The organism is Flavobacterium lotistagni (assembly GCF_011392125.1).
In the GTDB taxonomy this organism is placed as follows: Bacteria; Bacteroidota; Bacteroidia; order Flavobacteriales; family Flavobacteriaceae; genus Flavobacterium; species Flavobacterium lotistagni.
In genome coordinates this window covers 230685-346027 of the sequence record NZ_JAAJBU010000002.1, presented here as the reverse complement: position 1 = coordinate 346027, position 115343 = coordinate 230685, and the positions used below count along the sequence as shown (strand labels likewise).

104 protein-coding genes, 1 tRNA gene and 1 pseudogene (1 of these 106 only partly in view) are annotated in these 115343 nt (G+C 41.9%); 67 read left to right on the top strand and 39 right to left on the bottom strand.

Features of this window, described 5'->3' with window-relative positions; translation table 11 throughout:
* The 12 genes from G4D82_RS04290 to G4D82_RS04235 form a co-directional block, all read left to right on the top strand.
* A protein-coding gene (locus G4D82_RS04290; protein ID WP_166334874.1) for a glycosyltransferase family 4 protein crosses the window boundary here: on the top strand, positions 1–216 show its 3' portion. It extends 933 nt beyond the left edge of the window; 216 of the gene's 1149 nt are visible here — the last part of the coding sequence; the start codon falls outside the window, past its left edge; it ends in the stop codon at positions 214–216.
* A gap of 4 nt (positions 217–220) precedes the next feature.
* Entirely contained in the window at positions 221–1357 is a 1137-nt protein-coding gene (locus tag G4D82_RS04285) for a hypothetical protein (protein ID WP_166334872.1), read from the top strand.
* Entirely contained in the window at positions 1354–2373 is a 1020-nt protein-coding gene (locus G4D82_RS04280; protein WP_166334870.1) for a sugar-transfer associated ATP-grasp domain-containing protein, read from the top strand. Before G4D82_RS04285 ends, G4D82_RS04280 begins: the two co-directional genes overlap by 4 nt.
* Complete coding sequence (locus G4D82_RS04275) at positions 2363–2959, top strand: sugar transferase (RefSeq protein WP_166334868.1); 597 nt, start codon at positions 2363–2365, stop codon at positions 2957–2959. The genes G4D82_RS04280 and G4D82_RS04275 overlap by 11 nt, the downstream gene beginning before the upstream one ends.
* Positions 2949–3941 (top strand): methionyl-tRNA formyltransferase, encoded by a 993-nt coding sequence (locus G4D82_RS04270; protein WP_166334866.1) that lies wholly within the window; start codon positions 2949–2951, stop codon positions 3939–3941. The genes G4D82_RS04275 and G4D82_RS04270 overlap by 11 nt, the downstream gene beginning before the upstream one ends.
* The gene (locus G4D82_RS04265; RefSeq protein WP_166334864.1) at positions 3931–4611 is read left to right on the top strand and encodes a PIG-L deacetylase family protein; all 681 of its coding nucleotides are present in this window, start codon (positions 3931–3933) and stop codon (positions 4609–4611) included. The genes G4D82_RS04270 and G4D82_RS04265 overlap by 11 nt, the downstream gene beginning before the upstream one ends.
* Before the next feature lie 2 nt (positions 4612–4613).
* Positions 4614–5681: an ATP-grasp domain-containing protein gene (locus tag G4D82_RS04260; RefSeq protein ID WP_166334862.1), complete on the top strand. Its 1068-nt coding sequence runs from the start codon at positions 4614–4616 to the stop codon at positions 5679–5681.
* Positions 5682–6221, top strand: a complete 540-nt coding sequence (locus tag G4D82_RS04255; RefSeq protein ID WP_166334860.1) for a sugar transferase — start codon at positions 5682–5684, stop codon at positions 6219–6221.
* A gap of 61 nt (positions 6222–6282) precedes the next feature.
* A complete protein-coding gene (locus G4D82_RS04250) occupies positions 6283–7422 on the top strand; it encodes a DegT/DnrJ/EryC1/StrS family aminotransferase (RefSeq protein ID WP_166334858.1) in 1140 nt (379 codons plus the stop codon).
* Positions 7423–7489: 67 nt separating this feature from the next.
* Entirely contained in the window at positions 7490–9436 is a 1947-nt protein-coding gene (locus G4D82_RS04245; RefSeq protein WP_166334856.1) for a polysaccharide biosynthesis protein, read from the top strand.
* Positions 9437–9513: 77 nt separating this feature from the next.
* A complete protein-coding gene (locus G4D82_RS04240) occupies positions 9514–10284 on the top strand; it encodes a polysaccharide biosynthesis/export family protein (protein WP_166334854.1) in 771 nt (256 codons plus the stop codon).
* Complete coding sequence (locus G4D82_RS04235; protein WP_235924295.1) at positions 10227–12680, top strand: GumC family protein; 2454 nt, start codon at positions 10227–10229, stop codon at positions 12678–12680. The genes G4D82_RS04240 and G4D82_RS04235 overlap by 58 nt, the downstream gene beginning before the upstream one ends.
* Here the strand turns inward: G4D82_RS04235 and G4D82_RS04230 are convergent, their stop codons facing one another.
* The gene (locus G4D82_RS04230) at positions 12681–13415 is read right to left on the bottom strand and encodes a tyrosine-protein phosphatase (RefSeq protein ID WP_166334852.1); all 735 of its coding nucleotides are present in this window, start codon (positions 13413–13415) and stop codon (positions 12681–12683) included. It lies immediately after the preceding gene.
* A gap of 185 nt (positions 13416–13600) precedes the next feature.
* On the opposite strand from G4D82_RS04230, the gene G4D82_RS04225 reads away from it, so the two are divergent.
* Genes G4D82_RS04225 through G4D82_RS04120 form a run of 22 tightly spaced genes read left to right on the top strand, consistent with a single transcriptional unit; the run spans position 13601 to position 35670 of the window.
* Entirely contained in the window at positions 13601–14458 is an 858-nt protein-coding gene (locus tag G4D82_RS04225; RefSeq protein ID WP_166334850.1) for an ABC transporter permease, read from the top strand.
* Positions 14458–15726, top strand: coding sequence for an ABC transporter ATP-binding protein (locus G4D82_RS04220; RefSeq protein ID WP_166334848.1), 1269 nt, complete (start codon positions 14458–14460; stop codon positions 15724–15726). The genes G4D82_RS04225 and G4D82_RS04220 overlap by 1 nt, the downstream gene beginning before the upstream one ends.
* A gap of 7 nt (positions 15727–15733) precedes the next feature.
* The gene (locus tag G4D82_RS04215; RefSeq protein ID WP_166334846.1) at positions 15734–16576 is read left to right on the top strand and encodes an FkbM family methyltransferase; all 843 of its coding nucleotides are present in this window, start codon (positions 15734–15736) and stop codon (positions 16574–16576) included.
* 9 nt (positions 16577–16585) lie between these two features.
* The gene (locus G4D82_RS04210; RefSeq protein ID WP_166334844.1) at positions 16586–17596 is read left to right on the top strand and encodes a glycosyltransferase family A protein; all 1011 of its coding nucleotides are present in this window, start codon (positions 16586–16588) and stop codon (positions 17594–17596) included.
* A 1-nt stretch (position 17597) separates the two neighbouring features.
* On the top strand, positions 17598–18506 hold the full coding sequence (locus G4D82_RS04205; protein ID WP_166334841.1) for a glycosyltransferase: 909 nt from the start codon (positions 17598–17600) through the stop codon (positions 18504–18506).
* A 30-nt stretch (positions 18507–18536) separates the two neighbouring features.
* Complete coding sequence (locus tag G4D82_RS04200) at positions 18537–19208, top strand: acylneuraminate cytidylyltransferase family protein (protein WP_166334839.1); 672 nt, start codon at positions 18537–18539, stop codon at positions 19206–19208.
* A complete protein-coding gene (gene neuB / locus G4D82_RS04195) occupies positions 19205–20245 on the top strand; it encodes an N-acetylneuraminate synthase (protein ID WP_166334837.1) in 1041 nt (346 codons plus the stop codon). Before G4D82_RS04200 ends, neuB begins: the two co-directional genes overlap by 4 nt.
* On the top strand, positions 20245–20904 hold the full coding sequence (locus G4D82_RS04190) for a TylF/MycF/NovP-related O-methyltransferase (RefSeq protein ID WP_166334835.1): 660 nt from the start codon (positions 20245–20247) through the stop codon (positions 20902–20904). Before neuB ends, G4D82_RS04190 begins: the two co-directional genes overlap by 1 nt.
* Positions 20905–20909: 5 nt before the next feature.
* Complete coding sequence (gene neuC / locus G4D82_RS04185; RefSeq protein ID WP_166334833.1) at positions 20910–22031, top strand: UDP-N-acetylglucosamine 2-epimerase; 1122 nt, start codon at positions 20910–20912, stop codon at positions 22029–22031.
* On the top strand, positions 22031–23440 hold the full coding sequence (locus tag G4D82_RS04180; RefSeq protein WP_166334830.1) for a UDP-glycosyltransferase: 1410 nt from the start codon (positions 22031–22033) through the stop codon (positions 23438–23440). Before neuC ends, G4D82_RS04180 begins: the two co-directional genes overlap by 1 nt.
* On the top strand, positions 23433–24233 hold the full coding sequence (locus tag G4D82_RS04175) for a hypothetical protein (RefSeq protein ID WP_166334828.1): 801 nt from the start codon (positions 23433–23435) through the stop codon (positions 24231–24233). The genes G4D82_RS04180 and G4D82_RS04175 overlap by 8 nt, the downstream gene beginning before the upstream one ends.
* Complete coding sequence (locus G4D82_RS04170; protein WP_166334826.1) at positions 24233–24808, top strand: serine O-acetyltransferase; 576 nt, start codon at positions 24233–24235, stop codon at positions 24806–24808. Before G4D82_RS04175 ends, G4D82_RS04170 begins: the two co-directional genes overlap by 1 nt.
* 3 nt (positions 24809–24811) lie before the next feature.
* On the top strand, positions 24812–25450 hold the full coding sequence (locus G4D82_RS04165; RefSeq protein ID WP_166334824.1) for a CatB-related O-acetyltransferase: 639 nt from the start codon (positions 24812–24814) through the stop codon (positions 25448–25450).
* Positions 25441–26598, top strand: a complete 1158-nt coding sequence (locus tag G4D82_RS04160; protein ID WP_317167553.1) for a glycosyltransferase family 4 protein — start codon at positions 25441–25443, stop codon at positions 26596–26598. The genes G4D82_RS04165 and G4D82_RS04160 overlap by 10 nt, the downstream gene beginning before the upstream one ends.
* A complete protein-coding gene (locus G4D82_RS04155) occupies positions 26598–28136 on the top strand; it encodes a glycosyltransferase family 2 protein (protein WP_166334822.1) in 1539 nt (512 codons plus the stop codon). The genes G4D82_RS04160 and G4D82_RS04155 overlap by 1 nt, the downstream gene beginning before the upstream one ends.
* Positions 28137–28140: 4 nt before the next feature.
* The gene (locus G4D82_RS04150; protein ID WP_166334820.1) at positions 28141–29142 is read left to right on the top strand and encodes a glycosyltransferase family 2 protein; all 1002 of its coding nucleotides are present in this window, start codon (positions 28141–28143) and stop codon (positions 29140–29142) included.
* Positions 29139–29693, top strand: a complete 555-nt coding sequence (locus tag G4D82_RS04145) for a serine O-acetyltransferase (RefSeq protein ID WP_166334817.1) — start codon at positions 29139–29141, stop codon at positions 29691–29693. The genes G4D82_RS04150 and G4D82_RS04145 overlap by 4 nt, the downstream gene beginning before the upstream one ends.
* Positions 29693–30808, top strand: coding sequence for a glycosyltransferase family 4 protein (locus G4D82_RS04140; RefSeq protein ID WP_166334815.1), 1116 nt, complete (start codon positions 29693–29695; stop codon positions 30806–30808). The genes G4D82_RS04145 and G4D82_RS04140 overlap by 1 nt, the downstream gene beginning before the upstream one ends.
* Entirely contained in the window at positions 30805–31878 is a 1074-nt protein-coding gene (locus G4D82_RS04135; RefSeq protein ID WP_166334813.1) for a glycosyltransferase, read from the top strand. Before G4D82_RS04140 ends, G4D82_RS04135 begins: the two co-directional genes overlap by 4 nt.
* 1 nt (position 31879) lies before the next feature.
* Positions 31880–33205 carry an O-antigen ligase family protein gene (locus G4D82_RS04130; protein ID WP_166334810.1) on the top strand — a complete coding sequence of 442 codons (1326 nt, stop codon included), beginning with the start codon at positions 31880–31882 and terminating at the stop codon, positions 33203–33205.
* Entirely contained in the window at positions 33195–34217 is a 1023-nt protein-coding gene (locus tag G4D82_RS04125; RefSeq protein WP_166334808.1) for a glycosyltransferase family 4 protein, read from the top strand. The genes G4D82_RS04130 and G4D82_RS04125 overlap by 11 nt, the downstream gene beginning before the upstream one ends.
* Before the next feature lie 52 nt (positions 34218–34269).
* A complete protein-coding gene (locus G4D82_RS04120) occupies positions 34270–35670 on the top strand; it encodes an exopolysaccharide biosynthesis polyprenyl glycosylphosphotransferase (protein WP_166334805.1) in 1401 nt (466 codons plus the stop codon).
* Here the strand turns inward: G4D82_RS04120 and lnt are convergent, their stop codons facing one another.
* Entirely contained in the window at positions 35671–37266 is a 1596-nt protein-coding gene (lnt, locus tag G4D82_RS04115) for an apolipoprotein N-acyltransferase (RefSeq protein ID WP_166334803.1), read from the bottom strand.
* A 1-nt stretch (position 37267) separates the two neighbouring features.
* Positions 37268–38338 carry a putative type IX sorting system protein PorV2 gene (locus G4D82_RS04110; protein WP_449404283.1) on the bottom strand — a complete coding sequence of 357 codons (1071 nt, stop codon included), beginning with the start codon at positions 38336–38338 and terminating at the stop codon, positions 37268–37270.
* A gap of 166 nt (positions 38339–38504) precedes the next feature.
* Here G4D82_RS04110 and G4D82_RS04105 point away from each other — a divergent pair, with 166 nt between their 5' ends.
* Entirely contained in the window at positions 38505–39188 is a 684-nt protein-coding gene (locus G4D82_RS04105) for a CDP-alcohol phosphatidyltransferase family protein (protein WP_166334801.1), read from the top strand.
* Positions 39189–40022, top strand: coding sequence for a glycoside hydrolase family 25 protein (locus tag G4D82_RS04100; protein WP_166334799.1), 834 nt, complete (start codon positions 39189–39191; stop codon positions 40020–40022).
* Here G4D82_RS04100 and G4D82_RS04095 read toward each other — a convergent pair whose 3' ends face one another.
* The 5 genes from G4D82_RS04095 to G4D82_RS04075 form a co-directional block, all read right to left on the bottom strand.
* Complete coding sequence (locus tag G4D82_RS04095; protein WP_166334797.1) at positions 40023–40250, bottom strand: DUF5808 domain-containing protein; 228 nt, start codon at positions 40248–40250, stop codon at positions 40023–40025.
* A gap of 9 nt (positions 40251–40259) precedes the next feature.
* Positions 40260–41000, bottom strand: coding sequence for an LPS export ABC transporter ATP-binding protein (gene lptB / locus G4D82_RS04090; RefSeq protein WP_166334795.1), 741 nt, complete (start codon positions 40998–41000; stop codon positions 40260–40262).
* A gap of 104 nt (positions 41001–41104) precedes the next feature.
* Entirely contained in the window at positions 41105–41449 is a 345-nt protein-coding gene (locus G4D82_RS04085) for a carboxymuconolactone decarboxylase family protein (RefSeq protein WP_166334793.1), read from the bottom strand.
* On the bottom strand, positions 41442–42257 hold the full coding sequence (gene tatC / locus G4D82_RS04080; protein WP_166334791.1) for a twin-arginine translocase subunit TatC: 816 nt from the start codon (positions 42255–42257) through the stop codon (positions 41442–41444). Before tatC ends, G4D82_RS04085 begins: the two co-directional genes overlap by 8 nt.
* Entirely contained in the window at positions 42257–43222 is a 966-nt protein-coding gene (locus G4D82_RS04075) for a KpsF/GutQ family sugar-phosphate isomerase (RefSeq protein WP_166334789.1), read from the bottom strand. The genes tatC and G4D82_RS04075 overlap by 1 nt, the downstream gene beginning before the upstream one ends.
* 86 nt (positions 43223–43308) lie before the next feature.
* Here G4D82_RS04075 and recQ point away from each other — a divergent pair, with 86 nt between their 5' ends.
* Complete coding sequence (gene recQ, locus G4D82_RS04070; protein ID WP_166334787.1) at positions 43309–45504, top strand: DNA helicase RecQ; 2196 nt, start codon at positions 43309–43311, stop codon at positions 45502–45504.
* On the opposite strand, the gene G4D82_RS04065 is transcribed toward recQ, so the two are convergent.
* Entirely contained in the window at positions 45505–45744 is a 240-nt protein-coding gene (locus tag G4D82_RS04065) for a hypothetical protein (protein WP_166334785.1), read from the bottom strand.
* A gap of 64 nt (positions 45745–45808) precedes the next feature.
* Between G4D82_RS04065 and G4D82_RS04060 the strand changes: the two genes are divergently transcribed.
* From G4D82_RS04060 to G4D82_RS04050, 3 genes are all read left to right on the top strand, one after another.
* A complete protein-coding gene (locus G4D82_RS04060; protein WP_166334783.1) occupies positions 45809–47356 on the top strand; it encodes a T9SS type A sorting domain-containing protein in 1548 nt (515 codons plus the stop codon).
* 113 nt (positions 47357–47469) lie between these two features.
* A complete protein-coding gene (locus G4D82_RS04055; RefSeq protein WP_166334781.1) occupies positions 47470–48996 on the top strand; it encodes a TlpA family protein disulfide reductase in 1527 nt (508 codons plus the stop codon).
* Between the two features lie 61 nt (positions 48997–49057).
* Positions 49058–50623, top strand: a complete 1566-nt coding sequence (locus G4D82_RS04050) for an NAD(P)/FAD-dependent oxidoreductase (RefSeq protein ID WP_166334778.1) — start codon at positions 49058–49060, stop codon at positions 50621–50623.
* Positions 50624–50812: 189 nt separating this feature from the next.
* On the opposite strand, the gene msrA is transcribed toward G4D82_RS04050, so the two are convergent.
* Positions 50813–51433: a peptide-methionine (S)-S-oxide reductase MsrA gene (gene msrA / locus G4D82_RS04045; RefSeq protein ID WP_166334776.1), complete on the bottom strand. Its 621-nt coding sequence runs from the start codon at positions 51431–51433 to the stop codon at positions 50813–50815.
* 2 nt (positions 51434–51435) lie between these two features.
* On the bottom strand, positions 51436–51969 hold the full coding sequence (gene msrB / locus G4D82_RS04040) for a peptide-methionine (R)-S-oxide reductase MsrB (protein WP_166334774.1): 534 nt from the start codon (positions 51967–51969) through the stop codon (positions 51436–51438).
* A gap of 238 nt (positions 51970–52207) precedes the next feature.
* On the opposite strand from msrB, the gene idi reads away from it, so the two are divergent.
* From idi to G4D82_RS04010, 6 genes are all read left to right on the top strand, one after another.
* A complete protein-coding gene (idi, locus tag G4D82_RS04035; RefSeq protein ID WP_166334772.1) occupies positions 52208–52735 on the top strand; it encodes an isopentenyl-diphosphate Delta-isomerase in 528 nt (175 codons plus the stop codon).
* Positions 52736–52738: 3 nt separating this feature from the next.
* On the top strand, positions 52739–53149 hold the full coding sequence (locus G4D82_RS04030) for a 6-pyruvoyl trahydropterin synthase family protein (protein ID WP_166334770.1): 411 nt from the start codon (positions 52739–52741) through the stop codon (positions 53147–53149).
* Positions 53149–53604 carry a peroxiredoxin gene (locus G4D82_RS04025; RefSeq protein WP_166334768.1) on the top strand — a complete coding sequence of 152 codons (456 nt, stop codon included), beginning with the start codon at positions 53149–53151 and terminating at the stop codon, positions 53602–53604. Before G4D82_RS04030 ends, G4D82_RS04025 begins: the two co-directional genes overlap by 1 nt.
* Before the next feature lies 1 nt (position 53605).
* Complete coding sequence (locus tag G4D82_RS04020; RefSeq protein ID WP_166334766.1) at positions 53606–54577, top strand: type I phosphomannose isomerase catalytic subunit; 972 nt, start codon at positions 53606–53608, stop codon at positions 54575–54577.
* Positions 54578–54636: 59 nt separating this feature from the next.
* A complete protein-coding gene (locus G4D82_RS04015) occupies positions 54637–54906 on the top strand; it encodes a hypothetical protein (protein WP_166334764.1) in 270 nt (89 codons plus the stop codon).
* A 73-nt stretch (positions 54907–54979) separates the two neighbouring features.
* Positions 54980–55053 (top strand) — tRNA-Thr (locus tag G4D82_RS04010).
* A gap of 247 nt (positions 55054–55300) precedes the next feature.
* Here G4D82_RS04010 and G4D82_RS04005 read toward each other — a convergent pair.
* From G4D82_RS04005 to G4D82_RS03985, 5 genes are all read right to left on the bottom strand, one after another.
* Positions 55301–57142 carry a M61 family metallopeptidase gene (locus G4D82_RS04005; protein WP_166334762.1) on the bottom strand — a complete coding sequence of 614 codons (1842 nt, stop codon included), beginning with the start codon at positions 57140–57142 and terminating at the stop codon, positions 55301–55303.
* Between the two features lie 120 nt (positions 57143–57262).
* Positions 57263–57541 (bottom strand): DUF2805 domain-containing protein, encoded by a 279-nt coding sequence (locus tag G4D82_RS04000; RefSeq protein ID WP_166334760.1) that lies wholly within the window; start codon positions 57539–57541, stop codon positions 57263–57265.
* Positions 57542–57638: 97 nt separating this feature from the next.
* Positions 57639–58466 carry a sterol desaturase family protein gene (locus G4D82_RS03995; RefSeq protein WP_166334758.1) on the bottom strand — a complete coding sequence of 276 codons (828 nt, stop codon included), beginning with the start codon at positions 58464–58466 and terminating at the stop codon, positions 57639–57641.
* 16 nt (positions 58467–58482) lie between these two features.
* The gene (locus G4D82_RS03990; protein WP_166335094.1) at positions 58483–59085 is read right to left on the bottom strand and encodes an alpha-ketoglutarate-dependent dioxygenase AlkB family protein; all 603 of its coding nucleotides are present in this window, start codon (positions 59083–59085) and stop codon (positions 58483–58485) included.
* 1 nt (position 59086) lies between these two features.
* The gene (locus G4D82_RS03985) at positions 59087–59479 is read right to left on the bottom strand and encodes a DUF2721 domain-containing protein (RefSeq protein WP_166334755.1); all 393 of its coding nucleotides are present in this window, start codon (positions 59477–59479) and stop codon (positions 59087–59089) included.
* Positions 59480–59629: 150 nt separating this feature from the next.
* On the opposite strand from G4D82_RS03985, the gene G4D82_RS03980 reads away from it, so the two are divergent.
* The gene (locus tag G4D82_RS03980) at positions 59630–63481 is read left to right on the top strand and encodes a T9SS type B sorting domain-containing protein (protein ID WP_166334753.1); all 3852 of its coding nucleotides are present in this window, start codon (positions 59630–59632) and stop codon (positions 63479–63481) included.
* Positions 63482–63537: 56 nt separating this feature from the next.
* On the opposite strand, the gene htpG is transcribed toward G4D82_RS03980, so the two are convergent.
* Positions 63538–65421 carry a molecular chaperone HtpG gene (gene htpG / locus G4D82_RS03975; protein ID WP_166334751.1) on the bottom strand — a complete coding sequence of 628 codons (1884 nt, stop codon included), beginning with the start codon at positions 65419–65421 and terminating at the stop codon, positions 63538–63540.
* A gap of 164 nt (positions 65422–65585) precedes the next feature.
* Between htpG and G4D82_RS03970 the strand changes: the two genes are divergently transcribed.
* The 4 genes from G4D82_RS03970 (at position 65586) to G4D82_RS03955 (ending at position 68939) form a co-directional block, all read left to right on the top strand.
* The gene (locus G4D82_RS03970) at positions 65586–66062 is read left to right on the top strand and encodes a lipocalin family protein (protein WP_166334749.1); all 477 of its coding nucleotides are present in this window, start codon (positions 65586–65588) and stop codon (positions 66060–66062) included.
* A gap of 31 nt (positions 66063–66093) precedes the next feature.
* Positions 66094–66792 (top strand): OmpA family protein, encoded by a 699-nt coding sequence (locus G4D82_RS03965; RefSeq protein ID WP_166334747.1) that lies wholly within the window; start codon positions 66094–66096, stop codon positions 66790–66792.
* A gap of 143 nt (positions 66793–66935) precedes the next feature.
* Complete coding sequence (locus tag G4D82_RS03960) at positions 66936–67607, top strand: TetR family transcriptional regulator C-terminal domain-containing protein (protein ID WP_166334745.1); 672 nt, start codon at positions 66936–66938, stop codon at positions 67605–67607.
* A gap of 24 nt (positions 67608–67631) precedes the next feature.
* Positions 67632–68939 carry an ABC1 kinase family protein gene (locus G4D82_RS03955; protein ID WP_166334741.1) on the top strand — a complete coding sequence of 436 codons (1308 nt, stop codon included), beginning with the start codon at positions 67632–67634 and terminating at the stop codon, positions 68937–68939.
* A 64-nt stretch (positions 68940–69003) separates the two neighbouring features.
* Here the strand turns inward: G4D82_RS03955 and G4D82_RS03950 are convergent, their stop codons facing one another.
* Positions 69004–71913, bottom strand: coding sequence for a beta strand repeat-containing protein (locus G4D82_RS03950; protein WP_166334739.1), 2910 nt, complete (start codon positions 71911–71913; stop codon positions 69004–69006).
* A gap of 162 nt (positions 71914–72075) precedes the next feature.
* On the opposite strand from G4D82_RS03950, the gene G4D82_RS03945 reads away from it, so the two are divergent.
* Genes G4D82_RS03945 through G4D82_RS03935 form a run of 3 tightly spaced genes read left to right on the top strand, consistent with a single transcriptional unit; the run spans position 72076 to position 75422 of the window.
* A complete protein-coding gene (locus G4D82_RS03945; protein ID WP_166334737.1) occupies positions 72076–73005 on the top strand; it encodes an ABC transporter ATP-binding protein in 930 nt (309 codons plus the stop codon).
* Positions 73006–73053: 48 nt separating this feature from the next.
* Positions 73054–74352: a YCF48-related protein gene (locus G4D82_RS03940; protein WP_166334735.1), complete on the top strand. Its 1299-nt coding sequence runs from the start codon at positions 73054–73056 to the stop codon at positions 74350–74352.
* 56 nt (positions 74353–74408) lie between these two features.
* Positions 74409–75422, top strand: a complete 1014-nt coding sequence (locus tag G4D82_RS03935; RefSeq protein ID WP_166334733.1) for a 3-oxoacyl-ACP synthase III family protein — start codon at positions 74409–74411, stop codon at positions 75420–75422.
* A 189-nt stretch (positions 75423–75611) separates the two neighbouring features.
* Here the strand turns inward: G4D82_RS03935 and G4D82_RS03930 are convergent, their stop codons facing one another.
* A complete protein-coding gene (locus G4D82_RS03930) occupies positions 75612–80210 on the bottom strand; it encodes a T9SS type B sorting domain-containing protein (protein WP_166334731.1) in 4599 nt (1532 codons plus the stop codon).
* A 258-nt stretch (positions 80211–80468) separates the two neighbouring features.
* Between G4D82_RS03930 and argS the strand changes: the two genes are divergently transcribed.
* Positions 80469–82244, top strand: a complete 1776-nt coding sequence (gene argS, locus G4D82_RS03925) for an arginine--tRNA ligase (RefSeq protein WP_166334728.1) — start codon at positions 80469–80471, stop codon at positions 82242–82244.
* Here the strand turns inward: argS and G4D82_RS03920 are convergent, their stop codons facing one another.
* Genes G4D82_RS03920 through G4D82_RS03910 form a run of 3 tightly spaced genes read right to left on the bottom strand, consistent with a single transcriptional unit; the run spans position 82245 to position 86242 of the window.
* Complete coding sequence (locus G4D82_RS03920) at positions 82245–84776, bottom strand: TonB-dependent receptor (protein ID WP_166334726.1); 2532 nt, start codon at positions 84774–84776, stop codon at positions 82245–82247.
* Positions 84763–85677, bottom strand: coding sequence for a FecR family protein (locus tag G4D82_RS03915; RefSeq protein WP_166334724.1), 915 nt, complete (start codon positions 85675–85677; stop codon positions 84763–84765). The genes G4D82_RS03920 and G4D82_RS03915 overlap by 14 nt, the downstream gene beginning before the upstream one ends.
* A gap of 43 nt (positions 85678–85720) precedes the next feature.
* On the bottom strand, positions 85721–86242 hold the full coding sequence (locus tag G4D82_RS03910; RefSeq protein WP_166334722.1) for an RNA polymerase sigma factor: 522 nt from the start codon (positions 86240–86242) through the stop codon (positions 85721–85723).
* Between the two features lie 106 nt (positions 86243–86348).
* On the opposite strand from G4D82_RS03910, the gene G4D82_RS03905 reads away from it, so the two are divergent.
* Positions 86349–87371 (top strand): hypothetical protein, encoded by a 1023-nt coding sequence (locus tag G4D82_RS03905; protein ID WP_166334720.1) that lies wholly within the window; start codon positions 86349–86351, stop codon positions 87369–87371.
* A gap of 52 nt (positions 87372–87423) precedes the next feature.
* Positions 87424–87867, top strand: a complete 444-nt coding sequence (locus G4D82_RS03900) for a hypothetical protein (RefSeq protein ID WP_166334717.1) — start codon at positions 87424–87426, stop codon at positions 87865–87867.
* Positions 87868–88075: 208 nt separating this feature from the next.
* Here G4D82_RS03900 and G4D82_RS03895 read toward each other — a convergent pair whose 3' ends face one another.
* The 7 genes from G4D82_RS03895 to G4D82_RS03865 form a co-directional block, all read right to left on the bottom strand.
* Positions 88076–88240 (bottom strand): hypothetical protein, encoded by a 165-nt coding sequence (locus G4D82_RS03895; RefSeq protein WP_166334715.1) that lies wholly within the window; start codon positions 88238–88240, stop codon positions 88076–88078.
* 117 nt (positions 88241–88357) lie between these two features.
* The gene (locus G4D82_RS03890; RefSeq protein ID WP_166334713.1) at positions 88358–88900 is read right to left on the bottom strand and encodes a YceI family protein; all 543 of its coding nucleotides are present in this window, start codon (positions 88898–88900) and stop codon (positions 88358–88360) included.
* 10 nt (positions 88901–88910) lie between these two features.
* The gene (locus G4D82_RS03885; protein ID WP_166334711.1) at positions 88911–89222 is read right to left on the bottom strand and encodes a hypothetical protein; all 312 of its coding nucleotides are present in this window, start codon (positions 89220–89222) and stop codon (positions 88911–88913) included.
* A 41-nt stretch (positions 89223–89263) separates the two neighbouring features.
* Positions 89264–90136 (bottom strand): DUF5777 family beta-barrel protein, encoded by an 873-nt coding sequence (locus tag G4D82_RS03880; RefSeq protein ID WP_166334709.1) that lies wholly within the window; start codon positions 90134–90136, stop codon positions 89264–89266.
* 10 nt (positions 90137–90146) lie between these two features.
* Positions 90147–90533 carry an OB-fold protein gene (locus tag G4D82_RS03875; RefSeq protein ID WP_166334707.1) on the bottom strand — a complete coding sequence of 129 codons (387 nt, stop codon included), beginning with the start codon at positions 90531–90533 and terminating at the stop codon, positions 90147–90149.
* A gap of 6 nt (positions 90534–90539) precedes the next feature.
* Positions 90540–91307, bottom strand: a complete 768-nt coding sequence (locus G4D82_RS03870; RefSeq protein ID WP_166334705.1) for a T9SS type A sorting domain-containing protein — start codon at positions 91305–91307, stop codon at positions 90540–90542.
* Positions 91308–91342: 35 nt separating this feature from the next.
* Entirely contained in the window at positions 91343–91867 is a 525-nt protein-coding gene (locus tag G4D82_RS03865; protein WP_166334703.1) for an ankyrin repeat domain-containing protein, read from the bottom strand.
* Between the two features lie 210 nt (positions 91868–92077).
* On the opposite strand from G4D82_RS03865, the gene G4D82_RS03860 reads away from it, so the two are divergent.
* The 3 genes from G4D82_RS03860 (at position 92078) to G4D82_RS03850 (ending at position 95512) form a co-directional block, all read left to right on the top strand.
* Positions 92078–92530, top strand: coding sequence for a hypothetical protein (locus G4D82_RS03860; protein WP_166334701.1), 453 nt, complete (start codon positions 92078–92080; stop codon positions 92528–92530).
* Between the two features lie 296 nt (positions 92531–92826).
* Positions 92827–94164 (top strand): signal recognition particle protein, encoded by a 1338-nt coding sequence (gene ffh / locus G4D82_RS03855; RefSeq protein WP_166334698.1) that lies wholly within the window; start codon positions 92827–92829, stop codon positions 94162–94164.
* Positions 94165–94630: 466 nt separating this feature from the next.
* A complete protein-coding gene (locus tag G4D82_RS03850; protein WP_166335092.1) occupies positions 94631–95512 on the top strand; it encodes a bifunctional 5,10-methylenetetrahydrofolate dehydrogenase/5,10-methenyltetrahydrofolate cyclohydrolase in 882 nt (293 codons plus the stop codon).
* Between the two features lie 183 nt (positions 95513–95695).
* Here the strand turns inward: G4D82_RS03850 and rluF are convergent.
* Positions 95696–96547, bottom strand: a pseudogene (gene rluF / locus G4D82_RS03845) (23S rRNA pseudouridine(2604) synthase RluF); the annotation flags it as partial.
* A gap of 996 nt (positions 96548–97543) precedes the next feature.
* Here rluF and G4D82_RS03840 point away from each other — a divergent pair.
* From G4D82_RS03840 to G4D82_RS03830, 3 genes are all read left to right on the top strand, one after another.
* Positions 97544–98890 (top strand): autotransporter outer membrane beta-barrel domain-containing protein, encoded by a 1347-nt coding sequence (locus G4D82_RS03840; protein WP_166334694.1) that lies wholly within the window; start codon positions 97544–97546, stop codon positions 98888–98890.
* Between the two features lie 20 nt (positions 98891–98910).
* Entirely contained in the window at positions 98911–99972 is a 1062-nt protein-coding gene (locus G4D82_RS03835; protein WP_166334692.1) for an imelysin family protein, read from the top strand.
* A 68-nt stretch (positions 99973–100040) separates the two neighbouring features.
* Positions 100041–101432, top strand: a complete 1392-nt coding sequence (locus G4D82_RS03830) for a di-heme oxidoreductase family protein (protein ID WP_166334690.1) — start codon at positions 100041–100043, stop codon at positions 101430–101432.
* A gap of 206 nt (positions 101433–101638) precedes the next feature.
* Here the strand turns inward: G4D82_RS03830 and G4D82_RS03825 are convergent, their stop codons facing one another.
* Genes G4D82_RS03825 through G4D82_RS03810 form a run of 4 tightly spaced genes read right to left on the bottom strand, consistent with a single transcriptional unit; the run spans position 101639 to position 104993 of the window.
* Positions 101639–102490, bottom strand: a complete 852-nt coding sequence (locus G4D82_RS03825; RefSeq protein WP_166334688.1) for an alpha/beta hydrolase — start codon at positions 102488–102490, stop codon at positions 101639–101641.
* Positions 102491–102536: 46 nt separating this feature from the next.
* Positions 102537–103316: a zinc ribbon domain-containing protein gene (locus G4D82_RS03820; protein ID WP_166334686.1), complete on the bottom strand. Its 780-nt coding sequence runs from the start codon at positions 103314–103316 to the stop codon at positions 102537–102539.
* A gap of 3 nt (positions 103317–103319) precedes the next feature.
* A complete protein-coding gene (locus tag G4D82_RS03815) occupies positions 103320–104414 on the bottom strand; it encodes a Nif3-like dinuclear metal center hexameric protein (RefSeq protein WP_166334684.1) in 1095 nt (364 codons plus the stop codon).
* Between the two features lie 9 nt (positions 104415–104423).
* The gene (locus tag G4D82_RS03810; RefSeq protein WP_166334682.1) at positions 104424–104993 is read right to left on the bottom strand and encodes a hypothetical protein; all 570 of its coding nucleotides are present in this window, start codon (positions 104991–104993) and stop codon (positions 104424–104426) included.
* 57 nt (positions 104994–105050) lie between these two features.
* Between G4D82_RS03810 and lpxK the strand changes: the two genes are divergently transcribed.
* Together lpxK and G4D82_RS03800 are read left to right on the top strand one after the other, a co-directional pair.
* Positions 105051–106082, top strand: coding sequence for a tetraacyldisaccharide 4'-kinase (gene lpxK / locus G4D82_RS03805; protein WP_166334680.1), 1032 nt, complete (start codon positions 105051–105053; stop codon positions 106080–106082).
* Complete coding sequence (locus tag G4D82_RS03800; protein WP_166334678.1) at positions 106054–106866, top strand: purine-nucleoside phosphorylase; 813 nt, start codon at positions 106054–106056, stop codon at positions 106864–106866. Before lpxK ends, G4D82_RS03800 begins: the two co-directional genes overlap by 29 nt.
* Here G4D82_RS03800 and G4D82_RS03795 read toward each other — a convergent pair.
* The 4 genes from G4D82_RS03795 to G4D82_RS03780 form a co-directional block, all read right to left on the bottom strand.
* Positions 106863–109052, bottom strand: coding sequence for a tetratricopeptide repeat-containing hybrid sensor histidine kinase/response regulator (locus G4D82_RS03795; RefSeq protein WP_166334675.1), 2190 nt, complete (start codon positions 109050–109052; stop codon positions 106863–106865). The genes G4D82_RS03800 and G4D82_RS03795 overlap by 4 nt on opposite strands.
* A 40-nt stretch (positions 109053–109092) precedes the next feature.
* Positions 109093–110088, bottom strand: a complete 996-nt coding sequence (gap, locus tag G4D82_RS03790) for a type I glyceraldehyde-3-phosphate dehydrogenase (RefSeq protein WP_166334673.1) — start codon at positions 110086–110088, stop codon at positions 109093–109095.
* 116 nt (positions 110089–110204) lie between these two features.
* On the bottom strand, positions 110205–111074 hold the full coding sequence (lipA, locus tag G4D82_RS03785) for a lipoyl synthase (RefSeq protein WP_166334671.1): 870 nt from the start codon (positions 111072–111074) through the stop codon (positions 110205–110207).
* A gap of 396 nt (positions 111075–111470) precedes the next feature.
* Positions 111471–112718 carry an MFS transporter gene (locus tag G4D82_RS03780; RefSeq protein WP_166334668.1) on the bottom strand — a complete coding sequence of 416 codons (1248 nt, stop codon included), beginning with the start codon at positions 112716–112718 and terminating at the stop codon, positions 111471–111473.
* A 175-nt stretch (positions 112719–112893) separates the two neighbouring features.
* Between G4D82_RS03780 and G4D82_RS03775 the strand changes: the two genes are divergently transcribed.
* Both G4D82_RS03775 and G4D82_RS03770 read left to right on the top strand, forming a co-directional pair.
* Entirely contained in the window at positions 112894–113733 is an 840-nt protein-coding gene (locus tag G4D82_RS03775; RefSeq protein ID WP_449404284.1) for a M48 family metalloprotease, read from the top strand.
* A gap of 1 nt (position 113734) precedes the next feature.
* Entirely contained in the window at positions 113735–113944 is a 210-nt protein-coding gene (locus G4D82_RS03770; RefSeq protein WP_166334664.1) for a zinc ribbon domain-containing protein YjdM, read from the top strand.
* Positions 113945–114065: 121 nt separating this feature from the next.
* Here G4D82_RS03770 and G4D82_RS03765 read toward each other — a convergent pair whose 3' ends face one another.
* The gene (locus tag G4D82_RS03765; RefSeq protein ID WP_166334662.1) at positions 114066–114884 is read right to left on the bottom strand and encodes an energy transducer TonB; all 819 of its coding nucleotides are present in this window, start codon (positions 114882–114884) and stop codon (positions 114066–114068) included.
* Positions 114885–115343: the final 459 nt, after the last annotated feature.

Below are 115343 nucleotides of genomic sequence, written 5' to 3'. Positions count from 1 at the left end.
ATCGCTGGAGAAGATTCTGAGTTGCATGATTACGCTTTGAAATACAATGCTGCTGCTTGTTATACCGAAAGACAACTTTTGCAAGCCAAAGATTTTATTCTCGAGTTGAGTCAAAATCCACAAAAGTGGCAAACCATGTCAGGAAATGCGGTGAATACTTCGAAATTGTTCCGACGCGATAACGCTGATAAATTCATTACTGCTTACTTGAACTAAACCGATGATTCGAAAGCTACTAGCGACCATTTTCATGAACCTGAAAAACAGCATCGGTTGGAAAACCAGCCGGAAGATTGTGGTTTTTTCGGTGGATGATTATGGCAACGTGAGATTAAATTCTAAAGAAGCGCGCGCCAATATGGATGCTGCCGGAATGAAAATCTATTCGCGTTTCGATGCGCTCGATACCTTAGAAACCAAGCAAGATTTGGAACAACTGTTCGGGGTACTTTCGTCGGTTCAAGATAAAAATGGAAGAAGTGCCGTTTTCACGCCGTTCGCTTTGCCATGCAACATCAACTTCGAGCAAATGGAAAGCGAAAATTTCAAACAATTCCGCTTTGAGACTTTGCCTGAAACTTATCAAAAATTAGCGCAACAACAACCCGAAGCCTACACCGGAGCATGGAGTTTATGGCAAGAAGGAATTTCTAAAGGTTACCTGAAGCCACAATTCCACGGGCGCGAACATTTGAACTTACACGTCTTCAACGACAAGTTGCAAAAGCGAGATTCCGAATTGCTGACGGCTTTAAAAAATAAATCTTACGCGAGCATTTCCGACGAGCAGTATCCGACGATGTCTGCGTTTGCGGCTTTCGATTTTTGGGATGTCAAAGAGAATGAAACTTTAGCGCCGATGATTGCAGAAGGCTTGCAACTGTTCGAAAAAGTCTACGGCTACAAAAGCAACTATTGCACGCCGCCGGTATATAACATCCATCGTTCGTTGTTTAAAACCTTGCGCGAAAATGGCGTTCGGTTTATCGATTTGGGCTTGGTTAGAAATGAGCATCAAGGTTTGAATCAATACAAAAAGTCGTTCAATTATATAGGTAAAAATATCGACGGCCTGTCGGTCATGGTGCGCAACATTGTCTTCGAACCGACCGAAGAGCGCGGCATGGATTGGGTTGATTTTACGATGAAGCAAATTGAAACCGCTTTCCGCTGGAACAAACCTGCGATTATTTCTTCGCACCGCGTGAATTTCTGCGGACACATCGATCCGAAAAATCGTGAAAAAGGCTTGTCAACGCTGAAAAAGTTGCTGCAGGAAATCGTCAAAAAATGGCCTGATGTGGAATTCATGTCAGCCGACGAAATGGCCGAAACCCTTTCAAAATCTAAGAAATGATTAGTAGAATTTTATATCTGGGCTACTATCTCAAGCAAATGGACTGGATGAAGTTCCGCCTGTTCCTTAGTTATACCGCTAAGCAAACTCACCGCAATAAAATCAGCATTCTGGCCGATGCGGTAAGTTGTGTTTTTAAGTACAACATTTCGATTTTGGAATATTTCCAATTTCGCTTCTTCGAGAAAACGCCTCACGAGCGCAACCAGTGGGCCGGAACGGGTTATATGTATGAATATCAGTTGGTGATGAATCCGAAATCGGCACGGAATATTCTCGACGACAAAACGCTTTTCTACAAAGAGTATCGCCCTTATTTTGTGCACACTGTGGCTGATTTAATCGATTTGCAAAGTGATAAGAACTTAGTAGAAAAACTGCTCAATGTGCCATCCGGAAAACTCGTCTTCAAAGCAGCCGACGGAAAATGCGGCGTTGGAGTCGAAATTAAAAAAGCAACTGAATTCAACGAAAATACCTTGATTGAATTCATGGAAAAAAATAGCTTCGATTTGGTCGAGGAATTTATTATTCAACATCCGGATTTGAACGCGCTTTCGCCATCGGCTGTGAACACAGTTAGGATTTTCACCCAACTCAACAAAAGTAACCAAGTTGAAATTCTGGGTTGCCGCCAACGCATTTCAGTCAATTCTTCAGTCGATAATATGGCAGCGGGTAATCTCGCAGCGCCGATTGATGAAAAAACCGGAATAGTCAGTGGTCTGGCGGTTTATAGTGACATTACTAAAACCGACCAAGCCATTCACCCAATCACCGGTAAAGAAATTGTCGGTTTCCAAGTGCCTTTCTGGAATGAAACCATGAAAATGGTCAAAGAAGCCGCTTTGTCGCATCCGCAGAACCGCTCGATTGGTTGGGATATCGTCATCACCGAAAACGGCCCCGGTTTCATTGAAGGCAACCACGATTGGTGCAAACTCTTGTGGCAATTACCCGAAAAAAAAGGCATGAAATCAGTTCTCGAAGCTTATAAAAAAGAATATGTATCGTAATTTTTTCAAACCTTTAATCGACTTTCTAATTGCGCTCGTGATTTTGTTGATGGCGTTGGTTCCGCTTCTAGTGATTGCAATGTTGATTCTGGCTGAATCTAAAGGCCCATTGTTCTTTAAACAAGAACGCGTTGGTAAAGATTTACGGTTGTTCCAGGTGTTCAAATTCCGCACGATGACCCACGAAAAACGAACCGTTGGCAACACACCAATTATCGGAAAAGCGGAAGGTGTGACTAAAGTAGGCTATTATCTAAGACGCTATAAAATTGACGAATTGCCGCAACTGCTCAACGTTTTGTTTGGCGATATGAGCCTGATTGGGCCGCGTCCGAGTGTGCCCGAACAACTCAAACAAATGACCGAAGCCGAAAAACAGCGCTATTCGGTGCGCCCGGGATTGACCGGTTTGGCTCAGATTAACGGGAATATTCATTTAAGTTGGAAAGAACGTTTCGTGTACGATTTGAATTACGTGAAGAAGGTGAGTTTTTGGAATGATCTCAAAATTATTTTCAAAACTGTTTTTATTGTTATTTTAGGCGAGCAGAAATTTCTGAACAAACCTTTGACGGATGAAAAATAATATCACCGAAAACCCGAAAGTCATCCTGATTGGCAGCGTCAACAGCAGCCGTCGGACACTCGAGAAACTCATTGAGCACCAACTGGATGTAGTGGCGGTTTTGGGCTTGCATCCTGAGGCGGCGAAGAATGTTTCGGGTTATGTCGATTTGAGGAATTTGGCGGAAAGTAACGACATTCCGTTTCAGTATTTTACCAAAGTCAATGAACCTGAGATTGTCGAATTTGTACAATCTAAAAATCCTGATTTGGTTTTTGTGGTCGGTTTGTCGCAAATGATTCGTGAGGAATTGCTGTCGATTCCAAAACACGGACTAATCGGTTATCATCCGACACGATTGCCACAAGGCCGTGGAAGAGGCGCGATTGCCTGGATTATTTTAGGAAAAGTACAAGGTGCTGCTTCATTTTTCAAAATGGACGAAGGCATGGATTCGGGTTCAATCTGGTCGCAAGTGAATTACGATGTGGATGAAGATGATGACGCGACTTCGGTAGTAAATCAAATCCTGAAAGCTATAGATAAAGCGCTCGATAAAGTATTGCCCGATTTGAAGAATGGCATTTTCAACACGACACCGCAAGACGAATCCCAGGCGACTTATTTAGGAAAGAGAAATCCTGAAGACGGCTTAATCGATTGGAACCAACCGGCCACTGAAATCCACAGACTGATTCGCGCCACAACTAAACCGCTTCCGGGCGCTTACTCTTATCTCGGCACCCAAAAGCTCATCATTTGGAAAGCTTCGGTATCGGAAATCAAAAACCATTTGGGTGTTGTAGGAAGGATTGTCATTGCTGATGAAAACGGCGTTCATATCCAAACCGGCGAAGGCTTGCTCAAAATAGAAAACACCGAAGAAATTGCTACAGAAGATTTGAAAGTAGGGCAGACGCTCGGAATCAATTTCGAGAAAGAATACTTCAAATTAGCAGACCGCATAACAAAGATTGAAAACCAATTAAATCATGGAAAGTAAAAACATATTGGTCGTTGCTCCGCATTGCGACGACGAGATTCTGGGCTGCGGCGGAACAATGGCCAAACACATTGCCAACGGAAACCACGTGTACGTCGCGATTGTCACCAACGGACACATTGGCGCACCAGAATTGTTCTCCAAAGAAGGTACTGAAAAAGTGCGTTCGGAAGCTTTGGCAGCTCATAAGATTTTAGGCGTAAAAGATACTTTTTTCCTCGATTTTCCGGCTCCGAGGCTGGACACGATTCCGTCTTATCAGCTCTCGAACGTGATTGCCAAAATCATCAAGGAAAAAGAAATCGAAGTGTTGTATTTGCCCCATCGCGGAGACATTCACAAAGACCATCGCATTACATACGAAGCAGCTTTGGTAGCGGCACGTCCTATTAATAACTGTACAGTGAAGCGAATTCTTTCCTACGAAACTTTGTCGGAAACCGAATGGGCACCACCGTTTGGAGATGACGCTTTTATCCCGACAGTTTTCGAGAATATTGAAGGTTATCTAGAACCAAAAATGGAAGCTTTCAAGTGCTTTTCGACACAAATCAAAGAGTTTCCGCATCCGCGTTCGCTGCGCAATATCGAGACTTTATCGAATTTTAGAGGCGCAACCGTAGGGAAAAAGAATGTAGAATGTTTCATGCTCATCCGAGAAATCATCTAACTATGAAAATACTTATTACCGGCGTGGGCGGACCAACCCCGAGAAGCTTTGCCATCGCGCTCAAAAAATACTCTTTTTACAAGCGTTTCGAACTCATTGGAACCGACATCAACCCTTTGGCCATCGGACTTTACCAGAACGAGTTGTTCAACAAGAGTTATGTGGTTCCGCCAGCGTCGCACCCAGAATACTGGAACGTGATGCAATCGATATTAACAGAAAACAAAATTGATATTGCGATCATTTTGCCCGAACTAGAAGTCATGGCTTGGAGCAAAAGAAAAGAAACGCAGCCGCTTCCTTGTAAAGCACTGATTCCTGATTTTTCAATGGCTGATTTGCTGGTCGATAAATCTAAAATGACCGAAATTTTAAAGGATTTGGATATCGTTCCTCCATCGGTAACCTTCTCGCGCGATACCGAAAACCTGCAGGAAGTATTCAATGTGCTCAAAGGTAACTTTTGGGTTCGCAGCACCAGCGGCACCAGCGGTTTGGGTTCGCTCAAAGTGGAAGATGAAGATTCGCTCAGGAATTGGATCCAAATCAATCCGAACGTGACGCAATTCATTGCCAGCAAATTTTTACCCGGAAGAAATCTCGCCTGCAAAATGCTCTATCACAATGGTGAATTATTAAGAACAGCTTGTGCGGAAAGAGTCAACTACATTATGGCAAAGGTCGCTCCATCGGGCATTACCGGAAACACGTCTTTCGGAAGGTTGCTCAACGAACCGAAATTGGTAGCCGAAGCCAAACGCGCGATGGATTTCCTATTCCAATATACCGGAGCGGCGCAACACGGTTTTTTCACGGTCGATTTCAAGGAAGACGAAAACGGCAAACCTTACATCACCGAGATTAATGTGCGCCACGTGGCTTTTACGCAGTGTTTCGCAGCCGGCGGGGCGAATTTTGCCTCAGACACGGTTCGTCTTTTGAATGACGATGTCACATTCGACCGCAACTACAAGATGTACGAATTCGAGAAAGATTTGATTTTCCTGCGCGATGTGGATTCGCTTCCGATTTTGATGAAAGAGGCAGAGTTGCTCCAAAAGTTCTCTTAATTGAAACGGATTTTCGATATTGTTTTTTCAATCATAGCGTTGATTTTAACTGGTTGGTTGATTCTGATTTGCTATCTGATTGCCAGTATTGAAACCCAATCAAATGGATTATTTGTCCAACCTCGAGTAGGCCAATTCGGGAAATTGTTCACGATCTATAAGCTTCGAACGATGCATCCGAAAACCGAAGCAGTCACTTTTTTGGGGAAGTATTTTCGACGATATAAATTGGATGAACTACCGCAATTTTATAATGTGCTCATCGGAGAAATGTCGGTCGTTGGGCCACGTCCGGATGTGCCGGGATATTATGACCAATTGGTAGGCGAAGAGCGCAAAATCCTTGAGCTCAAACCCGGAATCACCAGTGAAGCTTCACTTAAGTATTACAACGAAGATGCACTTTTGGCCCAGCAAGCCCATCCGCAGGAATACAACGACACGGTCTTGTTTCCCGATAAAGTTAAATTGAATTTAGAATATTATTACCGCCGCAGTTTCGGTTTGGATTTGAACATTATTTGGCGGACCATTTTTTAACACTCAACCATTTTAGCGGCCGCAAGAGCCTATTATCTTTGCGCCGGAAATAAATAAACTTATGAACAATACCAAAATTTGGCTTTCCTCACCGCACATGGGAGGCACCGAACAAGATTACATTAAGGAAGCGTTTGATACCAATTGGGTAGCACCTTTAGGGCCGAACGTCACGGGTTTTGAAAATGATTTAGAAGCATACATAGCTAGTGATTCTCATGTGGCGGCTTTAAGTTCGGGAACAGCCGCGATTCATTTGGGCTTGATGCTGCTCGGTGTTGGAGCAGGCGATGAGGTGCTTTGCCAAAGTTTTACTTTTTCGGCTTCGGCAAATCCGATTTTGTATTTGGGTGCGAAACCGGTTTTTATCGACAGCGAACCTGATACTTGGAATTTGTGCCCTATAGCTTTAGAAGAGGCGATTCAAGACCGCATTGCCAAAGGAAAGAAACCCAAAGCCATAATTGGCGTGCATCTTTACGGAATGCCATTTCAGGTGGATGCCATTCAAGCCCTTGCCAAGCAATATGAAATTCCGCTTTTGGAAGACAGTGCAGAAGCTTTAGGAAGCACTTATAAAGGCCGTAAATGCGGTACTTTCGGGGATTTTGGTGTGTTGTCGTTTAACGGAAATAAAATCATCACTACCTCAGGTGGTGGCGCATTGGTTACCCGAACTAAGGCTTTGAAAGACCGAGCCGTGTTTTTTGCGACGCAATCCAGAGACCAAGCCCCACATTACCAACATTCTGAAATAGGGTTCAATTACCGACTCAGCAATATTTGTGCGGGAATTGGCCGCGGTCAGATGGAAGTACTTGATGATCATATCGCCCTGCGTCGTAAAATGCATGATTTTTATGTGGATTATTTTGCCAATATTGATGGAGTAAAGATTTTTCACGAACCCAGTTCAGACTTCTACTCCAACCATTGGCTCAGTGCTATTACTATTGACCCCAATCTAACTGGAGGTAAAACCCGTGAAGATTTGAGAATCGCCTTAGAGCAAGTCAATATCGAGTGTCGCCCGCTTTGGAAGCCGATGCATTTACAGCCGATTTTTGCGGAAAGCCCTTATTATGGAGGAAAAGTAGCCGAATCATTGTTCGATAACGGTTTGTGTTTGCCTTCCGGATCGAATTTAACGGCTGCTGAAAAAGCTAGAATACAAGAGGCATTAGATGCTTTTTTTAAATAATTTTTTGTGTTAAAAACAGAGTACTTTGTCTAAAAATGTTATTTTTATCTTAAAATTTTGATCTGAGATGACGGATTCTGTTTTTAATTGGTTGAAAAATAGCGTTTTAGGAACGAGATTTCGCAATATAGGTTATTTGCCTCGGTGGATTATTTTTGCGATTGATGTTTTTATCGTTTTTGTGGCGTGTGTCATCACTTATCTGATTATTTACACGCTCACCCAGTTGCGATACAATTATTTCGGAATGGCCACACGTTACGGATTGATTATTCTGATCAATTCGGTTTTCTTTTTAGTTTACAGGACATACTCAGGCATTATTAGGCATTCTACCTTCATTGATGGAGTCAAGCTTTTGATTTCAACGACCACCGCTTACCTTAGCTTGTTGGTGATTGATTTTTCTTGTTACCATCTTTTCGACAAGAAAATTTTTGTCACCACAGGGCTGTTCATCAACTACGTCATCTCGTTTTTGTTATTGTTCTTATTCCGCATTATGGTGAAGTATCTCTTCGAACGCTACATGCATATCGAAGATCGAAAGAAACTGATTAATGCAGTCATTTACGGCGCCGATGCTAATGCGATTTCCGTAGCCAACGCTTTAAAGACAGAAACCCCAAGTAGGTTCAAACTCCGTGGATTCATTGATAAGTTCAACCAGAACAAGACCTCGAAGAGCATTCTGAATCTGCCGATTATCAACCAGAACAAAAAAATTCATGTGATTCTGCGATCCTTAAAAGCGGATGCCTTGATTATCGCCGAAAAAAGCTTAAGCAAAGACGAGACAATTGCGATTGTTGAGGAATGTTTGGAGTTCAATTTTAAGGTTTACACGGTTCCTCTGATTACTGACTGGGAAGATGAAAAGCAAATTTCCAACAAAGTCAAGAATTTTGAAATTGAAGATTTACTGGGCAGGAAACCGATTGTGCTCGATACCCGTTCGATTTCTAACCAACTAGACGGCAAAACGATTCTGATTACCGGAGCCGCAGGATCTATAGGTAGTGAAATTACCAGGCAAGTACTCTCTTTCAATCCGAAAAAAGTCATTGTTTTAGATCAGGCCGAAACGCCGTTGCACAGTTTGCGCTTATCAATTAATGGCATCAACGAGAAAGTGTTGATTCGTTCGGTCTTGGCTGATGTTCGAAATAAAACAGCTTTGGAAAAAGTTTTCGAGAAGTACAAGCCCAATGTAGTATATCATGCCGCGGCTTACAAACACGTTCCGCTCATGGAAGAAAACCCAGCCCAAGCAGTATACACCAATGTGCTCGGATCCAAAAATCTGGCAGATTTATCAGTAAACTATGGGGTTGAACGTTTTGTGATGGTCTCTACAGATAAGGCTGTGAATCCAAGTAGTGTTATGGGTGCTAGCAAGCGCATAGCAGAAAAATACGTCCAGACTTTGCACGAAAAATACCGCGATCTCAACATCGATTTCCCGACCAAATTTATCACAACACGTTTTGGCAACGTTTTAGGGTCTAATGGTTCCATAGTTCCACTGTTTTCCAAGCAAATTCAAGAAGGCGGCCCGCTCACGATTACCCATCCGGACATCATCCGTTATTTCATGACCATTCCTGAAGCTTGTCAGTTGGTCTTAGAAGCTGGAGCTATGGGCAAAGGAGGCGAGATTTTTATTTTCGATATGGGCGAACCGGTCAAAATTATCGACTTAGCTAAAAAGATGATTCGTTTGGCGGGCTTCATACCGTATAAAGAAATTGACATTAAAATCATCGGTTTGCGACCTGGGGAAAAGTTATACGAGGAATTGCTTAACGATACTTCCAAAACTTTAGCTACACATAATGAGAAAATTCTAATTGCCCAAGAGCTCGAGGACAACTACGAGAAAATTCACCACGATACTCTCGAACTTTTGAATTCACTTGAGCAGATTTCGAACGAGGAAATTGTGGCTTCGATGAAAAAAATTGTTCCCGAGTTCAAGAGCATGAATTCCGTTTTCCAAACCTTAGATGTGTAATTGGAGTATATTCTACCCTTGTTTTAGTTAGTATTTTAAACGGTAAATACTATATTTGCAAAACCTAACTGACCACTATGAAATTATTTACAAAAAGCAGCTATATTTTTATGGTTTCACTCCTGCTGATTTTGTCAGGATGCGCCGATAAGAAGAAGCTGGTTTACCTTCAGGGAATTGACAATCAGAAAAATTATGACAATTCACTGCGATATGAAATCAAGTTACAGCCTGATGATTTATTAAGTATTGTTGTTACTGCGGAAAATCCAGAAGTGACTACTCCTTTTAACTTACCTTTGATTCAAGGAAATGTGACCACCAATTCACAGACCGGTCGTACTTTCTTGATTGATAATGATGGGTATATTGAATATCCGGTTCTAGGCAGAATAAAACTTGGAGGACTTACCCGAACCGAGGCTACTGCAAAATTAACTCAAATGGTTTCGAATTACATTAATAATCCTGTTATTACCGTACGGATTATGAATTATAAAGTATCGGTGTTAGGCGAAGTAGCTAAACCAGGTAGTTTCAATATTCCTGGTGAAAGGATTACGGTTTTGGAGGCCTTAAGTTTAGCCGGAGATTTGACTATTTATGGAAAGCGAAAAAATATCCTTTTAATTCGCGATGATGAAGGAAAGAAAACCTACACCCGAATTGATTTAACCGATTCACAACTACTAAATTCTTCCAATTTCTATTTAGCTCAGAATGACATTCTTATCGTTGAGCCGAATAAACCCAAACTCAATAGTTCCATCGTTGGACCTAACATAGGGTTATGGCTCACCAGTATTTCGGTGATGCTCTCGCTGATGATATTTTTGAAAAATTACTAAAATACAAACCCCTCAAAATGCAGGAAAATCATTCATATAACCACCCCGATCACCAAGATTCGTTTGATTTTCGTGAAATGGTCGAATCGTATCTCGTTCAATGGAAGTGGTTTGTTTTCGGAATATTTGTTTGTTTCGTTTTTGCGACCTTGTACCTGAGATATGTGATTCCGATTTATAGTGCTACGGCCACCATTTTGGTCAAAGACGAAAAGAAAGGCGGATTGGCTTCGGAGATGGCTGCGTTTTCTGATTTGGGAATTGCTGCCGGTGTGAAGAACAACGTTGACAATGAGATTGAAGTCATCAAATCGCGCCGCATTATTCGTAAAGCGATTGAAAAGTTAGGGTTTAATGTTACTTACGTCACAGAAGGAAGAGTCAAAGCTTTTGAGCAATACAAAGACAAGCCAATTGAGTTTTCATTTTATAATACTTCGGAAAACTTTAATAAATCGTCTAAATCTTTCACTGTAACTTCGATTGATAAGAATCATTTCGAGCTTTCCGCCGGACAAACCCTTATCGGTAAGTACGCTTATGGAGAAATTATTAGCCTTAACGAAGGTAAGCTCGTGGTCAATCAAACCGTGGCTGGGCTCAATTCTAAAGATGGCTTTGCAATCAATGTTAATATCAATAGTGTCGAGAATGTTGCAGAAAGTTATCGGGGCAGGCTCGAAGTATCAGCTTTAAATAAAAATGCTAGCGTGGTTGCTTTGACTTTGCAAGATCCCATCAAAGACAAAGCGGTTGATTTTTTGAACATGCTCATATCAGTCTACAACGAAGATGCAATAGCCGACAAGAAGTTCATTTCAGAAAACACTTTGGAGTTTATACAGAACCGACTCAAAATCATTTCAACTGAGCTTGGTGATGTTGAGAAAGATGTAGAAGGATTCAAGAAAAGCAATAATATTACCGACATCGCCTCGCAGGCCGAAGTATATCTGAGCACTTCGGTAGATTTTGAAAAAGAACTTATTGATACCGAAACCCAAATCAAAGTTGCTGAGGTATTGATTGACTATATCAAAACTAAAGGAAAATGGGAATTGGTGCCTAACAATATCTTGCAAACCGCAGATTCTAAGATTAATACTGATTTCATATCACAATACAATGATTTGGTGATTCAAAGAAATCGGATTCACAAAGAAGGTACACCTAAGAATGCTTATTTGGTGAATCTGGAAAGCAAAATTGAAGAACTCAACGATAATATTATTGCCAATCTGGAGCGTACCAAGTCTTCACTTGAAATCAACAAAGCAATCAAAGAAAAGCAAAATCGATTACTCAAAGGCAAAATCTCACAGATTCCAACCCAAGAACTGGAAGGTCGGGTACTAGATCGTCAACAAAAAGTTAAAGAATCGCTGTACTTGTATTTATTGCAAAAGCGAGAGGAAACGGCCATTACTTTAGCGGTAACCGCTCCAATATCTAAATTAGTCGATGCCGCTTATTCTTCGTCTGCACCGGTTTCTCCCAAACGCAATGTGATTTATTTCATCGCTTTCGCCCTAGGAATTTTAATTCCGTTCTCGGTGATTTATGTGAAGAGTTTGTTCGACAATAAAATTACCAGCAGGCAAGACATTGACGGTAAGATATCCGCGCCGTTCCTTGGCGATATCCCAGAATCTGAAAGTCAAGACGAGATCATCAACACCAACAGCAAATCCAGTTCGGCCGAAGCCATTCGCATCATTCGAACCAACATGGAGTTCATGCTTAACAAAATTGCAGAACACAAATCCAAAACGGTTTTTATTACCTCGACCGTACCTAAAGAAGGCAAAACCTTTGTGGCGATTAATTTGGCCAGTACCATTGCACTTTCCGGCAAAAAAGTATTGCTCATAGGGCTAGATATCCGCAACCCAAAAATTGACCGTTACGTGAAATTGCCTTCCAAAGGCCTCACTAATTATTTGTCAAAAAACAACGAAGACATCAATGATTACATTGTTAAGTTGGATGGGTTTGACAACTTCTACGTACTACCTTCAGGAGTTGTACCGCCGAATCCGGTAGATTTATTAATGAATGACCGCGTCGATGAGATGTTCACCGAACTCAAAGGCCAATACGACTATATTATAGTAGATACTGCGCCGGTGAACTTGGTTACCGATACTTTATTGGTAGCCAAAAATGCCGATATTTTCATTTACGTCATTCGTGCGAACTTCCTGGATAAGCGCATGGTGAAAGTAATCGAGAATGTATACCGCGAGAAAAAACTGCCTAATATGGCTGTTTTACTCAACGACACCAAATGGAGAAAAACCTATGGTTACGGTTATGGCTATGGTTATGGTTACGGCTATAATTACATTCAGGAAGAAGCCAAGAAGCCTTGGTACTTAAAATGGTTCAAAAAGTAATTATTTCCTGAAGAACTGATTGTTATCTATGGCCTTTTTCAATAAAGTCGTATTTCGGAACAAAATTCTGTTCGAAAACGCCTTGAGATGGTTCTCATGATGTACATCTGAGCCAACAAAGTCAATCAATCCTTTTTCGAGTAGCGTTTCTGCGGTTTTAGCAACTTCAACGCCATAGTAGCCGACGGTTGAAAGCAAGTTGAGTTGAAACAAACAACCGGCATTTTTCAGTTTGTAGTATTCATTGAATTTTTGATGGTAATACGGATAGCGTTCCGGATGCGCCAATACGGGTTTGTAGCCCGCAATCTGCAAATCAAAAAGAATGTCATAAAGCTGAATCGGCGGATTGAGATAGGAAATTTCTACCAGCACCAAATTGTCTTTCAAAGTAAGCAACTGGCCTTGCTGAAACAGTTTTACAAAAGTTGGGTCAATTAGATATTCTGCCGCAAAACCCGATAAAATATTCCGGCGGTTTTCCAAAGCAGTTTGTGCCGATTGAAAAGCGTTATCGATTGTTTTAGGCGTATTTTCCCAAACACTACTCATAATGTGAGGCGTTGTGATGCATTGCTCAAAACCCAATTGGTGTAGTTCGCGAGTTAAAAACAAGGTGTCTTCAACCGTAGCAGCACCATCATCTATTCCGGGAAGCAAATGGCTGTGAATGTCGATATGACCCGAAGGAATCAAATCGCTTAAAAAGGGCTTCTTTTGGAGAAAATGAAACATAAACCAAATCTTGTTTTCGCCTACGAATGTAAGCAAATAGTTGATTCAATGTTCGACTTTTATCTCAGCAAATCAGTCAGAAACAATCTCAAAAAAAGCCGTACAAAAAAGAGTTGAATTGTTATATTTGCACGCTTGCCAGCCGAAACAATCACTCGCTGTCAAAGAATACCTTAGCATAAACTATGAACGATAAAAGCCATTCAGACCATTGGAGCTTGATTATCAAAGGGCATACTTCGCTTTTTGATGTTAAATTTAAAGACCTTTGGCACTACCGCGATTTATTGTTTTTGTTCGTCAAGCGTGACTTCATCAGTTTTTATAAACAAACAGTACTTGGGCCACTTTGGTTTTTCATCCAGCCTTTGTTCACCACTTTGGTTTTTACTTTTGTGTTCGGGAATTTGGCCAACATTAGTACAGATGGCCTGCCACAGCAATTGTTTTATTTGTCCGGAATTACGGCCTGGAATTATTTCGCCGATTGTTTGACCAAAACCAGCACTGTTTTTCGCGATAACGTTTCTATTTTCGGCAAGGTATATTTCCCGAGATTGATTATGCCTTTGAGCATTGTGGTGAGTAACCTAGTACGTTTTGTAGTACAATTGATTTTGCTGTTTATCATGATGGCGTATTTTGCTTTCGAAGGCGCAGATTTTCACATGACTTATGCCATCTTCTTTTTTCCATTGCTGGTCGTTTTGATGGCGCTGTTGGGTTTGGGTTTAGGGTTGATTATCACGGCAATGACCACCAAATACCGCGATTTGAGTTTTCTAGTCACTTTTGGAGTGCAACTTTTAATGTATGGCACAACAGTCATATATCCGCTGAGTTCCGCACCCGAAAAATACAAGGCCATTATTGCTTTAAATCCCATGACCGGAATTATTGAAGCGTTTCGTTTTGCCTTTTTGGGTCGTGGCGAATTCACACCTTGGAGCATCGGCTATTCGATTATTGTTACTGTAATTGTGTTGTTCTTCGGCATCATCATCTTCAATAAAACCGAAAAAAATTTCGTAGATACCATCTAATGTCAGACATTGTTATAAAAGTTGAGGATTTATCTAAAGCCTACCAGATTGGACAAATCGGTACCGGAACCATATCCCGAGATTTGGAGCGTTTCTGGACAACCAAAGTGATGGGCAACCCCGATCCGTTTCTGAAAATCGGAGAAGCCAACGACCGCAGTGTCAAAGGCGAAAGCGATATCGTTTGGTCATTGCGCGATGTGAATTTCGAAATCAATCAAGGCGATGCCATCGGGATTATCGGTAAAAATGGTGCTGGCAAAAGTACTTTGCTCAAATTGCTTTCCAGAGTGACTAGTCCAACCACTGGCGAAATTAGAATCAAAGGGCGAATAGCAAGTTTGCTCGAGGTAGGAACAGGTTTCCATCCGGAATTATCAGGGCGCGAGAATATTTTTCTCAACGGTGCAATATTGGGCATGCGCAAAAGTGAAATTAGCAGAAAACTCGACGAGATTATAGACTTTTCCGGAGTAGAGCGTTATGTAGATACGCCGGTAAAGCGCTACAGCAGCGGAATGTATGTTCGTTTAGCGTTTGCAGTAGCAGCGCATTTGGAAAGTGAAATTCTAATTGTCGATGAGGTTTTGGCCGTGGGCGACGCCGAGTTTCAAAAGAAATGTTTGGGCAAGATGGGCGATATCAGTAAAGGCGAGGGCAGAACCGTATTGTTTGTAAGCCACAACATGGCCGCAGTACAAAATCTTTGCAACCGCGGATTGCTGATTGAAAATGGCAGCATGGTGCATCAAGGCGACATCAACGGAACCATTACTAGATACTTACAGGGCAATTCGTTCCTTGACGATCTCTCACAAGTTAGAGGTAGAAAAGGAAATGGCAAAATTAAATTTCAAAGCGTAAATGTTTATGGCAATCAGCTTCAGGAAAGTGTGATATCAGGTCAGCAGTTGCATATCGATTTAAAGTTGCTGAACCTAGAGAATATTACTAGCGACAGAATCCGATTGGATGTAAGGGTTGAAGATGATTTTGGGCAAAGACTCTCTTGGGTGAGTTCTAGTTTGGTCGATATTGATGATGCTATTGTGCCGCAACAAATTCGTATTTTCTATCCGCGCAACAACTTCAATAACGGTATTTATTTCGCGACGTTATTCCTTACTGTCGATGGTGAAGTAGCCGACTGGATTGACAATGCGTTCCAGATTATCGTTGAATCGGGAGATTTCTTTAACAACGGTAGGCTGGTTCCCAATAGGCAAAGCAAGATTTTGATGGATTTTAACATGACCTTTAGCAGCTAGTATACCGATGAAACAATATTTTATTCAGTTTTTACTTTTCAGTTACCATCGTTTTAAAAAGAGCACGGCCTTGCGCAATGCCATCAAAAAACTGATAGGCCAAGATACTATCATTGTTAAATACCAAGATTTTCGCTTGCAGGCCGGGACTTCATCGGCTATAGAATCTGCAATCATTTTCGATCATTACAATGAAGTTGCGGTGCTAAAAGTCATTCAACAATATGCTTCTCAAGGATACAATTTTGTTGATATCGGTGCCAATATTGGTGTTCATTCACTCAAAGCAGCCAGTAGCAATGCGGCTATCGAGATTTTTTCGTTTGAACCCGAATCGGTAAATTTCATGGGTTTGCTCCATAACATTACTCTTAATGGTTTCGAGAATATCCGCCCTTTTAAAATGGGTTTGGGCAATTTCAAAGGTACCACAACAATGAACATTAACGACGGCTGGAACAAAGGCAAACATTCGCTGAAAATGCAATTTGAGAACAGCCAGAAAAAGCTACTCATTCCGGTAAGCCGGCTCGATGAATTCCAAGAATTTGGATTTGGAAACCGCCTGCTGATGAAAATCGATGTAGAAGGTTTTGAAAAAGAAGTCGTTCAAGGTGCTTCACAAATCCTGCAACAAACGCCAGATTTAGCGCTCATCATGGAACTTGTTACCGAAATCAACGGAGCCGAAACTTGTCAGGAAATTATCGCCAGTTTGCAGTCGTACCAATTCGAAAGAATTTATAAAATAACCAACGACAATCAGTTGGTTCCGGTAAATCAATTCGAAGGCAGCGCCGACTATGTTTGCCTCAAAGGAGCCGACACCATCCAACTTTTGGAAGCCTAGCCCAATCACATGCGAGTAGGATACAATCCGCACAAAGACCAGCCTCAAGAAGCATCTGCCTATTTGCATCAGGTGGTCATTCCGGTTTTTATTCCGCACCAACAAGGCTATTTTAAAGACAGCTTCAAGATTTTTAAGCTGTGTTTGGAGTCGCTTTTTGCCACTTGCCACGAGCGTACTTTCATCACCATTGTCAATAACGGCAGCGAAAGCGCTATAGTTGATTATCTAGACGGTTTGCTAAAAGCAGGGAAAATCCACGAGTTGATTCACACTCAGAACATCGGCAAACTCAACGCGATACTCAAAGGCGTCGTCGGAAATGATATCGAGTTGGTCACCATCAGCGACAGCGACGTTCTATTTCTCTCGGATTGGCAAGTAGAAACCAACCGTGTTTTCGCAGCATTCCCTAAAGTAGGCGTGGTAGGTATTGTTCCGCAGTACCGCACTTTTTTGTCGTTTTCTTATAATTTGCTTTTTGATCAATTTCGCAGCAGTAAATTGAAGTTCATTCCGGTCAAGAATCCGCAGGCACTTAAAATGTTCTATAAAAGCCTCGGTTGGGACGACAATGCCAATCCCGATTATCTGAAATTTTCTTTGGGCTATGAAGCAGACAACGGTTTGCTTGCCTATGTGGGTTCAGGTCATTTCGTAGCAACGTACAAAAAGCAGATTTTCGATCAGGTAACAAGTTACATCGGATTCAAAATGGGCGGAGACAGCGAAACCTACCTAGACGAAATCCCGCTCAAAAAAGACTATTGGCGCTTGACTACTTATGACAATCATGCTTACCACATGGGCAATGTTTACGAAGATTGGATGGGCGAAATCACTTTTAATACCAAACGTGACTATGAGTTTCAAAGTAATTTCAAAACTTACGGAAATTCGAGTAAATGGCATTACCATCTGCGCCACAGCATCTTTCGAAAATTTATAAAGAGCCGCAAGTTCAGACGTTTGTTTTATCGTTTCAAAGGATTGCCTGCAGCGATGATCGAGAAATATTAGAATGACTACGAGGAAGTTTACCATTCTTATTACTACCAAAAACCGCTTGGATGACTTGCGTTTTACCCTAACCAAGATTGACCATTTGCTCCAACGTCAGGATGTTTCTTGCGTGCTTTGCGATGATGGTTCTACCGATGGCACTTCGGATTTTATCAAAGCGAATTACCCGGCGATTCACTTGATTCGAAATGAAAAGAGTCGCGGATTGATTTATAGCCGCAACAAATTGTTGTCTTTAGTGCAATCGGATTACGCTATTTCTATTGACGATGATTTGCATTTCATCACCGAAAACCCGTTGGAACTTATTGAAGATTATTTCAATGCTCATCCGAAGTGTGGCCTAATTGGCTTCCGGATTTTTTGGAGTAAAGATGAGCCTTCATCGACGCAAACTTCTCAACAACCACACCGGATGAAGAGTTTCCCCGGAGGTGCCAACGTTTGGCGTATGGAAGCTTGGCGTCAAATTCCCGATTATCCGGCTTGGTTCATTTTTCACGGCGAAGAAGATTTTGCTTCGTACGAACTGTTTAAGAAAAACATCGAAATCCATTATTTGCCGGCAGTATTGGTTCACCATCGCGTCGATTTAAAAGCCCGTAAAAAGCAGTCTGATTACACGATTAGGCTCAAACGCTCGTTGCGTTCAGGCTGGTTTTTATATTTTCTGTTTTTCCCGCTGATCAAGATTCCGCGATTGTTGGCCTATTCTATTTGGATGCAACTCAAACTCAAAGTATTCAAAGGCGATTTCAAAGCACTTCAGGCCATTGTTTTGGCCTTGTTTGATTTGGTTATTTTCTTTCCGAAAATTGTAAAAAACAGCAATCGGTTAACACTTGAAGAATATCGGTCATACGAAAAATTACCCAACATCAGATTGTATTGGCAACCTGAAAAATAGTATTTTTACGACCCGATTTTAAAACCATCAATGAAGAATATCGCGATTATTCCTGCACGCGGCGGATCTAAAAGGCTTCCCGGAAAAAACACGATGCCCTTGGGCGGTTTGCCGTTAATTGCCCATAGTATCAAGCAAGCCAAGGAGTTTCCTGCGATTATTGATGAAGTTTATGTAAGCACCGACGATAATAGTATCAAAGAAGTAGCACTGGTTTACGGTGCTAAAGTAATTGATCGTCCCGCCGCACTATCTGGCGACGAAGCCCCGACGGTGAGCGCTTTAAAACACGTATTGCAGAATATAGAGCATGAAGTTGGTTGTGTGTTTTTGTTGCAACCCACCAATCCATTGCGGCCTAAAAACCTAATCGCTGAAGCTTACGAATTGTATGAGCAACACCAACCGCAGAGTTTGATGACCGTGACTCGGAATCATCAGAAATTCGGCAAAATCATTGACCATCAGTTTGTGCCCTTCAATTACGAAATCGGGCAAAGAAGCCAAGATTTGGAACCGCTGTATTTTGAAAACGGTTTACTCTATCTAATCAAACCCAAACTCATCCTTGAAGAGAAAATCCTCGGAGTGCCTAATTTTGCTATGATTGTCAACCATCCGTTTGCTAGTGTCGATATTGATACTCAAGACGATTTTGATTATGCCGCTTATTTATTAAACCAATTCCCGTTAAAGAAATGAATCCTTATATAGAAATAGCCGGTCGCAGAATCGGCCCAGATTACCCGCCGCTAGTTATTGCCGAAATCGGAATCAACCACGAAGGCTCGTTGCAAACCGCTTTTGAAATGGTCGATGCCGCTAAAAGAGCCGGTGTCGAAGTAGTCAAACACCAAACCCATATCGTGGAAGACGAAATGAGCGCAGTAGCCAAAAAAGTCATTCCGGGCAACGCAGATGTTTCGATTTACGAGATTATGGAGCGTTGCGCTTTGAGCGAGCAAGACGAAATCAAACTCAAAAATTACGTAGAAAGCCAAGGCATGATTTTTATATCGACGCCTTTTTCACGTGCAGCCGCTAATCGTTTGCAGCAGATGCAAGTACCAGCTTATAAAATTGGTTCGGGTGAGTGCAACAATTACCCGCTGCTCGAGCATATAGCCAGCTTTGGTAAACCAGTGATTCTTAGTACGGGCATGAACACGATTGAGAGTGTACGCAAAGCCGTTGCAATTTTTGAAAAACACCAAATTCCCGTCGCGATTTTGCATACCACAAATTTATACCCGACACCCATTCATTTGGTGCGTTACGGAGCAATGACCCAAATGCATGAAGCATTCCCGGACTTGGTTTTTGGCCTTTCCGACCATACGTTAAACAACAATGCTTGTTTGGGTGCGGTAGCTCTAGGTGCGAGTATTTTAGAGCGCCATTTTACCGATCACATGAACCGAACCGGCCCGGATATCGTTTGCAGTATGGACCAGCAAGCCTGTCGCGAACTCATCATCAGCAGCAACGAAATTTGGCAAATGCGCGGCGGAGAAAAACGCCCGGCACAAGAAGAACAAGTCACCATCGATTTTGCTTTTGCAACAGTTTGCACTATAAAGCCGATAGCCCAAGGCGAAACATTTACCAAAGAAAATATTTGGGTCAAACGCCCGGGAACTGGGAAAATTCTAGCGGAACATTATGAAAGTTTGCTCGGGAAAAAAGCCACCTGCGATTTGAGCAACGACCAACAACTAACTTTTGAAGACATCGAATAATGGACAAACTTTACGATTTAAACCGCCGATTTGAATACGAAAACGGATTTTACGCCACAGCCGATCCGTCGCGTTTTAGCAAATTCATCACGCATTTAGAATTTTTTAAACAAACCTCGACCGTGCGCGGCGAAATTGTAGAGTTTGGCATTTTTAAAGGGAATTCGTTTTTCCGTTGGATTAAATTCCGCGATTTGCTCGAACAAACCAACAGCCGAAAAGTAATTGGCTTTGATATCTTCGGTGATTTTCCCGAAGCCCACTTTGAAGAAGACAAACAAAAGCGCGATGCCTTTGTGGCCGAAACCAATGGCGGCAAAAGCATCTCGTTTGAAGAAATCAATGAACTGCTCTCCCAGCAAGGCTTGAACAAGAATGTCGATATTGTCAAAGGCGATATTTTAGTAACGCTAGATGACTATTTAGAGAAGAATCCGCATTTGAAAATTTCGCTGTTGCACATTGATGTCGATTTGTACGAGCCATCGAAGTATATCCTCGAAAAACTCTACGATAAAGTAACCAAAGGCGGCATCATTATTTTTGACGATTATGGGGCGTTTGCCGGAACCAACAAAGCGGTAGACGACTTTTTTAACCACAATATCGAAGTGAAAAAGCTGCCGTATTCGCACGCTATTTCGTACATCGTAAAATAATTGTTTTGAAAAAAATCCTTTTTCTTACCGGTACACGCGCTGATTTCGGAAAAATCAAATCGCTCATCCAGAAACTGGAAGCCTCAGATGGTTTTCAGGTTTACGTTTTCGTGACCGGAATGCATTTGCAAAAAGAATACGGATATACGTTACTAGAGATTGATCGTTGCGGATTTCAGCACATCCATACCTTTCACAACCACACACACGAAACCACCATGGATTTGACGCTAGCCAAAACCATCGAAGGACTTTCGGCTTACGTGAAAACCATTCATCCCGACATGATTGTGGTACACGGCGACCGCGTAGAGACTTTGGCCGGAGCTATTGTCGGTTCGCTCAATAACATACTCGTCGCGCACATTGAAGGCGGCGAACTTTCTGGAACCGTTGACGAGCTTATTCGACACAGCGTCAGCAAATTGAGTCACATCCACTTTGTGTCGAACGCAGATGCCAAAAAAAGATTACAACAAATGGGCGAAATGCAGTCGTCAATCTACACCATTGGCTCGCCCGATCTCGATATTATGTTCTCCGAAGATTTACCTGAACTGGAAAAGGTGAAAAGCTACTACGAAATTGGTTTTGACAACTATGCCGTGGCGATGTTCCACCCAGTAACCACCGAAGCCAAAGACATGCAGCACTACGCTCAAGAATTCGTTAGTGCGTTACTCAATGACAGTCATCAATATGTCGTTATTTTTCCGAACAACGATTTGGGAAGCCAATACATCATTGATGCTTATCAATCCTTACAAGACCATCCGCGCTTCAGAATTTTCCCGTCGTTGCGATTTGAATATTTCCTGACGCTGCTCAAACACAGCCAGTTCATCATTGGCAACAGCAGTGCGGGAATTCGCGAGGCACCTTATTACGGGATTCCAATTGTCAATATCGGAACGCGGCAGCAAAACCGGGCACTTCACGCTGATATCATCAATACCGATTACGACCGAACTAGTATCTTGAACGCTTTACAATCGATAGATTCACACCAAGTACAGCCGCATCAATCGGATTTTGGTAGTGGTAACAGCGCCGATTTATTTCTGGAATCGTTGCAGCAAACCTCGATTTGGAATATCAATCACCAAAAACAATTCAGGGATTTATAATGAAGAGCAACAAGGTTTTTATACTGCTTCCTGATGGTGTTGGCCTGCGCAATTACGCCTATACTGACTTTTATAAGAAAGGGCAGCAGCAAGGATTTGAAATGGTTTTTTGGAACAATACGCCTTTTGATTTATCAAAGTTGGGTTTCCCAGAAATCAAAATCAGCCAAGCCAAAAGCCATCCAATTACCGATGTGCTTAAAAAGGCGCGGGTTCAGATCGATTTGAACCTTAATATCCAGCGCGACCAAGATTCGGTATATGAGAGTTATCGATTTCCGTATGTTTATAAAGGAATCAACAATACCGTTAAAATGCTGATGGTGAAAGTGCTTTCGAAATGGTATTCTTCCGCTAGTGGTATCGAGAAAATTCGCTCGAAGATTAATAAACTCGAACGCAAAACGGCTTATTACCAGCATTGCCTAAACACTTTACAGCAGGAACGCCCGGCCATGGTTTTTTGCACCAACCAGCGCACGGTTTCAGCTATTGGAGCCATTCTAGCGGCCCAAGATTTAGGAATTCCGACAGCCACTTTTATTTTTTCGTGGGACAATCTTCCAAAAGCTACTTTGGTGTTAGAACCTGATTTTTATTTTGTTTGGAGCCAACACATGAAAAACGAATTGTTGCACTATTATCCTTATATCAAAGAAAATCAAGTCATAATCACCGGAACGCCGCAATTCGAAACGCATACGGATTTGGGTAAAATTGATTCGCGGGAAGCTTTTTTCACCCAGCACCAACTCGATTTGAATAAAAAGTACATTTGTTATTCCGGCGACGACGTCACGACTTCACCCAACGACCCGCAATACCTTCAAGATACTGCTGATGCGGTGAGAAAACTCAATCGTGAAGGGCATCAACTAGGCATTATTTTCCGAAGATGTCCGGTTGATTTTTCAGATCGTTACGATCAGGTATTGGCTGTTAACGCCGATTTAATCACTCCGATTGCTCCAAAATGGGAGAAGGTTGGCGGGCTTTGGAACGCTGTGCTGCCCACACCCGAAGATTTAGGTTTGCAAATGAATACCATCGCCCATACTGAAATGGTCATTAATTTAGGCTCGTCGATGGTGTTTGATTATATCTCTTTCAATAAACCTTGTGCCTATTTGAATTACGATGTCGATTCTGGCTTAAAAGCGGTTCCGGTCAGAAAAATATACGATTTCGTGCATTTCCGCTCCATGCCTTCCAAAGATTCCGTATTTTGGATCGATAGTCCGCAGGCGATTGCCGAGACCATTTCAAAAGGATTAACCGACAGCCAAACCGTGTTGAAAAATGCACAGTTGTGGTTTGAGAAAATTAATCAGCATCCGCCGCAGGAAGCATCGACGAGAATTTTGAAATCGATTCAACAGATTGTCAATCAGAGGTCAACCCATGAGTAAGAATATCGCCATCCTATCCACAGTAGTCAATTTCGATTTGTATCGGAAATCGGCCTTGCTTTTTCCTGACGTTCCAAAGTATGTCATCGATGGTCGCAACGGGATGCACAGCATCGACACAATTGTTTATATGTTTAAAAAGCTGCGAAACCACAATATCGATTGGTTGATTATGGCCGATGAAGATGTGTTGTTTATTGACCGCGATTTGGTTTTCGGACTCATCGATAAAATGGTGCAAGAACAAATAACAGTTTGTGGCGTTCGCGATGGTGGTGTAATTCCGCACAGGACACAAAACCCCTATGCCATCAATACTTTTTTTTCGATCTTGAATTTTAAAGAAGTACTTTCTATTTGGGATGCCAATGAAGTACTCAAGAATCAATACGTCAAGGATGGCGAGTTCAAAGACGATTTGAGTGAGTTGCCTTTTGATTACAATACCGAAAGTACTTTCGAACCTTACTACTGTTTTTATTTCTGGCTCAGAAGAAAAGGGAAGAAAATTTTATTTCTCGATGCCGAAGTACCTTTTAAAGACGATTCTATTGCCAACTTGGTCAAGGATTCGCAAGGTAAAGAACTGTTATATCATACATGGTACGCGCGCGCATACGGCAACAGCGAGAAGCATACCCAACGCATCGACCGTATTTTCGATCAAGTGAGTTTTGACCATGCCAAATGGACTGAACCTGTTGTTTTCAAAGATCCGACCTTTGCCCTGAGAAAACAAATTCGCAAGCAATCCGCTAGGGTTCTCAATAAAATTAAATCGTTAATGCGCTAATGGAACCGCACGAGCTGAAACACTTTATAGCCCAAGACATGTTGCGTTACGGTTTGCGGAAACCCTTGACGTTGAAAACCTTCATACGGTATTTTTACGTCGAAGTCATTCCCGGACTCAAATTCACGATGGTGCTGCGCTATTGTCAGTACTTCAGAAAAACCAACCGGTTCTTATTCTATATTTTCTATTTGTGGCTCAGAAGGCTTAGGGTGCGCTACGGTATTGATATTTCTTACCGAACCAAAATCGGCAAAGGGTTGTACATTGGTCATTTCGGCGGCATCGTCATCCACGGCGATACTGAAATCGGAGAATTTTGTAATCTCTCCCAAGGTATTACAATCGGTATTTCGAATCGGGGCAAAAATGTAGGAGTTCCCAAAATCGGCAACCGCGTGTTTATTGGCCCGGGCGCTGTTATTTTGGGCGGAATTAGTGTAGGAAATGATGCTTTAATCGGCACCAACGCAATTGTGACTTTCGACGTTCCAGACCAAGCTGTCGTGGCTTCACCCTTGGCGAGTATCGTTTCAGATAAAGGCTCGGAAGGCTATTTGGGCATCATCGAATAAATTATGAAAAACAGAATTCGCCTTTTTTTCTGGAAGTTGCTCGGGATGAATTACTACGATTATCTCAAAGGGCAACGCAAACAATATTTGAAGCCTTCTAAAAATATTTCCATCGGGGTAAAAACCTATCATAATGGTGCTTTTATCTGGCGTTGGCATGAAGAATCTTCGCTCGAAATAGGCGCTTATTGTTCTATTGCCAATGACGTGAATTTTATCCTCGATGACGGTTATCACCTGCTCAGTGAAGTGACCAGCTTTCCGCTTTTCAACCATATGCACAACAAGACATTAGGTGTTGGAAGCCAAACCATGAACGAATTCAAGCAAACGATTCGTCCTAAAAAAGCGCACATCAAAATAGGAAACGACGTCTGGATTGGAATGAATGCGGTTGTTCTTCCGGAAACCTCCATTGGCAATGGCGTTACGGTCATGGCCGGTGCTGTGGTTTCAGGCCAAATTCCGGATTACGCTGTGGTTGGAGGTGTTCCAGCAAAAATCATTAGAATGAAGCACGCTCCACAGGAAATTGAAAAACTCAATCAAATTGCATGGTGGGATTGGAACCCTGAGAAAGTAGAGCAAAACTTAGCTGATTTTTATTTGCCGGTGAACGATTTTATTCAGAAATGGCAATGAATATAGCGTTTTTAACACCTGAATATCCGCACAAAAAAGTAGCACATGCCGCTGGAATTGGAACCAGTATTCAGCTCATGGCCGAGGAATTGGCGCGCCAAGGGCATCGTGTATCGGTCTTCATATACGGTCAGCAATACGACGAAGTTTTGTTGGAGAATGGTGTTAAAATCCATCTAATTAAACAAAAGCCGTTTCGGTTTTTTTCATGGTACCGTTATCGGAAGCATTTGCAGTCTTATCTCAATCAATACATTACTGCCGACCAGATTAAAATAATTGAAGCACCCGACTGGACCGGAATTACCGCTTTCATGAAACTCAAAGCTCCAATTGTCTTGAGGCTCCACGGAACCGATGCGTATTTTTGCCAATTGGAAGGCAGAAAACAAAAGGTCAAAAATTTCATACTTGAGAAATTGGCTATTCAAGGCGCCGCGGCTTATGCTGCACCTACTACCTACGCCGGAGCAATCACCCGTGAAATCTTTGGAATCAAGAACAAGCCAATTCGCACTCTCCATAATGGATTGTTGCTAGGACAGTTCCATAATCCGACGCCGGAGCAATATACACCCGGTTTAATTTTATACATCGGAACCATTATTCGCAAGAAAGGCGTTTTCGAACTTCCGGGTATTTTGGAGAAAGTAGTTGCGCAATATCCGCAGGCGAAACTCGTAATGATTGGCCGAGATACCGCTGATATAAAAACAAACTCGAACTCCACTTGGAACCTATTGGAAAAAGGGTTAAGTCGCGCTGTTAAAGATAAAATCGAGTATTTAGGGCAGGTGCCATATCAGGAAATTCAGCAGCACATCAAGAATGCCAATGTCTGTGTTTTTCCTACTTTTGCCGAAACTTTGGGCATGGTCACCATTGAATCTATGGCCATGCAGAAAGCCGTAGTGAACAGCGATATGGGTTGGTCTAAAGAGTTGATTGAAGACCGCGTGAATGGATTTCTGGTGCATCCGCAAAACCATGATTTATATGCCGAGAGAATTTTAGAGTTACTTCGACAGCCCGATTTGTGCCATACCATAGGAAAAGCGGCGCGCCTGAAAGTAGAACAGCAGTTTGATATCGAACAAAAAGTGAAGGAAAACGTTTCCTTTTATCAAGAGATTATAGAAAAGAAATAATGATTTTACAGGAACATAAAACGGCCTCGGGAGAAATTATCCTTTACAACGGCCGTCCTGATTTAGAACAACTCGATGCTTTGGCAAAGGGCTATGGAGACATTTGGCACAGTTCGTTTGAACAAGGTTATAAAAACGCTTTTATGGATTTACAGCACCAGAGTTCGGTGTTGTTTTGGTATATCAACGATTTTGACAACCTCGATCAATGTGTGAGTTGGCGCATCAACCCGAATCATTTTGCTATCCGGAAACACGTTTGGGAAACCCTGGGCGGTTTTGACTCAGATTACGAGAGTATCCAAATGCAAGCCCTTGATTTTGGCTATGTGGCGTTGCGGGTTCAAGGCGCTGTACCACTTTATGTGAAAGGACTTTTTCAAAGCCAACAGCAAGAGCAAATCCGGATTTCGGCTCGTGACCGCTATGTTTTTTACATTAAAAACTTCAAGATTGACCATGCCCTGTTCATGTTGTATCGCAAAGGATTATACAAAATCAGTGAATGGCGTGCCTTTCTCTACGCCAAAAATAATTTCAAACAAATTGGCAATCGACCGATTTTGGCCCCTCGAAAATTGAATCCGCTTGAAGGCCGACCCACGGTGAGTTATATTATCCCGACGATGTTGCGCCAAGATTTCACTTTACGCTTGTTAGACGATTTATCGCTACAAACTTATCCGCCGACTCAAGTTGTCGTAGTGGATGCGACACCGCAAGACAAGCGGGATGAATCCTTATACGATCCGAAGAATTTCGATTTCGAACTTAAGGTGATTTGGCAACAATCTAAGGGCAGTTGTCGCGCCAGAAATGAAGGCATCGAACTATGCACCGGTGAGTATATTGTTTTCGGCGATGATGACATTCGCATACCGGCTGATTTTATTGAGAACCATCTTCGATTTTTACAAACCTATCAAGCCGGTGGTTGCAACGGATTAGACATAATGGCTACGGCACCTACTCAAAATCTAGAGGATTTAAAACTACGATTAGTGTCATTGGGAGAATCTCGATGGTATGCCGGAAGTACGCAAATGTTTAGCAATGCCAACTCTTGCGTAAAGAAAAAATATGTCGACAGGCTTATCGGCAATGACATCAATTACGATGGCGGTTATGGCGAAGACGGCGATTTCGGATTGTCACTGATTAAATTGGGAATCCCGGTTTTGCACAACCCGTTTTCAACCAATTTACACTTGAAGCCACCCAGCGGCGGTTATCGTTTTTGGGGTGCTCAAGCCAAGATGATGGGCAAAAAGCGCAAAACCCAACCTTGGGAACTCGATACACCGGTCAAATGGATTCGACCCGTGCCCAGCCCGACCTTAATGTACCAATTTCACAAGCAATTTTTACCGGAGCAGCTTACAGAATTTCGGCATAAGTACTTTTTCCTATATTTATTCAAAGGTCCGAAAGCTTCTATTTTGCTCCGTTTGTTGAATATTCCTTACAGGCAGCTACAGTTCAATCGTTCGATTTTTTATGCCAAGAAGTTATTGGCTTTAGGAGTAAGAACCAAATAGGTCTATGAAATTCTCGCTGATTATTTGCACTTACATGCGGCCCAAACCATTGTCAGATTTGCTGGCCTCGGTACAGTTGCAGACCTGTTATCCGGATGAGATTTTGATTATTGATGGTTCCACAAACAATCAAACACAAGATTTTATTGCAGCAAATTCGTTTCGCAACCTTCATTATTTTATGGTCTCAGCAACTGATCGCGGCTTGACCAGACAACGGAATTTTGGCATCTCGAAAACAGCCCAAGATATTGAAGTAGTTTGTTTTTTAGATGATGATACGATTCTAGAACCGCAATACTTCGAGGAAATCTTGAAAACCTATGTGTTGTTTCCCGAGGCATTGGGTGTCGGCGGTTATATTTTTAATGAAGATGATTGGGAATTCGTAGGTCAGGACTATCTACCTGCTATTGATGAGTACTATTACGATGGCTGGAAAAAGAAAGACGGCAGCCGATTCGTTTTGCGCAAAAAACTGGGCCTAGATAGCGACACCCAACCTGGATTTTTACCTGAGTTTTCTCACGGTCGAAGTATTGGGTTTTTGCCTCCATCTGGAAAAACATATCCTGTAGAGCAGTTAATGGGCGGTGTTTCTTCATTCAAGAAAACGGTATTTCAGACGTTTCAATTTTCTACTTTTTTTGAGGGTTATGGTTTATATGAAGATGCCGATTTTACCCTGCGCCTGTCCAAAACCGGCAAGTTATACGTGAACACAGCCGCCCAATTGGGGCATTATCACGACAGTTCAGGCCGTCCGAATCAATTTAAATACGGGAAAATGGTCGTGCGCAATGGCTGGTATGTTTGGCGTGTTAAACATCCGAAGCCTTCGATTAAATCAAAATTCAAATGGCATGCGATTACTTTGCTTTTGGCATTTATCCGATTTAGTAATACTTTTACCACAACAAAACGCCAATCATCTTTTACCGAGTTTGCAGGTCGGATGAGCGCTTGGTTGGTTTTGTTTTTTTCTAAGCCTAAAATTAAATCATGACCCTTTGGCAATTCATACATTCCGATTACAAAAAGTACCGAAAATACGGTGGAAGTTTTATAGGAATTGTTTTTTTTACCCAAGGTTTTTGGGCTATTTTTCAGTACCGATGGGCACATTGGGTGTATCGAGAAATCAAAATTCAACCGTTTCGATTTATTTTAAAAGGCATGATGTTTCTTTGGCAAAAAGCCATTGAAATCAGTACAGGCATTTCAATTCCAGCCTCGGTGCAAATTGGTCATTCTTTTTACATCGGTCATTTTGGAGGTATCTTTCTTAACCAAGAGGTGATTATAGGTGATGATTGTAATCTCTCACAGAATGTAACTATTGGTGTTTCAGGTCAGGGGCAAAAACGGGGTGTTCCCGTCATTGGGAATCGCGTATATATTGCCGCGAACAGTATCGTAGCGGGAAAAATCCATGTTGGCGATGATGCTCTGATTGGCGCTTGTTCATTGGTAACTTCTGATGTTTCTTCAAACACAACGGTATTGGGTGTTCCGGCACAAGTCATTTCTCAAAACGGTTCCAAAACCTATATTTAATGAAAGTTGCCGTTATTTCATCTTCGCCATTTGTCAGACAATCAGGAACTTTCTATGCCTACAGTCCGTATGTGAAAGAACTTAAAGTTTGGGCCAAACATGCCGATGAAATGGCTTTTTGTTGCCCGATTTGGGAAGAAGATAAAGGCCTGCTTATTGCGCCCATTGATTTCCCATTTGTCATGTATCCGATAAAAGAGTTCAACATTAAAAATCCGTTGAATTTTATCAAAGCTTTTCTGTTTTCGTTTGGCAATTTGATGCAGTTGTTTAAAATTATGTTTTGGGCAGATCATATTCATTTACGTTGCCCAGGAAATGTTGGACTCATGGGTTGTTGGGTGCAAATTTTTTTCCCCAGCAAACTCAAAACTGCTAAATATGCGGGCAATTGGGATCCGAAATCCGATCAACCGCGCACTTACAAATGGCAACAGAAAATCTTAAGTAATACTTTTTTAACGCGCAATATCAAGGTACTAGTTTACGGCAATTGGCCTGGAAGCAGCGCTAATATTTATCCATTTTTTACTGCTACATATACCGAAGCCGATAAAATTTCGGTGCAACCCAGAAGTTTAGATGGCAATATTGAGATGATTTATGTGGGTACACTTTCAAAAGGCAAGCGCCCATTGTATGCTATTGAACTAGCCCAACAATTGAATGCTCAATACCCGAGATTTAAATTCTCGTTGTATGGGCATGGCAAAGAAAAAGAAAATTTGCAAGCATATATAGATGAACATCAATTGTCAGATTTTGTATCACTCAGGGGCAATTTCTCGCAACAAGAGATGAAAGCGGTGTATCAGTCAGCTCATTTTATGATTTTACCGTCACAGAGCGAAGGCTGGCCAAAAGTGGTAGCCGAAGCCATGTTTTGGGCTTGTGTTCCAATATCTACAAGGGTTTCGTGTGTTCCGGATATGCTAGGTCAAGGTACTAGAGGTGTACTGTTGGAGATGCACTTAGCAAAAGATTTTGAGCAAATCAGCCAAATGATTGAAGATCAAAATCGCTACCGAGAAACCGCATTGAAGGCCATGGATTGGTCTAGAAAGTATACCTTGGATTGGTTTGAGCAGGAAATTAAAAACTTGCTGCAATCATGAGAGTACTCCAACTAATTGATACTTTACAAGTGGGCGGTGCCGAACGCATGGCGGTAAATTTTGCCAATGCCTTGAGAGCACAAACCGGATTCGCTGCTTTGGTTACCTCGAGAAATTCAGGACCGTTGGAAAGCCAGCTCGTTAAGGATGTTCCGTTTGTTTGTTTGTATAAAAAGTATGCATTTGATCCGCTAGCCGCTTTCAAACTACGTCGTTTTTGCAAGCAGCATCAAATTGATTGGATTCATGCACACGGCACTTCTTATTTCACGGCTTTTCTGGTAAAGTTAATTTATCCCAAGCTTAAAATTGTTTGGCACGAACATGCTGGAGCAAGAAGTTCAGAGCAAACACTCAACAATATTTTTCTATGGATTTGCGTACGTTTTTTTCACGGAATCATTGTCGTGAATCAGGAACTCGAATCTTGGTGTAAAGCAGTGCTTCATTTTGAAAAAGTGATTTACTTGCCGAATTTCACCAGCGTCAATCCCAACGAACAACCTACGACCTATTTGCATGGAACGGCTTCAAAACGAATTGTGTATCTGGCCAATCTCAGACATCCAAAAAATCACGGTTTGCTCCTTGATGTGGCTTCAAAATTAAAAGAAACAGCTCCGGATTGGACTTTTCATTTTATCGGACAAGACAAAAACGATTCCTATTCTGAAACGTTAAAAGCGCAAATTCAACAGAAGAAATTGCAAGCATCCGTTTATATTTACGGCTTGAAAGAGGACATCGGACACATACTTAATCAGGCTTCTATTGCTGTAATCGCTTCGTCCTCAGAAGGATTGCCCGTAGCGTTGTTGGAGTACGCGTTGTATAAAAAGGCAGTGGTCTCGACCGATGTAGGTGAGATTCCAAAAATGATTATCCATGGTGCAAATGGTTATGTAGTAGCTTCGGGAGATAGTGACGCTTTTCTTCAAGCTATAAAACAACTGATAGTAAATGACAGTCTTATTGCAAAATTTGGTTTAGCTCTACATGAGAATTTGGCTGAAAATCATTCCCAAGACAGTGTGCTCCAAAAGTATACTTCTTGGTTAAATTGCTTATAGTATGCAGCTTTCTGAAAGAAAATATCTTTTTTTAGTAGTACTCCATCTGATTATTGGAGGGTTGCTTTATAACAATGCTTTGACTCCTAAAATTTATGGTTACAGTATTATTTTTGGTGGTATTTTCTATATCATCAATTCTAAAAACAGAAACCACCAAGTACTCTATGCCATTGCTTATATGGTCGGAAGTGAAATTATTCTGCGTATGACCGACGGGAATCCGGTGTATGAATTCTCGAAATATGGAGTCATGATTTTTGTATTGATTGGGGTTTATTTTACTGGAGTATCAAAGAATGCAGTTCCTTATTGGATTTTTCTACTGCTACTGATTCCAAGTGTCATTACCACCAGTACAGAGCTCAATTATGCCATCAGTCTTAGAAAGGAGATTTCTTTCAACGTTTCAGGACCAGTTTGTTTGGCATTGTGCTCCATTTATACCTATAGCAGAAAAATTACCTTGCACCAATTAAACAATGTTTTGCTTTGTATTGGCTTGCCTATATTGAGTTGTATTGTTTATCTGATTTTATATACACCCAATATTCGCGATGTGATTACCGGAACAGACTCCAACGGATTAACTTCCGGCGGTTTTGGCCCGAATCAAGTATCGACGATGTTGGGTTTGGGAATGTTCATTTTTGTCTCCCGGTTGATGTTGTTGTCGCCCTCAAAATATTTGTTCCTGATTAATTTATTTTTGACCATCGTGATTACTTATCGCGGCTTTATTACTTTTTCACGTGGCGGTATGATTACTGGTTTTGTGATGATTTTCGTCATGATTGTGGTCTCATTTTTCTTTGCGAGCAAAAACCAAAAACTTCGAATTGCCATCATGATTTCGCTCATTATTGCTGCTTTCTCTATTGCTTGGAGTTATTCTTCGGAGCAAACCAACGGGATGATTAATAAGCGCTATGCCAATCAAGATGCTGCCGGTAGGGAAAAAGAAGATAATCTTTCAGGAAGAGGCGAATTGGCTACCGATGAGTTTGAGACTTTCTTGAAATACCCCATTTTAGGGATTGGTGTCGGACGAAACATGGAGAAAAGATATGAGCAAACCGGCGAAATGGTCGTGTCGCACAACGAAATTACCCGAATGATTGCCGAACATGGCTCATTGGGAATTTTAGGACTAATGGTACTTTTTATGACACCATTGATTTTATACCTAGACAATAAATACAACATTTATTTGCTGTGCTTTCTGACTTTTTGGTTGCTCACTATCAATCATGCGGCGATGCGTTTGGCTGCACCTGCTTTTATGTATTCGCTCTCTCTTTTAAAAGTCATGCCTGATGAAGACTAAACTCTTGTATATAGGCAACAAGCTTTCCCAGCACGGGCTTACAGTGACTTCCATTGAAACCTTGGGCGCTTTGTTAGAGAAAGAGCAATACGAAGTCATTTATGCCTCTACTCAAAAAATTAAACTGCTGCGTTTGCTCGACATGCTCCTGACCACTTTTCGCGTTCGAAAGCAAGTTGATTTTGTTTTAATTGATACCTATAGCACCAAGAATTTCTGGTATGCTTTTTTTGTAAGTCAGCTTTGTAGGTTATTGAAAATGAAGTATATACCCAAACTTCATGGTGGTGATTTACCCAACAGGCTTAAGCGTTCACCCCAACTTTGCGATATGATTTTCAAGTATGCTTATATCAACATCGCACCTTCGTTTTACTTACTGGAAGCTTTCAATAGTAGAGGATATGCTTTTATTAATTACATTCCCAACACCATAGAACTTCAAAATTATCCCTTTAAAGTGCGTGAGAAAATCGCCCCTAAATTATTGTGGGTACGTTCCTTTACCTCGATATACAATCCGGAGATGGCGATTCGGGTTTTTGAAAAAATCAAGCAAAAGTATCCCGAAGCAGAACTTTGCATGGTTGGTCCGGATAAAGACGGAACGCTCGAAAAAATCAAGTCTTTGGCCAAGAGCATCGGGCTTCCGGTGGATTTTACAGGAAGATTATCCAAACAAGATTGGATCAAACGTTCTGAACAATACGATATATTTATCAACACTACCCATTTTGACAACACACCGGTCAGTGTCATTGAAGCCATGGCGTTAGGTTTGCCCATTGTATCTACCAATGTGGGCGGAATTACCTATTTGCTCGAAGACCATAAAACCGCGCTGCTAGTGAATGATAGCGATATTGAAGGTATGGTTCAGGCGATATACGAAATTATCGACAATCCAGAACTTAAGAATCATTTGGTAGCCAACGGACATCAGTTAGTGCAGGAATTCGATTGGATTAAAGTGCGTGAAAAATGGGAAGATGTGCTGAAAATAATGCACTGACATCTTTATTTTTTGATTAAATTGCACCGCTTTAATTCGATACATAGCATTGATGGATGTCAACAGGAAAATACATTTCGAGATTTCCGAACGCAAGATACTATTGCGTATTTTTGACGTGCTCAGCGTCTTGCTGGCTCTTTATGTAGTCGGCATTATATTCAACTTCAATTACTTCAATCTTTCAACAACCAATTATTATTGGGCCATTGTACTGGGTATTTACCTGAATGTCATCGGAACCGTTTTCGAGATGTACAGTTTGCAGGTAGCCAGTAACCAATATCAGGTGGTCAAGAGTATCGTCCTGACTTCTTCTTCTACGGTACTAATCTATTTACTTACCCCGATTTATACTCCGAATTTGCCCACCAACAGGATGCAGATTATCTTTTTCTACGTGGCCATTTTATTGTCGCTACTACTTTGGCGTTTGTTGTATGTAAATTATCTGGCTTCGAGCCGATTCGAGAAAAAAGTCATTCTAATTTGCGATAAAGATCAGGCCGAGGAATTGGTCAAAGGCTTGCAAAACGTCGACCCGCATTATAGAGTCATTGGCTATGTAAATTCAGACAGCAGTGCTGCAGAGGATCCGAAGAAGAAGAAAGACTTTGTTAAGAATATCGCGATTGACAAATTAGAAAGTTTTGTGGTGCGTAACTCTGTTTCCGAAGTGGTTATCGCGTCCCAAAAAACAGACGGAATTACCGTAAACCTATACAACCAATTGATTCATCTGCTTGAGAATGGGTTTATCATCCGAGAATACACTCAGGTTTATGAAAATATTACCCAGCGTATTCCGGTGCAGTATGTGGCCCGAGATTTTTATCGTTATTTTCCGTTCAGCCGAAGCAACCAAAACCAACTTTATTTGTTGGTTGTTCGAATTCTAGAAATAGTAGTTTCGTTAATTGGCCTCAGTTTCGGTATTTTACTCTTGCCAATCATTCTCATAGGAAATCTTTTGGGTAATCGTGGCAGCCTGTTTTATACACAAGAACGCATCGGCAAAAATGGTGTTCCTTTCAAGATTTTGAAATTGCGCACCATGATAAAAAATGCAGAATCCAACGGAGCAGTGTTTACCACATCAAATGATTCTCGCATTACCACTTTTGGAAAAATACTCAGAAAATCCAGAATCGATGAGATGCCACAGTTTCTGAACATTCTCAAAGGCGATATGGCAGTAATTGGCCCCAGACCCGAGCGGCAGGTTTTTGTAAATGAAATTGCAGAAGTGATGCCTTTCTATGAAACTCGTCATGTGATTAAACCCGGATTAACTGGCTGGGCACAAGTGAATTATTCTTACGGCGAAACCATCGAAGACAGCTTGATTAAATTGCAATATGACTTGTACTACATTAAGCACCGAAGCATCTTCCTCGATATCAATATTGTCCTAAAAACCTTTAGCACGGTTTTATTCTACCGAGGGCAATAATTACTCCAGCACTTTTCTTTTTCTGACCAAAATATAAAGCACCATCAGCACTAGTGTAAAAGTAGTTATGTAGGCAATATAATCTCCGCTGAACGTGTAAAAAGTCAGGTCTGAATTTAAATGGACTACACCTTTAAGCGCGGTTTTATCGCCGTATTTGGTTCTAGAAACAATCTCGCCTTTCTGATTAATGAATGCCGATATTCCGGTATTGGCGCTGCGGGCAATATCACGCCGGGTTTCAATAGCGCGCAACGAAGCGAAAGTCAGGTGTTGTTTGTGGCCTTGGGTTTCATTCCACCAAGCATCATTAGTAATGATGGCTAGAAATTGCGCACCGTTCTTAACAAAGCCTGTCACATATTCGCCATATACCGATTCGTAACAAATGATCGGAGCTACCTTAGTTCCATCTTTAGCGATGAAAGGCAGCCGCAGTTTTTGTGTGGTTTTGGTTGAGATTGTTCCGCCTAAATCGAGCATGACATTTCCTAAAAGCGGTTCGAGAAAACTTTTATAAGGAAGATTTTCAATGCCTACCACCAACTTTGATTTATAATATTTCTGAAAACCAGGCTGGCTATCAATAAACAAAGCGGCGTTGTAAAAATCCACCCACATGCCTTGGCGAAAAACGTTTGACGATACGGTAACATCTTTCGGATCGTATAAAAAATGATAAGTATCGATGCCCCAAAGTAATTGTGCTTTCGGATGCTGCGAAATATAATTGGTCATTAAGGCGCGGCTGGGCGAGTTATAAAAAACATCAAACGGTGCACTTTCTGCCAACACGGTTTCCGGCGCGATGATGAATTCGGTTTTTGGGGAAATCAAAGAATCGGCTTGTGCGAGCAAACCTTTGGTTATAATAAAGTTTGGCGTATCGTATTTTTCAGTGTAAGGATCGACGTTGGGCTGCAAAACAATCACTTCTTTCGTCTCTCCTTTGATTTGATAGATGTGGTAAATCCAGAGTGAAAAAACTATCGGAACGGCAATCATCAAAACCGTTCTTGGCAGTACTTTTTTCAAACCTTCGCGCCAGTTTTCGGCGGTCGATAACATATAGAAAGTAACGACATTGACCAGCAAAACCCAAAGTGAGCCACCAAAACTTCCAGTATACTCATACCATTGGATCCATTTCGGATGGTTGGCAAATACGTGACCGAGATTGAGCCACGGCCAAGACAAATCCCAATAAAGATGAAACTTCTCAAAGCTAATCCACAAGCAAACCAAAAACAACAAACTCCATTTGGTTGCAATTCTCTTAGCCACTACATGGTACAATAGAAACAGAATGCTCATCAACAGCGCATTGACAAGCACGGCAAAAAACATCCCGAAACCTGAGGCATAATACAACCACCAAGTCGTGATGGCATTCCAAGTTACAAAAGTCAAATAGGCAGTTATCCAGACTTTTAATTTGACCTTATAGTACGATTCGCGCAGAAATTTTTCAGCAAACAAAAGCGGAACAAACGCAAAGAAAATCAAGGACGGCACACCATATACCGGCCAGCTTGCCGCCAATGAAAGCCCCGAAATTAAGGCCAGCACATAAGGATTGGATAAGCCGTTTTTCATTTTATTTGAAAATGCTTAAATCCACTTTTAACGAGAAAATATTCGAATACAAAGCCGCACTTTGGTTGCCCAAGTCGGTCAGCGCATAATCTACTTCGATGCCTTTGTATTTAAATCCCAGCCCGACATTAGGTTGAAAACTAAGCTTTTTAGTATTGTCGAGTTGGGTAATATTTTGGAAATTTCCGAAACCAGTGCGCAGAAACACCAAATCGGTATAACCAAATTCAAAACCCACAGCAGGTGCAACGCTCACTATATCCGAAGCGATAATGTCGTTGGTTCTGTAGAATTCCATGTTTAGGTTTACTGCGGGCAAAAAAGTATAATCGTGGTCGTATTCAAACTTTCTGGAAACCCCGAATTGGGCTTTAGGTAAAGTAATTTCAGTGCTTTCTGGCAAATCTTGGTTTTGACCTTCGACAGCATTTTGCACTTTAGCATATTCGTCTTCGTCGATGTTCCAAATGTTGTAAGTCGTCGTGATATCGCGCAGCATCAAGCCAATATCCCAGTTGTTTTTCTCGAATTTGAAACCCACATCTACCCCAAAGCCCCAAGAATTGGCAAACTTTCCAATCACGCGGCGAATCACTTTGGCATTTACACCGTATTGCAAACCATCCAAAGGCAGTTTTCGGGCATAGGAAAATGTAAAGCCGTAATCTGCCGTTGAAAATTTACTGATGCGATTGTAATCGATATTGCCCTGATCATCAATAAGTTCTGTGGTGTTCAAAATGTCATCGACCCCAAAACGAATCAGTGAGATGCCCCAAGCACTGCGGTCGTCAATGGGTTTGGCATATGCGGCGTAATCATACTGAGCGATGTTGGCAAAATAACTCGCATGCATCAGTGCCACTTGCCCGTCTTGTTCCATGTTGAGCAAGCCCGCAGGATTCCAATAGCCGGAATTCACATCGTGCGTAGAAGCCGTCACTGCATTGGCCATTCCGAGCGCGGCAGCATCAACCCCGATGTTCATGAACTCATTCGAGTATTTTCGAGTGGTTTGTGCCGAAAGTGCCCAGCCCACGAGCAAAAAAAATAGCAAACTTTTTCTTTTCAAAGCAATTTTGTTTTCAAACCGAGGTTTGTTCGTTGTCAAAAATATAGAATTTTATTGAGCTGACCCGAGCGTTTTTAAAAATAGGAAAGCCCATGAGAAATCTCTGCTAAAAAACGCACTTCTCTTGAAGTTATTGTACTAAATTTGCGATTCAAAATAACTTAAAATGCAGATTCAGAAGCACGTGCCCAATACGATTACTTTGTTGAACCTTTTATGCGGTTGCATTGCGCTGGTTTTTGTTTCAAAAGCCGATTTCATGAGCGGTTTTGCGTTTGTTTGTTTGGGGATTTTTCTCGATTTTTTCGACGGTTTTTTTGCACGTTTGTTCAAAGTATCGAGCCCCTTAGGTTTGCAGTTAGATTCGTTAGCTGATATGGTCACCAGCGGTGTGGTTCCAGGTTATGTGATGTATTTGATGCTCGACAGATTGACCGATAATCCGTATTTGCCTTTTGTGGGTTTTGCCATTACTTTGGGTGCTTGCTATCGGTTGGCCAATTTTAATATCGATACCCGTCAGAGCGACTCTTTCATCGGTTTACCTACACCGGCCAATGCGCTTTTTTTCCTGAGTTTGCCTTTGGTTCCTGAGTTTGAATTGTTGCAGAGTATTCCTTTTTTGGTTGTTTTATCCTTGCTGAGTGCTTTTGTTATGAATGCTGAAATTCCGCTATTTTCTCTCAAAATCAAGAAATTCAACTTCAAAGATAACCTGCTGCAGATTGTGTTTTTAACTTTGTCTTTATTGCTTTTGGTGGTTTTTCGGTTTCTTGGAATTTCACTGATTATTGTGATGTATGTGCTTCTTTCAGTCATTAACAATACCGTTTTGAAATCTAAATCCTAAATGAAATCGCGCCGCCGGTCTAGGAAAAAAAAGACGGTTTCGAATCCGCTGACCCAATTCTTTGTTGCTACTTTATGCGTGGCTTTGCTTCTGGCTATAGGCTATCATTATCGAAATGGATTGGCTTATTATTTCAGTTTCAAAACCGATAAAGTCCTTAAAAATAAAGAAACCAAACAGCTTTCCGGCGTTAGAAATTTCAATGTGTTAAGTGTTTACCAAGATAAAGCTGTCGGAATCGATGTGTCAGAATACCAAGGCGAAATCGATTGGAAACAAGTGCGTTTTGTAGAGAATAATTTTCCGATTCATTTTACTTTTATTCGCGCTACAGTTGGCAAAGACAAAGTAGATCATCAGTTCGAAACCAATTGGAAAGCAGCCAATGAAAACTTAATTCGAGGCGCTTATCACTATTATCGGCCGAACGAAAATTCGCTGAAGCAAGCAGAGCTTTTCATTCGAAATGTAAAGCTCAAACCCGGCGATCTGCCGCCAGTGCTTGATATTGAAGTAGTTCCCAGAGAACAATCCATGGATCGATTAAAAGTCGGGCTCAAACGGTGGCTGCAGAAAGTGACTTTACATTATAAAACCAAACCCATCATTTATACCAACGAGAAATTCTATGAAGCTTTTCTAAAAGAGGAATTTGGTGAGTATCCATTTTGGATAGCCAATTATAATTTCTTTGTTGAAGAAATGCAGGACGATTGGTTATTATGGCAATTCACTGAAAAGGGAACAGTTTCGGGCATTGATGGCAATGTCGATGTGAATCTATTCAATGGAACGCCTGAAATGCTACAACATTTAGCCGCTAGCAGAAACTGATTAGAGGCTTGATACGCCGAAGTAAATCGCTAAAATAGCAGATGCCAATACAATCACCAACAGCAACACTGAAGGCAGGTAAGCAAAATTGGTCGTCCAGCCCATCCATTTATTGCGTTTTGGAACCAATACCCGCCGGTCTTTAGGATTATAGTAAAACATCGACCATTTCCAGTTATTGGGATCCTGATGCCATTTTTCAAGCGTTTCTTGATTTGGATTTCCCATAGCAAAAAATTAAAAAGTCAGTTTCTTTTTGCGTAATTCGAAGTTTTGCCCGAGGTAAACGCGGCGCACCATTTCGTCTTCAACCAGTTCTTCAGGAATTCCTGCTTTTAAGATTCCGCCTTCAAACATGAGGTAAGTTTTATCAGTAATAGCGAGGGTTTCCTGAACGTTGTGGTCGGTAATCAGGATACCGATGTTTTTGTCTTTAAGTTGGGCCACGATGCGCTGAATGTCTTCAACAGCCACCGGATCAACGCCTGCAAAAGGTTCGTCAAGCAGAATAAATTTTGGGTCAGTAGCCAAACAGCGCGCAATTTCAGTACGACGGCGTTCACCTCCGGAGAGCAAATCGCCGCGATTGGTGCGAATGTGCTGCAATCCGAATTCGTCAATAAGCGATTCCATTTTGGCTTCTTGTTCGGCTTTGGAAAGTTGAGTGAGTTGCAACACACTTAGTATATTGTCTTCGATGCTGAGTTTTCGGAAAACCGATGCTTCCTGCGCCAGATAGCCAATGCCATATTGCGCACGCTTGTACATCGGGAAATGCGTGATGTCGATATCATCCAAGTGAATATTACCTGCGTTGGGTTTCACAAGTCCAACAATCATATAAAATGAAGTGGTTTTTCCGGCACCATTAGGGCCAAGTAAACCGACAATCTCGCCTTGGTTCACTTCCACGGAAATCCCTTTAACCACGCTACGGCCTTTGTATGTCTTGACTAAATTATCTGCTCTTAATATCATTTTGGAGTGCCTGAGTTTTGGAGTTCCTGAGTGCCTTAGTTTGTGAGGTGCAAATTAAACAATATTCACTACAATCAACTTTGCGTTTAACCAATATTTAATTGTTATTGTTTTTCGACTTCTTCCCAGAATTCGTATGCTCTTCTAAGATGAGGAATAACAATCGTTCCGCCGACTAGCGTGGCAATGCTCATGGCTTCCATCATTTCAGTTTTGGTTACACCTTCTTTGTAGGCCGTTTCCAAGTGGTATTTGATGCAATCGTCACAGCGCAAAACCGTCGAGGCGACCAGACCTAGAAGCTCTTTTGTCTTCACATCAAGCGCGCCAGCAGCATAAGCGTTCGTGTCGAGGTTGAATATGCGTTTGATGACTTTGTTGTCATCGGCGAGGAGTTTTTCGTTCATCTTCGCCCTGTAATCATTGAATTCTTGTACTAAATCAGCCATTTTCTTGGAGTCGTTTTTTATGTACCAGCACCGATAGGAAAATGCTGACTTCATAGATTAATAACATCGGAATCGCCACAATCAGTTGGCTTACCACATCGGGCGGCGTCACTATTGCAGCAATAATCAAAATCAAAACCACCGCGTATTTCCAATATTTTCTCAAGAATTGCGGCGTTACTATACCGAGTTTGGTCAGGAAATAAATGATGATAGGCAATTCAAAAAATAATCCGCCAGCCAAAATACTGGTTTTGAACATGCCGATATAAGAATCAAGGGTGAATTGGTTTTTCACCACGCTACTCACCGAGAAAGTCGCCACAAAATTGACCGACATCGGAATCACGACAAAATAGCCAAATAACACCCCGATAAAAAACAATAGCGATGAAAAAAAGATGAATACCCGCGCGCCTTTGCGTTCCTTTTCATACAAAGCCGGACTAATGAAATTCCAGACTTGCCATAAAATAAATGGGAAACTTAGCACGAAACCTGAAAGCAAACACATCCAGACAAACATATTCACTTGGCCTTCCATTTCGGTATTTTGGATGATGAAGGGCAACTCAGTGATACAAATACTTTCCGCAAAACCCAAACTATGAGAGAGTTCACACAAATATTGGTAGGTAAAAAAACTGGCTCTGGTCGGGCCGAAAATAATTACATCAAAAAGATAATCACTGACAAAATAGGTCAAGAACGCCATAACAATAATGGCAATGGTACTTCGCACGAGCAACCATCGCAATTCTTCGAGATGGTCTAGAAATGACATTTCTTTGAGGTCTTTTTTTGCCATTACACAATACCTTCTTTTAAAATATCATGCAAATGTAAAATTCCTTGGTATTGGCCGTTGTCGGCAACAACAACTTGTGTTATGGAATTGTCTTCAAGCAAATTTAGCGCATCGGAAACCAAAGCATCTGAAGTGATCATCTTTGGATTTTTAGTCATGATATCACTAGCAATAACACCGGTGAGTGAATCTCTTTCGGCCAGCATTCTTCGGATATCGCCATCGGTAATAATGCCTACGATTTGATTGTTATCGATTACCGCAGTTACTCCGAGACGTTTTTCAGAGATTTCAAAAATAGCTTTTTTAATGGCTGTATCTGGCGAAACAATGGGTTTGTGCGTTCGGTCGAGCATGTCTTTGACGCGCAAGAGCAGTTTTTTTCCAAGTGCTCCTCCGGGATGATATTTTGCGAAATCCTCAGCTTTGAAATCGCGAAGTTCCATCAGGCAAACTGCAAGCGCATCGCCTATTACGAGTTGCGCAGTAGTAGAATTGGTAGGAGCGAGGTTGTTCGGGCAAGCTTCAGCGTCAACGGTAGTATTGAGTACTAAATCAGAAGATTTGGCTAAAAAAGAGGTCATGTTGCCGGTGATGGCTATCAATGTCTGACCATAACTTTTCAGGTAAGGAACCAAAACTTTAATTTCAGGGCTGTTGCCACTTTTGGAAATACAAATGACTACATCGTCGGGTTGGATCATACCCAAATCGCCGTGAATGGCTTCTGAGGCATGAAGGAAAAGTGACGGCGTTCCGGTAGAATTCATTGTTGCAACAATTTTCTGTGCAATGATGGCGCTTTTGCCAATTCCCGTAACCACAAGTCTTCCGTTTGATTTGAAAATGGTTTCTACTGCTTCGGCAAATTGTCTATCAAGAAAATCGGCTAGCTTTTTTATCGATTCGCTTTCCGAGAGAATGGCCTTTCTTGCCGCTGCTAAGATATTTTCTGAATTAATCAAAACTGTATTTATAAAATTTGTGTGTGTAAAAGAAAGTAGTATCTTTAGGTGTTGCAAATTTATATAAAAATACCATTTAGCACAGAATGAATTCCAACGAAATTGACATCCACAAAGAACTCAAGAAGTATTTTGGTTTCAACCAATTCAAAGGTCTACAAGAACAAGTCATCAAAAGTATATTAGCCAAGCAGAACACTTTCGTGATTATGCCTACCGGCGGCGGAAAATCACTATGCTATCAATTGCCTTCGCTTATTCAGGAAGGTACTGCCATCGTGGTTTCGCCACTGATTGCACTCATGAAAAATCAAGTCGATGCTATCCGCAGTGTTTCCTCAGAAAATGGCATCGCACACGTTTTGAATTCCTCATTGACCAAGACCGAAATCAATCAGGTCAAAAAAGATATCACTAGCGGCATTACAAAATTATTATACGTAGCGCCGGAATCGCTCACTAAAGAAGAGTATGTCAGCTTTTTACAATCGGTTCCGATTTCATTTGTTGCCATTGACGAAGCGCATTGCATTTCTGAATGGGGACACGACTTTCGTCCAGAATACCGCAATTTAAGGCACATCATCAAGCAACTAGGCAATGTACCGGTTATTGGGCTTACGGCCACGGCCACGCCAAAAGTGCAAGAAGACATTCTCAAGAATCTGGATATGTCTGATGCAAAAACTTTCAAGGCCTCATTCAACCGCCCGAATCTTTTTTATGAAGTAAGAACCAAAACCAAGAATATAGAAGCCGATATCATTCGGTTCATTAAACAAAATAAGGGCAAATCGGGTATCATTTATTGCCTGAGTCGCAAAAAAGTTGAAGCTATTGCAGAAGTATTGCAAGTCAATGGAATCAGTGCTGTTCCATACCACGCTGGCCTTGACGCGAAAACTCGAGCCAAGCACCAAGACATGTTCTTGATGGAAGACGTTGATGTAGTGGTCGCTACCATCGCATTCGGAATGGGAATCGACAAGCCGGATGTGCGCTTTGTTATCCATCATGATATTCCAAAATCACTCGAGAGTTATTATCAGGAAACAGGCCGCGCCGGGCGAGATGGAGGCGAAGGTTATTGTTTGGCTTATTATTCTTATAAAGATGTTGAAAAGCTAGAAAAATTTATGGCAGGCAAGCCAGTGGCGGAACAAGAAATCGGTTTTGCATTATTGCAAGAAGTCGTAGCCTATGCCGAAACATCGATTTCCAGAAGAAAATTTCTACTGCATTATTTCGGCGAAGAATTCGATAGCGAGAATGGCGATGGCGCGGATATGGACGACAACGTGCGCAACCCGAAAACCAAAGTCGAGGCCAAAGACCAAGTGCTCAAGTTGCTCAAAGTAGTTCGCGACACCAAGCATTTATATAAATCCAAAGAAGTGATTTATACACTTATTGGTCGGGTGAATGCAGTAATCAATGCCCACAAAACCGATACCCAGCAATTCTTTGGTTCTGGAAAAGATTTTGAAGAACGTCATTGGATGGCCTTAATTCGTCAGGTGCTTGTCGAAGGTTTATTGATGAAAGATATCGAAACCTATGGCGTTTTAAAAGTAACCGAAAAAGGAATGGATTTCATTGATAATCCGACCTCGTTTATGATGTCTGAAGACCATGAATACTCAGAATCTGAAGACGATGCGATTATCACGGCAGGTAAATCTTCAGGAACCGCCGATGAAATGCTTATGGCAATGCTCCGCGACTTAAGAAAGAAAGTTGCCAAGAAATTAGGAGTGCCACCTTTTGTAGTTTTCCAAGATCCGTCGCTTGAAGACATGGCGCTCAAATACCCAATCAGTATCGAAGAACTCACCAATATTCACGGTGTGGGTGAAGGTAAAGCCAAGAAATACGGTAAAGAATTCGCAGAACTCATCAATCGTTACGTTCAGGAAAATGATGTTGTTCGTCCGGACGATTTGGTCGTGAAATCTACCGGAGCTAATTCAGCCAATAAACTTTACATTATCCAGAATATTGATAGAAAATTAGCTTTAACCGATATCGCCTCAGCCAAAGGTTTGAACATGGATGCACTGATTAAGGAAATGGAACAAATTGTTTATTCCGGCACCAAGCTCAACATCAAATACTGGATTGATGAAATGCTCGACGACGAACAACAGGAAGAAATTCACGAGTATTTCATGGAATCTGAAACCGACCGAATTGAAGATGCGTTGCGTGAATTCGACGGAGACTATGATATTGATGAACTGCGTTTGATGCGAATTAAGTTTATTAGTGAAGTAGCGAATTAATTATTCTTGATAAATCTCGCCCCGATGCGGTTTTAAAACGTCGCGAACAGCAATCATGTCTTTTTCTTCCACAACCATGAAAGCGTAAGCATAACTATCGTCAACGATTTTATGGCCGGTAATTTCCAGCGGTAATTTTTCAATACGAATGTACTCCCGAAGGTGTTTTTCATGGTGGATTGCGGTTTGTATGGCGACCGTTCCCCGAAAGTCCCAAATAAGTTTGATGTGTTGGCCCATTTTTTTAGTGCAAAGATAAACTGCATTCGATTTGTTTTTCTACATTTGAAAAAAACTTAAACACATGAAAAATAATTACTTAAGCATTCAAGCTGTTTTGAAAGGCGCGTTTTCATTGCTGTGCTTGACCTTTTTTTCCAACAATGCGCAAGGGCAATCAGATTATTCCGTAACGCCAATTCCTTATCAAATTTACACCGCTACTTCAGCAGTGCAAGGCACCATGGACGACACTTTTTCGGCACCAATTCCATTAGGTTTTAATTTTGACTTTTATGGCACTTTGTACAGTTCAGTCAACGTTAGCACCAACGGTTACATCAGTTTTACACCGCAAACACAAGGTAGCTTTTCTCCCTGGACATTTAATCAAGCCATTCCTAATGCCAATTTTCCTGCTAAAAATTCACTTTTAGGTTGTTTTCATGATCTCAACAACAGTAATGCAGAAGGAACGATTACTTACTCTATTATTGGCACGGCTCCATACAGAAGATTAGTGGTTCTTTTCAACAATCAATCTCATTTTTCTTGTACACAAACCAAGAGTAGTTTTCAAATGGTTTTGTATGAAACATTAAATATTATGGATGTACAAATCATCGATAAAGGGTTGTGCAGTACATGGAATTCAGGAAATTCAGTTACCGGAATCATCGATCAAACCGGGTTGCAAGCTGTAACGCCTCCGGGAAGAAACACAGGTCAATGGGCGGCTACACAAGAAGGATGGCGATTCCAAAGACCGATATCTACCAATACCTATTTGTTCGCAAAATGTGATGATGACACAGACGGATTGGTGAGTTTCAATCTTCAAGTAGTGCAGAATGATTTGTCTGCAGCCGATCCTTTGCTGGTAAGTTTTTACAGCAACGAGCAAGATGCCATTTCGCAGACCAATGCTTTTGTTAGCTTGAATTATACCAACACTGCCAACAACGAAACTATTTATGCCAATGTAAATGGCGAAATCAAAACGGTTGTATTGCGCGTGGTTGATTGCGCTGCAGATTACGATCTTGATTCAGTAGCCACTGCCGATGAAGATTTGAATGCCGATACCAATTTGGCCAACGACGACACCGATGCAGACGGAATTCCAAATTTCATTGATAACGATGACGATGGCGATTTAATTTTAACTGCTGTGGAGTATGTTTTCCAAAGAAGTGCTAATGCAGCTTTAGCTTATCTAGATACCGATAATGATGGCATTTTGAACTATTTGGATAATGATGATGACGGTGATGGAATTTTGACCATCATGGAAGATGCCAATCAAAACAACAATCCGGCTGATGATGATGTGAACGGAAATAATGTTCCTGATTACCTAGAATTCACAGCTTTAGCAATCGACCAATTTATCAAAAGCCAAGTTACTATTTTCCCGAATCCGGCAAGTTCGGTCTTGAATATTGAGAATAAATCTACCGAAGCTATTTCAAGTATCGCGATTTATAATCTCAATGGCGCCGTGGTGAAAGAAATTAAGTCGAGCCAAGCAGCTTTGCAAACCATTCCGGTGGCTGAACTTAACAGCGGCGTTTATTTCGTAAAAGTCGAACTAAAAGGACAAGTAGTGAATTTCAAGTTCGTTAAGAAATAAATTGAAATTTCAAACCATACAAAGGTTTAGTAGCAATACTAGACCTTTTTTTTGCTAAAATATTTCGTTGAAAGCGCGGAAAAATTATTTTTGTTAGCGCAAAATTCAAACCTATGAAAAATCAGATGGCCCGAAAGTTATCACTTCTTTTTATCCTTGTTTTTTCTTTTTATGCTAAGGCCCAATCGGGTTATAATATTACCGTGAACCTGAAAAACAGTACAGATTCTCTAGCGTATCTTACTTTTTATCAGATGGACAAAACTTACATCAAAGACACTTGTACCAAAGTTAAAAACGGCAAGATTGTGTTTCAAGGCAAAAAGCCGCTCGAGCGAGGTATTTACTCTATTGTAAATCAACAAAAAGCGATTGTGTTTGATTTTTTTATCGACGAGAAATCCCAAAACCTCAAACTTACCGGTGATTCAAATAACCTTAGGCGAGAAGCCCATGCGGAAAACTCAGAGCAGCAGAACGAGTTTTTTTCGTACATCAAATTCCTGACTGCACAGAACGAAAAATTCATCGCAGATAAACAACAAGTCAAAGGCTTGGCCAAAAAAGATTCGATTGCCAAATTGGTTTCCTTGCAAAAAGCCTTTGACAAAAACATCGAAGAATACGAAAGCCGCGCCGCCGAAAAGTACAAAGGCACTTACCTTGGCGATTTTATGAACCTAAAAATGGAGCGCACCTTAAAAGACATTCCGCTAGCTTCTAATGGTCGTCCGGATAGTTTGAAAGTCTACAAATATTACCGCACACACTATTGGGATGGTGCGAATTTCAAAGACGAATCGATTATTCGCAATCCGTTTTTCGTCAACAAATTGCGTAAGTATTTCGAAACGGTGGTGCCGATGCATCCGGATTCTGTAAACGTAGAAATTGACAAAATGATGCTCAAGCCGAATTTGGGAAGTAATGTTTACAGCTTGCTTTTGGCGCATTTTACCTCGACTTACGAAACCTACAACCTCATGGGTTTTGACAAAGTTTTTGTTCACATGGTCGATCATTATTTTAAAACCGGAAAAGCAGCCGGCGTATATGAAGATGATGTGATCCAGCGCATCATCAAACGAGGAGATAAATTAAAACCGTTGCTTGTCGGAGCACCAGCGCCGGAATTGTACATGATTAGGGCTGCTGATCGACCTAAAATGGTGGCCATGGGATTTGAAAATGCCAAAAGCAGCGATGAGGTCACCAAGCTTTTTTATGCTAACCAACAGCAAATTACCAGTATGTTTTATAGGTTGTATGAAGTGAAAGCGGATTTTCTGATTTTGGTATTTTGGGATGTCGATTGCGGGCATTGCCAGAAAGAAATTCCGGTGTTACAGCAAGAATACCACAAATGGCTTAAAGAAAACAAAGACGTCAAAGTTTACAGCGTCTACACCCAACAAGAAGGAGACAAATACCTCAAATATATTGACGAGCACCAACTCGATTGGATCAATGTTTACGATGGTTCGTTCTACAATAACGTCACAGAAAAGTATGATATTTATTCCACACCGGTGATTTATGTGCTCGATAAAGATAAGAAAATCAGGGCCAAACGAATCAGTGTCGAGAAAATCAAAGATGTCATCAAAGAAATCGAAGACGAGTACAAGAAAGCCAAATAATCGACTTGTATTTGTTTGAGCTTACGCGATAAATTGTCATAAGTTTGCCAAAAAAATCACGATGCCTAGAGAATTGCTCATACAAGTAGCCCCGGAAGTAGCTGCTGATTCGGTTTTACTGCGAGAGCACGTAGGCAAGTGGATGCAGGTAAAAACGCCAGAAATCCAGCACATCGCCATTCTCAAGCGTTCGATCGATGCGCGGCAGAAAGCCATCAAAATCAATTTAAAGCTGCTGGTTTATACTGAAGGAGAAAATTATATTCCGCAGAAAATCGAGCTTCCCGATTATCCAGATGTTTCTCAAAAACAAGAAGTAATTGTCGTTGGCGCAGGGCCGGCCGGGCTTTTCGCGGCATTGCAGCTCATAGAATTAGGCCTTAAGCCGATTGTCGTAGAGCGCGGTAAAGACGTTCGCGGTCGGCGTCGGGATTTGAAAGCCATCAACCAAGACCATATCGTTAACGAAGATTCGAATTATTGTTTTGGCGAAGGCGGAGCGGGCACTTATTCTGATGGAAAGTTGTATACTCGTTCCAAAAAGCGTGGCGATGTAACACGCATTCTTGAGTTGCTCGTCGCTTTCGGCGCTTCAGAAGACATTCTTATCGAAGCCCATCCGCATATTGGCACCAATAAATTGCCACAGATTATTCAAGACATTCGCGAGAAAATAAAAGCTTGCGGCGGGCAGGTTTTGTTTGAAACTCGTGTCACCGATATTCTAATCAAAAACAACCAGGTCGAAGGAATCGTTACTCAAGACGGTACTTCGATTGCTGCGCAAAAAATTATTCTTGCCACGGGTCATTCTGCGCGCGATATTTTTGAATTGCTGCACCGTAAGCAAGTGCTCATCGAAGCCAAAGCCTTTGCGCTCGGTGTTCGCGCAGAGCATCCGCAGTCTTTGATTGACAAAATTCAGTACAGTTGTGATTACCGTGGCGAGCTTTTGCCACCGGCACCGTACTCGATTGTCAAGCAAGTTAACGGACGCGGCATGTATTCGTTTTGTATGTGCCCCGGCGGAGTCATTGCGCCTTGTGCTACGGCTCCGGGCGAAGTAGTTACCAACGGTTGGTCGCCATCGAAACGCGATCAGGCTACGGCCAATTCGGGGATTGTGGTCGAATTGAAACTCGAAGATTTCAAGCCTTACCAGAAATTTGGTCCGTTGGCAGGAATGGAATTCCAGAAAAGCATCGAACAAAAAGCTTGGCACTTGGCCGGTGCAACACAAAAAGTTCCGGCACAGCGCATGGTAGATTTTACCCAATCGAAAGTTTCTACAGCCATTCCGAAAACTTCTTATGTTCCAGGTACGACTTCGGTTGAACTTGGGCAAGTATTTCCGGGGTTTTTGACCCAGATTTTGCGTGAAGGTTTCAGAGAATTTGGCAAAACCATGAAAGGTTACTTGACCAACGACTCGATTTTACATGCGCCTGAAAGTAGAACGTCATCGCCGGTGCGGATTCCGCGTGATGCTGAAACGCTGGAACACTTGCAGATTAAAGGCTTGTATCCGTGCGGAGAAGGTGCTGGTTATGCCGGTGGAATCGTCTCGGCAGCGATTGACGGGGAAAAATGCGCCTTGAAAATCGCAGAATCTATTACTCATTCCTAATATCCTACAGCGAAGCGGTCTCATATCCAATAGCAAAACGTCATGCATTCCGACGGTCTTTCGCGTGAGGGGTTGGAGTATTTGTTTGAGCTCTTTTTGCGCTGGGGTTCAGCGTAAAAAAGCGAGTGCGGAAAACCCGACCCTTGTGGTCACGCCATAAAAAAACCGGAAATTACTTCCCGGCTTGATTTATTTCTTTTTCAATCGGTCTTTAAAGACTTTCTCAAACTTCTCTAGTTTGGGCTGAATGACCATTTGGCAATACGGCTGCTCTTTGTTGTTCTGGTAATAATTCTGATGGTAATCTTCGGCTTTGTAAAACTGCGTGAGTGGCTCTAAAGTAGTCACAATCGGGCGGTCATACACCTTAGCCTTTTTGAGCGCGGCGATAATATTCAGCGCGGCTTGTTTCTGGAATTCGTCTTTGTAGAAAATCACCGAGCGGTATTGCGTGCCCACATCGGCGCCCTGGCGATTGAGCGTGGTCGGGTCATGAACGGTAAAAAACACCCGAAAAATTTCGTCGAGGTTAGTGACGGTTTTGTCGTAAGTGATTTGAACGACTTCGGCATGACCAGAACTTCCGGAACAAACTTCTTTGTAAGTCGGGTTGGGATTTTTCCCGCCGGCAAATCCGGAGACAACTTTTTGTACGCCGTTGAGTTTTTCATAAACAGCTTCCACGCACCAGTAGCAGCCGCCGCCAAGAGTTATGGTTTCTAAGTTTGACATATTTTTGATGATTTTGGTTTGTTTTTGTGCGAACGTACTTTGGGTAATAATCGCCAAGATGAATAATAGCTTTTTCATGATTATTGGGCATCAGGTTCAAAATCCAGCGCGATGGAATTCATGCAATAGCGTTTTCCGGTAGGCGCGGGCCCGTCGTCGAACAAATGCCCGAGATGCCCATCGCAACGGCCGCAGAGCGCTTCAATACGCTGCATTCCGAAAGAGTTGTCTTTTTTGTAAACGACACTGTTTTTGTTTTCTTGTTCAAAGAAACTCGGCCAACCACAACTGCTGGCAAATTTGGCATCGGAACGGAAAAGTTTGTTGCCGCAAGCCGCGCAGTAGTATGTTCCTTTTTCGTCGGTGTTCCAGTATTTTCCGGTAAAAGCGCGCTCGGTGTTGGCTTCACGCGAGACGAGATACAAATCTTCGGGCAGCACTTTTTTCCATTCTTGGTTTGAAACACTCAGTTTTTCTTTGCTGGTTCTGGAATAATAAGGATTGGGCATGGCGGTGTTTTGGTGGTTGTTGGTTTTTTCAGTTTTGGATTGTCCGCAAGCCACGCAACAAATCGATAAAACCAACAGGGTTAAGAGTCTGAAATCAGTTTTCATACGTAGTGGTTTTTAATTTTTGGTAAAATTAGTTGGTGTCATGAAGCGGGCTTTGTCGGCTAGTTGACAAAAGGCTTATTTTTACCGAAAACTTAACATTTTTCCGAGTACACAGACTCGCACAAAATTAACGTCAGGGCTTGTTAAACCCTTATAAAACACTCGTTAAACTTATCACAATTTACTTCTAGCGGCAAATGCAATAGGTTTTTTTGTACTTTTGAAACTCAAATTTGCCATGAAAGAAGAACACGTAATTTTAGTCAATACCAACGACGAGCCGATAGGTTTGATGCCCAAGCTTGAAGCACACCAGAAGGCGGTGTTGCACCGGGCTTTTTCCGTTTTTATCGTCAATGACCAAAACGAAATCATGTTACAGCAACGTGCGCAGGAAAAATACCATTCGCCTTTGCTCTGGACGAACACTTGTTGCAGCCACCAACGCGCCGGAGAAAGTAACATCGAGGCAGGCAACCGCAGGCTTCAGGAAGAAATGGGTTTTGCTACCGAACTTAAAGAATTGTTCCATTTTATTTATAAAGCACCGTTTGACAATGGTCTGACCGAGCACGAACTCGACCACGTGATGATTGGGCGTTATAATGGTGTGCCAAAAATCAACCCAGAAGAAGTCGAGGATTGGAAGTGGATGAAGATTGAAGACATCAAATCCGATATGATTGCCAATCCAGAAATCTATACCGTTTGGTTCAAGATTATTTTCGACGAGTTTTACCATTTTTTAGAAGACCATAAAATCTAAACGATGAAAGCCACCTTTAGCAGAAAAGCCCATTTCAACGCTGCGCATCGTTTGTATCGCAAAGACTGGACTGCCGATAAAAACGACGCAGTTTTTGGCAAATGCAACAACCCAAATTTTCACGGGCACAACTACGAACTCATAGTCAGCGTGACGGGTGAAATTGATGCCGAAACTGGTTATGTGATAGATGCTAAATTTCTGGCAGAGATTATCAAAGCCGAAGTAGAAGACGCTTTTGATCATAAGAATTTGAATCTCGATGTGGCTGAATTTATAGATTTGAACCCTACTGCCGAGAATATTGCGGTCGTGATTTGGAATAAAATCCGAAAACGAATTAATGAAACTCTCGAACTCGAAGTGGTTTTGTATGAAACCCCACGGAATTTCGTAACCTACAAAGGTAACTAATGGCGATAAGAGTAGGCGATACAATTCCGCACTTTACCTCGGTGGATGCTCTGGGAAATCAGTTCAACAGCAACGATTATGTTGGTCGAAAAGCACTAGTAATTTATTTCTACCCGAAAGATGAAACTAGGGTTTGTACGGCTCAGGCATGTAGTTTTCGAGACCAATACGAGGTTTTCAAAGAGTTGGGTGCCGAAGTTATCGGAATCAGTAGCGACAGCGTTACTTCGCACCGGAAATTTGCACAAAACCATCGATTGCCTTTTTTACTTTTAGCCGATACCAATCAAAAAATACAGAAACTATTTGGTGTCCGTCGGGATTGGTTCGGTATGATTCCCGGACGCGAAACATTTGTAGTAGACCAACACGGAACAATTATCATGGTTTTCGACAGCACCTCAGGCGAAATCCACATTCAGAAAGCACTTGAGGCATTAAAAAAAATAAATTAAAATGACCACACCCAACTTATATCCGTTACAATTCAAGCCCATTCTCAAAGAACGCATTTGGGGCGGCACCAAACTCAAAACCGTTTTAAATAAACCGATTACTTCGGAAATCACAGGCGAAAGTTGGGAATTATCAACAGTTGACGGCGATGTCAGCATGATAGCCAATGGCGCATTTGAAGGAAAATCATTGCTTGAGTTGATCGATGCATATCCGAACGAAATCTTAGGAACCCAAGTGCATCAAAAATTCGGCAAACAGTTTCCACTGCTTTTCAAATACCTTGACGCACGCGAAGATTTGTCGATACAAGTACATCCAAACGATGCATTAGCCAAAGCCCGCCACAACTCTTTCGGAAAAACCGAAATGTGGTACGTAATGCAAGCCGATCCGAATTCCAGATTGATTGTTGGTTTTAAAGAAGATTCGAATGCCCAAGAATATGTTGCCCATCTAGAAAATAAAACCTTGCTCAATATTCTCGATCAAGTTCCGGTAAGTGTTGGTGATGTTTTTTTTCTGGAAACCGGAACGGTTCACGCCATAGGTGCCGGGCTTTTAATCGCCGAAATTCAGCAAACCTCAGACATTACTTATCGCTTGTATGATTTCGACCGTACCGATGCCCAAGGAAACCAACGCGAGTTGCACATTGATTTGGCTTTGGAGGCTATCAACTACAATAAAGTCGAAGCAAAGAAGGGCTATTCTAAAACCCAGAACGTTTCCAATAATATGGTCGATTGTCCTTATTTTACGACGAATTTTATTGCGTTGCAAGGTGAGATGGCGGTGTCAAAAAACGGTGATTCATTCACGGTGTACATGTGTACCGACGGTGAATTCAAATTGACTCTCGGCGAGAAAGATTATCATTATCGTACCGGCGATACGGTTTTGGTTCCTGCTGGTTTGAAACATTACAGTCTTTCAGGTTCGGCTTCACTGCTGGAAATTTATATCCATTAATTGTTTGTAATCTGTAAAATAGGCGTACTTTTGCCGCATCAAAATAAAAAAACATCATTATGGCCAATGTTAGGAATTTAAAGAAAGACATCAATTACGTTTTGGGCGATATTATCGAAGCGGTTTATTTGTTCGAGCTTTCCACCACAGGAAAACCAACCGATGCTTCCAATGCAGTAATTGACGAAGCAATCAATACTTTTGACGCGCTAATCACCAAAGTGAACGCCAAAAACGTTGAAAACAAAAAGGCACATTTTAAGCAAATCAACACAGAATTGGAACAAGCTGCCAATCAGTTAGTTGCTAAAATCAACGATTTACAGTAATAAATTGCAGTAAAAAAAGTGTGTTTTATTTTGCATATTTAAAATTCACTTTTATATTTGCAGCAACAATACCGCCAGCATAGCTCAGTTGGCTAGAGCAGCTGATTTGTAATCAGCAGGTCGTGGGTTCGAGTCCCTCTGCCGGCTCCTGAAAACCATCACTTTTTTAGTGGTGGTTTTTTTTTTTGAGTATCCATTCTAAGAAATAAAAAAGCCGCAAGCATTCACTCACGGTTTCTATTCTTTTCTATTTTTTTTGAAGCTTTTTCCCGCTGTCCGCTCTATCTTTTTTGCATGAACAACCGGTTATTTGTAGAAAATCTTCCAGCAAAAAAGGATGCCGCTACCATCGGGGCTAGGGCTCGTTGCAATCCATAAAACAGCGTCTTTAAATTTAGCCTTTCAGCCAAGCTTCTCTCAAAGTTTTCTTGGAGTCATCAGTGGCTTGATAACCGACTTTGTCATCAGATGGGATTTTAGTTTTTCCGTTGATGACCTGTTCTTTACCATCGCGACTTATTTTTACTGAAATTGGTTCGTTTTCTTGCCAGATTTGGCTCGACTGAATCAGTTCGTATATGTTGTCCAGATTATAGGGTTTCATATTGACCTCTTTAATAATATCGCCGCCTTGAATGCCAAGTTCGGTGTAAAAAACATTGAGTTCTGTGTCAGGTCTAACAAAAATAGCTTTGGTGTTTTGGTCTACAGCAATAAACGGAACCGCATCTTTAATAAAAGGATTGCCTGGGCTTTTTATTACTTTAGAGGTGACACCCATTTTCGCAAAATAAGTTTCATATGGAATTGGTGTGCCGCCCGAAACATGAGTGGTTAAAAATTCGCCCACTTCAGGATAGGTCAAGGAAACAATCTTGGTAAAAAGTTCTTGGTCTTTAAAAGATTTGTGAATACCGTATTCGAGCGAGAGTTGCTGCATCAAATCTAGAATGCCACGCGAACCATTACTTTTCTCACGGATGATAATATCAAGGCACATTCCGATGAGCGCTCCTTTTTCATAAACGTTGAGGTACTGGTCTTTGAAAGGTTTTTTCAGCACATTGGCGCTCATGACCGTAAAAGGCAATGTATCATTCATTGCAGAGGCATTGCTAATTTTTCCGGCCATTCGCATCAGGAAATCGTTTTCAGAAATTAAACCTTGATTCACTTGAAATAGGTTGGCAAAATATTCGGTCACGCCTTCATACATCCACAAGTGCTGCGACATTTTCGGGTCGGCATAATCAAAATTCTGAATTTCTTCTGAGTGAATCGTCAGCGGCGTTACGATATGAAAAAACTCATGCGAAACCACATCTTTGAGTTGCTCGTTTAATTCATCAACGCCCATCATTTCTGGCATAACAACAGTAGTCGCCGTCGGATGTTCCAGCGCACCGAAACCATGCGCGTCATTTTCCACTTGCATATCCGAGAGATATATCAGCACACTATATTTCTTAGTACTATTGAATTTACCCAAGAAGTTCTTTTGCGCAGTCATCATAGTTTTCATCGCCGGAGCAATTTCGTTGGCATTGTGCGTACTGTTTGGAGAATAAACCGCAATGAGAATTTCCATGTCATTAACCTTGAAAGTCGAATAATCCGGTTTGCTGTACATGACTGGATTTTCTACCAGTTCGGCATATCGGCTGGTGTTGAAAACGTCATTGGTGTTGCTGGCATCAGAATCGGTCATGGAGGTAGCACCCCAAAGTGTTGCCGGATGTTGCACGGTCATTTTGTAATTGAGGTCTTTGAATCCGTCGAAATAACCCACAAAACAATGGGTATTGAGTAAGATGTTTTTCCCTGCGTCGATGTTGCTGCCTACTGGCGAGAAAATTTGGTGGGTCGATTCGATATCGTAGGTGTCATTCACCCAGTAAGAAACAGAAGCCAATTGGTCTGCGCCTGAAATTTTCCAAGAATTGGTATCGACTTTACTGACATTCAGGTAGGCGCCTTTTTTATTATAAGCTTTAAAATCGTCTATGAACCGCCCGAAATCGTCTTCAGAATAAGTGCCAGGAACCATTTTAGGAATGTGATAAACAATTTCCGATGATTTAATTTTAGGGGCGTAAACCGTCACCGGAACGCGGTCTTTTTCAATGCCGTCAAGGTTGATGGTAGCTTGAATTTGTTCTTTGGTTTTTGTTTGTGCCGAACTGGTAAAAACATTAAACCCAAGGCAAAATGTCAAGGTAACGAGTATTTTTTTCATAAGTGGAATTTCAAAATTGCGAATCTGTTGCCAAATGTATAAAATAGTTTCATAGCGCAAGTCTCAAGCAACTTTATTGTTAAGGCAAAAAAAAACCCTTGCAGTACAAGAGTTTATGGTTCAGTCAAATTTATTTTTGATGTAGTATTTTCCGTCCAAATCGTCGTCGAAATCGTCAATCTTCATGGGCTTGGGTTTGGGTTTGGCCGCATTGGCTTTCTTTTTCCAGATTTCAAATTTGTCTGCAGTGAGCTTCTTTTTCATAATCTCGAGCACGTCTTTCTCATCAATACCGAGCTCTTTTTTAATAATCTCAAACGGGTTACGTTCTTCTAATGCTAAGGAAATTAATCGTTCGTTTTGCTCCCAAGTCAGTTCGATACGCTTGTTCTTTTTCATGTGGTGAAAATTAATTCAACGGTGTTTTATGGGTTATTTGTAAACCAATATTAATAAAAAATCCGATTATTTTCAATTTTCGAAAAATATTTTTGGGTTAATCTTGCAGTCCTTTTCTTTTGGGTTGAAACGGGATTTGAAGCAGATTGCCGAGTTGGTTATGTTCTTCTGGCTTTGGATGCGTATCGACACCGTAAACAATTTCTTCATTTTTCATGGTTTTGAAAGTGCCGAAAAGGTGGTCCCAAACCGAAAAGATATTGCCGTAATTGCTATCTGTGTAAGGCAGTTTGTAATGGTGATGCACTTTATGCATATCAGGCGAAACAATAATCCAACTCAGCAACGTATCAATTTTTTTAGGAAAGCGAATATTAGCATGGTTGAATTGCGTGGCAACAATAGACAAGGTTTGGTACAGAAAAACAAGCCACATCGGGCTGCCTACTAGTAAAACACCAAAAGTGGTAAAAGCAAACCGGATGACACTTTCTCCGGGATGGTGCCGATTGGCCGAAGTAGTATCAATCCAAGTATCGGTGTGATGGATCAAATGAAAACGCCAAAGCAGCGGCATTTTGTGTTCTACCCAATGCACGAGATAAGCGCCAATCAAGTCTAACAGCAACAAACCGATTATTGCATACAGCCACGAATTCATTTTCGGAAGCCATTGCAAAAGACCAAAATGATTAACTTGGGTCCAATGGGCAGTTTTTATCAGAATAAAAGCCATCAGGAAATTTATGACAATCGTCGTGAACGTAAAGAAGAAATTAATGCTGGCGTGCTGCCATTTTCGATATTGAAACTGAAAAAGCGGGAAAGCGTTTTCAATTAGCCAGAAAATCGTAATTCCGCCCACCAAAATCAAACTTCGGTGCGAAGAAGGGATTGTTGAGAAATAAGCAATGATTTCGTTCATGTTTTTTGTTTCAGTGTTATTGAATGACCCTAAAAGTAAGATTGATTCTGCCGCCAATCGGTTTAGCCGTTTTTGGAATTTGGTGTTTCCAATGGTGCTGCGTTGGACCTTTCATGAGTAATAGGCTGCCGTGCTCAAGTAAAATATTTCGTTTCAAGTCTGAATTTTCGTTGTGCCGAAGTTGGAAAACTCTCGCTGCACCCAAGCTCACCGAGGCAATCACAGGATTTTTTCCTAGTTCTTTTTCGTTGTCGGCGTGCCAACCGTTACTGTCTTTGCCGTCGCGGTAATAATTTAGTAAAACTGAAGTGAATTGGGTTTCCGAAACCGTTTCTGCCATAGCTTTAATTTTCAGTAAAAGCAAATTCCACGGATGCGGTTGCATGATGATGTTAGAGTAAGAGTAAGGCTTGCCATCGTTTCCGAACAAAGCAGTCAATCGCGGTTGGTCGTGCTGTTTTCCATACACTTTGATTTGATCTTGCTGCCAAGGAATCGATTGAAGCAAATCGGCATAAAGTTCGTCGGCAATTTCTCGACTGAAAAATGCCGGAAAGTAGGTAATCTCGGCATCGGGCAAATCCAGCACAATTGGAGCATCAGAAAACAACGAATCCATATCAATCATTGATTAAGCCTTTCAAATGCAGACGCAAGGCAGTGACGGAAATACTAATTTCCCAAAATGAAATTCCGAGTGATATTAACAAGCAGAGCAAACTCAAGCCAAACAAATAAATTCCAAAAATCGGGTATTGCAAGAACAACAAAAGCATTGCAAAAACAGACAAGAACAAACTCAGCACTCCAAACATCTGCATGTACCTGATTAAAGTAAGTCTTAAATTAAGGTTCTTGATTTCGAGTAAAATCGAAGCACTTTGTTTTTCTTCATAATTCTTTTTTAATCCGCGAATGATTGAAGCAATGGTCAAAAACCGGTTGGTGTAAGCCAGCAAAATAAGTGAAGTAGCCGAAAATAATAGCGCAGGTGTTTCGATAGTTAGCGTCATGAGTTTGGTTTTTAGAGGTGTAAATTTAACTTTTTTTAAGCACAGTATTTTTACATTCTCTAAAGAAAAACGTAATCGTTAAATAAAGTTTCACATGGTTGAAAATTCTAAATTAGTGGTAAATTGCGCAGTTAAAATTTTGCTTTTCAGATGGGATTTCGCTTGGGTTTCAGATTGATTTTTTCATGCCTTCTCTTGACTTTGTCGACGGCTTCAGCGTTTTCTCAATGTTTGGATATTGACACAATTTTAGTGGATGCTTGCGATGGTTCCGGAGGCGAAGGATATAATGAGATGGTTACTTTTCATACCGGTCCGACTGCTTTGAACACAGCAACTATGAATGTCAATTGGCCAGCCCAGTCTTGGCAAGGTTTGGCTCAAGATTCCTTTACAGCTTCTAAAGTGGCCACTTTAAATGCTCAAATTGCAGCTCTTGGTGGATGCGGTCGTTTGCTTGAACCCACAAGTGGAACTATTCCCGCTAATTCTAAAGTAATCTTAATTACCAGTCAGGATTTTAGCATCAATGCCAATGCTTTTGGAGCGTTGACTCAAGATGTTTATATTTTGTTTCAAGACAATACTACGGTTGGCGGTGGACATTTCGGAAATTACGGAGCTGCGAGCGGAATCAGAACGTTGACTATTTCTTTCGGTTCTTGTAGTGATACTGTCAGTTATGATAAGGCTTTACTTGTGGATGCTAATGGACTGCCGGGTGCGGCAAATGGCGCTACAGTTCATTTTACAAGTGCTGGTGCAGCAACTTATACTAACGAAGGATGTGTGGCTCCGGTGGAAGTTTTTAGTGTAGAGGCTGGAACACCGATTTCTGCTTGCCCGGGAGCCACAATAAGTTTAGCCGGAACAGCACAAGGACAATCTTCAGTTTCTTGGACGGCAGCTAGCGGAAGTTTTGTAAACAACGCATCATTGGCTACCAATTATACTTTGCCTTTTTCAGCCTCGGGTTCCGTAACACTAACACTAACTGCTACCAATTCTTGCGGAAATTCGATCTCTGATACGGTTGTGATTACGGTCAATAGTGCAGTAATTCCAGCTTTTACGCAAGTACCCGGAATTTGTAGTGGTGCCCCTTTATCGGCCTTGCCCACGCTTTCAAACAATGGCATCACGGGAACTTGGTCGCCACCGATTGATAACACGCAAACCCAAACCTATAATTTTTCTCCGACCATCGGACAATGTGCTTCGGGAACAACGATGACAATCAACGTGACTCCCACAGTAAACCCCGATTTTGCTCCGAGTTTGACGCTTTGTTCCGGCAATACAGCACCAACTTTGAATGCCACTTCGCCCAATGGAATTTCCGGAGTTTGGTCTCCATCGGTAATTAGCAATACGGCTAGTGGTAATTATGTTTTTACACCGAATCCGGGGCAATGTGCGACCAATTTTACGTTGTCTGTAACGGTGACCAGCGCGAGTATCGTTCCCGATTTTTCACCGACGCAGACCTTATGTTCCGGCAATACAGCACCAACTTTGAATGCCACTTCACCCAACGGAATTTCTGGAGTTTGGTTGCCATCGGTAATTAGCAATACTGCTAGTGGTAATTATGTTTTTACGCCAAATCCAGGACAATGTGCGACCAATTTTACCTTGTCAGTAACCGTTACTAGCGCGAGTATCGTTCCCGATTTTTCACCGACGCTGACTTTATGTTCCGGCAATACAGCACCAACTTTGAATGCCACTTCGCCCAATGGAATTTCCGGGGTTTGGTCGCCATCGGTAATTAGCAATACGGCTAGTGGTAATTATGTTTTTACACCGAATCCGGGGCAATGTGCGACCAATTTTACGTTGTCTGTAACGGTGACCAGCGCGAACATAGTTCCTGATTTTTCACCGACGCTGACCTTATGTTCCGGCAATCCAGCACCAACTTTGAATGCCACTTCACCCAACGGAATTTCCGGGGTTTGGTCTCCATCGGTAATTAGCAATACGGCTAGTGGTAATTATGTTTTTACACCGAATCCGGGGCAATGTGCGACCAATTTTACGTTGTCTGTAACGGTGACCAGCGCGAACATAGTTCCCGATTTTTCACCGACGCTGACTTTATGTTCCGGCAATACAGCACCAACTTTGAATGCCACTTCACCCAACGGAATTTCTGGAGTTTGGTCGCCATCGGTAATTAGCAATACTGCAAGTGGTAATTATGTTTTTACTCCGAATCCGGGGCAATGTGCGACCAATTTTACCTTGGCGGTAACGATAACTAGTGCCAGCATTGTTCCTGATTTTGCAACCCTTATTAATGTTTGTTCAGGAACTGCTCCACCGGTTTTAAATACCACTTCTCCGAACGGAATTACTGGGGCTTGGTCTCCGGCAACTATTAATAATACGGTTAGCAATAATTATATTTTCACACCTGTTTCCGGGCAATGTGGTACGATACTTACTATTGCGGTCAATATTACACCGCCATCAATTTTACCAACTTTTAATCCTGTGGCAGCGATTTGTGTGGGCGATGCGTTACTTCCGTTACCAACAACTTCCACCAACGGAATTACAGGAACTTGGTCGCCGGCTCTAGACAATACACAAACTCAAACCTACACTTTTACACCCAATATTGGCCAATGTGCTTTGAATACATCATTGACTGTTACGGTCAATCCGCCAACAGTGGTGCCGACTTTTGCCACAACTTCTCTAACGATTTGTAGTGGAGATAGTTTGTCTCCTTTACCGACCACATCGACCAATGGCATTATCGGCGTTTGGTCGCCGGCACTCAGCAATACGCAAAACCAGACCTATACATTTACCCCAAACGCAGGCCAATGTGCACGCAACGCATCGTTCGCAATCAATGTCACTCAAAAAACAGTGCCCACTTTCAGTTCGCTGGCAGCCGTTTGTGTGGGAACAATTTTATCGCCACTACCAACGACTTCTTTAAATGGCTTTACCGGAACTTGGTCGCCAGCACTCGACAATACGCAAACAACCACTTATACTTTTACACCCAACGCCGGACAATGCGCTTCCACTACCACACTAACTCAAACCATTAGCTCGGCAATTTTGCCTGTGTTTGGTTTTGTTGCGCCGGTTTGTGCCGGAACGCTTTTGAACCCGTTGCCATCAGTTTCGGTCAATGGAATCTCGGGAAGTTGGTCACCGTCGTTCGATAATGTATCGTCGCAGAATTATACTTTTACACCCAATCCCGGGCAGTGTGCCATCAGCGGTAGTTTGCGTATTGATGTGGCACCCAATCCGGCATACGCTGAAACTGCTTATATCTGTCTCGACGTTAACAATCAAGTGATTCGTCCCGCTACGGTCGATAGTCATCTTTTGGCCAGCGATTATACTTTCACCTGGACGCAAGACGGAAATCCATTAACTAGTGTAACGCCATCGATTCAAGCCTTGCAAATCGGAGTATACGAAGTTCTTGCGACGCATCGGGTTACCGGTTGCACGATCACCATTACTACAACCGTGCTGGCCATACCAACGGCTACTGCTATTGCTTATGTGAATGAAGACTTCGCCGACCAACAACAAATTATTGTGAAAGTAACTGGTGGCTCTGGCGATTTTATGTATCAGTTGAATGATGGCCCTTACCAACCCGGGAATATTTTTCCGATTGACAAAGGTGGCGATTATACGATTCGGGTGAAAGACATTAGTGGCTGCCACAATTTTGAATTGCAGGTAACGGCTTTGAATTACCCGAAATATTTCACACCGAATGATGACGGTTATCACGACACTTGGAATGTGCAAGGATTGCAACCTTCACAAAACGGCGTCATTACCATTTTTGACCGCTACGGAAAATTGCTCAAACAATTCAGAACCACTGCTGATGGATGGAATGGAATCTACAATGGCAGACCGTTACCAGGTACCGATTATTGGTTCGTCATTGACTATCAAACGCTCTCTGGAGTGACGAAGACTTTCCGCTCGCATTTTTCACTCAAACGATAAAACAAAAAACCCGCAAATTCAAGACTTGCGGGTTTTTATTTGAAAAGCTAAAATATTTACTTAATGAGTTCAAAACTTCTCTTGACAAAGGCAGTAAGTTCTTCCCCTTTTAAAAGTCCTTGAGAGATTTTGGCCAAATCAAGTGCCTGTTTGACCAAACTTTCTTGAGCAGAACTGTCGGCTTTGAGAATGGTTGTGGCCAAATCAGAGTTGGTATTGACAACCAAATTATACATTTCTGGGAAGTTGCCCATGCCGAACATTCCGCCGCCGCCGGTTTGGCTCATTTCTTTCATACGGCGCATGAATTCAGGTTGGGTAATAATGAATGGCGCTGCCTGACTGTCCATGGCTTCCAATTGAACCGAATAAGTGGTCTTGGGAACAATGCCTTCCAGCACGGTTTTGAGCTGGGTTGATTCTTCTTCAGAAAGTTTGGAGATTTGCGCATCGTCTTTTTGGATGAGCTTATCGATATGATCGGCATCGACGCGGGCAAAAGTCAGTTTCTCATTATCGGCTTCGAGTTTTTGAATCAAATGCGATACAATTGGCGAATCGAGCAACAACACTTGATACCCTTTTTCTTTGGCAATGTCTATATAGCTGTGTTGCGCGTCTTTGTTGGATGCGTACAACACGACCAAGTTTCCGTCTTTGTCAGTTTGGCTTTCTTTGAGCGTTTCTTTGAGTTCGGCTAAAGTGTAAAATTTTCCATCGACGGTCGGATACAGCACAAAATCTCCGGCTTTTTCGTAGAACTTTGGCTCGGAAAGCATGCCGTATTCGAGCACGATTTTAATGTCGTTCCATTTTTGCTCGAAATCTTCACGGTTTTCGTTAAAGAGCGATTTGAGTTTGTCGGCTACTTTTCTGGTGATGTAATTCGAGATTTTCTTCACATTGCCATCAGCTTGTAAATAAGATCGCGATACATTCAGCGGAATATCCGGCGAGTCAATTACACCGCGGAGCATGACCAAAAATTCAGGAACAATACCTTCAACGTTATCGGTTACAAACACTTGGTTTTGATACAATTGAATTTTATCTTTTTGTACCTGAAGGTTTGAATCGAGTTTCGGGAAATACAGAATTCCGGTCAAGTTAAACGGATAATCTACGTTGAGGTGAATATTGAACAACGGTTCTTCAAATTGCATCGGATACAATTCGCGGTAGAACGAGGCGTAATCCTCATCTTTCAAATCGCTAGGTTGCTTGGTCCAAGCTGGATTTGGATTGTTGATGATGTTGTCTACCTCGATGAACTCCGTTTTGTAATCATCGCCTGCATCTTCAGGTTTGGGTAAAGCTTCTTTTTTGGTGCCGAACTTGATCGGAATCGGCATGAACTTGTTGTATTTGTCAAGCAAATTCTTGATGCGGCTTTCTTCTAAAAATTCCAGAGAATCTTCAGCTACGTGGAGAATGATTTCAGTTCCGCGTGTGGTTTTCTCAGCCGGTTCTAAAGTGAATTCTGGGCTACCATCGCAAGTCCAATGCGCTGCCGGTTCGTCTTTGTAGGATTTGGTGATGATTTCGACTTTTTCGGCCACCATAAAAGCAGAGTAGAAGCCGAGTCCGAAATGCCCGATGATGCCTGAATCTTTGGCAGAATCTTTATATTTTTCGAGAAATTCCTCAGCACCTGAAAACGCGACTTGATTGATGTATTTCTCCACTTCTTCGGCAGTCATTCCGATACCTTGGTCGATGATATGAATTTTTTTGGCATCCTTGTCTATTTTGATTTCGATCATTGGGTTGCCGTATTCAACCTTGGCCTCACCGATGCTGGTGAGGTGTTTGAGTTTTAACGTGGCGTCGGTTCCGTTGGAAACCAATTCGCGCAAGAAAATCTCATGGTCGCTGTAAAGAAATTTTTTGATTAAGGGAAAGATGTTTTCTACCGATACATTGATTTTTCCTGTTGTCATATTTCGTGTGTTTTTAGATTGAAAAATTTGTTGGCCCGCTTTTCAAATAGAATACCAGCGTCATCAAAAATGACAAATTGGCGCAATGACCATCAAAAAAAAAATCTTAAATGAATTCTTATTCAAGGCTGCGGTTGTATATTTGCAGCCTAACATCAATGTATATGAAGAAATTATTTTTATTGAGTTGTATGGTTTTGGCGATGGCTGCCTGCAAAACTTCGTCAGCCACCAGTACCAAAGTAGATTCAAAATCTCAAGTGGCCATCAAAGGCAATTGGACCGTTAGTTCGGTAACTTATCCAGGTTCAGATTATATCAAAATCAATTCTTTCGGATTGGCTGATTCTAAATGTTTTGAAGGTAGTGCTTGGAAATTCGTTTCCAATAACAATTCTGGCGAAATGTCGCTCACCAAATCCAATTGTGCCGCATTTTCTTCACCCATTAAATGGTTTATCAACAAAGAAGGTCAGTTTATTTTGAAAATACTCAGTGCCGGTGAAAAAGCCAAGAAAGTTCGAGATGGTTATGTTTTGACGGTTAACGTTCAAGATGAAAATAACTTCCAACTTATTGATAAAATCAACGTAGGCAACAAACCGACCGATGTGGTGTATCAATTTCAAAAAACGAATTAAAACTGGGTGAATCCCAATAAAATCTAACAGTATGAGCAGAAAAATTATAGTAACCGGATTGGCTTTGGCCATTTTCTCAGGCAGTATCTTAAGCAGTTGTGAATCAGTGAAGAATACGAATAAAACTCAACGAGGTGTAGCTATTGGTGCTGCTGGTGGTGCAATTCTCGGAGGTGTTTTGGGGAACAATATCGGCAAAGGCGGCAATGGTGCCTTGGGTGCTGTGCTTGGTGGTGTCATCGGAGGTGTTGCTGGTGGTGTCATCGGAAACAAAATGGACAAACAGGCGCGTGAAATCGACAATGCTTTGCCCGGTGCAGACGTAGTTCGTGTAGGCGAAGGCATTAAATTGGTTTTGGGTGAAAATGCGGTTCGTTTTGATTTCAATAAGTCGACCTTGACTGCGGCAGCTAAAGCCAATCTTGATAAATTGGTGAAAGTATTTACCGAATATCCAGACACTGATATCATCATTTACGGTTATACTGACAGTTCAGGTGCCGATGATTACAACTTGAAACTTTCAGAGCAAAGAGCAGCAGCGGTAAAGGCTTACTTATCCAAAAAAGGGTTGGCAGCTTCGAGATTTACTACCAAAGGTTTGGGTGAATCAGATCCGATTGAATCTAACGATACCGATGCCGGTAGAAGTAAAAACCGCCGCGTGGAATTTGCCATTACAGCGAACGAGAAAATGGTTGAAGATGCCAAGAAAGAAGGCGGGAAATAATCTCAAGAATTCATAAAATAAAAGCTGTCCATTCGGGCGGCTTTTTTTATCCCCAACATTTAACACAATATTTTGTTTAATTATTTTGATAAATTGTTAAACAATATCTACTTTTACCTTCGCGAATAAAAGTATTGTAAATCATGGCCGCTAGCAAGAAAACCACCACCAAGAAAAAGCAAATCAACGATCTTCATATCATCACAGTCTATATGGATGATGTTCTTGAAAATCCGGATGCCAACAGAAATGTCTACACTTTCTGCAAAACTGTTGGAATTGAAGAAAGTGATTTCTACAGTTTTTTCAGTTCGATGGAGCATCTTCGACAAATGATTTGGGTGCAGTTCTTTGAAAATGTGCAGCAAACCATTGCACAAGATTCGTCATATTCAACTTACACCGATAAGAACAAATTACTGACTTTGTATTTTTCGCTTTTTGAATTGCTCACACTCAACCGTTCTTATGTGTTGCATTCGCTGAAAGAAAACGGAAAAGGTTTAGAAAATCTCATGGATTTAAAATTGTTTCGTCAGGAATTTAAAGCCTTTGTGGGCCAAATCATAAAGGAAAATCAAGAAACAGAATTAAAAAAACTGGATAAATTCTCCCAGCCGTTTTTCTCTGAAGGTGCTTGGATCCAATTTCTGTTTTTGCTCAAATATTGGTTGCACGACAGCTCAAAAGGTTTTGAAAAAACAGATGTTCTAATCGAAAAATCTGTCAATACTGTAGTCGATTTGCTCGATACTAAACCCTTGGAAAATCTGATTGATTTAGGAAAATTCCTCTGGAAAGAAAGAGCGATTTAATCACATAATCTTTAGTAAGAATTTATGAAGACTTTAGACAAAATTCCGACCAATAAAATCGAGCGAGCCGGTGAATTGCTCAAAACCGGCATCAAAGTAGGCGGAAATTATGTGGCTTATTATGGCAAGAAAATGGTCAATCCGGATTTGTCTAAAGAAACCTTAAATCAAAACAACGCCGAAGACATATACGAAGGCTTGCAAAACCTCAAAGGCAGCGCACTCAAAGTAGCCCAAATGCTGAGCATGGACAAAAGTATCATGCCGCAAGCTTATGTTGAGAAGTTCTCGTTGTCACAATTTTCGGTTCCGCCACTATCGGCGCCTTTGGTTCGGAAAACTTTCAAAAAATACCTTGGCAAATACCCCGAGGAACTATATGATTCATTTACACCAGATGCAGTTAATGCAGCCAGTATCGGTCAAGTGCATCAAGCATACAAAGACGGTAAAAAACTCGCGGTGAAAATTCAATATCCAGGTGTGGCCGATAGCATCAGCTCAGATTTGGCGTTGGTGAAACCTTTTGCCACAAGAATGTTCAATCTTAAAGGAAAAGATTCTGAAAAGTATTTCCTCGAAGTAGAACACAAACTTTTAGAAGAAACGGATTATATACTAGAACTCAAGCAAAGTCTTGATATGGTTCAGGCTTGCGGTCATATTGACCATTTGCGTTTCCCGAATTATTATCCGGCTTGGTCTTCAGAGAAAATCCTCACTATGGATTGGATTGATGGCGAACATCTATCTGAATTTGCGTCTAAGAATAAAGATCAGGTAAAAGCCAACCGCATTGGGCAAGCTTTGTGGGATTTTTACATGTATCAGATGCACCATTTGCGCCAAGTGCACGCCGATCCGCATCCGGGGAATTTCTTGGTAGATGAAACCCATTTGATTCCGATTGATTTTGGTTGCATCAAGAAAGTACCGAATGATTTTTATGTACCGTATTTTGAATTGGCTAACCCGAAAATCATTAACACTCCGGTTTTGTTTGAAGCCAAACTGTATGAACTCGAGATTTTGCGCACCGATGATTCTCCGGAAGAAATCCAATATTTCACGGGTATTTTTCACCGCTTGTTGAGCTTGTTCACCCAACCTTTTCATGGCGATTATTTCGATTTTTCGGATGAGGAATTTTTCGGAGCCATTGCTACCATGGGCGAAGAATTCACTAAAGACACCCAATTGCGCAAGATGAATGGCAATCGCGGTTCGAAACACTTTTTATACATCAACCGAACTTTTTTCGGACTTTATAATCTAATGCACGATCTTAAAGCGGCAGTAAATACCCAAAATTACCTTCGCTTTATCCATTGATGATTTGTTTTTTTGGTTAGTTAGTGAGAAAGAGTAAGCCCTTAAAAGGTTTGCTCTTTTTCTTTTAACGCAGTTGACGCACTTCAAAATACGTTTTTCCAGCATAAGCATCGAGGTTCACTCCTGATTGGTAATTTTCTGCGAAAATCTCTACATATTCTCCTGCGGTCAAATAAACCAGCGCATGAATTGTTCTGGAAACCGGCCCCAAATTAGAATGATTACCAGAAGTCTGCTGATACAAACTGCCATTTTTATAAATCCCGATGGAATAGAACTGCGTGTTGCTTTGATTATCGGTATGGAAACCAGCGTTCACTTCATAATATCCTGTTTTCAGGGCTATAAAGCGATTGGTTCCGGTATTAAATTCACTATTGACATCAAAAACAATCGTGTTGAAATTCAGCAATTGCCAGCCGCTAGTGTTCAAGCTTTGGTTAGCACTTAAATTCGTGCGCACCATCGACATGGATGCAGGCGTTACCCATGAAGCATTTCCGACAGCATCACTTTGTAAAACCGCATTATTAGTAGCACCTGAAGTCATTTGGAAATTAGTGGTTTTGGTTTTTCCGTTCACTTCAAGTTTATTGCCGGCAGATGGTGTAATGCCAATTCCGATATTGGTTCCGTCATCTATTGCCACGCCGTCAACGAGTTTGGTGCCGTTCCATTTCGGGATACTATTCAATCCAGCTGAGTTCACCTTCGGATCAGTTTCAGTAATCGCCAAGCTCGAGGTATTTACCCAAGTAGTAGCACCAGCACCATCGGTTTGGAGCACTTGTGTATTACTGCCTCGCGAAGTTGGAAAAGCGTATCCGGCAATTGTAGGGTTGCCTACCTGAACTTGCCCGTTGATGCGTAAAATGTTCGTGCTGAAATCGCCGTAAATTAAGGCGTTGTTGGCATCGGCATTCGAGTTTTCGATATACAGTTTGTCGCTTCCGGTTTCGGTTCGACCCGCTTGAAAACCGATACCAATGTTTCCATTTCCGGTTGTATTACGCAATGCTTCATAACCCAAGGCCACATTGTTGGTCCCGGTAACGGAATTTCGCAAAGCCGCAAAACCGACTGCTGTATTTCCGGTATTGGCCAAAAAAGGCGCATTGTAACTGGTCATGGCTTGTCGTCCGATGGCTACATTGAAATTAGAAGTAGTGTTGGAGAACATCGCTCCAGAACCAATGGCAGTATTTTCCGAACCGCTGGTGTTGCTGAAAAGGGCAAAGTCGCCCATGGCCGTGTTGCGTTGTCCTGTGGTATTTGCTGTGAGTACATTCGCCCCAAAGGCAGAATTCCGAACGCCATATTGAGAAGCAAAACTAATCGTTGGATTCACTAAGGAATTTGCCCCAAAAGCAGTATTTCCATTATTGTAATTAAAACCGCCGTCGTAACTAGCATCGCCAATATAACCCGCACGGATGTTGAATCTTTTAAAAACAATGTCTTGATTGTCGGTGGTTCCGATAAAGTTACTCGCCGGAGTCGTTCCGCTATTACCAGTGGTGAGCCAAGCCGAGCTGTTGAGGTTTTGCCACGTTACATTGCCCGCACCGTCGGTTTGCATGATTTGCCCGTTGGTACCGCGAGAAGGTGGAAGCAAATAATTGTTGAGTGTAGTGGTTCCGATCGAAACGTTTCCAAGGAAATAACCGGCGTAATTCGTTCCTGATTTTAATACTTCGGAATAAATACCATAATGAGTGCCGCCTGCCGAAGGGTTGATGTAATTATAGCTGCCGTATTTAAGACCGGTTCCAGCGCCGTCGAGTGTATTGAAAGTGCCGTAATGTGTTACGTTTGCCGAATTGGTAATGCTGTTGTAAGTGCCGTATTGCAAGCCAGTTCCTGTTCCTGATAGCAGGTTGAAATTCCCGAAATGAATGCCACTTCCGGTATTACTGATGGTATTGGAACTGCCATATTGAATACCAGTTCCTGCACCGCTAAGGTTGGTGAAATTGCCATAATGAACACCGGTTCCTGAATTATTGATATTGATACTGCTGCCGAACTGATTGCCATTTCCTGTTCCGCCAATGTCGTTATAGTTACCGTAATGAACCGCATTTCCAGAGTTGCTTACACTGATGTAACTGCCGTATTGTTCGCCACTTCCGGTGCCTGACATATCTGTGAATACGCCATAATGAATGCCACTTCCGCTACCCGATAAATTATTGTTGGTGCCATAATGAATCGCATTGCTCGAATTCGAAATATTGATGCTGCTGCCATATTGTTTGCCGGTTCCTGTTCCGGTAATATCGCTGTAAACTCCGTAGTGATTGCCGCTTCCTGAACCAGACATTCCGTTGTAAGTGCCGTGTTGGTTGCTGTTTCCGGAATTAGACACCCAATTGGCCGTTCCGAATTGCACTCCGGTTGTTCCCGTTCCCGAAAGTGTATTGAGTATGCCGTAAGTATTGTCTGTCGATGAACCGTTGACTGTATTACTGATGCTAATGTTGTCAATTGTGTTGGATGTATTGTTGGTCGCGCTCGAATTGACCAATCTGTCTGTGGTGCCACCTTGAATTTCAAGCGGAAAATTGGCGGTGTTTTTTCCGATTGCGACATTTCCGGTATGAAACATATTATCGGTAATGAGCGTCGGTGCAGTTGATGTTCCTACTTTATGCCAATCAGCATCGGAGTTCATTGTCGAATTAATTCCAATCCAACTGGTGGTCGCTTGGTTCCAATAATAAAAACCGGGCGCATTTGCTCCTGAAGTTGTGGTGAGAAAAACCAACATCCCATTTTGTGAAGCCGTCGGATTGGTCGCCGGAAAAGCATCAACACGAGGAATCAGAATACCGTCAGTATGGGCTGGAGCTGCTTGATTGGACGAACGCACATCGAAAGTAGCATTAGGCGTCGTGGTTCCGATTCCGACTTGAGCCAGTACCGATTGCAACATAAAAAACAAAATGACAACTAAGTGTAACTTATATTTCATTCGAGGTAGTTTGTAAATTAGGGTAGGACAAAGGTAAAACCAATTTGGCACGGTACAAGTAAAATCGATGAGTGTTAAGCAATTGCCGATTACTCGCAGTTTCTCACATTGAAATTTTTTATTTCCTGAGAGAATGTTCAATTTTGTGCTTCAATCTTTGTCATGCTTAGTGTCAACAACATTTCTTTTTCTTATGCCAACAAGCCCACGCTTGAATCGGTTTCGTTTACTTTAGAACGCGGGAAATGCCTTGCGGTGATTGGGGAAAGTGGTTGCGGGAAAAGTACTTTACTGCAACTGATTTATGGTTTGCACGATTTGAATCAAGGCGAAATTTTCTGGAATGGTGATCAGGTTTTTGGGCCGAAGTTCAACTTGATTCCTGGTGTCGATACCATGAAATATTTGGCTCAAGATTTCGATTTGATGCCTTACATTACCGTCGCAGAAAATATAGGTAAATTTCTTTCTAACCGATATCCGAAACAAAAGAAGGAGCGCATTGCCGAATTGCTCGAACTGGTCGAAATGACTGAATTTGCCCAAACCAAAGTGCAGTTTCTTAGTGGCGGACAAATGCAACGAGTGGCTTTGGCTAGAGTTTTAGCCTTAGAGCCTGAACTTATTTTACTAGACGAGCCATTCAGCCATATTGATAATTTCCGAAAAAATGCCTTGCGCAGAAAAGTCTTTAGGCACTTGAAGGATAAAGGAATTACTTGTATCATTGCCTCACATGACAGCAAAGATATTTTGGGTTACAGCGATGAAACCCTTGTTATCCGTGAAGGCAAAATGCTCTCACACGCCGACTCAAAATCAGTGTATGAAAACAACTTCAATCCATACATAGCGAGTCTTTTTGATGATATTAGCGAATTGCCTTTGGGGGAAAATGGCAATATGATTTGTGCTTATCCACACCAATTGAAAGTGGTCGAAAAATCTCCGGTGAAAGTTCAAACCCAAGCGAATTATTTCAAGGGTAACGGATATTTGATTGAGGCCGATTTTGAAGGTTCGACTGTTTTTTTTGAAAATAAAACTCCAATAGAAAAAGGCACATTTCTGTACCTCAAATTTGAAAAATAATCGATCACCAACCCATGATTTGACTAATTTTGTAAAAACTCTTGAACCATGAAAAAACTCTTTTTATTTTGCTGGGCAATATCACTGAATTTACAGGCTCAATTGCAATGGCGGCCTTTGCCTACAGCGATTACCAATATCGACAACCAGCGTTTTGACGATGTATTTTTTTTGAACGAAAATTTGGGTTGGGCAGCCAACGGAGCTTATGCCGCAGTATATAAAACCACAGATGGCGGTGCTACTTGGACTACGCAAATTACCGAGCAATCTCTAGGCGGCAACTACTACTTCCGCAACATTGAATTTTTGAACGAAAATATTGGGTTTTTAGGCACACTAGATAATGTTTTCTTTAAAACCATTGATGGCGGCACTACTTGGATTCCGGTGACCAATTTGCCCAACGCCCCAAGAGCCGTATGCGGTCTGGATGCTGTAGGCGAATCTACGGTGTATGGTTGTGGAGCTTATTTTTCTCCGGCCAGCGGAACACCGGCATACATCATCAAATCGACCGACAGTGGTGCGACTTGGCAACACATTGATATGACGCCTTATGCCACGGCTTTAGTAGAAATTTTGTTTCAGGATGAAAATGTGGGTTATGCATCTGGCGCAGACAGCAATGGCGGTGTGATTCTAAAAACTACCGATGGCGGCGCGACTTGGGCTTCGATTTACAATTCGGGAATTCCGGGCGAATATGTTTGGAAGTTGCAAATATTGTCTTCAAACAACAATGTGCTTTTTGGTTCGGTCGAAGCTTCTGAGCCCAACAATGGCAGAATGGTTCGTTCGCTGGATGGCGGCGTGAATTGGATTGCCAAGGAAGTACCGTTTACTAGTGTGCAGGCCATTGGTTTTTTAACTGAAAATCACGGTTGGGTGGGCGGATATACTTCTAGTATTGGCACCAATTTTCCGTTTATGGAAACCAACGATGGCGGCGATACCTGGACCGATGCTGGGGTTGGAGGTAATTTGAACCGTATTTTTTTCCTTTCAGATCATTTGGCCTATGCTTCAGGCGCGACAATTTATAAGTACAGTGAAAGCTTATTGTCTGATCCGAATTTTGTGGATACCAACCGCGTTCCGTTAAAAGTTACTGTAGCACCGAATCCGGTCAAAGACAAGCTCAGTGTGTCTATAGATTTTCCTGAACCCGACCATATCGTGATGCGACTTTATGATGCCACAGGCAAATTACTCAAAGTACTGAAAGGCGAATCAGTGAGTGCCGGTACCAAGAAGTATACTTTCGATTTTCCGTATCCGTCGGGAACTTATTTTTTAAATCTTCATAACGATACTGGAAGACAATCGGTGAAATTTGTCAAGTAATATTGATTTGAAGCTGAAATGTTTAAATTTGACTGTTAACTTTTAAAGCAAACCCGATGACGTATCATTCAAAAATTGCTGGGCTGGGCTATTTTGTTCCGGAACAAGTAGTCACCAACGACGATCTTTCAAAAATAATGGATACCAACGACGACTGGATTCAAGAAAGAACTGGCATTCAAGAGCGACGTCATGTTGTTAAAGGCAGCGGCGAAACCACAACTACGATGGGCATCAAAGCCGCAAAAATTGCCATAGAACGTTCAGGTATCAACAAAGATGATATCGATTTTATTGTGTTTGCGACCATTTCTCCGGATTATTATTTTCCGGGGCCGGGCGTGGCGCTTCAGAAAGAACTGGGTTTAAAAACCGTTGGCGCGCTCGATATTCGCAACCAATGTTCAGGGTTTGTTTATGCCTTGTCGATTGCTGATCAGTACATCAAAACTGGCATGTATCGCAATATTCTGATTGTGGGTTCGGAATTGCAATCTATTGGGCTTGATATGACTACCAGAGGTCGTGGTGTTTCGGTAATTTTTGGTGATGGAGCAGGAGCGGCCGTAATTACTCGTGAAACGGATTTGACTAAAGGCATACTTTCCACACATTTGCATTCTGAAGGAGAGCATGCTAAAGAACTCGCTGTTTTGGCTCCGGGCATGGGCGGTCGTTGGGTAACCGATATTTTGAAAGACCATGATCCGGATGATGAAAGTTATTTTCCATACATGAACGGGCAATTTGTATTCAAGAATGCGGTAGTACGTTTTAGTGAAGTAATTAACGAAGGTTTGCTCGCGAACAATTTGACGGTAACCGATATCGATATGCTGATTCCACATCAAGCCAATTTGAGAATCTCGCAATTCATTCAAAAGAAGTTTGGACTAAGTGACGATCAGGTGTTCAATAACATTCAGAAATTTGGCAATACTACGGCGGCGTCGATTCCGATTGCGCTTACCGAAGCATGGGAATTGGGTAAAATCAAATCTGGTGATTTAGTGGTTCTGGCTGCTTTTGGTAGTGGTTTTACTTGGGCGAGTGCAATGATTAGATGGTAGTATTTTTTCGATTTAAAGCAAAAAAAAAACCAGAGTGCACACTCCGGTTCTTTCTCTCTAACTAAAACTCAATTTATATAAAACCCAATTATAAATTCTAAAGGAATTTTACTTTTTGATTGATGTAACTATAGACTTCCAAATGCCTTTACTGTTACAAAGAATCTCAAAATAATTTGTTGGACATTCTTATCGCTTCATCGAAAAATGCGATTTGAATTCTTTCTCTACGTTGTCTTCTTGATAGGTAATTGTAAACCAATAATCGTCTGAAGGCATCATTTGTCCGCTGAAAGTTCCATCCCAACCATTGCCATCAGGCTTGATTTGCGTCATGATTTTTCCATAGCGATCAAAGATATAAATCACTGATTTTGCTTGGTTTTCTAAAGCTTTGATGTTCCAAGTATCATTGAATCCGTCACCATTTGGCGTGAAGAATTTAGGATAATTTACAATCAATGCTTGGGTCGAAGTCATGCCGCAACCGTTTTTATCTCTAACAGTAACTGTATGAATTCCCGATGAAACGTTCTCAAATATAGGGCTGTCTTGGAACAAACCATGGTCTAACTGATACTCGTAATCTCCGGCTCCGATAGTCTGAATAGTAATTACTTGATTGTCATCGAAGGCTTCAGTCACCGCATAACTAACCACTGCTGGCTCAGACGAACCTACTGTTGCAGGCATCGGCTCAGAATCGCATCCCGTTAAAATATCTGTAGCTACTACGGAATAAACACCGGGCAACATCGCTTGATAAGTACTGCCGCTTCCCACTAGTGCTCCATCTTCATTATACCATTTGAACATGTAGGCCGAAGCGCTCAATCCGCTGGAAATGGTGTAAGGGTTTAGTACTACATTGTTTACAGAATCATAACACATGATACCGCCTTGTGGTGTTGGTTCCGGCAATTTGTTTACTTTGATTTGTAAGCTCTTGACATCAAAACAAGTTGCTGTCAAATTGTTGGTTACTTTGACATAGATGGTTTTCGCATCAGTAACAGTCACAGCATTGGTTCCGGTTACGGCATCATTGAATGAAGTGTAATAAGTAACTGTGAATTCAGAACCAGTTTGGTTGCCTAAAGCCGAGCTATCTAAAGTGGTCAAATCAAAGTTGAACAAACCATCGTTGGTGCCATCGGTATCGCAAGTGCGCAGTAAATTTGCAGGAACCGGATATACCACAGGCGTATCGATAATAGTTACATCAAAGGAACTTTCATCGTATTGTGTAGCATCAAATGGAGCTGTTCCGTATATATAAATGGTTTGCGAAGTATTTACTCTTTGTCCGGCCAATAAATGGGTTCCGGTGCCTAAAGGGCCAGTATAATAACCTCCAATAGTTAAAGTAGGCAGTATATAGCTTTCACAAGTAGTCACATCGGCCACTTCATCCACGTTGTATATGGTAGCATAGAAACTTTTCTCATCGGTACAATTTGGAGTGGTTCCAGTTTCGGCATATACATAAATCGTTTGGTTCGAAGTAATTGAATCACCCGCGTTTAACGGGGTTCCGGTTCCGTTAGTTCCGGTAAAGTAATTACCAACCGGTAACGCTGGCAGAACATATGCATTGGCAGCAAAAACATCAGCAATTGGCGCAATCACTGGTGATACGTTGATGGTTACCGTAAAAGTATTCTCGTCAATACAATTGATACGCTCGCCAGATTCGGTATAAACATAAATGGTTTGAGAAGTGGTAATCACATCGCCGGCCAGCATTAAATTACCTTCGCCACTATGAGGTCCGCCAGGAAGTTTGTAGTAATTTCCGACAGTCAAAGCGGGCAATACATATCTGTCGCAAGCAGTAACGTTTGACGGAGCATCTGCCTCTATAGAAAATACACTGATGTAAAAACTATTCTCGTTGGTGCAAAATGGAGCCGTAGTTGCGACTGCATAGATGTAAATTCTCTGTGAAGTTGTGATTACAGTTCCGCCGGGTAACATGGTTCCTGTTCCGTTAGGGCCGGTATAGTAATTTCCGACGCTCAGATTGGTCAAGGTATAAGAATTACAAATATCGATATCCGACCTTGAGTCAATCACTGGTTTGGCGCTAATGGTGACTACGAAGCTAGATTCGTTGTTGCAAGTTGCACTTGAAACTGATTGTTTGAAAATGTATACGGTTTGTGTCGATACAATTAAATCACCTGCAAATAAATGGGTTCCAGTAGCGTTCGAACCGGTATAATATTCTCCGCTGCTCAAAACAGGTAGCGTGTAGCTTTCACATACTGTTACATCTGCCAAAGTATCGATAATTGGTTGTGCGATAGCAATATTAAAATGCGCATTATCTGTACAGTTATTTCCACCTGCATTGGCAACATAAACATAAACCGTTTGCGATAAGTTAATCACAGTTCCTGGTTGGATTTCTGTTCCGCCACCTTGAGGAGCAGTATAATATTTTCCAACCGGTAACACAGGCAAAGTATAAGGGTTACATTGGGCAACATCGGCAGGAATCGTCAGTCCGATGATGACCTCAAATGAAGCATCAGCCGTACAATGGTCTGGTGTTTCTGCATGAACATATACGGTTTGTGAGCTGGTTAAGATTGTTCCCGCAGCGATTTGAGTTCCGCCGCCGTTGGGTTGTGTGTAATAATTTCCTTCGCTTAAAGCAGGTAACGTATAAGAAGTACAATCAAAAGCATTTTCAAAAGTTCCGAGCGTAACGGTTGATAGAATCGTCACGGTGAAGTTGTCATCAATCACACAAAACGGAGGTTCGGTAGCTGCGTAGTAAAAGTTAATAGTTTGTGTAGATGAAATCACGGTGCCCGGAAGAAGTTCCGTTCCGGTTCCGCTTGGACCTGTGAAATAGCCGCCAACCGCAGGCGCTGTCAAAGTATAACTGCCGCAAACACTTTGGTCTTCAGGAACAATCGTTTCAGGATCTAAAATGGTTACCTGAAAAGTACTACTGTTGGAGCAAGTTCCCGGTCCGTTAGGTTGGTTAAAAATGTAGATGGTTGAAGTAGTATCGACTAAATCTCCTGCAAACAAAGCGGTTCCAGTTCCGTTTGGCCCAGTGAAATAGTTTCCGTTAGTTAAAGTAGGTAGTGGATAGTTTTCGCAAACAAAAACAGCTTGCAGAGTATCCACCGCAGGCAATGGGCTTACAAACAAAGTGAAGCTGGTGCCGGTAGTGAAGCAAGTACTGTCAAAAGCACTTTGCACGCGAACGTATATGGTGGTATTGTTCGTAGCGAATGTAAAGTTGTTGGCAATAGGGTTGGTTCCGCTGTTGGCGTTGGCTTGCGAAGTATAGTAGCTCACCACATACTCTGAAGCGGACTGGCTTCCTAAGATGACGGCATTTTGCTGGTTCAAATCGAAAGCGGCATTGTTAAATGAAGAGCCTGAGCATTTAGTCATGTTGGGTGCAGCGTTGGCTACCGGAGGCGCAGAAGTCAGCAGTTGAAATGACTTTACAATAAAGCAAGCGCTGTTGTGGCTTTTGATTCTAACATAAATGGTAGTTCCCGGTGCAGCTGTGTATGAGTTGGGTAGTGGGCTAATTCCCGCATTGGCATTGGCCAGCGACCCATAATAACTCACTTGCGTTAAAGGGTTTAATCCGGCTTTTACCACAGTTGTATTTAGTGAAAGATCATAAGTATAAGTGGCTGCACCTGTATCGCAACGGTATAAATTAATTGGGTCTGGAGTGATGATTTCAGGCAAGTATTGAACCGTAATATAGTCGGTAATCGGCTGGCATCCACTAGTGGTTTGCTGATAAGTAATACCGTAAAATCCGGGTTCAGTAATGGTTAAACTTGGTCCGTTTTCACCAGGCACAATTGATCCGTCTTTTGTCCAAGAAAAAGTGTAATTCGCAGCATTTAAATTAGAATTTAATGTGTGTGAACTTCCATAGCACAAAGCGGTGTTGGCTGCCGTAGTTATATCTAAGCCTAAAACATCTTGACCGATATTGAATGTATCCGAGGAGATAAAAATCGCAGAATCTGATCCCGAATCTGAACGATCAGCAATGACCAATTTAATATGGTATAGTGTATTCGGAGTTAAAACAGCCGAAGCATTCATAAGCTTGGTTTGCCCGTTGAAATTAATCGCAGCGCTAGAAGCCGCAGAACCGCCATTGTAGCTGCCGAAAAACTGGGCATTGGCCGACGGACAAGACGAATTGTAAAGGAAATCCCTAATGGTTACCACCGAAATTGGAATGTTCGTACTGGGTACTACAGCCAAATTCGTGGTTACTCCGGTAGCGGTATTAGTCAACAAGAAAGCAAACGCATCAGAGAATTGGCATTGAAAATTACCGTATTCTTCAGAAGCGAACAAGAACTCGAAGTTGAACGTAGGCGAAATCGGCGTGAAATCGAATTCAAGCACACTAGCGTTTACCGAGCTCATCGCAATTCCTGATTGTGATAGCGTATGTTCCAAATCGGTATCGCCGGGCCAGTTGGCAGCGCCGTCGTTCAAATCAGAACTGTTTGGTCCTGCGCCGTGCATGACATCGCCGGTGCTAAGCATTACGCCCGATTGCATAGGAAATCTAGGGTTGGTGTTCTGGAAGAATCCGATTCCGTTCGAAGAATTAAAGTTAGTTCCGGTTCTCCAAGTAATGTTGGTGGCTGCAACACAAGGTGAGTTAATCAACACCGAATTAACCAATTGAGGCACGGTGTAAGTGTTGGTGCTGACTGATATGGCTTGCGAGAAGCACGACACAGTCATAGCCGTAGCTAGAATGAGTAGTAATTTTTTCATAGTAGATTTGGGGATTTACTATTAAATTATATTATGTTTTTGACACTCCAAAGATTTGTTATTAAATCGATAAAATACAAATAAAATCGACGAAATGCATCTTTTTTAATTTAATTGATATAAATTACTTACAAAAAAATTGATTTGCACTCTGTGTAAAATTGAATTTGCACTATTGATTGCCAAAGTTTCTGTGTCCTCGCACGGTTTCATATTGTATGAGTTATCCTTATCTTTGGCCACTCAAATTCATTTGACATGTCTATAGCTGCGTTGCTCACACCTTTAATTCAAAAAGCCATTACAGAACTTTTCAATCAGAGTATTGATAAAATCGAGTTTCAAGCTACCCGAAAAGATTTTGAAGGTGATATTACTTTAGTGTTGTTTCCTTTGTTGAAGTTCATTAAAGGTAATCCGGCAGCTATCGGAGAACAATTAGGGAATTATCTGGTGCAGAACACCAACGAAGTTACAAGTTTTAATGTCGTTTCAGGATTTTTGAATATCGTGATTACCGACGGTTATTACACAAATTTTTTCAATGTTATTAAAGACGACGAACATTTTGGCATTGTCGCACCAAAGCCTGAGCAGAAAGCCATAATGGTCGAATATTCGTCGCCCAATACCAATAAGCCGCTGCATTTGGGTCACGTGCGCAACAATTTGTTGGGTTATTCGGTGGCCGAGATTTGCAAAGCAGCCGGAAACAAAGTTTATAAAGTTCAAATCATTAACGATCGCGGTATCCATATTTGTAAGTCGATGTTGGCTTGGCAAAAATTCGGCAACGGAGAAACGCCGCAAACTTCTGGAATGAAAGGCGATAAACTCGTCGGGAAATATTACGTAGCATTCGATCAGACCTATAAACAAGAAGTGAACGCATTAGTGGCCGAAGGAAAATCTGAGGAATATGCCAAGAAAGAAGCACCAATCATGCTGCAAGCCCAACAGATGTTGCTCGATTGGGAAGCCGGAAAGCCTGAAGTAGTCGAGCTCTGGAAAACCATGAACCAATGGGTTTACGACGGATTTGCTGAAACATACCAAAATCTTGGTGTTGATTTCGATGCCTACTATTATGAAAGCGACACTTATCTTTTAGGAAAAGCAGTGGTGCAAATGGGCCTCGAGAAAGGCGTGTTCGAGAAAGATCCCGACGGTTCAGTCTGGATTGATCTAACCGCAGAAGGTTTAGACCGTAAAATAGTGTTGCGCTCAGATGGTACCGCAGTTTATATGACCCAAGATATTGGCACCGCAATACAACGGGTTAAAGATTTTCCGGATGTTGGCGGTATGGTTTATACTGTAGGCAACGAACAGGATTATCACTTTAAAGTATTGTTCTTGATTCTGAAAAAGCTCGGGTTTGATTGGTCTGAGAACCTATTCCATTTGTCTTATGGGATGGTGGATTTGCCTTCCGGTAAAATGAAATCGCGTGAAGGAACCGTTGTCGATGCCGATGATTTGATGCAAGACATGACGCAAACTGCGAAAGCACTCGCTGAAGAATTAGGGAAATTAGAAGGCTATTCAGATGCTGAAAAAAGCAAGCTATACCAAACCATTGGTTTAGGCGCTTTGAAGTATTACATTTTAAAGGTAGATCCGAAGAAGCGCATTTTGTTCAATCCGGAAGAATCGGTTGATTTTGCAGGAAATACCGGACCGTTCATTCAATACACCTACGCGAGAATTCAATCGATTTTGCGCAAAGCAGATTTTGATGTCACCGCTCCACTTCACATCAAGCTCCATCCAAAAGAAAAGGAACTAATTAAAGTTCTCGAGCAGTTTCCGGAAACTATACAAAACGCGGCGCAACAGCATAGTCCTGCCTTAATTGCAAATTATACATATGAATTGGTCAAAGAATACAATTCATTTTACCAGTCAGTTTCTATTCTTGGCGAGGAAAACCAGCAAATGAAAGTTTTTCGCGTACAGTTGTCTAAAAAAGTGGGTGATACGGTAAAAACTGCCTTTAAGCTTCTAGGAATAGAAGTTCCTGAGCGGATGTAATCAAAAACGAAATTTCACACTTAAATTCGGAGTGCGTTCTAGGGAATAAATTCGTACACTTTCTATTCCGGTTTGTGTTGCATTGACCCGGTAATACTGGTGAATGGTGTTTTGTTTGTTGAGTAAGTTCAACACCGAAAAGCTGGTTTGCAATTCCGTCTTTTGGTTCCATTTCCAAATTTTAGACGCTGAGAAATTCAGCTGAAAATATTCCGGCAAACGCGAGCTATTAGGGGTTTTGTAATCAATTGTTGGCTGGGCCGGATTTGTTACATTTAAAGTAGTTGAGGAAGGCTCAGTTAGTGGCTTTCCGGTATGCCATTTTCCACCGATCGCTACCTTAATTTGGTTCCAATTGTAAGCCGCCATGGCCGATAAGGTGTGTGCCAGTTCAAAATTATTCGGGAATTCCTGAGCATTCAATGACTGAAATGAATACCGATTTTCATTGTAACTATAACTAATCCAGGTTTGATAACGTTTAAAATGGCGCTGCACGAGCATTTCAGTACCGATAACATCATAGCTGCCCGTTGTTTTTGCAAACTCAAATTGGTTCTGGAAACCTTGACTGTTGCTGGTAATGCCGTTCACTTTTTTATAGAAATTGTCCCAAGTCAAGAGCCATTTTGGGTTTTTAAAAGTCAGGCCAATGCTCCACTGATGGCTTGTAGTAATAGGTATTGAAGCATTGTTGGCCAAAGTCCAGCGTCTTTTTTCGATGCCCAAAAAGTCTTGTTGTAAATCAATAATTTGCGATAAGGTTTGGCTTTTTTGTTCGGTGAGTAATTCCAAACTCAAATATTGAGTCAGGCTCTGATGGAATTGAATTCGCGATTCTACCCGAGATTTTTCAAAATTTTCAAAGTGATTCAACCTGCCGCCCACGGTAAGCAGTGTTTTTTTACTGGGCGATTGGTAATTGATTTCTAGGATGCCCACATGGGTGCGATTGATTTCTTTTACATGACGTGAAAAAGCAGGTGAGTTGATTTCATCGTCATTACTTACCCCGATTTCGTCCCACTGATAGCCTGAATGGATACTCAGTTTCTCCGAGAAACGGTAAATACTTTTGATTTGCAAGCCCAAATCAAGTAAGGTGTTTTGTTGCTTGAACACTTGATTGTTTTGAATTGCATTGCGTGTAGCATCAAGGTTATAATAAGAACCATAAAAGTTGATTTGGCTCGTAAGTTTATTATTCCAAATGGTTTTCCAATTGAGCGCGCCTCCAATATTCTCTTGGCCAAGGAAACTATTTCTCTGGTTGGTATTATTGGTTTGGTCTACATCCAAATGGTTTCGGATGGTGATTGCGTCGAGCGTAAGTTCATGGCGATGGGATATTTTTTGTTGGTATTGAAAAGTTAGGTCGTAAAAATAAAACGTCTGATCGCTCTTAATTGGGTTGACATTGCTGCTTTGCAAATCGGTGACTATTGTATTTTGAAATACCCGATTGCTATAATTGCGGTAAGTGGTGGTCGAGAAAAAATCAGTCAATGACCTTCTAGAAGATAGCTCGATGCTGGCTTTAGGAGAAAGTTTGAATTTGGTGTAAAAATCCGCGCTAATCAAATCTGAGCCGATACTGGTTTGGCTGTCTTCAATATTTTTTGAATGCGTCGAAATATCTACTACACTGGAAACACTTTCACCAAAAAATGCAGATGAACCATTTTTAGCAATAGTGATTTTGTGTGCCAATGACGGATTAAAAGCCGAAATCAGCCCAAAGAAATGCCCAGTCTGAAACATCCGGATTCCGTTCCATAGAAATAAATTTTGGTCGTGGGTTCCGCCACGCACACTGATGTTCGAGACAGTTTCGTCGGCGCTGTAAATTCCCGGCATTTGTTGTATGGTTTGTAGCACATCAGGTTCAGTCAGCCCCGGAAGTATTCCGAATTTCTTGGGTTGGGCTTCAATGGTACCATCTTTTTTTTTGCAGATTCCGGAAGTAAGGTATTGTTGGGCCACTACTTCAGTTAGCTCCTGAAAAATGGGCTCAATTTTTATTTTCGGACAGTGACTCACATACAAAAGCCTTGGGTCAATTTTCTTTGGTTCATAACTTTGGTGCCTGAATTCAATCAGGTTGGGCGAAACCACCGGCAGTTCGAAATAACCATTTTGGTCTGTAGACTGCAACACTTGCGTACCACTAATTTGAACCAGCGCATTTTCCACCGGTAGGTTACTTTGACTATCCAAAAGATAACCACAAAGCGGTTTGTCAAGTTTCGGGTCGTCAACAATGGTATAGTATTTTTTGTTGAAAGCCACGAACTTTAGCTGTGTTTCTTTACTGATATAATCTAGTTTGGCTTCAAGTTTTAGTTCTTGAGCAGGTGGTGCCAACGAAAAAATGGCAATTTCATTTTCAATATAGTTGAACTTTACCTGATGTTGTATACTGATTTGTTCTAAAATCTGTTTCAAAGTAATGGTTGCTTTTTCACTTTGAGCCAAAATCAAAGCAGGAAAAAGTAAGAAAAGAATAAACAAACAGTTGTTATTTTTCCGCATCAAGGTAATTCAGGATGATTTTACGATCTGATACCTGTTTTATTTTCAAATGATAGTTGGCCGAGAGAATTTGTAAGGCGCTATGAATATCATTTTTAGGAAGTGTTCCGGTGAAAAGTTGCGAATTGGCAGTAGTATTACATTGAATCTGACAATCAAATTGACGTTCGAGTTCTTGCAATACCTGACTCAGTTTCTCTTTGTTGAAAGCCAATTCAGCTTGAGTCCATTCCGGTTGTGTGGCTTTGGTGTTAGGAATCGCAATGAGTTGTCCATTTTCAAAAGCTACTGACATTCCTTTGGTGATAATCACTTGTTGTTTTTGGTAATCTACCCGAACGCGGCCTTCATAGCAAGTAACATCAAAACGGTTCTCGCGCGCTTTCACATCGAATTGTGTTCCCAAAACGGTTACTTTACCCAAGTGTGTATTGACTTCAAATTTTTTGCCTTTGGCTACCTTGAAATAAGCTTCGCCCTTTAAATCCAATTGGCGGTGGTTGCTCCAAAGCAGTTTGCTGTAATGTACTTCAGATCCTGAATTTAAAACTACTTGTGAATCATCAGGCAATGTGAAAGTAGTCTGCTGACCATGACTTGCCGCTTCTGTAATAGAAACATTGGCTTTGTAGAATATTGTCAATCCTAAGAAGAGCAAAAAGAGCGCGGCCACTTTGAACATCCAATGTTGGTATAGGCTAACGGTTTTTGTTTCTTTATGCTGTCTTGAAACAATACGCTGGTAAGCCTCTTCTTCATTATAGGCTGGCGCTTCAAGTTCGGCTGAATATTGCGCAATTTTCTGGTATATTTTGTACTGCTCGGAGGCTTGAAACGCTTTCAATTCTTCGGCAGACATTTCTCCGGAGAGCCATTTCGCTAATTCAAAGTTTTCTTCCATGGTGTATTTGATTGTTCGTATAACAGTTCAAGATTTCAAAACCCTACTTGATTTGTTCAATATTCGCGCGCAAGGAAACCAAGGCACCGTGAATGCGCTTCTCCACTGCTTTAACACTGATATCGAGCATCTCGGCAATTTCAGTATATTTTTTCCCTTCGATGCGGTTCAGCAAGAATGCGGTGCGTTGGGCTTCGGTCAGATTTGCGATGGCTTTCTCGAGTTTGTCTTTGAATTGTTGTTCTTCTAAAATAAACTCAGGGCTTTGGTTATTGAGCGTATTTGAAGTTTTATTTTGGGCATAATTCAGCACCACTTTCTGATGGGCAATTTGGTTCAAAGTAGCATTGTTGGCCACGGTATATAAAAATGATTTGGCTTTTTCTGGTGGCACGTCTTGACAGTTTTCCCACAATTTAATAAAGGCTTCTTGTGAAATGTCGTTCGCCTGTTCTTCATTTCCGAATTTGAAGTACAGATAGTTGCGCAACGCTCTTGCATTGGTCTTGAAAAACGTTGAGAATATATTTTCGTCACAAATTCCTTTGGGGCGCGAATCGTTCATTATTGATATAAAAAAATTCAGGAGTGAAAGTAGAAAAAAAAAATTGGAAGTAGGGTTTTTTTGTAGAGATTTGTTTTATGGTTATCAAAGCAAAATTGCCATCTCAATGAAGAAGTATATTTTAGGTTTTATGGTTGTCATTTCTCTGACCATGATTGCTTGCCAAAGCGATGAATCAGAGCAAACAGTAGCACCACAAGGTTTAACAAAAGATTCAGCGCTTTCGCAATTGGCTTCTAGAGTTTCTCAATATCCAACCGCGCAAGACAACGTGCTCGACGGTACTGATGCTTTTGCAGTGGCATTGCCCGTTACTGTTACGGTTAATAATATCACTATCGTCGTCGATAATAATAGCAGCAATTGCCACGACATTGAAGACATTATCAACCAAAATACAAATGATGACGATATTATTTATTTTCAATTTCCCATTCGCATCATTTATAAAAACCACAATCAAGTTCAGGTAGTCAGCCAAGAACAATTTCAAACTATTTTGGCAGCTTGCCCACCGAACAGCACAACAACAGAAATTGAGTGTATCGATTTCAATTATCCGATTGTCATTAATTCCTACAACACCGCTACGCAAACCCCTACTTCTCATACCATTACTACCAATGCCCAGCTTTATAATTTTATTGATGGCTTAACAGTTAATGAAATTTACAGTTTTGTTTACCCGTTCTCAATGACCAATAACAATGGCCAAATAGTAACGGTAAATACAGATGCTGAGTTGCAAGCTGCCATTCAAGCCGCTATCGGAAGTTGCAACAATAGCCCGACCAATGAGTTTACTACAATTTTGGTTTCCGGTTCCTGGTACGTTTCCAGTTTCATTGAAGACGATCAAGACGAAACCTATGAATTTGACGGGTATAGTTTTACTTTCACCGCCAACGGAAATGTCATAGCGATTAAAAACAGCATAACCACCAACGGAACTTGGCGTCGAATTCCCGGAAATGGTTATACGAAGTTCGATTTAAATTTCAGTGGTTCACAGCTTGAAGATCTCGAGGAAGATTGGCAAATCATGGAATACACACCAACGCTGATTCGGCTTAAACACGTGAGCGGAGGCAATGGCGGAGTTCATTATTTAACGTTCTCTAAAAACTAAAATCCCATTTGTAAGGATTAATTATTTCTTAACCCATTTTATTTATATCGATATGAAAAAGCTAAAACTGATTCCTATTTTGGCGTTGCTCTTTATGGTCAATGTCGCATCTATGTGTTCTGATGATGATTCGTCTTCTTCATCTTCAACCCCTAACCAAGTTACCGATAATGTTTCCGGAGGAACATGGCGCGTGAGTTTGTATAACGAAGATGGTACGGTAAAAACTTCCGATTTTAGTGGGTATGCTTTCATTTTCGATGCAGACGGATCTGTTACTGCCATCAAAAGTGAGACAATACAAATCGGTGATTGGAGCAGTTATAACGATAGCGGTTCGACCAAGTTTGATCTTGTATTTGCGGCACTCGATGGCCCATTCGAATCGATTAGCGAAGACTGGAATGTACTTTCTTCTTCATCTACAGTCCTGAGTTTGAAACATGTTAGTGGCGGAGATGGTAGTATTGATTTATTGACTTTCACGAAAATTTAGTTAGTTAAAAACCAATAGGTTCAAAGGTTTTATCCAGCTCTAGGGCTGGTTTTTTTATGCCGATTCGATTCGATGTTGCCCCGATGAGACTGATTGGGATGCAAGAAGTCAAGTTTTACAGCCAATCAAGTAAGAACTTGGTCCAGCAGTCGAAAGAGAACAATTATAATTCGGGTTAGTGAAGATTGAAGTTCTTCTGAAGGCCGGTTTATTGCAGCATCACAAAGTAAATCACGGCCCAGACGGTAATAAAAAACAAACCCGGATAGACTACTTTGAAACGATTCGATTTCAAATTTCTTTTCACCAAGCCGAGATAAAACAAATAACCAATAAATATTGTGATCAGTAGAAGCGGAAGAAAGATTCTCATTTTATGCCTGATTTGACTTTAAAGATAGTTCTTTTTAAAAATGCGAACGGCTCAAAAAGAAGAAGACCGCATCAGAAATGAATCCGACACGGCCCTCGACTACTAAACAAACAATCATCATTTCTCCCCTAAGTCGAAATCGACCCAGATTTTAATATTTTCTGCGAACTTTTCCTTGACTAAACTTGGGATCTCAATGTTATAATCTTTACATTTTACGGTAAAATTGCTACTGGCGCTTACCCGACCGGCTTTCTCAACCAAGGCAATTTTGGTTTTGATTTTTTTGGTAACACCGTGAATGGTCAGTTCGCCTTCAAGGTCATAATTGGCTTTGCTACTCAATTGAGCAGCGTTGAAATTCAGAATCTTACCTTTAAAAGTAGCTTTCGGGAATTTAGAAGATTCCATGTAGTTTTCGTTGAAATGTTCTTCCATGAGTGGCGATTTAAATTTGAACGATTTGACTAATCCCAAAGCAACAAAGTCGCCAGTGGCTTTATCCAAGATGCACGAAGCACCGTTGTTGGTTGCGGCAATCTCTACTAAGTCGGGCATTGAAGCATCGAACTTAATTACGCCATTGCGGGTCATTAATTTTTGCGAAAACATCGCTTGCGTTCCCATGAGCAACAAAGCGACAATCAATATTTTTTTCATCTTTAGTTTTTTATTGTTCTACATAGCCCTGCAAAGCCCAATTCTGGATAATATCCACACGCGCTTTTGGCATTTTTCCGCTGGTGGGCATAATCGCGCCACAACTACCATCTATTCGGCATAGCAGTTCACCATTTTCACAAGCATCTTTTACCAATTCATAAGTTTGCAGATAAGGCTCTTGCCCATAATCTGGGTTGTGACAAGAATTGCATTTGTCGTCCATGATTTTTTTTACGTTGGCTTGATAAGTCGGAAATTCTACGACTCCGGCCACTTCTTCGTAGGTGTTAGATTCACAAGAATTCAGTAACCAAGCCATTATTATTGCAAACCAACAGGTCATCATTAAGGTCTTCATAATTAAAATACTCTATACATGTTAAATCCAAAAAATAGACTGCCACCATTCCATTTTCCAGTGGCGTTGGTGAAATAGGCCACATCGTTCATCGCTTGAGAATTAGAGAATACCAACTGAAAAACGTGTCCGCCGGTTTCTATATCAAAGCCGGCAGTAAGCGGGTTGTGGTACATTTCCTTTTCAGGTTCATTGATTCGAAAAGCATATTCAAGGTTGAAGCTGATTCTTTTCGATAGTTTGCAACGACCGCCGCCGCTTACCAGCATTTGGTCTTTTCTTTCGGTTCCGGGTTGGGCATCGTATAAGTTTTTGTGCACCCAAATCGGAGCTACTTGCAACGACACAGATTCGCTGAACTTTCTAGAAATCAATAATTGCGAAGTGTAGGCAAAACGGTTGTTGGCTTTGAATTCGGGAAATTCTTCTTCATCAAACTTCGACGAATTAATATCCATGGTGTGGTAGCCTACAAAAGTGAACGGAAAGCCATCATCTTTCTGACTGATAAGCATATATTTCGCGCCCAATTCAAACGTTTTATTGAACGTATGTCTTGAAGCAGAAAACGAGAGCCAATTGGTAGCGCCATAAATTCCGCCGATTTTGGTCAACGCATTATCGAGTCCGAAGAAGTTGTTGATGCCTTCTTTCAAATCGCCAAAACGGTGCGACACCAAGAAGTACCATTCGCCTTTTACAGGAAGTTTGGTCGATTGCATATTACAAATTTGAAGGCCTTTGAAAGCCGCAGCAGCTACCTGTTTTTCCTTGGGCTTGATGCTGTCCAGTTGGTTGAGTAAGTCTTCTTGAGCTATCAGGTTCGACGCAGCGAAGAAGAGAACAAACAAAAGTATATATCGATTGATATTCATAAAGTTAGGTTTATAATGCAGTGCATTGGTCTAGTTTTATTTCGCCCATGAGGTCATCATAACCGACCAATCTTCCTTTAATGGTAACTTTTTGGTTCGGTTCAATAGTGGTATTGGGTTCTTTCATTACACAAACAATGTCGTGTTCTAGAATAATCACTTGTCCTTCGGTTTGTACTACAGTTCCTGAAACAGCCACAGTTTTCTCTAGGTATTTAAGATTTGCTCCAGGAGTGTCTGCTATAAATTCGGCTGCGATGGTTTTCGAGCTGATTGTGAATTCCGGTTTTTCTTCAGAAACATTCCGAGCACCACCATACATCACGCAGCGATAACTCATGATTCCCACGACTGCCAGTGCCAACACAATCAGCAAAGTCCAAGTTGATTTTTTCATTTTATACTAGTTAATGACTACTTTCTTAACAATCTGATCGGATTCGTTAGACAATTCCATAAAATAAATTCCGCGGGTCAAATCGGTCAAATCAATGGTGTTGTTTTGGTCGGTGATTTCCGTGTTGATTTCTTTGAGCAATTTGGCGTTGGTGTCGAAGATTCTCACTTTATCAATTTTCACTAAACTGCTTTTTGCGATGTTAAACAAGCCGCTCGAAGGGTTCGGATACACCGCAATATCTTGCAAAGTGTCAAATTGTTCTGAATCCAATACTGCCGAGAAAGTCAAAGTTTTCGTTCCGTAGGTCGAATGTTCGCTGGTTACGGTGGTCGATGGGCCAATACCCCAAACAATGTTTAATGAATTCAGGGTGTAAGCGAAAGTGTAATCTTTAGCATCGCCAGTGCTGAATGGTCGGGTAAAAACAACTGTTCTGGTGGTTCCGGCAACAGTATTACTCACTAACGTCAGGTTGTTGGTGGTGTCTGTGGTTGGCGCTACATGGCCGTTGGAAGTAAAATATTGATCTAAGAGCGATGTGCCGTAAGTGTACACATCTTTGTTGGTAGCCATGTCCGAAGTACTCAAACCAATAGAGAACCATTTGTTCGAAGGCCCGACCATGGTAATCGTCACCAAAGAAGTAGCAGAATCCAGGTTCATTTTTACTTTCATACCGCCCATAGTAGTCAGGGCAGTTTCTTTTTGTTGGGCATTTGCGCTGAGTATCAGGCCCAAACAAAACATCAATAACAAACAGGTTTTTTTCATGTTTTTCATTTTTAGTAGATTAAGTTAAAATTTGTTTATTGCTGTTTGTTTAGTAAAATGATTAGTTCAGTATTCTTGTTGAAAGTCGCGTAATCCAGCGCAGTTCTGTTGTCGTTGTCTTTGCTGTTTTTATTCGCGCCAGCCGCAACTAGTTGTTTTACGATATCAGTTTTATTGAAAAAAGTAGCGTAAATCAAAGCCGTTTTGCCTTGGGTGTCAGCTTGATTCAAATCGGCTTTCAAATCGATGAGTTTCTGAGTAATAGTTGGGTTTCCCGACATCACAGCCGCCATCAAAGCGGTTCCCGTGCCGGAGTTGTAGTTGAGGTTTTTGGTTTTCTCGGCGATGAATAATGCCACCTCAGTATTTCCGCGATAGCAAGCCAGAATCAATGGGCTCGATTGGCGCTCATCAGGAGTGTCAATCAGTTTCGGATTGGAAGCGTAGATTTCTTGAATTTCCTGTAGGTTACCTTTTCTCGCTACATCAAAAACAGTCTTGACTTGGGCATGAGCGAGAAAGGCAAGGAGCAAAAAGGTGTAGGTTAGAATCCGGTTCATTTTGGGGTTTTTGTTATTTTGGTATGAAAACAGATTTTCAAAATAATACCCTACCTCGAATCGAATAAAAAAATATTTTTTTTCATAAATCCAGAAGAACAATCTTGAAACTTATGAAAAACAGCAAATTACAACCCGTATTTTTTGATTGATTGGTAAAGTTTGCCCGAATGCATTTTTCGCTATATTTGGATTCTTAAAATACCGTTCATGAAAACCTCGAGAATTATTTCTGTACTATCGGCTGTAGTGTTGGCTTTATTTTTATCGAATTGCAGCGAAAAAGACGACAAAACTGTGGCACCCGGACTATTGCCTACCGACGTAGTTCCGAGATTGGTTCAGGATACTTGGCGCATCACACTTTACCAATACAAAGACACCGATTTAACTACAGCACTCGCAGGATATTCCTTTCTCTATGAATCTGAAGGAGTTGTAACAGCGACAATAGCTGCCACAGACAAAGAAGGTACTTGGAGTTCGGTGGCCGAAAGTGGCAAAACCCTTTTAAAGTTGAACCTCAAAGAGCAAGATTTAGTTACGGTGCTGGATTCGATTAGCAAAGATTGGGTGGTTACTGCTGCTGCCGATGATAAAATCGAAATGACCATCACCAACGAAGATTTGAGTACTAATCTTTTGACCTTCGAGAAAAACTAAAGCCTACAAGAAATTGACTTGATCTGATACTTATCAAAGTCACATTAGATTTAGGAATTTTCGTTATTTAATATATTGTATTTTGATTTCAATCAATTGCCTCAAGATGTCAAAATCATTCGAAAGGCCAAGGGCGTTTTTATTTATGAATTTCTTTTGAACTGGCCTTAAAGCTATTTTCCAAAGTCAATTCTCGGGCTGCAAATTTTGCATTTAATATTTCAGAATTATCATTTTCAAGGCTTGCCCAAAACTGAGTTTGTGCTATATTTGCAACTTCAAAAACAGCCAGAATTATGTTCGATAATTTAAGTGACAAACTAGACAAGGCGTTCCACATCCTGAAAGGACATGGGAAAATCACCGAGATCAACGTTGCGGAAACTTTAAAAGAAGTACGCCGTGCGCTACTCGATGCCGACGTCAATTTCAAGATCGCCAAAGAATTCACCACGCGCGTCAAAGACAAAGCCATCGGCCAGAACGTACTCACAACTTTACAGCCGGGCCAACTTTTGGTGAAACTCGTCAAAGACGAACTGACCGAACTCATGGGCGGAGAAGTCTCTGGCATCAACCTTTCCGGAAATCCGACCGTTATTTTGATGTCTGGTTTGCAAGGTTCGGGTAAAACCACTTTCTCGGGCAAGCTGGCCAATTTTCTGAAAACCAAGAAAAACAAAAAACCATTACTCGTAGCCTGCGACGTGTATCGTCCGGCAGCGATCAACCAATTGCATGTCGTTGGAGACCAAATCGGCGTGGAAGTCTATTCCGAACTCGGCAACAACAATCCGGTCGAAATTGCACAGAACGCCGTCAAATACGCCAAAGAAAAAGGATACAACGTAGTGATTGTCGATACCGCGGGCCGTTTGGCTGTCGATGAAGAAATGATGACCGAAATCGCCAATGTGCACCGTGCTTTGCAACCACAAGAAACTCTGTTCGTCGTCGATTCGATGACTGGTCAGGATGCCGTGAATACCGCTAAAGCCTTCAACGACCGACTGAATTTCGATGGAGTCATCCTCACCAAATTAGACGGTGATACCCGAGGTGGAGCTGCTATTTCGATTAAATCTGTTGTTGATAAACCAATCAAGTTCGTCGGAACCGGCGAGAAAATGGAAGCCATCGACGTGTTCTACCCGGAGCGTATGGCCGAAAGAATCCTTGGTATGGGCGACGTGGTTTCGCTTGTAGAACGGGCGCAGGAGCAATTCAATGAAGAAGAAGCGCGCAAGCTGCAGAAGAAAATCGCCAAAAACGAATTTGGGTTCGATGATTTTCTGGCGCAAATCCAGCAAGTCAAGAAAATGGGTAACATGAAAGACCTTGTCGGCATGATTCCGGGCGCGGCCAAAGCCATGAAAGACGTAGAGATCGAAGACGACGCGTTCAAACACATCGAAGCGATTATCTATTCGATGACTCCAGCAGAAAGAAGCAAACCTGCCCTAATTGATATGAAACGCAAAACCCGCATCGCCAAAGGTTCGGGCCGCAAAATAGACGAAGTCAACCAACTCATGAAGCAATTCGACCAAATGAGCAAAATGATGAAAATGATGCAAGGCCCAGGCGGCAAGCAGATGATGAAAATGATGGGCGGCATGAAAGGCCTCAGATAAAATCGGAAAGACGTGGTGATTCGCGTCTTTTTTTTTTTTTAGGAGCCGGGAACCTGCTTTCCGCTGTATCTTTTTCCTCGTTCGGCCACGAGAAAAAAGGATGCCGCTGCAATCAGGGCTAGGGGTTTTGGTTGATGGTTGGTGGTTCGTTTACGGAAAGTTGGTTAGCAGTTTTAAATTGAACTTTTTTGGAGTGATGTACTTGTTGGCAGTTGATTCCACAATTCAAGCTAATAGCTAAAAGCTGACAGCTGACAGCCAGTTCCCAGCACAAATCCTACAACCGACGACCGACAACCGACAACCGCCAATCAGTCTCGCGTGAGGGATGGCAGCAAAGTACCGCGTACTGCGAACAGCCCGACGGCGGCGCAAAAAGTACAACCAAACAACCAGATGATGAATGCCGCCGACACGCCCAGAAAATAAATACGAAATCCAACTCACAACATATAATTCAAAGAACATGCAACTACTAGACGGAAAAAAAACCTCGGAAGACATCAAGAACGAAATCGCCGCAGAAGTGGGCGCCATGAAAGCCAAAGGTGAGAAAGTGCCGCACTTGGCCGCCATCATCGTGGGCAACGACGGCGCGAGTTTAACTTACGTGGGCAGCAAAGTCAAAGCCTGTGAACGCGTAGGTTTTGAATCCACTTTGATTAAAATGCCGAGCACGACTTCAGAAACCGAGCTGCTCAAGAAAATCAAACAGCTCAACCAAGACGACAACATTGACGGCTTTATCGTACAGTTGCCGCTGCCCGAACAAATTGATACCCAGAAAGTGATTATGGCCATCGATCCGAGCAAAGATGTAGATGGATTCCATCCGGAGAACTTCGGGAAAATGGCGTTGGATATGTCTACGTTTATTCCGGCTACACCGTTCGGAATTCTGGAATTATTAGAACGTTATGGTGTTGAAACCAAAGGAAAACACACTGTAGTGATTGGCAGAAGCCACATTGTGGGCCGCCCGATGAGTATTTTGATGGGCCGCAAAGGTTTTCCTGGAAATTCAACCGTTACCTTAACACACAGCTACACTAAAAATATCGCACAAATCACTACGCAAGCCGATATTATCATCACGGCGCTTGGCGTTCCGAATTACCTCAAAGCTGAAATGGTTAAAGATGGCGCCGTGGTAATCGACGTTGGAATTACTAGAGTAGAAGACAAAACCCTAGAAAAAGGCTACCGCATCACCGGCGACGTTGATTTTGAAATGGTCAGCAAAAAAACTTCGCACATCACTCCGGTTCCGGGTGGTGTTGGGCCAATGACAATTGCCATGTTGCTTAAGAATACGCTTTTGGCTAGAGAACAAAGAAGATTGCGATAAAATCTAGTATTCACCCTTTTTACGATAGTTCACATCGTCTTTCTTGATGAAATCGACTTTCCATCGCGACGCCGGTTTTGGATTTTCATCAGCCTTGGGTTTGGCGTTGCTATTTCGCGGGTTTTCGTTTTTTTCTCTTTTGGGTTTTTCGAAGTTCCGTGCTGGCTTAGTTTCACCATCGTCTTTCTTTGGAAAGGGTTGGCGCGACCGGGTTTCTCGTCCGGAATTCACTCGCGCTTCGAGGTTTCTTTTTCTCGGTTCGTACCGCGTTGGCTCGTCACTTTTTGTTTTTTCGACCTTGGGCAAACTCGCTTCTTCGGTTTTGCTTGAAGGCTCGATGAGTTGTTGTAGTTGCGTGATTTCTGCCTCGGTCAATTCGCGGTAACGGCCTACCGGCACATCCAACGAAATATTGATAATTCGGATTCTTTTGAGTGCCGTTACTTCATAACCCAAATATTCACACATTCTACGGATTTGGCGGTTCAGGCCTTGCGTGAGGATAATCTTGAAAATGTATTTGCTGATTTGCTCTACTTTGCATTTGCGCGTTACCGTATCGAGAATCGGAATGCCATTGCCCATGCGCTCGATAAAACGACTGGTAATAGGTTTATTGACTGTTACAGTATATTCTTTCTCGTGGTTGTTTCTGGCGCGCAAGATTTTGTTGACGATATCGCCATCATTGGTCATGAAAATCAACCCTTCGCTGGCTTTGTCAAGTCGTCCGATAGGGAAGATGCGTTTGGGGTAATTGATATAGTCGACAATATTCTCCGGCACATCCAGATTGGTCGTACATTCAATGCCCACTGGTTTGTTGAAAGCCAAGTAAACCAATTGTTCTTTGTTGTCGCGAATGAGTTTGCCATCAATGCGAACTTCGTCTGCCGAGCTGACTTTCAAGCCCATTACCGCCACTTCGCCATTGACAGTGACGCGGCCTTCTTCAATGAGAGCATCGGCTTCACGGCGCGAGCAGTAACCGGTTTCTCCAATAAATTTATTGAGTCTTTTCAGTGGTGCTTCCATGCAGCAAAGGTAATTTTTTCTGCGTTGCAATTGAGTTGTGGGGTGAAAATCGTTTATTCAGTTGATGTTAGTCGGTCGTCGGGAGTCAGTCGTCAGCTGTCGTCGGTGGTCGGTTGTGGTGTTGGAATTGTGCTGGGAACTAGCTGTCAGCTTTTAGCTATTAGCTGTTAGCTCGAATTGTGGAATCAACGGTTATTATTTATGTTGTATGTTAAATGTTGAGTGTTGAATGTGACAATTATGGAATCAACGGTCAACAAGTACTCAATTGTCGAAAATTACTTTTAGAAACTACACTTCAATTTTCCGGAATCGAAAAATCAAAAATCTTCAATCTTTAATCAATTGTTTTGGGCGTGTCGGCGGCATTCCATAATGTTTTTTTGGTTGAGCTATCGCGCCGCCGCCGGGCTATCGCACTCGCTTTTTTCATCGCCATTGCATGTCGTTGAAAAAGAGCTCAGACAATCGCTCTATCCCTCACGCAAGACTGGTTGGCGGTCGTCGGTAGTCAGTCTTCGGTCGTGAGTTGTAATGGAACTAGCTGTCAGCTTTTAGCTATTAGCTGTTAGCTCAAATCGTGGAATCAACGGCTATTTTTTATGTTGAATGTTAAATGTTGTATGTTGAATGTGATCATTGTGGAATTAACGGTGTTGCAATAGCTGAAAGCTGTTAGCTATTAGCTCAAATCGTGGAATTAACGGCTATTTTTTATGTTGAATGTTAAATGTTGTATGTTGAATGTGACCATTGTGGAATTTACGGTCAACTAGTAATTCTTTCTAAAAAATTACTTTATGAAACTACATTTCAATTTTCCGTAAACAATCTAACAGCGAAGCGGTCTAGCTAAGCCTCTAAAAATCAACTTTCCGTAAACGAACCAAAATGCCCAGATGATTTAGTGTTATTTAGAATAAATAAAAATAATTTTGTTTTTTATTTGGATTTAATATAAATAATAAAGTAGTTTTGCGAAAACTTTTTGACCCGATGAAATTCTTCAAATACTGCCTGTTGATTATTGTTTCTCATTCGCTATTTTCTCAAGTCAGTCAAGACAGCATTGCACTAAAAAAACTGAAAGCTGAAATTAAGCAAGAACTGCTCAACGAACTCCAAAATCAATCAAAAACCACCGAAAATGCAAGTAGTCATGGTATAGATAAATTTTCGTTACACGGATATTCTGCTGTAAATTACTACCACTACGATTATGATACTGATCCGGAATTAAAAGATAAAATCGATGCGGAGCGTTTGAATATATATCCAGAATACGAATTCAATGATTGGATTTCTTTTCGTTCAGAAATTGAATTTGAGCATGGCGGAACAGGTGCGGCAATTGGCTACGATACTCAAGAAGAGTTTGGCGAATTCGAGCAAGAAATTGAAAAAGGCGGTAGCATAAAATTAGAGCAAATTTATGCCGACTTTAAAATCAATTCCCATTTCAACATCAAAGCCGGTCGAATTAAAGTGTTGTTCAATCTAGCACAAAGCCTTGATGATCCCGACGAGTATTTCACCACGCACCGTCAGGAAATGGAAAACATGCTAACACCACTGGGTTGGTACGAAATCGGGATTGGTTTTTACGGTACATTCGCCAAAAAATTCAACTATTATTTCACCCTGACCAATGGTTTGGATTCTTCCGGTTTCAATTCCAGCGGTTGGATTAAAAATGGGCATCAAGAGCGTTTTGAAATGGCCACTGCCGAGGCGTTTGCTACAATGTTGCGTCTGGATTATAAGTTCGGAAGACACAAGCATACTTATGTGGGAATGTCAGCATACATTGGAGATTCAGCGGCTAACCGGCCCAAAAACGACCTCAAGGAAACCGCTTACGTGACGATGTTAGAAGGACATTTTACTTACAATGAATTTCCACTAAGAGTATACACCGTTGGAATTTACGGCAACTTAGAGAACTCGAACATCGTATCCCAGAGAAATGCCAATTTATCTAATAATCTAGGAGTCAAAAGAACTCCAGTAGGAAAAAATGCTGTTGGTTTTACAACAGAAGTCGGCTATGAGGTACTGCATCATTTCTCGAACTTCAAACAGCATATGTTATATCCTTTTTTCAGATATGATTATTACGATTCTATGCACGAGGTGGAAGGAAGCGTTATTGATAACCCAAGATGGCAAAGAAGTACAATCACCACCGGATTGAATTGGTTTATTGCCCAAGAAATTACTATTAAAGCCCAGTATTCCAACAGAAGGCTCGGATCTGAAAACTATGATTTGAATACACTTCTCTATACTGGCAAAAAGCAACAGGAAAATACTTTCTCCTTAGGAATCGGATTTGAATTTTAATTAATACACTAAATAACATTATGAAAACCAACCTATTTATCTTTGGCTTCACTTCACTCTTATTGGCAAGCTGCAGCAATAATGACAGCGAAACTGCAAACCCAGATAGCGCTTTAAACAAAGAAATACTAACCAATACATCGGTCAATGTAATCACTGCAACTTACAGTGAACTTTACAACAATTCGGTGGCTTTAACCACAGCCTGTCAGAATCTTTCTATTGGTGATGAAGCGGAGTTGACAGCAGTGAAGAATGCTTGGGTCGCCACACGCGCACCTTGGGAAAAATCGGAAGGCTTCTTATACGGACCGGTTGATACAGAAGGCATCGATCCAGCTATTGATTCTTGGCCGGTTGATGTGAACGCCATTAATAATATTTTGAATAGTTCGCAGGCAATTACTTCTACATTGCTAGAGAATGACGATGCGAGAGGTTTTCACACGATTGAATATTTTATTTGGGGATTAAGCGGAAACAAAACCGCAAGTGAGCTTACTACAAGAGAACTGGAGTATTTAGTGGCGGCTGCCCAAAATTTGCAGAGCAAAACCCAGCAATTGTATTACGGATGGCTGCAATCGCAAGGAAATTTTGCCAATAACTTTGTCAATGCCGGTCAATCAGGTTCAATTTATACTTCTCAAAAAGATGCACTTTTAGAATTGGTTGAAGGCATTATCATTATTTCAGACGAAGTAGCAACAGGGAAGATCGAAACGCCGCTCAATGGTAACAATGGTGCTGCGAGTCCGCAAGATGAAGAGTCGCGTTTCAGCAATAATTCTAAATTGGATTTCGCTAACAACATCAGAAGCATTCAAAACATTTATTTAGGAGATTTTGCCTCTATAGAAGGAAAAGGACTCACCGATTTGGTGGCATCCAAGAATGCTACAACCGATGCGAACATCAAAGCGAAAATTACAGAAGCCATCAGTGCAATTGAAGCGATTCCGGGCACTTTTACCGATGCGATTTTCAACCACCGAAGCGCGGTGCAAAATGCCCAACAAAAGGTGGCTGAGTTAAAAGTGGTTTTAGAATCACAGTTGCAGCCTTTGATTTCTAATTTGTAAACTGCCTTTAGGCTTATTAGGTTATAATTGATGCGCTTAAATGGCTAGGCATTACTAAATTTTTTGAAATGAATTCTCCTTTAAAATACTTCGCTTGTTTGGTTTTAACAGCTTTATTTTTTTCATGTTCCGATAACGAATCCGAATCAGCCTACGAAGATTTGCCTTCACTTAACGACCGTTTGATGGCCGGTGGGGAAACTACGGTTTTTTTAACATCGAGTAATTCATTTAGTACACCAGCACCCAATTTAAGCGCCTCAGACCTAAGCGATCATCTAGCAGGCGATGTTGATTTTGAAGCCATTTTTGTTACGGCACCAGCATCGATCAATCAAGGTTTGGGAACGATTTTTAATAATTCTTCCTGTGTTTCCTGTCATCCCAGAGACGGAAGAGCCGCATTTCCGACGAATCTAAATGCCAAAAGCGGTTTCTTTTTTCGGGTGAGTTTGCCTGGGCAGTTAGAGAATGGCGGTTCGATTCCAGTTCCCGGCTTCGGAACACAAATTCAAAACCAAGCGATTTTTGGCTATCAGCCAGAGGGAAAATTTCAAGTAACCTTTCAGGATGTGGTTGAAGTTTTTGCCGATGGAACACAAGTGATTCTCAAGAAACCAAACTATTCCTTAATAGACACCTATATTCCTTTTCCGGGTAATGCGCTGATTTCTCCAAGAATCGGTTCGCCTGTTTTCGGTTTGGGTTTACTTGAAGCTATTACCGAGGAAGATATTCTTCAGAATCAAGATATTTACGATGTCAATGCCGATGGAATTTCAGGCAAAGCCAATTATGTTTTTGATGCCGTTTCGGGAACTATCCAATTGGGAAGATTTGGCTGGAAAGCGAATACTGCAACGATATTAGAGCAATGTGCCGGAGCTTACAACGGAGATATGGGCATAACGAGTTACCTCAAACCCATCGAAACAGGTTTTGGGCAAACCAACGGCGAAGATGGGCTAGGTGATGATCCGGAATTGCCAGATGCTATTTTGCACCAAGTGGCCGCCTATTGCAAAACACTTGCGGTTCCAGCGCCGAGAAATCTGACCCATCAAACGGTTCGTCGTGGCGCAAAAATCTTCGAAGAAATCCAGTGTGCGAAATGCCATATTCCAAAAATGAAAACAGGTCACGCTTCGATTTCGGCTTTGGCCAACCAGACTATTTTCCCTTATTCTGATTTGTTGTTGCACGACATGGGCGAAGGTTTGGCAGATCACCGCCCCGATTTTTTAGCCGATGGAAACGAATGGAAAACCCGCCCACTGTGGGGAATTGGTCTGACCCAAGTGGTTAACGGGCATACTCATTTTTTGCACGACGGAAGGGCCAAAAATATCACCGAAGCAATTTTGTGGCATGGCGGAGAAGCGTTGAGCGCGAAAAACAAATTCAAACAGCTACCGGCCCAAGATCGAGCTGCATTGCTAGAGTTTATTAATTCGTTGTAGTTGTCAGTCGTCGGGAGTCAGTCGTCAGCTGTCGTCGGTGGTCGGTTGTGGTGTTGGATTTGTGCTGGGAACTAGCTGTCAGCTTTCGCTTAAATTGTGGAATCAACTGCCAACAAGTACATTACTCCAAGGAAGTTCAATTTAGAAACTGCAAATCACCTTTCCGTATACAAACCGATAACTGACGACCGACAACTTTTAGCGAATCAATTTTCCAATAAAAAAGCTACGATTTTCTGGTTCAATTCCTCGTCATGCAAGCTGTGGCCCAAACCAGAAGTCGAAATCAACGTAGCATTTTTCCAACCTGAGGCGAGTTTCTGGGCTTCTTTGTACAGCACAATCGTGTCTTGCTCATCGTGGGCTATCAAGCCTTTGAGTTGGCTGCCGCTGACGAATTTTTGTCCTGAGAAATCGGCAATTTCGATTTGGAAACGCTTTAGGGTATAATCTTCAAAAGCCTGATGAAGTTTGCGGTTCAAGCTCAGCATTTTGATATAATTCTTCAGGATAACACTAAAATCAGAAGGTGCGCCAAGCAGAACCATTTTTTGCAGCGGATGGTTCGGATGCCTGAATTGGTAATAAGCTGCCGCGATGCCACCCAAAGAATGCCCGATGATGATTTGTGGTTGGTGCTTTTTGGCCACCAAATCAATAAACGAAACATATAATGGTACGTTGAATTCTTTGCCGCTCGAAAGCCCGTGTGCCGGCGCATCTAGAGCAACGAGTGTAAATCCTACTTGCAATAAATGTGGCAGCAGTTTTTCCCAACGCCAAGAATTGCTTTCCCAGCCGTGGGCGAGCAGGATTACTTTTTCATTGGCTGCTGATTGGTTTGGAGCCCAGCGGTAAGTTTGAATGTCGTGCTCGTCGAGTCTTAGCGTTTCATGCTCGGCGCTTTGCAAAAACGCGGATAAATTTTCTTTACTAAGCCGACCATCGCGCGGATGGCTGAAAAACTTGTAAGCGATTTTGAATGCTTTCGCCGGAGCAACGTAGCTCAAAAGGTTCAGGTAGAGCCCGACAGATTTGGTCAGCAGGAACTTTTTCAAAACGGTAGGAATAAAAAAGCCCCGGAAAACCGAGGCTGTGTGATTATTACATCAAGGAGAACAATTGCTCCATTTTGGCTTTTTCTTCTTCGGCGAGCGCGGTATCTACCAATATTCTTCCTGAATGCTCGTCGGTGATGATTTTCTTTCTTCCGGCAATTTCCACTTGCGTTTGTGGCGGAATGGTAAAAAACGAACCAGCAGATGCTCCTCTTTCAATCGATACTACCGCCAAACCGTTGCGAACGCTGGAGCGGATTCTTTTATAGGCTTTTAATAAACGCTCTTCAATTTGACCTTCAAACTCGGCTGATTTTTCCATTAAGAAAGTTTCTTCTTTTTGGGTTTCGGCCATGATATCTGAAAGTTCGGCTTTTTTGTGCTTTAAGTGCAGCATTTTGGCCTCAAGTTTTTCTTTAGAGGAAGCAATTGCTTCTTTTTTGTGCTCCATCGAAGCTCTGAGTTCTTTGATTTGTTTCTCAGCCAATTGGATTTCCAATTCTTGAAACTCGATTTCTTTAGTCAACGAATTGAACTCGCGGTTGTTGCGCACGCTGTCTTGTTGCTTGCTGTATTTTTTAATTGCTGCTTGGTGGTCTTCTACAGCGTTTTTCTTCACTTTGATTTGTTCTTCAACGTGCTCCAAGTCTTTCTTTAGTTTGTCTTGACGCGCAATCAAGCCGGCTACTTCATCCTCCAAATCTTCTACTTCTAAAGGCAATTCTCCTCTTACGTTTCTGATTTCATCGATTCGGGTGTCAATCAATTGCAAATCGTAAAGTGCTCTCAATTTCTCCTCAACACTCATTTCTTTAGTATTCGTCATAGCTTATAAGTACTTAACTGGATTGGTATTCATTTCTGATAAAACGATGGCAAAATTAGGAATTTTTTTCTGAAGAAAATCAACAATATAATTTTTTGTATAACGCTCGCTTTCAAAATGTCCGATATCGGCCAAAAGCAACTGATTTTCAGCTTCGTAGAAATTGTGGTACTTCAAGTCGGCGGTCAAGTAAGCATCGGCTCCGGCTTTGATGGCATTCTTAATTGCGAAACTTCCCGAACCGCCTAGAACAGCCACTTTCGAGATTTTTTTTCCGGTAAAATCACTGTGCCGAATCGCTGGGCTTTGCATTTTTTGCTTGACGTGTTGCAGGAATTTTTGCTCATCCATCGGGTTTTCGAACGTTCCAATGGCGCCCAAACCAATATTTTGATGCTCGTTTTCCAGCGTGTAAATCTCGTAAGCTACTTCTTCATAAATATGGTTCGCAAACAAAGCCTTGAGCATTTTGTTTTCTAAGTGTTTTTCAAAAGTGACTTCGATTTTGATTTCGCCAGTTTGCGTCAATTCACCTTTGTTGCCTACGGTTGGGTTGCTGTTTTCGTTGCCTTGATAGGTGGAAAATCCTTCAGAATTAAAACTGCAATTGTCGTAATTTCCGATGGTTCCTGCGCCGACTTCGAATAATGCATGACGCACTTGCTTGGCGTTTTCGGGCGTAGTGTAAGTGATAAGTTTTCGGATAAAGTTCGATTTGGGGACTAAAATTTTAATGTCTTTCAAACCCAAAGCTTCGGCAAAAATCCGGTTCACGCCATTTTGATGATTGTCTAGCGCGGTATGAACAGCATAAATCGCAATATCGTTTTTAATGGCTTTGATGATGGAACGCTCAACGTAATTTGCTCCGGTAATTTTCTTCAAACCAGAAAACAGTATCGGATGGAAACAAACCACCAAATTGCAATTTTTCGAAATCGCTTCATCGATAACACTTTCCAACGCGTCGTGGCAAACCAAGATTCCTGTTGCTTCAGTTTCGGCATTTCCGGTAAGCAGGCCAACGTTGTCAAAATCTTCGGCATAAGCGAGCGGCGCCATTTCTTCAAGAACGGCTAGGATTTCTTTGATTTTCATAGGAATATTTTAAGTAGACCAAGCATTCAGATACTCTTTGATGGTCCAGATTTCGTTGTTTTTTTCAAATAAAAGATAACTGCCACTATTGTGTTCGATGCTGCGGTAAAAAGCTACTTTCACCAGCGCAAAATTGCCCTTAGCGAAGTAAATCGGCTTGCTGACAATCATCAGCCGTTGGTTGTTCTCGCCGTAGCGTTCGGAAACTTTCTGGTATTCTTCAAACGATAAACAAGCGTTGACTTTTGTTTTCAGGTATTGGTTCTGGTTGTCAAAAACAATGTTATATGCGGCACTCCAATCTTCTTTGAGCTGTGGTAAAATTTGCTTCTTGATCTCGTCGGCGTTCTTTTTAATGAAATCATTTTTGGCGATTACTTCCAGCAATTCCTCGTTGTTTGGTGCTTTCTGACAGTAGAAACTCAGCAGTTGCAATCGGCCTTTAGCAATAACTTTTTCGTTGGCGTAATACTTTGACAAAATCTGTTTCAGGATGGCGGCATTGTCATTTTCCTGAGCCCGCAAAGCTTTACTCGGAAATAGTAGCAATAAAAGCAAAGTGATAGAATGAAATTTCATAACGGTCAGCTGCTGATATATTTTCGTTCAAAGATAAAAAAACGCTACTTTCGTGCTATGGTTTTGCTCAGAAAATTACTTTTTCCGTTGGCCTTGATATATGGTTGCGTGACTGCAATCAGGAATTTCTTCTATGACCAAGGCTGGTTTAAATCAAACGGTTTCGACGTTCCGGTGATAGTTGTCGGAAATCTCAGTGTTGGCGGTACCGGAAAGACACCGATGATTGAATACTTGATTCGATTGTTGTCTGAGCATTATCAAGTAGCTACTTTGAGCCGTGGTTACAAAAGACAAACGAAGGGTTTTATTTTAGCCGATGCTACCGCTACAGCGCAAACTTTGGGCGATGAGCCATTTCAAATCTGGCAGAAATTTCCCGATATTCAAGTAGCCGTTGATGCCGATCGTAAAAATGGCATTGAACGATTGTTGTCTCAAAATAAAAAGCCGCAAGTAATATTGCTCGATGACGCGTTTCAACACCGCAGGGTCAAAGCCGGATTTTACATTTTACTCACCGCTTACGATGATTTGTTCACCGACGATGTAATGCTGCCAACCGGAAACCTGCGGGAAAGCAAATCCGGAGCCATCCGCGCCAACCTGATAATTGTCACGAAATGTCCAGAGAATTTGTCTGAAATTGCTCGGCAAGAAATTAAAGACAAAATGAGGAAGTATAAAAAAGACACTGTTTCGGTTTTCTTTACTTCGATTGCTTATGACGATGTTGTCTGTAGTAAAGGAACAAAAAGGAAAGTAGCCGAAATCAAAACCCAGCCAAAATTACTCGTTGCCGGAATTGCGAAACCCAAACCATTTTTCGCATATTTGCAACGCTCGGGTGATATCGCATTGACCTATCCGGACCACCACGATTTCAGCGCGCAAGACATCGACAACATAAAAAAACAAGCAGTTAACCAGCCTATAGTGACCACCGAGAAAGATTATGTAAGATTAAAAGACGCTTTGCCAACAGATGCCCTTTTTTATCTACCGATTAAAACCTCGTTTGTGGCGCAAGGCAACGATTTCAACCAAATTATTTTAAATTATGTGGGAACAAGTACAACAAACCGTTAAGTATATTCAGGAAAAAACTGGCTTCACACCAGAATACGGAGTCATTTTAGGCTCGGGTTTAGGCAGTTTCACCGATGATATCCAAATCGAATATAGTTTGCCTTATCATGAAATTCCGAACTTTCCGGTTTCTACGGTTGAAGGCCATAAAGGCGCGCTGGTTTTCGGAACAATCGGTGCTAAGAAAGTCGTTGCTATGCAGGGCCGTTTCCATTATTATGAAGGCTACTCGATGAAAGAAGTAACCTTTCCGGTGCGTGTGATGAAGTATCTCGGTGTCAATAAATTGATTGTTTCCAATGCATCCGGCGGAGTGAAAAATACTTATAAAGTAGGGTCGATCGTACTCATCAAAGACCACGTGAACATGATGCCCGAACATCCACTTCGAGGCAAAAACGATGAAAGGTTCGGCCCGCGTTTCGTAAATATGAGCGAACCTTACAGCCGTAAAATGATAGCCAAAGCAGAAGAACTAGCTGCGCAATTAGGTATAGAAGTTCAGCACGGAGTTTACTTAGGTTTGCAAGGCCCAACTTTCGAAACCATGTCAGAATATCGCATGGTTAAAGCGCTCGGTTGTGATTGTGTCGGCATGTCAACGGTGCCCGAAGTGATTGTCGCCCGCCACATGGAACTCGAAACTTTCGGGATTTCAGTCATTACCGATATGGGCAACGAAGACAGTATTGAAAGCATCACGCACGCTGAAGTACTTGAAGCTGCCAAAGGTGCGGAGCCGCATGTTAGGGCATTAATCAAAGAGTTGATACTATCCTATTAAACCTTTTTTTGCAAATTGGCCGTAATGATTTGATAGAATTCGTTCGGGTCGAAAGGTTTGGTAATCACATCGTTCATTCCAAAAGACATCAACATTTCGCGGTTTTCGTTGAGTGAAATCGCGGTCAAGGCAATAATTCTGGTTTTCTTGTCGAAGGTTCGGATGGTCTGTGTAGCAATGGTTCCGTTAATTCCGGGCAAATGCACATCCATTAAAACCAAATCATAAACGTTGTTTTTCACGGCTTCGATTGCATCTTCACCATTGTCGATGACTTCGCAAATCATGCCTTTGTTCTCGACCATTTTCTTGGTAATCATCTGGTTGATTTTGTTGTCTTCAATCAGCAATACCTTTTTGTCTTTAAGAATACTGTCGTCGAAATCACCGGTTTTTTCAGTCAAAAGTGGCTCTGCGTTACCAATTTTGAAACTCAAATCAAACGAGAATGCCGAACCTTTACCGACTTGACTTTCGAGTTTGATTTTGCCGCCGAGAATATCGACCAATTTTTTTACGATCGATAAGCCCAATCCGGTGCCGCCATATTTTCGATTAATTTCGATAGAACCTTGTGAGAAACTTTCAAATACAGATTCAATTTTTTCTTCGGGAATTCCAATTCCGGTGTCGAGAATTTTAAAATGAATAGAAGTGAATTCTTCGTTGATTTCGTTCGTGCTCAGAATTACTTTGACTTCCCCGTTTTTAGTAAACTTCAATGCGTTGTTAATCAGGTTTAGGAAAATCTGCGAAAGTTTGGTTGGATCGCCAATTAAGAAATCAGGAATGGTCGGGTCAATCTCTATGGTGAAAGCATTATTGTTGATCGAAGCCAACTCCTTGAGTGAACTTTGGATGTTTTTGAGCAACATTTTCAAATCGAAATTGAGGTTTTCGGTTTCAATGGCGCTCGATTCGATACGGTTGATTTCGAGAATTTCGTTGATGAATGTGAGTAGATAATTGCCCGAGAATTTCAGCGAAGTCAGGTAATTCATCTGGCTTGGCTTGGGGTTTTCCTCAATCAAAAGGTGCGTGATTCCGTTGATGGCGTTCAGCGGCGTTCGCAATTCGTGGCTCACCGTAGAAAGAAATTCGGCTCGGGCTTTCGAAGCTTTTTCAGCCTTTTCTTTAGCCACCTGCAGTTCATTGTTTTTCTCTTTGAGTAGCAAATTCGATTGGTTCCGGATGATGTTATTCTTATATAAAGACAAACTCAAAAGTGACAGAATCGAAATCAGCGCAATGGCCAGAATACTGATTAGTTTAGCTACTTTATTGGCTTTTTGCTGTTCCTTGTTTTCTTTGTCGAGTTGTTCGATGGTTTTGAGCCGCTCGTTGTCTTTGAACTGCACATAATCTTCGGCACCGAGTTTCTTGCTGTTCAGGGCTGCAATACTGTCTTTTAATGCCAAGTGTTTTTTAAGGTAAAAATGCGCTTTGTTGATGTCGAGCAATTTCTCGTAAACCAAGCTCAAAGCGTATAGAATTTCCGATTGCTGTTCAGCATTTTTGTCTTTGGCATTTAGCGCATAAGCTCTTGTAAGATAGTTGAGCGCCAAGTTGCTGCGGGCGTTGTCGAGTTCAATCGTTCCCATTTGATACAAGGCTTCAGCCTTAGTTTTTGAGAGGTCTTTCTCATCAGGTTTGGCAATGATTTGGTTCAATATCGGAATGGCGAGTTTGTACTGCTTCTTGGCTTTGTATACTATGGCTTTCTGCAAGTTCAGCAGCTCAATCGCATCGGGGATTTTGATGGTGGTGTAAATGGTTTTGGCTTTGTCGAAATTGTTTTCGGCCAGCAAGTAGTTTTCCTTTTCCATGAAACACAACCCAAGCTGATAATAACAGAATGCTTGCTGCGACGAAGGTTTCAAAGTATTGTACAACGAAACGCTTTTGTAGTACGATTCGATGGCGTCGTCGTATTTTTTAAGTTCGAAGTAAATTCCGCCCAAAACGGTGTTGGCATAGGCTTCAGATTTCACATCTTTTTTGGCGTGTGCGTAATCGATGGCTTTCTGCGCAAAATCGAGCGAGAACTTGTAGTTGTTGGTTTTGATGTTGAAATTCGACAGCTCAATATAATAAGCGACGCTGTCCACTTTGGCCGTTTTTTTAGAAGGCTTTTGTGCAGATAAAAGGGAAGTGGCTAAAATAAAATATACTAATAAATACCTCATAAAGTGAATGGCTGTTATTCAAGGGTTTAAAAGTAGTAAATTATTTGCGATAAGTTAAAATTATTAAATCAATTAATCTAGAACTGTAGCCAATTTCGTTATCATACCAGCCCACGACTTTGACCATTTTGCCAATGACCGAAGTGAGTTGTGCATCGAACAAACACGAATTTCTGTTGCCCAAAATGTCTACTGAAACAATCGGGTCGTTGGTGTAAGCGAGAATGCCTTTAAGCTGGTTTTGCGCGGCATGTTCAAAGGCTTGGTTGATTTCTTCGATGGTCACTTCGCGTTTTACATAGCAAGTAATATCAGTCAACGAACCATCAGGAACCGGAACGCGAATTCCGCTACCGCCGATTTTGCCTTCATATTCGGGAAATATTTTCGTAAGCGCTTTGGCCGCTCCGGTAGTTGTTGGAACAATCGATTGACTCGCTCCACGCGCGCGGCGTAAGTCTTTATGCGGTTGGTCGTGCAAACTCTGGTCGGTGGTGTAGGAGTGAACAGTAGTAATATAAGCTTGTTCGATGCCGCAGAGTTCGCTAATGACTTTGATCATCGGAGCGGCATTGTTGGTGGTACAACTGGCGTTGGAAATGATTTGTTCAGTGCCATCGAGTATCGATTCATTGACGCCAAGCACCACTGTTTTTATCGAATCGACTTCAGAAGGTGCCGAAAGAATGACTTTTTTTGCGCCCGATAGTATGTGCGCATTAATCTCGTCGAAGGTTTTGTATTTACCGGTCGATTCAACGACTACATCGATATCCAGCGATTTCCAGTCTATGTCTGCAATGTTCTTTTGGTGGAAGAACCGGTAAGATTTACCATTAACAATAATCGAATCGTCATTAAAAGAACAATCGTAAGGCAAAACCCCGTGAATACTGTCGTACTTAATGAGGTGCGCCATGGTTCTGTTGTCGGCAATGTCATTGATGGCGACCACGTCAATTTGAGGATGATCGATTAGCAATCGGAACAAATTCCGGCCAATTCTACCAAAGCCGTTGATGGCAACTTTAATCATGTTTTGCACAGGTTTGCGTTAGGGATGGAGGCTTTGTTTGAGCTCTTTTGGCGGAATGTAATGCAGCCAAAAAGCGAGTGCCGACAGCGCGGGCCGTAGGCAACGCCCCAATAAAATTATAAAATATGCTTTTCCGCATGGTAGCTCGAACGCACGAGCGCGCCGCTTTCTACGTGGCGGAAGCCCATTTCCTTGCCGATGTCTTCGTATTTCTTGAACTGCTCAGGCGTGATGAATTCCTTCACCGGCAAGTGTTTTTTACTTGGTTGCAGGTATTGCCCGATGGTCACGATATCGACGTTCGCCTCGAGCAAATCGCGCATGGTTTGAATCACTTCTTCTTCGGTTTCGCCCAAGCCGAGCATAATTCCCGATTTGGTTCGGTTGATGCCTTTCGCTTTTAAATAGCGCAACACTTCCAAGCTTCGGTCGTATTTGGCTTGGATGCGTACTTCGCGTGTGAGTCGGCGAACGGTTTCCATGTTGTGCGAAACGACTTCAGGGTTGGCTTCTACGATACGGTCGATGTTTCGCTCGATGCCTTGAAAATCGGGAATCAACGTTTCTAAAGTGGTGTTCGGGTTCATTCTACGGATGGCTTTCACCGTTTCAATCCAAATGATCGATCCTCCGTCTTTAAGGTCGTCGCGGTCTACGCTGGTAATCACGGCATGTTTGATTTTCATGATCTTGATTGAGCGCGCCACTTTTTCAGGTTCGTCCCAATCTACGGTTTCGGGCCGTCCGGTTTTCACACCGCAAAAGCCGCACGAACGCGTACAGATATTGCCTAAAATCATGAAAGTCGCGGTGCCTTCGCCCCAACATTCGCCCATGTTCGGACAACTTCCGGAAGTACAAATGGTATTGAGGCTGTATTTGTCCACCAAACCGCGTAGCTCGGTATATTTTTCTCCAATCGGCAGCTTGACCTTGAGCCATTTAGGCTTGCCGACCGGTAAGTTGTTGTCTAGAATGGTTTCCATAGCTGAAATTTTGCCCGACAAAGGTAGGAAATAGTAGTTAGTAATTAGGAAATAGTGGTTGGGTTTTTAGGAGCCGGGAACCTGCTATCCGCTATATCTTTTTAAACCTTCCAGGTTTTCAAAACCTGGAAGGTTTAAAAAGGATGCCGCTGCTATCAGGGCTAGGAAGTGCCTGAGTACCTTAGTGCCTTAGTTATTTTAGTTCCGGTTTTACTTATTGTTTTCTCTTGATATTCAAATTAGATTTTACAGCTAAAAGTCCAATTTTCCGAATTCAAACTCAGGCATTCAGCTACTCAAGCACGACAAATCCCCATTAATAAAAATTTGCGCCTTTGCGTCTTAGCGAGAAGATAAAAACACGCAAAGCCGCCAAGCCGCCATGAAAAATACTGTCTAATCTTCCACAAAATCCAGATCGCGCCCGTGCGTTTCAGCAATGGTCAAAGTCGAGTAAATGCCTAAAAAGAAAACAATGATTCCGACAATCGCGGCAGATACAATTACACCCGAATCCACTTTGAAATAATCAAAACCAAGCAGCATCACCGGCAATAAACCACGTACCATATTGGGAACTGTAGTGGTCGCCGTACTTCTAATATTGGTTCCGAACTGTTCTGCGGCAACAGTCACGAACATCGCCCAATAGCCGGTTCCCAAACCAAGCCACGCGCAATAAAAGTAATATTGGTTTTCTGTTTTCGCCGCGCCGGAGAGGAGCAGCACGATGCCGATAATCGTAAAAAGCATCATGTAGAAAATCGCTTTTTTGCGCGAATGCAGCCAATGCGAGATAAATCCGCTCGCAAAATCCCCGGCCGAAATCCCGACATAAGCCCACATGATTGCCTTGCCCGGATTCAAATCTGAAATCCCGAAAGCCGGCGCAAATTGGTTGGCCATTACTGCCAAAATCCCGATGCAAAACCAAGTCGGTAAACCAATGGCAATACATTTTAAATATTTGATCAGTTGTGTGGAGCTGGTAAAAAGCGAAAAGAAATTCCCTTTCGAAATGTTGTTGTCATGCGCCAGATTCTTATACATACCGCTTTCATAAACGCCAACACGCAAAAATAATAAAAGCAGTCCAAGCCCGCCGCCGATAAAATAAGCGTACGTCCAATCGCCGGCGAGTTCTACGGTAAGCTGTGCTACTACTGCGCCAAGTAATCCGAAACCGGCAACGAGCGAAGTTCCGATTGCACGGAGTTCTTTGGGCAAACTTTCGGAAACCAAAGTGATTCCGGCACCGAGTTCTCCGGCCAAGCCCAAACCAGCAATGAACCGCAAAGCACAATAGGTAGTTTCAATGTCGCCGAATCGCATTTGCGGCAAGAATCCGCAGGCGATGTTGGCCAAGGAATAGACCAAGATCGAACCGAACAAAACCGACAATCTTCCTTTTTTGTCACCTAAAATGCCCCATAAAATACCGCCTAGAAGCAAGCCCGTCATTTGGTAATTCATAATGTGCGTTCCGGCTACATCGACATCAACGCCTAACGATTTTAGGCTCGGCACACGCACAATCCCGAAAAGCAACAAATCATAAATGTCGACGAAATAGCCTAAAGCGGCCACGATGACTGGGAAACCTAAAAGGTGTTTGATTTTTTCTGAAGTGGAGAATCGTTGCATGGTGGTTGTCGGTTATCAGTTGTCGGTTGTCAGTTAGTGTAGCGGATACGACTGACGGTTCCAAAAATATAAAATTCAACTGCAAACACAACAGATTCATTGAAGTTGCTATCTTTGCTGGGTCAATTTTAAGATATAGATTATGAAAGCTAGAGTTCTATTCGCCGGATTTGCGATGCTTGTGGCGGGTGTTGCCCAATCGCAAATCGATTTAAAAAATATTAACCTGAACGACCGTGCGCTCGGAGCCGTACAAAAGGGCATGACCGGTTTGATGTTCTCCGATGCCGATGCTGCCGCTTTATCCAAACCGGCTGTTGACAAAATGGACGCGGAAAATAAAGTAGCTGGGCCGAACGATCCTTACACCATCAGACTTAATAAAGTTTTTGGTAAGCATAAAAACGAAGCCGGCCTTGCACTGAATTACAAAGTTTATTTGATTAAAGAAGTCAATGCTTTTGCCACTGCCGATGGAAGTGTGCGTGTGTTTTCAGGCTTGATGGATATCATGGACGACAACCAATTACTAGCCGTGATTGGGCACGAAATCGGACATGTGGCCAACCACGACTCGCGCGATGCGATGAAAGCCGCCTACCAAAAAGAAGCTTTGATTGATGCCGCGGCTTCGCAATCAGACAAGGTAGCTGCGGTGACCGACAGTCAAATCGGAAAAATTGCCAATGCCATATTAGACAGCAAACACAGTCGCAAACAAGAATCGGAAGCCGATGTGTATGCCTACGACTTTCTCAAACGCAACAAATACGATGTGAATGCTGAAGAATCGGCATTTAATATTTTGGCTGCCATGAGTGAAGGCAACGAAGCGTCGTTTATTGATAGAATGATGAGTTCGCATCCAGATTCTAAAGAAAGAGCTGCCAACGCCAAAGCTAGAGCAGAAGCAGACGGTTTGTATAAGCCTTATGTAAAGCAAACTGCTAAACCAGCCAAGCCAACTAAAGCAACCAAAAAACCAACAAAAAAAACGACTAAAAAGAAAAAATAAAATGGACGTAAAAGACAGCAACGGCAATATATTGCAAGACGGCGATTCAGTTACCGTAATTAAAGACTTAAAAGTCAGAGGTTCTTCAGACGTTATCAAACGCGGAACCATGGTTAAAAACATTCGCCTCACCGACGATCCGGCCGAGATTGACTGCCGCGTCAACAAAACCGCGATGGTGCTCAGAACTGAGTTTGTAAAGAAAGCATAAAAGAAAAGCAGCCTTGATAGGCTGCTTTTTTTGTTAAACACAGATTTCACAAATTTACACAGATTGATTTGCAGCATCTACTTAATAAAATAAAATCCGTGTAAATCCGTGAAATCTGTGTTTACTTTTTGACTTTAATCGGCAGTCGATATTCCGTTCTGACCGGTTTGCCGTTTTTGAGGCCTGGTTTCCATTTGGTTTTTAAGGATTTCAATACGCGAACAGCTTCACGATCAATACTCGGTGAGGCGCTTCTAAGTACATGAATGTCTGTCATTGAGCCGTCTTTTTCAACCACAAAAGTCATGATGACACTCACGGTTTCCTCGATTTCGGGTTTTTCGAAATTTTCTCCTACATAATGGTAAAACGCTTCAATGCCGCCCGGAAATTCAGGGATTTTATCAACGGTTGCCGTATTGAGAATTTCTCTTGAATCGGTTCCGATATTCACCGGTGACGTTGTTGGAGTAGTTGTAGTAATAGCTGGTGCAGGATCTTTTCCTTTGCCGGGATTGTCCACTGGTTCGGTTGCTTTTATCGGTTCGTTGTTTTTGGCGATATCAGCCAGTGTTGGATTGGCCTTGACCACTTCTGGGTTGACTAGTTGTTTTTTATCTTTAATATCGTCGGTTTTCTTTTTTGCTAGCGGAAGTGCCGCCTTAGTTGGTTTTATCGGCTGAGGTAACTGCACGTGCGTCAAGCGGATTTGCGGATGATCGAAAACCGGATCAGTAACTTTTGCCGGATCGTAAGGAGTAAAGCTTGAAATCAGCATAGGAATTGTCACTAACATAGCAACGAATGAAACGCCTAAACAAAAGGCAAGCAAGGTGGTTTCATCGCTTTTCTGGCGCAATTGGAAAGCACCGTAGGCTTGGTTTCTTCCCTCGAAAACGAGGTTGATCCAACTGTTGGCATAAATACTTAATCTTGACATTGTTTCAAAAATTAAAGGTTAAGTATTTATCCGTTCATAAGCTTGTTTTTTCTTAACAACGCGGTTGGTGTGAAAATATTGTTAAGTAAGTGACTGAGTTTCTGAGTGCCTATGTGCCTGAGCCGCTTAGTGCCTTAGTTTGAATTCGGTGAATAGCGCATTTAGTGGTGGATTCTCAGATTGTGTTGGTAGGTCGTTTTAGGGTTTTGAGTGCCTGAGTCTCTAAGTGCCTTATTTTGAATTCGGTGACTAGCGCATTTAGTGGTCAATCTAATTTGAGTATTAACAAGAATCACTATCTAAAGCAATAGCTGAAACCATAACTATATTAACTCAGGCACTGAGGCACTCAGCTACTCAGGCACTTTCTAGCCCTGATCGCAGCGGCATCCTCGTAGCGTAGCGAAGAGATACAGCGCAGAGCAGGTTCCCGGCTCCTAAAACCCTAACTACTATCTA

Excerpts from the sequence above, each read along its gene's own strand:
- G4D82_RS04235 (WP_235924295.1), top strand. The coding sequence starts at position 10,227 with ATGGCTCACCAGTATTTCGGTGATGCTCTCGCTGATGATATTTTTGAA.
- G4D82_RS03940 (WP_166334735.1), top strand. The coding sequence starts at position 73,054 with ATGAAAAAACTCTTTTTATTTTGCTGGGCAATATCACTGAATTTACAG.
- G4D82_RS03850 (WP_166335092.1), top strand. The coding sequence starts at position 94,631 with ATGCAACTACTAGACGGAAAAAAAACCTCGGAAGACATCAAGAACGAA.
- G4D82_RS03930 (WP_166334731.1), bottom strand. The coding sequence starts at position 80,210 with ATGAAAAAATTACTACTCATTCTAGCTACGGCTATGACTGTGTCGTGC.
- G4D82_RS04270 (WP_166334866.1), top strand. The coding sequence starts at position 2,949 with ATGAAAAATAATATCACCGAAAACCCGAAAGTCATCCTGATTGGCAGC.
- G4D82_RS04145 (WP_166334817.1), top strand. The coding sequence starts at position 29,139 with ATGACCCTTTGGCAATTCATACATTCCGATTACAAAAAGTACCGAAAA.
- G4D82_RS03955 (WP_166334741.1), top strand. The coding sequence starts at position 67,632 with ATGAAGACTTTAGACAAAATTCCGACCAATAAAATCGAGCGAGCCGGT.
- gap (WP_166334673.1), bottom strand. The coding sequence starts at position 110,088 with ATGATTAAAGTTGCCATCAACGGCTTTGGTAGAATTGGCCGGAATTTG.
- G4D82_RS03950 (WP_166334739.1), bottom strand. The coding sequence starts at position 71,913 with ATGAAATATAAGTTACACTTAGTTGTCATTTTGTTTTTTATGTTGCAA.
- idi (WP_166334772.1), top strand. The coding sequence starts at position 52,208 with ATGAAAGAAGAACACGTAATTTTAGTCAATACCAACGACGAGCCGATA.
- G4D82_RS04190 (WP_166334835.1), top strand. The coding sequence starts at position 20,245 with ATGGACAAACTTTACGATTTAAACCGCCGATTTGAATACGAAAACGGA.
- G4D82_RS04095 (WP_166334797.1), bottom strand. The coding sequence starts at position 40,250 with ATGGGAAATCCAAATCAAGAAACGCTTGAAAAATGGCATCAGGATCCC.
- G4D82_RS03800 (WP_166334678.1), top strand. The coding sequence starts at position 106,054 with ATGTGGGAACAAGTACAACAAACCGTTAAGTATATTCAGGAAAAAACT.
- msrB (WP_166334774.1), bottom strand. The coding sequence starts at position 51,969 with ATGAAAACTGATTTCAGACTCTTAACCCTGTTGGTTTTATCGATTTGT.
- G4D82_RS03885 (WP_166334711.1), bottom strand. The coding sequence starts at position 89,222 with ATGGCTTGGTTACTGAATTCTTGTGAATCTAACACCTACGAAGAAGTG.
- G4D82_RS04135 (WP_166334813.1), top strand. The coding sequence starts at position 30,805 with ATGAGAGTACTCCAACTAATTGATACTTTACAAGTGGGCGGTGCCGAA.
- G4D82_RS04250 (WP_166334858.1), top strand. The coding sequence starts at position 6,283 with ATGAACAATACCAAAATTTGGCTTTCCTCACCGCACATGGGAGGCACC.
- G4D82_RS04200 (WP_166334839.1), top strand. The coding sequence starts at position 18,537 with ATGAAGAATATCGCGATTATTCCTGCACGCGGCGGATCTAAAAGGCTT.
- G4D82_RS03900 (WP_166334717.1), top strand. The coding sequence starts at position 87,424 with ATGAAAAAGCTAAAACTGATTCCTATTTTGGCGTTGCTCTTTATGGTC.
- G4D82_RS03875 (WP_166334707.1), bottom strand. The coding sequence starts at position 90,533 with ATGAAAAAATCAACTTGGACTTTGCTGATTGTGTTGGCACTGGCAGTC.
- G4D82_RS03830 (WP_166334690.1), top strand. The coding sequence starts at position 100,041 with ATGAATTCTCCTTTAAAATACTTCGCTTGTTTGGTTTTAACAGCTTTA.
- G4D82_RS03810 (WP_166334682.1), bottom strand. The coding sequence starts at position 104,993 with ATGAAATTTCATTCTATCACTTTGCTTTTATTGCTACTATTTCCGAGT.
- lptB (WP_166334795.1), bottom strand. The coding sequence starts at position 41,000 with ATGATATTAAGAGCAGATAATTTAGTCAAGACATACAAAGGCCGTAGC.
- G4D82_RS03880 (WP_166334709.1), bottom strand. The coding sequence starts at position 90,136 with ATGAATATCAATCGATATATACTTTTGTTTGTTCTCTTCTTCGCTGCG.
- G4D82_RS03920 (WP_166334726.1), bottom strand. The coding sequence starts at position 84,776 with ATGCGGAAAAATAACAACTGTTTGTTTATTCTTTTCTTACTTTTTCCT.
- G4D82_RS03915 (WP_166334724.1), bottom strand. The coding sequence starts at position 85,677 with ATGGAAGAAAACTTTGAATTAGCGAAATGGCTCTCCGGAGAAATGTCT.
- G4D82_RS04060 (WP_166334783.1), top strand. The coding sequence starts at position 45,809 with ATGAAAAATAATTACTTAAGCATTCAAGCTGTTTTGAAAGGCGCGTTT.
- G4D82_RS04240 (WP_166334854.1), top strand. The coding sequence starts at position 9,514 with ATGAAATTATTTACAAAAAGCAGCTATATTTTTATGGTTTCACTCCTG.
- G4D82_RS03820 (WP_166334686.1), bottom strand. The coding sequence starts at position 103,316 with ATGACGAATACTAAAGAAATGAGTGTTGAGGAGAAATTGAGAGCACTT.
- G4D82_RS03910 (WP_166334722.1), bottom strand. The coding sequence starts at position 86,242 with ATGAACGATTCGCGCCCCAAAGGAATTTGTGACGAAAATATATTCTCA.
- G4D82_RS04085 (WP_166334793.1), bottom strand. The coding sequence starts at position 41,449 with ATGGCTGATTTAGTACAAGAATTCAATGATTACAGGGCGAAGATGAAC.
- G4D82_RS04260 (WP_166334862.1), top strand. The coding sequence starts at position 4,614 with ATGAAAATACTTATTACCGGCGTGGGCGGACCAACCCCGAGAAGCTTT.
- argS (WP_166334728.1), top strand. The coding sequence starts at position 80,469 with ATGTCTATAGCTGCGTTGCTCACACCTTTAATTCAAAAAGCCATTACA.
- G4D82_RS03995 (WP_166334758.1), bottom strand. The coding sequence starts at position 58,466 with ATGAACGAAATCATTGCTTATTTCTCAACAATCCCTTCTTCGCACCGA.
- G4D82_RS04105 (WP_166334801.1), top strand. The coding sequence starts at position 38,505 with ATGCAGATTCAGAAGCACGTGCCCAATACGATTACTTTGTTGAACCTT.
- G4D82_RS03780 (WP_166334668.1), bottom strand. The coding sequence starts at position 112,718 with ATGCAACGATTCTCCACTTCAGAAAAAATCAAACACCTTTTAGGTTTC.
- G4D82_RS04100 (WP_166334799.1), top strand. The coding sequence starts at position 39,189 with ATGAAATCGCGCCGCCGGTCTAGGAAAAAAAAGACGGTTTCGAATCCG.
- G4D82_RS04220 (WP_166334848.1), top strand. The coding sequence starts at position 14,458 with ATGTCAGACATTGTTATAAAAGTTGAGGATTTATCTAAAGCCTACCAG.
- G4D82_RS03795 (WP_166334675.1), bottom strand. The coding sequence starts at position 109,052 with ATGAGGTATTTATTAGTATATTTTATTTTAGCCACTTCCCTTTTATCT.
- G4D82_RS04130 (WP_166334810.1), top strand. The coding sequence starts at position 31,880 with ATGCAGCTTTCTGAAAGAAAATATCTTTTTTTAGTAGTACTCCATCTG.
- G4D82_RS04225 (WP_166334850.1), top strand. The coding sequence starts at position 13,601 with ATGAACGATAAAAGCCATTCAGACCATTGGAGCTTGATTATCAAAGGG.
- G4D82_RS03935 (WP_166334733.1), top strand. The coding sequence starts at position 74,409 with ATGACGTATCATTCAAAAATTGCTGGGCTGGGCTATTTTGTTCCGGAA.
- G4D82_RS04230 (WP_166334852.1), bottom strand. The coding sequence starts at position 13,415 with ATGTTTCATTTTCTCCAAAAGAAGCCCTTTTTAAGCGATTTGATTCCT.
- G4D82_RS04030 (WP_166334770.1), top strand. The coding sequence starts at position 52,739 with ATGAAAGCCACCTTTAGCAGAAAAGCCCATTTCAACGCTGCGCATCGT.
- G4D82_RS03905 (WP_166334720.1), top strand. The coding sequence starts at position 86,349 with ATGAAGAAGTATATTTTAGGTTTTATGGTTGTCATTTCTCTGACCATG.
- tatC (WP_166334791.1), bottom strand. The coding sequence starts at position 42,257 with ATGGCAAAAAAAGACCTCAAAGAAATGTCATTTCTAGACCATCTCGAA.
- G4D82_RS03870 (WP_166334705.1), bottom strand. The coding sequence starts at position 91,307 with ATGAAAAAAACCTGTTTGTTATTGATGTTTTGTTTGGGCCTGATACTC.
- G4D82_RS03980 (WP_166334753.1), top strand. The coding sequence starts at position 59,630 with ATGGGATTTCGCTTGGGTTTCAGATTGATTTTTTCATGCCTTCTCTTG.
- G4D82_RS03890 (WP_166334713.1), bottom strand. The coding sequence starts at position 88,900 with ATGAAAAAAATATTGATTGTCGCTTTGTTGCTCATGGGAACGCAAGCG.
- lnt (WP_166334803.1), bottom strand. The coding sequence starts at position 37,266 with ATGAAAAACGGCTTATCCAATCCTTATGTGCTGGCCTTAATTTCGGGG.
- G4D82_RS03865 (WP_166334703.1), bottom strand. The coding sequence starts at position 91,867 with ATGAACCGGATTCTAACCTACACCTTTTTGCTCCTTGCCTTTCTCGCT.
- neuB (WP_166334837.1), top strand. The coding sequence starts at position 19,205 with ATGAATCCTTATATAGAAATAGCCGGTCGCAGAATCGGCCCAGATTAC.
- G4D82_RS03945 (WP_166334737.1), top strand. The coding sequence starts at position 72,076 with ATGCTTAGTGTCAACAACATTTCTTTTTCTTATGCCAACAAGCCCACG.
- G4D82_RS04280 (WP_166334870.1), top strand. The coding sequence starts at position 1,354 with ATGATTAGTAGAATTTTATATCTGGGCTACTATCTCAAGCAAATGGAC.
- htpG (WP_166334751.1), bottom strand. The coding sequence starts at position 65,421 with ATGACAACAGGAAAAATCAATGTATCGGTAGAAAACATCTTTCCCTTA.
- G4D82_RS03775 (WP_449404284.1), top strand. The coding sequence starts at position 112,894 with ATGCTTGTGGCGGGTGTTGCCCAATCGCAAATCGATTTAAAAAATATT.
- msrA (WP_166334776.1), bottom strand. The coding sequence starts at position 51,433 with ATGAAAAAGCTATTATTCATCTTGGCGATTATTACCCAAAGTACGTTC.
- G4D82_RS03960 (WP_166334745.1), top strand. The coding sequence starts at position 66,936 with ATGGCCGCTAGCAAGAAAACCACCACCAAGAAAAAGCAAATCAACGAT.
- G4D82_RS04215 (WP_166334846.1), top strand. The coding sequence starts at position 15,734 with ATGAAACAATATTTTATTCAGTTTTTACTTTTCAGTTACCATCGTTTT.
- G4D82_RS03895 (WP_166334715.1), bottom strand. The coding sequence starts at position 88,240 with ATGAGAATCTTTCTTCCGCTTCTACTGATCACAATATTTATTGGTTAT.
- G4D82_RS04125 (WP_166334808.1), top strand. The coding sequence starts at position 33,195 with ATGAAGACTAAACTCTTGTATATAGGCAACAAGCTTTCCCAGCACGGG.
- G4D82_RS04155 (WP_166334822.1), top strand. The coding sequence starts at position 26,598 with ATGATTTTACAGGAACATAAAACGGCCTCGGGAGAAATTATCCTTTAC.
- G4D82_RS04065 (WP_166334785.1), bottom strand. The coding sequence starts at position 45,744 with ATGGGCCAACACATCAAACTTATTTGGGACTTTCGGGGAACGGTCGCC.
- G4D82_RS04165 (WP_166334824.1), top strand. The coding sequence starts at position 24,812 with ATGAAAAACAGAATTCGCCTTTTTTTCTGGAAGTTGCTCGGGATGAAT.
- G4D82_RS04140 (WP_166334815.1), top strand. The coding sequence starts at position 29,693 with ATGAAAGTTGCCGTTATTTCATCTTCGCCATTTGTCAGACAATCAGGA.
- G4D82_RS03835 (WP_166334692.1), top strand. The coding sequence starts at position 98,911 with ATGAAAACCAACCTATTTATCTTTGGCTTCACTTCACTCTTATTGGCA.
- G4D82_RS04000 (WP_166334760.1), bottom strand. The coding sequence starts at position 57,541 with ATGAAAAAGAACAAGCGTATCGAACTGACTTGGGAGCAAAACGAACGA.
- G4D82_RS03860 (WP_166334701.1), top strand. The coding sequence starts at position 92,078 with ATGAAAACCTCGAGAATTATTTCTGTACTATCGGCTGTAGTGTTGGCT.
- G4D82_RS03770 (WP_166334664.1), top strand. The coding sequence starts at position 113,735 with ATGGACGTAAAAGACAGCAACGGCAATATATTGCAAGACGGCGATTCA.
- G4D82_RS04205 (WP_166334841.1), top strand. The coding sequence starts at position 17,598 with ATGACTACGAGGAAGTTTACCATTCTTATTACTACCAAAAACCGCTTG.
- G4D82_RS04245 (WP_166334856.1), top strand. The coding sequence starts at position 7,490 with ATGACGGATTCTGTTTTTAATTGGTTGAAAAATAGCGTTTTAGGAACG.
- G4D82_RS04160 (WP_317167553.1), top strand. The coding sequence starts at position 25,441 with ATGGCAATGAATATAGCGTTTTTAACACCTGAATATCCGCACAAAAAA.
- G4D82_RS03815 (WP_166334684.1), bottom strand. The coding sequence starts at position 104,414 with ATGAAAATCAAAGAAATCCTAGCCGTTCTTGAAGAAATGGCGCCGCTC.
- G4D82_RS04285 (WP_166334872.1), top strand. The coding sequence starts at position 221 with ATGATTCGAAAGCTACTAGCGACCATTTTCATGAACCTGAAAAACAGC.
- G4D82_RS04265 (WP_166334864.1), top strand. The coding sequence starts at position 3,931 with ATGGAAAGTAAAAACATATTGGTCGTTGCTCCGCATTGCGACGACGAG.
- ffh (WP_166334698.1), top strand. The coding sequence starts at position 92,827 with ATGTTCGATAATTTAAGTGACAAACTAGACAAGGCGTTCCACATCCTG.
- G4D82_RS04180 (WP_166334830.1), top strand. The coding sequence starts at position 22,031 with ATGAAGAGCAACAAGGTTTTTATACTGCTTCCTGATGGTGTTGGCCTG.
- G4D82_RS03990 (WP_166335094.1), bottom strand. The coding sequence starts at position 59,085 with ATGGATTCGTTGTTTTCTGATGCTCCAATTGTGCTGGATTTGCCCGAT.
- lipA (WP_166334671.1), bottom strand. The coding sequence starts at position 111,074 with ATGGAAACCATTCTAGACAACAACTTACCGGTCGGCAAGCCTAAATGG.
- G4D82_RS04005 (WP_166334762.1), bottom strand. The coding sequence starts at position 57,142 with ATGAAAAAAATACTCGTTACCTTGACATTTTGCCTTGGGTTTAATGTT.
- G4D82_RS04175 (WP_166334828.1), top strand. The coding sequence starts at position 23,433 with ATGAGTAAGAATATCGCCATCCTATCCACAGTAGTCAATTTCGATTTG.
- G4D82_RS04170 (WP_166334826.1), top strand. The coding sequence starts at position 24,233 with ATGGAACCGCACGAGCTGAAACACTTTATAGCCCAAGACATGTTGCGT.
- G4D82_RS04020 (WP_166334766.1), top strand. The coding sequence starts at position 53,606 with ATGACCACACCCAACTTATATCCGTTACAATTCAAGCCCATTCTCAAA.
- G4D82_RS04275 (WP_166334868.1), top strand. The coding sequence starts at position 2,363 with ATGTATCGTAATTTTTTCAAACCTTTAATCGACTTTCTAATTGCGCTC.
- G4D82_RS04150 (WP_166334820.1), top strand. The coding sequence starts at position 28,141 with ATGAAATTCTCGCTGATTATTTGCACTTACATGCGGCCCAAACCATTG.
- G4D82_RS03965 (WP_166334747.1), top strand. The coding sequence starts at position 66,094 with ATGAGCAGAAAAATTATAGTAACCGGATTGGCTTTGGCCATTTTCTCA.
- G4D82_RS04055 (WP_166334781.1), top strand. The coding sequence starts at position 47,470 with ATGAAAAATCAGATGGCCCGAAAGTTATCACTTCTTTTTATCCTTGTT.
- G4D82_RS03970 (WP_166334749.1), top strand. The coding sequence starts at position 65,586 with ATGAAGAAATTATTTTTATTGAGTTGTATGGTTTTGGCGATGGCTGCC.
- G4D82_RS03765 (WP_166334662.1), bottom strand. The coding sequence starts at position 114,884 with ATGTCAAGATTAAGTATTTATGCCAACAGTTGGATCAACCTCGTTTTC.
- G4D82_RS04120 (WP_166334805.1), top strand. The coding sequence starts at position 34,270 with ATGGATGTCAACAGGAAAATACATTTCGAGATTTCCGAACGCAAGATA.
- lpxK (WP_166334680.1), top strand. The coding sequence starts at position 105,051 with ATGGTTTTGCTCAGAAAATTACTTTTTCCGTTGGCCTTGATATATGGT.
- G4D82_RS04025 (WP_166334768.1), top strand. The coding sequence starts at position 53,149 with ATGGCGATAAGAGTAGGCGATACAATTCCGCACTTTACCTCGGTGGAT.
- G4D82_RS03985 (WP_166334755.1), bottom strand. The coding sequence starts at position 59,479 with ATGACGCTAACTATCGAAACACCTGCGCTATTATTTTCGGCTACTTCA.
- G4D82_RS04210 (WP_166334844.1), top strand. The coding sequence starts at position 16,586 with ATGCGAGTAGGATACAATCCGCACAAAGACCAGCCTCAAGAAGCATCT.
- G4D82_RS04050 (WP_166334778.1), top strand. The coding sequence starts at position 49,058 with ATGCCTAGAGAATTGCTCATACAAGTAGCCCCGGAAGTAGCTGCTGAT.
- G4D82_RS03840 (WP_166334694.1), top strand. The coding sequence starts at position 97,544 with ATGAAATTCTTCAAATACTGCCTGTTGATTATTGTTTCTCATTCGCTA.
- recQ (WP_166334787.1), top strand. The coding sequence starts at position 43,309 with ATGAATTCCAACGAAATTGACATCCACAAAGAACTCAAGAAGTATTTT.
- G4D82_RS04015 (WP_166334764.1), top strand. The coding sequence starts at position 54,637 with ATGGCCAATGTTAGGAATTTAAAGAAAGACATCAATTACGTTTTGGGC.